A 101,078-nucleotide genomic window follows, 5' to 3' on the forward strand; every position below is an offset into this window, starting at 1 on the left:
GAGAATTAAAGATCCATTACATCAAATTTCTACACCGCGTAGACGCTTTGTACAAGGTTTAGCTGCTGGCGGTATATTAGCTGCTTTTCCAAGCATTCTTCATGCTGCTTCATCTTTAGTGGCTGGAACAATAACAGGTACTGTGCCCGAACTAAGTGGAGAAATAATAGATCTGGTGATAGATGAGTCACCCGTAAACTTCACAGGTGTTGTAAGAATGGCTACAACAATCAATGGCTCAATACCAGCTCCTACCTTGCGCCTCAGAGAAGGTGATGACGTTACTATCAGGGTAACTAATAAATTATCAGTGCCGAGTTCAATTCATTGGCATGGGATCATTCTTCCGTATCAAATGGATGGCGTACCGGGTATTAGCTTTAAAGGTATAATGCCGGGTGAAACCTTTGTTTATAAATTTAAGCTGCAACAAAGCGGCACATATTGGTATCACTCACACAGTGGCTTTCAAGAAATGACAGGTATGTACGGCGCATTAATTATTGAGCCAAGAGAAAAGGATATTATTAGTGCTGACAATGAGCATGTTATCCAATTGTCTGATTGGACTGATGATGACCCAATGGATTTGTTCCGCAAGTTAAAAGTACAGAGCGATGTATTTAACTTTAATCAACCTACTGTTCCAGAGTTTTTTGATGACATTTCAAATAGCAGCGTTTCAAATGCGCTACAACGCCGGGAAATGTGGAATAAAATGAGAATGAACCCTACAGATCTTGCAGACTTATCAGCATCTGCAATGACTTTTTTAATGAATGGTTGTGCGCCTTTGACAAACTGGCGTGGAATGTTTAAAGCTGGCGAAAAGGTTAGGCTTAGATTTATTAACGGTTCTAGCAATACGTTTTTTGATGTAAGAATACCTGAGCTGAAGTTAACAGTTGTACAAGCTGATGGACAAAATGTTGAACCTGTGACAGTAGATGAATTTAGATTTGGTCCCGGTGAAACTTATGATGTACTTGTCGAGCCAAAAAATGATGCATATACGATTTTTGCACAAAGCATGGATCGCTCAGGTTATGCTAAAGGTACTTTATCAATGGCACCTAATATTGATGCACCAGTACCTGCTCTAGATCCCGTTGAATGGTTAACGATGACAGATATGATGGGGAATATGGCCCAAGGTGGTGAGCATTCCGCGATGGCAGGTATGGCAGACATGTCGGGCATGAATTCTAATAAAATGGATCATAGTGCAATGGGTCATGGAGCGATGGCAATGGATCATAGTAAACATGGAATGACTAAAAACCCATTAGCTGTTGCTAGCACTAAAGTGCGTCATGCAAAAACAGAGTATGGAGCTTCTGTTGATATGCGTGTTGATATGCCTAGAACAAACCTTGATGATCCCGGTATAGGTTTACGTAAAAATGGACGCCGTGTTTTAACACTTGCAGATTTACATTCTCTTGAGGGAATTACAAACCAGCAAGAGCCAGAGGCTGAAATTGAATTACATTTAACTGGAAACATGGAGCGTTATAGCTGGTCATTTGATGGCTTGGAATTTGGAAAAAGCACGCCAGTTCACATGAAGCATAATCAACGTTTAAGAGTTATTTTACAAAACGATACAATGATGACACATCCCATGCACCTGCATGGTATGTGGAGCGATTTGGAGAATGAAAAAGGTGATGTACAGGTTCGTCGCCATACTATCCCTGTACAACCAGCGCAAAGAATTAGTTTTTTAACAACACCTCATGACGTAGGTCGCTGGGCATGGCATTGCCATTTATTATTCCACATGGATGCAGGTATGTTTAGAGAGGTAGTTGTATCATGAAAAAATTAATACTAACCAATACGTTAAGACTATTATTAATAGGTTTGCCCCTTATAAGTGTATCTGTATCTGCAAAAGATGAGATGACTGAGATGGGTGATTCTAAAATGCAAGCACAAGGTGGAGATGCACCTAAAGATGCTAGAGACCCCCATGCTTATGCAGCAGGTACAACTTTGACTGAAGGTCCTTATGCACTCAGTAGCGACAAACGACTGACTTTGGCAGATGAGCATTCATTTTACGCGCTACTAGGGGATCGTCTTGAATATAATGAGCAAACAAACGCAGGTGTTTTTGACTTTCAGGCATGGTATGGCACTACTTTTGATAGATTAGTCATCAAAACTGAAGGAGATTTTAGCGAAGGTAATTTAGAGGAGAACCAAACAGATTTTCTATGGGGCCACGCAATATCTGCTTATTGGGATACACAAGTCGGTATTCGACTTGATTACAATAACGAAGGTGAAAACCGCAAATGGCTAGCTTTTGGTTTACAAGGTCTAGCCCCCTACTGGTTTGAAATTGATATGACTGCGTATTTAGGAGAGCAAGGTAATAGTGCATTTTCGATCGAAGCTGAGTATGAGCTATTACTTACTCAAAAGTTAATTGTTCAACCACGAGCAGAGTTGACGCTTTACGGTAAGGATGACGTCCAAAATAACCTTGGTAGTGGCTTGTCTAGCAGTGCTATTGGTTTTCGGGTTCGTTATGAGTTTACCCGCCAGTTTGCTCCCTATGTTGGCGTTGAGTGGACAAATAAATTTGGTAATACAGCCGACTTTGCGAAGTTAAATGGGCAAAGTACTCGTGATACTGCTTTTGTTGCAGGTATCAAGTTCTGGCTCTGATATGAAGAAATACTATATTGACTTGATGAGAGCTACCGCAACTATATTGATGGTAGCTTTCGTTTTTTGGGATTTAAACCATTTTAGTTATGTTAGGAAAGGCCTAGCTAATAGTTTTTTTGGAAAGAACTAAGAGCAGTAATAGTAAGCTACTTCTTGTTTTCAATCGGTGCCAGTCTGGTGTATACCTATCAAGGTGGAATATCAGCTAAGAAGTAAAGTTGGCGAATGGTTAAGGTTAAAGAGTCAAGGCAAAAAACATCGCCATTGAAAGACGTACAATAGGCCATTTTATCACTTTTGATGAACGGGAATTGGATGTGCCCGGGATAGAACCGATTGTTGCAAAGTACTGCGCTTAAAGCTGAACAATTGGAAAAATGATCCATTACTCAATACCTAGTTATGAGCGTAGGGTTTTTATTTCTTTTAATGGTGCTCATGCTTGGCTTCAATCTCATGAGTATAAATTAGACACCCCTTTTATACTTGTGAAGTTAAAGCTGTTTAAAAAAGTAAAAAGTAAAAAGTAAAAAGTAAAAAGTAAAAAGTAAAAAGTAAAAAGTAAAAAGTTTAGGTTTTAGTTCAAAGGTTGATCAAGATCATAAAATTATTTTTATAAAGTGGCTAATATTGTAGGTGATAAATAAGGAATTAAAATGTTTGGACTTTTCAAGTGGTTTAAAATAGTGGTAATTACTCTGTTGCTTACGCAGCATGGCTTTGCTATTGCTAAACCAATGAATTGTGAAGAACATCAAAATGGATCTTCCGACACGCATATTATACAACCAAGCAAAAATATGCATCATCAATCAATGAATGACAATAGTCACTATCACACTGAAAATTCGCAAGATTCTAAAAACCGTCATGGTGATGAAGTATGTGAAAAATGCAAAGCTAGTGATTGTGTTTGTTGTGAGGGGGGATTTTGTTCAAGCTTTCATTTAAATGCCTATCTTGTGCAAGCGCAAGAGGAAGGTATTTGCAATATTTACTCTGAGCTATTTCTACAGCGTACACCTCTACCAAAATCTGGTATCCATCTCTTACTTTATCGTCCACCAATTATTGGCTAATCACGGGATCAGTGCGCCTTTTTTTCGCCACTCCCATCAAAAATAGAACGATTTATTCATTGGTTTAAATAACCAACTGTTTTGAACGATTAGTACGATATTTTGAAGGCACTATGAAAATTCTCAAACTATTGCCATTTACAGTACTTAATGCTGTCGATTTTGGCCGAGATTTCTCTTTTACCAAAAAATTAGTTTTTAGCTTATTCACTAGAATTAGTACTTGACCTGTGTCTTAGACACAGGTCTAAGCTGAAGATGAGAGTACAAACTTATCTAAAAACTGAGGAGTGAATATGAAAGTTGCGGAGCTGGCAAAAAGCCTTGGAACGACTGCTGATACGGTGCGCTATTACACCAGATTAGGATTGTTAAAACCTGCTAAGTCAGTGAACGGCTACAAGTCATACTCGAATAAAGAAGTATCGAGACTTAAATTCATTTTAAGTGCCAGAAACCTTGGTTTTTCCGTTGCTGATATCAAGCAAATTCTTAATGAATCTGAAGATGGTAAAAGTGCGTGCCCATTAGTCAGAAGCCTGATCAAAGAGAGGCTTGAAGAAACAGAAAAACAGTTTCAAGCAATGTTGGCACTTCGAGGAAAAATGTCTTCAGCTCTTTCTCAATGGGAAGAAATGGAAGACAAAGCGCCGACTGCAAACATGGTTTGTCATCTCATCGAAAACTTTGAGCAAATTAAAAAGGCATAGGAGGAAAAATGGTGACTACTAATACAAATATAGAAACCGAATCAGGCTGTTGCTGTCAGGCAAAAGCTCAATCCTCTTCGTGTAAAAGTAAGGAGAATACGTTGGAGAAAGTATCACATAACCAACAGCTCATCATTGAAGGAGCTGGGTGTGCTAGCTGTGTAGGCAAAATTGAAGGGGCGTTAAAGGCAACTCTTGGTGTAGTCAGTGCGGAAATGAATTTTGCTGATAGGACTGTAACAGTTTCTGGGACAGCTAAGACAGAAGAATTGATCAAAGCTGTTGAGTCTGTGGGGTATAACGCGAAGCCAATTGATGATAGCTCGGCAGCAGATGCGCTTGACGAGAAAGAAGCGGCTGATTGGGCATATTATAAAAAACTAATGCGCGATACGTTTATTGCCCTTTCACTCGGTGTTCCTTTGATGATCTACAGCATTGTGGTTGGAGAAATGACGGTTGAAACAAACCTTGAACGCATGTCTTGGCTGGTTGTAGGCATTTTAACTTTTGGTGTTATGTATTTTTCAGGTAAGCATTTTTATGTTGGCGCTTGGAAAAGCTTTAAAAACCACTCCGCTAATATGGACACTTTAATAGCTTTAGGAACAGGTACAGCTTGGGTGTATTCGATGGTTGTCGTGTTTGCACCTGACGCCGTTCCATTAATGGCACGGCATGTTTATTTTGAAGCTACCGCCATGATCATTGGCTTAATTGATTTAGGTCTGGCATTAGAAATAAAAGCCAGAGGTAAAACCTCTGAGGCCATTAAGCGTCTTATCGGCTTGCAGGCCAAAACGGCAACCGTAGTTCGTGATAGCAAAGAAGTTCAGATTGGTATTGAGCAGGTTTTACTTAACGATATTGTAAAGGTAAAACCGGGCGAAAAAATTCCCGTCGATGGTGTGGTATTGGAAGGGCACACCTCTATTGATGAGTCCATGCTGACAGGCGAGCCTATGCCTGTTGAAAAAGCCGAAGAAGATGAGGTTGTCGCTGGTACTTTGAACAAATCAGGCATGATTATGTTTAAAGCCACACGTGTTGGAAAAGACACGGCGCTTGCGCAAATCATCAATATGGTGAAACGAGCACAAAATTCTAAACCGCCGATTGGCCGCTTGGCTGATGTTATTTCAGCTTTTTTCGTTCCTGTTGTCATGATCATCTCTGTGTTAAGTGCGCTAGCATGGCTTAACTTTGGACCTGAGCCAGCAATTGCTTTTGCCATCGTATCAGCAACTACTGTACTCATTATTGCCTGCCCATGTGCTTTGGGCTTGGCAACGCCCATGTCTGTCATGGTCGGAGTAGGAAAGGCCGCAGAAGCAGGCGTGCTTATTCGAAACGGTGAAGCACTGCAAACCGCCTCTAAAATCACTGCCATGATTTTAGATAAAACGGGCACTATTACTGAAGGGGCACCTAAGGTAACCGATATTGTTTTAGCAAAAGCTACGGACGAAAAAGACGTACTACAGCTTGCTGCAAGTTTAGAGAGCGGCTCAGAGCACCCTTTAGCGCAAGCGATTGTTGAAAGTGCGTTAGATAAGGATATTGAGTTACTAAAAATTGAAGCGTTTAACGCCATTACGGGTTTTGGTGTAGAAGCAAACTGCAACAATAATGCCCTGCTTTTCGGAAACGATAAACTAATGAAGTTAAAAGGCATAGACCTCACAGGCTTTGTTGAACAAGCGCAGTCTTTAGCCAAAGAAGCCAAAACACCTATGTACTTTGCTGTAGATGGTGAACTTGCAGCAATCATTGCTGTTGCAGATCCTATTAAGTCAGACTCAATCTCTGCTATCAAACGACTTCAGGCTAATGGTATACGCGTCATCATGTTAACGGGTGATAACAAGGAAACCGCTGCTGCTGTTGCCAAAAAAGCGGGTATTAGTGAGTTTCTTGCTGAAGTGCTGCCAGAAGATAAAGCCAACAAGGTGAAAGAGCTACAAGAAGGCGGCGAAATTGTTGGTATGACAGGAGATGGCATCAACGATGCTCCTGCGCTAGCGTTAGCCGATGTTGGCTTCGCAATAGGCACAGGGACTGATGTAGCTATCGAAAGTGCTGACATTACCCTAATGCGTGGTTCACTTCATGGCCTAGCTGATGCCATAGCGGTAAGCAAAGCTACTTTACGAAATATAAAACAAAACTTGTTTGGCGCGTTTGTCTATAACGTAGCCGGGATTCCTTTTGCTGCGGGGATTCTATATCCCTTCTTTGGCATTCTGCTTAGCCCTGTAATTGCAGGTGCTGCAATGGCGTTTTCGTCATTGACTGTAGTGTCAAATGCAAATCGACTTCGCTTGTTTAAAGCAAAAGAGAATTAAGGAGAAACACGATGATGTTAATTAACTTATTAGGCTTAGTGTTAATCGCACTGATTGTTTGGTGGTTTTGGCTATTCAAACCCAATAAAACAATTGTTCAAGGTAATGAAGTACTCATTGAAGTGAGGGATGGCGTGTATTCACCATCCTCAATCCAAGTGTCTGCTAGTCAACCTGTCACTCTGAAGTTTATGCGCAAAGATCAATCACCCTGCGCTGAAACAATGCTTATTCCATCATTGGAGGTAAGCGAGCAGCTTAAATTAAATGAAATTACTCAAATTACTTTATTGAACTTATCACCGGGAGAGCATGAGTTTCATTGTCAGATGCAAATGTATCGCGGTGTCTTAAAGGTTGTTTAGGAGGGTTTATGAACATGAAAAAAGTGACCGCCATTTTCGATGAAATGGTGTTAACACGAGTAGAAGAGGCACTACTTTCACATGGCTATAAAGGCTTTACCATTCATAAAGCAACGGGCAGAGGTGCATATGCTGATACTTACAACAGAAATCACTTATCAGCACATATAGTTATGACAATTTATGTTGCTTTTGATGATGCAGAACATGTTGCTAAAGTTTTGCTTGATGCAGCGTATACCAACGTTGAAGGAGAAGGACTAGTTAGTATCTCCCCTGTGGATAATCTCTTCTGGATAAATTCTAAGTCTGAAGCTTCAGCGGAAGATTTAAGGTCAATAGGAGGCCAATATGAAAAATGAGCACCCTAAATTTTGGTCAACACCCACGGGTTGGGCTGCATTGGTGCTTATTGCGGCAGCCACCTATTTTTTAATCTTTGAACATGGACAGCATGTACTGCAATTTCTTCCTTATTTGATTTTATTGCTATGCCCGTTGATGCACGTATTTATGCATGGCAGTCATGGCAAACATGGCCACGATCATTCACATGCGCCTGATGAGAAAAAGGAAGAGAGCTTTCAAGAACTCACGGATAAAAATGCTGCCTATCGTGACGGCTACATACAAGGTTTAGAAGAAGGACGTAAGGAATCACATAAAAAGGAGAACAGTGATGAATGAGACATATGATTATGGCTTATGGTCAATGGTGATACTGAACTCAGCAATTTTTATCTTTTTTGCCTTTAGTTTTGTCAAACCAAAAACATCTACTGATTGGCGAAGCCTTGGAGCGTTCTCCGCCTTTATTGTTGCCCTATTTACTGAAATGTATGGCTTTCCTTTAACTATCTATTTTCTATCGGGATGGCTGACGGAGACCTATCCAGAAGTTAACTTCTTTGCGCATGAAAATGGGCACTTATTGCATACTTTCTTTGGTTTTGAAGGTGATGCCCATTGGGACCCATTTCATATAGCGAGTATGGTATTTATTGTTGCTGGCTTCTTTATGTTGTCTTCAGCATGGAATGTATTACATCACGCGCAAAAAAATCATCAATTAGCGACCACAGGATGGTATGCAAGGTGTCGTCATCCACAGTATGTAGCATTCATTCTAATCATGTTCGGCTTTTTATTGCAGTGGCCGACCATCCCAACACTTGCGATGTTTCCAATCTTAGTCGTTGTTTACGTCAAGCTAGCGAAACGCGAAGAAGCACAAGCGATTGCCGAGTTTGGTTCGGAGTACCACAGATATATGGAATCGACACCAAGTTGGATTCCAAATTTTAATAAAAACATAGAAGGTAAAAATCATGAAAACGTTAGGTAAATCAATTTTATTTGTCAGCTCACTATTGGCGGCCACAAGTTTATTTGCTCAAAACAATGAGCATAAACATGAAGGTGCGAATAATTCTGATATGCATCAAGGCATGGCAATGTCGCATGAAAATATGGAAAAAATGCATAAAAAGATGATGGAAATGAAAAAAGAAGTTTTAGCAATTAAATCTGAACAAGATCCTGAAAAGCAAAAAAGAATGATGCATAAACATAGACGTTCAATGATGAAAATTATGCAGATCATGCATCGAGATATGGAAGACAAACCTATACATAAACAAATTGCAATGGCTGAACATCATCTGGAAATGATGGAAAACATGATGCCGCAGATGAACCGGAAAATGGAAGAAATTAAAGATAGCAATCAACAGCATTCACACAAACATTAGGAGAAAAATTATGAGCGATTTAGATCATAGAGTTGGCGTTAGAGAGCAGAATTTAGTTGTTCGAAATCTAAAGCTTAGCAATGTCACAGAAGAAAGCTGTGACGAGTTAGTAAAAGAAATAGATCAGCTTTTTGGTATAGATGAAGTTAGTTACAACATCAAAGAAGGTGAAATACACCTTGCCTATGATGCCGCAAACGTAAGCCTTGATGGGATTGAGGAGGTAATCCGTAAGTATGGCGCAGATGTTCATGATGATTGGTGGACACATACTAAAGAAAGTTACTATAAATTTGTTGATCAGAACATCAAAGATAACTCTGTTCATAAGCCTTGGAGTTGTCATCAAGCACCTTCGGGGGCTGGCCGGAAAAACAAATGAATTCATAAAAAAGTGTATAGATAATTAGTTAGTCAAATGAGGTAACAGTGATGAAAACACCCTATATAAAAGCTCTTTTATTGCTTACATTCGGTTTATATTTAGTGGGTTGTTCTAATACCACTTTTTATCATAAATACATGATGAGAGGTCAGGTAGTAGAAAGTTCTGATAATCGAACTCTAATCTGTATTGGTGCTAAGCATGGCGCAGAGGTTGGGCAAAAATACAGTGTTATTAGATTCCATGAAAGAATAGTATTGAGTGAAGGTGACGATCCCTACACTATCGAAAAGGTAGGAACGGTACAAATTACTAAAATTGTGAATGATCATTTCGCAACTGTAAAGCTAGTGTCTGGTGACATTGCAGCGAAAGATATGGTGGAACTTGAAAACTAATAAAGTGGTGGCGAAAGCCACCACAAGAGCATAACAATAAAACTTAATGAAAAAGCTTTAGTGTTATTTTGTACAACCTTTGAGATTGTTTGCTCAGTTCTGGTTATCTTGATGCCAGTACGACAGAAAAAATGTTACATATGGATTAGAAAGGTGTGGGCTGGCATCCTAGGTCTAATCTTAACAGTTAAGGAGCCGCCGAATAGAGCTATACCTTTACATCAGCAGCATAATCAATGCTCCCGCGATCATAAATAAGTTTTCAGATAGCGATACAAATCCAAGTGGCACACTACTATCGCCGCCTACACAGGCACACTTTAACTGGCGTTTGTCAATGTAAACGGCTTTGAAAACTGAAATTGCTCCAACTGTGCCGATAAACAATGAAAATGGTGCCACTGCGAGAGGCTGTAGTTGGGCAACCATACCAATACCTGCATATGCTTCAATGAAGGGATAAATATAACCATATCTTATCCATCTCATCGCTAGTAAATCATAAGTAATAAACGAATTTGTGAAACTGTATAGGTCTTTCAGTTTTTGCACCGCTAAGAGCGTCATTGAAAAAGCTATAAATAGCATCAGTGTTCTGATGGAGATAAATGAGCCGGAAGCAAAATGTTGAGATGCGACAGCAAGAAGTGCAGCTATCGAGAAAATGGCTACAACTGGCGTGTAGGTTGTGCCAGTTTGACCTGCTTCATCTTTACCAAAATACTCTCTTAAGTCATCGTATCCTCCGACACGCTTTCCTTCAATAAAGGTTTGTGGCGTAGTTTTGACATCATGCTTATCTTTGAAGTCATCAGCTTGTTGTCTTGACGTGAGCTTATGATCTTCTACATCATACCCTTGCCTCTCCAGCAAATCTTTCGACCTTAAACCATAGGGGCAGATATGTTCGTCAGTGACCATTCTGTACAGGGTAGCTGTCTTAGTCATCTTAGTCTCCTTTGTTCAGTGTGCCTTCAAACTTTGGGAGCGGTCGTTGCTCAGCCTGAGCTTGTGAGCTGACCTTTCCATTTTCAGAAATATCCTTAATCAGCCATTCCATTTCTTTTATTTCTTTTCGTTGGGCTTTAATAATACCATTTGCCAATTCACGCACGCGTACATCCTCCAAAGTTGAATGCTCACTAGTAAGAATAGCAATGGAGTGATGAGGAATCATCGCTTTCATGTAGGCAGTGTCAGAAATTGTGCTTTGAGAGCGAACAAGATAAAGACATATGGCGAACAGTATTGTCGCCAATAGAAAAATAGCCATGTTGAGCTTCTTGTTACTGTACATGCCAAGCATAAAGGCCAGCATGATCATTGCCATACCTGCTCCCATATACAACGCCATATAGATACGCGTTTCACTAAACCATATATGTGATACTGCGTAAGTGTTGAGATACATCATGACAAACATAGCAATGGTTGAGGTGATGATCATTGCAGCAAATCTTGAGTATTTCATAAGTAATCCTTACATTGATAGTGTAAATATTTCCCACTGTTAGCCTATTATTCTCTACATGTGGTCATGTTCTCGAAAAATTGCAAGTAATGAGCCAGTATCAATAAGAGTATTTGTAATACGATTGACTCAATTTCAGCGCAATTATTGTGAATCAGTACTAATCTACACATTTCGGTGTAAGAGTTTATGGGCAAAAAATCTTCTTTGAAGGAGATCAAATCAGCTTATATTTAGAGTTTGAGTTTTGAACTTGTGATAGACACAGGCGGAATTGGCTTTAGTTAACAATCTAATGTGGGAACTCAAAGTACTACAAGCTGAGCTTCAACAAATGTAAGCTCGTGTACAAGTGAAGACACAGTTAAAGCATGTGGAAGAATTAATCTTGATAGTTAGAGTTGTCATTTATTTCACTTTTTAAATGAACGAATATTGATCTTTTATCTCGTTCATGTCCGAAAGCTAAAAGTTTCCTACACATGAAAGTGGTTTTGCAAGAGTATCTACTAGAGAACAAGATTTGAATGCTCAACTGTTCAGTTGGGCTATTATGGTTGTAAAAAAATATTATAAGGCAATGTGTCTGGTACTTCGGTTAGAAATGAAAAAAGTTAAAGAAGCTAATCGATTTCATCAGGTAGGGTGATGAGGTAATAGTTACTCGCCTTGATCGGCTAGGCCGATCATTAAAGTCTATTCTTGAGGACATTGAAAGTACTCACAAACGGGGCGATTGTTCAAAGATTATTAATGGTTCTGTCAGTACAAAAAATGATAATCCGTTTACCAGTTTCATTCATAATCTGCGCAATTAGCAATAATGACGTGCGTTCATAACGGTCATAAAGAGCAATCCCCCTGCGCTGAAATAATGCTTATTCCTTCATTGGATATAAGCGAACAGCTTAAGTTAAATGAAATTACTCAAATTACCTTATTAAACTTGTCACAGGGAGAGCATGAGTTTCATTGTCAGATACAAATGTATCGCGGCGTCTTAAAAGTAATTTAGTTTTAAATAGGTCTTTTTACACACCTGAACGAGCAAAAGTAACTTAACAAAAGGCTTCTCGAAAACATTACGAGAAGCCTCTAAATTAAAGTTAAGATTTGTATTTACTGTAAACAATTCTATATAGAACAGGCAAAACAACTAAAGTAAGTAAAGTAGAGGAAATAATCCCTCCAATTACCACCGTTGCTAATGGCCTCTGAACTTCAGCCCCAGTTCCGACGTTTAATGCCATAGGAATGAAACCTAAGCTAGCAACCAAAGCGGTCATTAATACAGGGCGAAGCCTGATAGTTGCACCTTCGATAATTGAGTTTATTAGCTCTCCTGTTTCAAGTAATCGCTGTTTAATGAATGACAGCATCACCAGTCCATTTAATACAGCTATCCCTGAAAGAGCGATAAATCCAACAGCAGCAGAAATTGAAAGAGGCATGTCTCTTAACCACAAAGCCAATACGCCGCCTGTAAGTGCTAAAGGCACACCACTAAATATGATCAGGGCATCTTTTATTGAACTAAATGCTATGACAAGCAGTGTCAAAATTACAAACAATGTGGCAGGTACTACGATGGATAATCTTTGCGTTGCACTCTCAAGTTGCTCAAATGTTCCGCCGTACTCAAGCCAATAACCAGCAGGCAATTCAACATTTTGTTGAATTTTTTGCTGTGCCTCTTGTACGAATGAGCCTAGATCTCGGTTTCTAACATTTGCTGTAATTACAATTCGTCGCTTACCATTTTCTCGGCTTATTTGACTTGGAACTGTCGTATAATTTAACTCTGCAACTTCGCTTACAGGTACAAACTCACCACTTTCTGTCGCGATTGGCAAATTACCTAGCTGATCAAGGTTGGCTCTCAACAGCTCAGGATATCTAACTACAATTTCAAATCGACGATCACCTTCGAATATTAACCCTGCGCCTTCACCTGACACGACTGTTTTTAACCAAGACTGTAAGTCGCTTGCATCCAACCCGTATAGCGCTAATGCTTCAGGCTTGGGGTTAACGGTAAAGATAGGCACGTCATCAACTTGTTCGAGCCGCGCATCAGCAACACCTGAAATTGTATTGAGTGTAGCCAAAACTTCTTGTGCAGAAATGACAAGTTGGGATAGATCATCACCGTAGAGCTTAATCCCTAAATCAGCTCTTACTCCGCTAATTAATTCGTTAAATCGCATCTGAATTGGTTGAGTAAACTCATAATTATTGCCGGGAATAGAGCTGAGATCTTTTTCCAGCCTTTCAACAAAATCCTCTTTCGTTAAATTAGGGTCGGGCCATTGCTCTCTCGGCTTTAATATCAGAAAAGTATCAGTCACATTTGGCGGCATCGCGTCTGTCGCAACTTCTGCTGTGCCCGTTTTTGAAAACACCGTAACAACTTCATCATATTTCATAATTTGTTGTTCAAGTACCTTCTGCATTTCTACAGCTTGGTCAATACCCGTGCCCGGAATACGCATCGCGTGCAGTGCAATGTCACCTTCATTAAGTTGAGGAACAAATTCAGATCCTAATTTACTACCAAGTAATATGCTAAATGTCACAAGTAAAGCAGCGCCGCAAACAACTAGCCAACGTAGTTTTAAAGCCCACTTCAAAACAGGACTATAAACTGACTTAGCGCCGACAATTACTGGACTTTCTTTTTCGCTGATTTTGCCTTTCAAGAATAAAGCAACCGCAGCGGGGACTAGCGTGAAGGTAAATACCATTGCAGACAATAGAGCGATTATCACCGTTGCGGCCATCGGATGAAACATTTTGCCCTCGACACCCGATAAGGTAAACAAAGGTAAATAGACAATCGTTATGATCAATACGCCAAAAACACTAGGTCGTATAACCTCATTGGTAGCAGAATAAACAATGTCTAGGCGTTCTTTCAGGGAAATGACAGAACTATTTCGTTTTTGGCTTTCTGCTAACCGCCTAATGCAGTTCTCAACGATTATTACCGCGCCATCGACAATCAATCCAAAATCTAAGGCTCCCAGACTCATTAAATTCGCAGAGACTTTGCTTTGAACCATGCCCGTGATTGTTGCCAACATTGCCAAAGGAATTACTGCGGCGGTAATCAAAGCGGCGCGTATGTTACCCAGTAATAGGAACAATACGAAGATAACCAGTAATGCACCTTCAATAAGATTTTTCTGTACGGTGCTAATTGCTTTATCAACCAGAGTTGTCCTGTCATATAAGGGAACTATGGACACGCCTTGAGGTAAACTGTTTTGGATTTCACTAAGCTTGTCACCAACAGCCAATGCCACCGAGCGTGAATTTTCTCCTACCAGCATCATTGCGGTGCCAATCACACTTTCCTTGCCTTCCAGTGATGCAGCTCCTGTCCTTAGCTCTTTTCCTATCGCAACTTCGGCGACATCTTTAACTTTTACAAGTGTGCCGTCGTCGCTTTTTATAATGACGTTTTGGATGTCTTGAATAGATTGCAACTGAGCTTGTGAACGAACAAGAATTTGCTGTCCGCTTCTTTCGATGAATCCAGCCCCTTGATTTGCATTATTTCGCATTATTGCATTTGATAGTGCTTCACTGGTAATACCGAAGTGCAACATCCTTAACGGATCGGGATTGATATGGTATTGCTTTTTATAGCCACCAATTGCATTGATTTCCGTAATCCCTTTAACCAATGCAAGTTGTGGTTTCACTACCCAGTCATGGATCTCCCTTAACGCCATCGCATCATAGGGTAAGCCATTATTCTGCTTTGCACTTTCGTCGGCAGTTATACTGTACATGTATATTTCACCGAGGCCCGTAGCAATTGGTCCCATTTCTGGTTCAATGCCAAACGGTAGTTGCTCCTTAATTGCGCTAAGTCGCTCATTGATTAGGTTTCTGGCAAAATACAAATCTGTGCCTTCTTCAAACACAACAGTCACTTGCGACAGGCCATATCGAGAAAGTGAACGGGTATAATCCAGCTTAGGTAAACCCGCCAAGCCCGTTTCGACGATAAACGTAATCCGTTGCTCTGTTTCCAAAGGTGAATAACCTTGAGCCTGCGTGTTTATTTGTACCTGTACATTGGTTATATCTGGCACAGCGTCAATAGGTAGCTTCTGATAGTTCCATATTCCTAAAGCGATGATAAACAAGGCCATAAGCAACATAGTACCACGTCTACGGATAGATAATTCTAGTATCCAAGCGATCATATTTTCACCTCGATAATACTGAAGCCAATATGTAGAGGACAAAAAGGTCGGAGATTAGTGTTCATGTCCAGCCTCCGATTTTTTTAGATCAGCAACTAGCAGATAACTGTTCTTTACAACCACACTTTCGCCGACGTTCAAACCGTCGATGATAGCAATATTGATAGCGTCTGAAGCGCCAGTTTTTACGGCGCTAGGGTGGTATTCATTGCCTTCTTTAATAAAAACAACATCTTTGCCTTCAAACTCTTGAATGGCTCCTTTTGGCACAACAACTGGAGCAGAGTGTTGACTGGTCGTAACCGCACCTTTAATTACAGTGCCAAGCGGCCACTTGTTGGTTTTGTTATCCAATTTTACAAATGCCAATGAGTATGGCTTGTCGTTTAGTGATGGTGTTAAATAGCTAATTTGCGCACTTTGATTAAATTCAGTGCTATGAATTAGCACCTGCTGGTTAGCGTTAACCTTACTTAGCTGAGTAGGAAACACTGATAGTTGTGCCCAAACCACGTCAAAATTGGCTATTGTCAGCAAGTTTTCACCATTTGTAAGCTCGCCAATATTGGCTTGCCTAGCGACTATACGCCCAGACATTGGTGCTTTTATCGAATATTGATTTAAGCTCTCATTGGATTCAATCACTACCAACGTTTCACCTTTTTTGACCTCTTCGCCGAGATTGACTTTTACTTCCTTAATAACACCATCGAATCTAGCGTTAACGTGCGCAAGTGAGGCAGGATCGGCAACGATTTTTCCATATACAACTTCTTCGTTATGAATAACACCGCTAGTTGCTGCTACTGTTTCAATGCTGTTTTGTTTAGCCATCTCAACAGACATAGAGACTATTTCATCTTTGTGTTCTTCACTGGCTGAGGTCGTGATGGAGGTGAAACCAATTACAGCAACAAGCATTAATTTGAAAAGGCTGATTGGTGAATTTAATATATTTTTCTTTTTCATGATTAATTCTCAATAAAGCTTGAAAGTTGGCTTTCTGTATTGCCGGAAGAAATTAATGGAATGCCTGATAAGGACTCAATGGAGGCGCTTTGTTTGTGAACCTCACTTGCGGCAAAAATAAGCGCATATTGCATCTCAATAAGCTCTTTTTGAACTGAAACTAGCTCTAAATAACTAAAGCGCCCGTCCGAATAGGCTTTTTGCACTAATGACAAAGCACTTTCTTGAGGCGGAATAATACTGGTTTGTAAGGTTTCAACCGTAAGGCGAGCCTCTTCCTGAGCCGCATAAAATGTCGCTAATTGGCTGTAAATTGCTCGCTCACTGGCTTTCCGTTGCTGCTCAACTTCATCGAGTTTTGCTTTTTGAGATTGATAGCTGCCTCTATTTCTATCACTCGTAAACAGAGGGACGCTAATTCCTGCAACCAACGCAGTCTCATTGCTACCTTCAAGTCTTTTCACACCTGCGCTCCACGTTATATTAGCGTGGCTTTGTGCGTTGATTGATTGTAATTGAGCTTGCTGAATTCTCGATTGCTCTGCATAAGCTAATATATGAGGACTTTGAGAAAGTTGAGCCATGATGTATTCGAGTGATATTGTTTTGGGAAGTGCAAATAAATCGCCTGATACACGAGAGAATTGCGGTGATTGTTCTCCCCACATAATAGCTAACTTACGAACACTGGCCTCTAACTGCTTGGAAATGGTTAGCGTCTTTAGTCGAGCTGTTGCTAAAGCTGCATCAGCTCGTTTTTGCTCTGATGACGGTGCCGAACCAACACGAACTTTTTTGGAGACAGTTTGATAGGTTTCTCGTGCTAGCTTTTCTGCATTTTCATTGACGAGCATGATTTGCTGTAACGTCAAAACATCGATATAGCGAGCTGCTACTTCACCCAAAATATCGAGTGTTTGTATTCTTTTTTCAACAGCTATTGCTTGCTGTTGGGCATTAACATAAAGCTTTCTGCTATTTACCTTATCTCCCAATTCCACCACGGAAGATATTGATAAGGTAAGTTCAGCGTCGCTGAATCCAGATACATCACCTGTACCTGCAAAGTTTTCCAATTCAGCGCTGACGTTATATTCAGGTTTTAACCCTGCGGTAGCTAACTCGCCGTCTAAACGCTTTTGTTTGTATTTAAAAGCTGTTAGCTGTGGGTTGTTTGCAAGTGTTCGTTGTATTGCCTCTGACAATGAAACTGAATCAACAGTTAAGTCATTTGCAAATACATTATTAGTTGTCACTAAAAACGACAACAGAAGCAACCGTTTTACTTTCTTCCAAGCAAGTACGGGGGCCTTAAAATAAGACATATTCATATTTTGTCCTGTTTATTTTATGAAACGAGCGTTGGCTTCACCGCCTAACGCGCCAATTAAATAAAAGGACTAACTTTTGGGAGGTCGAAGTAATCTGGAAGGGGGAGCTTCAATGACTACTTTTAAATAATCAAATACCTGACTTGATTTGAAATCAATGTCTCTACTGATGTAAACATGCGTAGCAAACTGTACATGCGAGCCATTGCAGTGTCCGCAATGATGACAATCAGCGGGGTTGTGTTGGTCATTATCTGCTGATGATTGTATTAATTTTTCAGAAGAAATGTGGTCATCTAAAGCATGAACATGCTCGGTTTTTATATGCTCGGAATCAACAATATGAACATCAGCAACTTTTGCCACAGCAGAAAATGACTGAAGTAATATCAGCACTATCATGATGTATGCAGGGAATTGTTTAATATTCATTTCGTTTCAACTATCTCTTAGTTATGCCAATGTTAACACTATCGTTTAGCTTGCGTCACGACATTGCTCGTCTATGAACTCTATTTCAATTGTTGTATGAGCAAAATCAAACTCTTTAAGCTCCTGTCGCAACTCTAGCTTGTACGATTTCAGCTCTTCGTTAGATATTTCAGTGTTTAAAACAATATGGGCGGTTAAAACGTTGTGTTCACCATCAAGTGACCAGATGTGTAAGTGATGTACTTCACCCACAATGGCTTTAGAAACTATTTTCGATTTAATATTTTCAATAAGATCAATATCTGGTGTCGCTTGCAAGAAGAGCATAAGTGTCGTTTTCAGTGTTCTTACAACATTAAATAAAATAAAAAGGGTAAACCCAATTGATAAAATAGGATCGAGTATGGGCCATTCAACAAACATCAATACGATTGATACAATAAATATAGCTATCCAACCTAAAACGTCTTCAAGCAAGTGCCAGTTTAAAACTCGTTCATTTAAGGTCTTTCCATGACTTAGCTTATAGGCAGCGTAACCGTTTACCACCATGCCAAAAATAGCTAATAAAAGCATTCCTTCGACTTGAGGCATTTCGGGGTTAGCTAATCTTGGTATGGCCTCAATTAGTATAAAAACAGAACCAACAGTTAATACCAAACCGTTAATCAATGCGCCAAGCAATGAAAAGCGCTTGTAACCATATGAAAACTGGCTAGAGGCAGGCTTGTTACTGAGCTTATTTAATCCCCATGCGGTGCCTATGGAGATGCTATCTCCTAAATCATGGATAGCATCTGCCATGATTGCCGTACTATTGGTTAACCAACCTCCGATAAATTCGATGATGGTAAACGTGAGGTTTAGAAAAAAAGCCCAGCCAATGCGTCTCGAAGCGTCCTCATCATTGTGAGGGTGATCATGACCGTGAGAGTGGTTATGCATGTTGAGCCTCGGCGGTTACATTTTTTCTTCTAAGCCTTTGTACATTCCAATTAATGATATGACGGATAAAGTTTTGGTACGCCCAACGTTTAATACCCGTTAGATTGGTTCCCTGCTCAGCATAGAATTCATCGGGTGAGTCATAAAAGCCAAAGTCGTCGTGTATGCCTTCTTTTTGAATATAAGTATCTTTACCAACCCAGTTCGTCTCTGGGTTACTTATGCAGGTAGTAGCTATTCCATAACCACAAAAATTATCTTTAGCTTGACTGAATTTGGATTGAATTGAACTTAGGTAAGCTTCGTCGAGAATGAAGCCTTCTAAATTGATCCACTTACCTTCATAGAGCACTTCTACCCAGCTATGGATAATGGATTTTGGGGCAAGCCAAAATACATAAGAAGGAATAGCGCCTTTCTGAAGCTGTTGGTCAATCGTGAAACCATGAAATCGGCACTGAATACCAAGCGCTCGGAATAGAGCCATTAACAAGTTTCCCTTGGTATTGCACTGTCCATAGCCATCCGCTAAAACTTCACTCGCAGATATATCATCGCTGCGGTTGTAACCAAACTGAATCTCATCTTTAACAAAGGTGTAAGCAGCTCCTATTGTGTTGTATTCATCCATTGTATTCCAATTCCGATCTGCTATTAGAGATTGGATGCTGTGATCATCTAAGTCTAATATTTGTGTTTTCTCTAAATAATTAGCACTCATTATCCATCTCCTTTAAGAACATGATTTTGATTTACTTCCACTACAGCTATTGTTTTCGCTTGTTAACTCTGCGTTGCTCAGCTCTTTCTTCGCATCAGTAATAATCAGGTAAGCCCCTCTTAAAATTAGGGTTGCAATCACACTACCAATCACAATGTCAGGCCAGCGAGAATCAAGTAGCATCACTAAAACACCAGCAGCAATGACCCCCAAGTTTGCGATCACATCGTTGGCTGAAAATATCCAGCTTGCACGCATATGGACTTCACCATTGCTTTGCATTCTGATTAAAACTAAACAAATGACGTTTGCTATTAATGCTACAAAACCAAAGCCGATCATGAACCAAGAGTGAGGCTCACCTTCTCCGAGTCTTCTTACTATGTCAAAGATTACCAGTATTCCGAGTGTCAGCTGAAAGTAACCGCTGATAAGGGCTGCATTGGCTTTATGCTTTAAAGATCGGCTCACGGCATATAGAGCAATACCATAGACAATTGCGTCAGCCAGCATATCCATTGAATCTGCTATCAAAGCCGTTGAGTTTGCATATAGGCCCACAGTAATCTCAACGCAGAACATAACCGCATTAATACCTAGCAACCAATACAGCACATGTTTTTGTTTCGCATCTTTTAGTTCGACTTCGCAACCACAACCACTCATTGCACGGCCTTAGTTATTTGCTTGATAACTTAACTATAAAGTCTATAGTGACTATAGAGTCAAGATTTAGGACTAAAGTTTTATGAAGATAGGTGAACTTTCAAAAACGACAGGGTGTTCGATACAAACAATTCGGTATTACGAGAAAGAAGGGTTGCTTTCAACTCCTGAACGTACTGAAGGGAATTACAGGTTATACGGTGAACGGGCTTTAAAAGAATTAGAGTTTATAAAGCATTGCCGAAGTTTGGATATCCCTCTAACAGATGTTAAACGCCTTATGGAACTGAAAAATAAGCCAGAAGAAAGCTGTGCAAGTGTTAATAAGCTCATTGCTCAACAATTGGCCTTAGTTAACAATCGAATGAGAGAACTCAAAGCACTAAAAGCTGAGCTTCAACAAATGGCAAGTTTGTGTACAACTGAAAACACCATTGAAGCGTGTGGAATAATTAAGTCACTTGATAGTTAGAATTGTCATTCATTTTCTATCCGTGTTGTGTACGAATAACTATATTTTATTACGTTCATGTACGAAATTTATTTAATGTACTTTCGTTCACTTGATTGTTAAGATGTACGAAAGTTACAGGTTTCGTATATATGAAAGTTGGTTTTGCAAGAGTTTCAACTAAAGAACAAGATTTAAATGTTCAACTGTCCAAGTTGGACGCTCAGGGCTGTGAAAAAATATTCCAAGGCAAACAGTCTGGTGCTTCGATTCGAAATGAAGAAAAGCTTTAGGAACTCATCGACTTTATCAGGGAAGGTGATGAAGTTATTGTTACTCGCCTCGACCGTTTGGGACGGTCGTTAAAATCTATTCTTGAGGCAATTGAAAGCATCCATAAGAAAGGTGCTTGTTTGAATATTATCGACGGCTCTCTCAATACCAAAAATGATAATCCGTTTGCCACTGCCATGATCAACCTATGTGGAGTATTTGTGACTGTGCATAATGATTGAGATTGATCTCATTTTAGACTGAAAGGTTTTAAAGGGATGCCGCCAATCTCTCTTTTTATGAAAGTATGATTTTTTAATCATAATATCTGAGACTCAATCAGTTATATTACGATAATTTGATGCTATTTGCTAACGGCAGCTCCTCCGACATTGCGGACATTAGCATCAATGAATACCTTATGACTTCACTTAGCCAAAAGCGGAAGTTAGCTTTTGAGTTATTAACGAAAATTCAGAGTGTAAAGCAGACGTTGAAGAGTCAATAATAAACTTCAATTTAAACACTCTAGTGCATTAACGAGGGCGTTCAAAATTCTGTGTCAGATAATAACGCCTAAATATCCAAGTACCCATCTAAGCGACCATCAAAATGGATCGCGAGTTGCGACAGTGTCATGTTCCAATTTTGGATTGGCATTGTCCATTTCTTAGAAGCATTCAATATCCCAGCATAAAGCAGCTTCAGCAAGCTATTTTCGTTAGGGAAGCCGCCTTTGGTTTTCGTTAATTTGCGGAACTGGCGGTGCACCGCCTCAATCGCATTGGTGGTATAAATCGCCTTGCGAACGTACTCAGGGTATTTAAAGTAAACAGACAAGTTCTCCCACTTAGCTCGCCACGAGCGCAGCACGATTGGGTATTGCTCTCCCCATTTATCTTCTAAACGGTCTAATTCCAGCTCAGCCGCTTCTTTGCTGACCGCACGATACACAGACTTTAAGTCAGCCATAAACTCTTTCTGGTGTTTTGAGGCCACGTACTTGATTGAGTTACGGATTTGATGAATAACACACTCCTGTACTTCTGTATTCGGGTAGATGCTAGCAATCGCCTCTGGAAAGCCTTTGAGGCCATCAACACAGGCAATAAGAATGTCTCTAACACCGCGGTTATGCAGGTCAGTCAGTATGGAAAGCCAATAATTAGCGCCTTCTGACTCGGATAAATGCAGCCCCAGTAGCTCTTTCTTGCCTTCAACATTCAAGCCTAAGATGGTGTACACCGCTTTGCTGACGTAGCGACCATCTTCTTTCACTTTAAAGTGGATCGCATCGAGCCAAACAAATGGGTATAGCGCTTCTAACGGCCGCTGTTGCCATTCTTTTAGCTCGGGTATTAAACGGTCTGTAACACCCGTTATTGTGGCTTCAGAAACATCAATACCGTACATGTCTTCAACATGGCCACGAATATCACGATAACTCATGCCGAGCGAGAACATGGACAAGATTTTGCGGTCAATCTCGTCCGTTAGCTTGGTTTGATTTTTCTTTACCAACTTAGGTTCATAAGAGCCTGCGCGGTCTCGTGGCGTATCAAGCTCAAAAGCACCGACAGAAGACTTTACGGTCTTTTTAGTAGAGCCATTTTTGCGGTTAGGCTGCTCATCACTCTCCATATGTTGTTCAAGCTCAGCTTTCAACGCCGCTTCGGTTATTTGTTTGATAAGGGGGGTTAAAAAGCCATCTTTACCGGTTAGGTCTTGGCCTGCTCGCAGCGCTTCAACTGCTTTGTCTAAATCGAATTCTTTGCTCATGTATCATTCCTCTTTTGTATATTCTAATGAAATGACACAGATTTCTAAACACTACCGCATTAACGGCTGCAACTAATTTTGTCGTTCTAGAATTGGCGGAATTTTGCTGTTCCATATGAGAAGTAAACACACCAGTCACCATTCAATAGTTTGGCAAAACCTTGTGTGACTCATACTTGTGATACCGCTGACATGAATTTGTCAGCATTTCTTCCGTTTTTATCTGTCCACATTTAGGACATGCAATAGTCGATTAATGTTCTATATTCTGCCCGTATGCCTCTAACAGAGTTAACTATCTAGTGACTTAATGATCCCGCATGCTTCAATAGTATTGTTCGAACCACAAGCACTAGCCATCTGTTGTAATTCAGCTTTAAGCGCCCTTAATTCTTTCATGCGTTTATTCACTAGTGCAAGTTGCTGATCAATTAATGCATTAACGCTAGAGCAGCTTTCTTCTGGCTTATTTTTTAATTCGATAAGACGTTTAATATCATTGAGTGATATATCTAGGCTGCGACAATGTTTTACGAACTCCAATTGTTTAAGTGCTTTACTATCATACAGCCTGAAATTACCTTCTGAACGGTTTGGATTTAACAGTAATCCTTCTCTTTCATAATATCTAATTGTTTGTATAGAACAGCCCGATTTTTTAGACAATTCGCCTATTTTCATCAATTTCCCCCAGACATTTGATTCTATAGTTACTATAGAGTCTGTAGTATAAGTATGCAACGAAAAGGATATATAAAAAATGACCGAGAAATATTTAAACAATACGAATATCGTTAATTTTGAACACAAAGATATCCAATCCCTGATCGATCAGCGAGGATGGCAAAGCTTAGACGATTTCAACAAAATTGGAGCAGCATACCAATTTGTGAAAGATGAAATAATGTTTGGCTATAACAAGAGTGATGATATAGCAGCAAGCGATGTACTAGCAGATGGTTATGGGCAATGTAATACTAAGGGTAATCTGTTAATGGCGCTATTGCGTGGACTAGGTATCCAGTGTCGTTTCCATGGTTTTACCATTGATCAGCAATTACAAAAAGGGGCTATACCTAGCTATGTATTTTGGTTAGCACCTAAATACATCATTCATAGTTGGGTAGAAGTTTATTTCGATGGACGCTGGATAAACTTAGAGGGCTTTATATTGGATGAGCAATACTTAAGCTCACTACAGCAGAAATTTAGCCAAGCAAAAGATGACTTTTGTGTCTATGGTGTTGCAACAAAGTGTTTCTCTTCACCAAACACAAATTGGTGCGGCCAAGATACCTATATTCAAAAAGAAGGTATTCATGACGACTTTGGGCTTTATGATTCCCCTGATGAGTTTTATCTTGAAAAGGGTACTAATTTGTCGGGAGTAAAACGTTGGATGTATCAAGGTGTGATTCGCCATTTGATTAATATGAATGTATCAAAAATTAGAAATACAAAAGCACTGGAGGTACAAAATGCACAACCATAGTCACAGTCATCAGCATTCTAAAGATGATCGTATTGGTTGGGCATTTTTTCTGAATGTGACATTTACTATTATCGAATTTATAGGTGGTTGGCTCACTAACAGTACTGCGATAATGGCAGATGCAGTTCACGATCTTGGTGATAGTCTTTCAATAGGTTTTGCGTGGATTTTAAGTCGTTTTTCAGATAAAGAAGCATCAGATAAGTTTAGTTATGGTTATCGTAGACTTACTCTCTTTGGCGCATTGATAAACAGTATTGTTTTAATCATTGGCTCAATTTGGATTTTATTTGAAGCAATTCCAAGGCTGTCCAATCCTGAAATGCCTGTAGTCGAGGGGATGTTAGGGCTAGCGATACTCGGCGTTGCCGTTAACGGATATGCGGTATTAAAATTAAAAGCGGGTGAAACATTAAATGAGAAAGTGCTGACATGGCACCTTCTTGAAGATGTACTTGGATGGGTTGCCGTTCTTATAGTCTCTATCGTACTGTTGTTCGCTGAACTGCCGATATTAGATCCCCTTTTATCAATAGGGTTCACGCTGTTCATCTTGTTTAATGTTTTCAAAAACCTGAAATCAACACTCGTTTTATTTCTTCAAGCTGCACCCGATAAAGAGACTCAAAAGCGTATTAAACTATCACTAATGGAATTTCCTGAAGTTAATGGTATCCACCACATGCACTTTTGGTCACTAGATGGTGAAAGTCACGTTTTAACAGCGCACCTTGAGCTGAGTGACAACTTTGACGTTAAAGAATTAATTAGGCTTAAACAAGAAGTTGCAGCTAAATTATCTTCCTATCATTTATCGCATACAACGATAGAGTTTGAGTTTTTAAATGAAAATTGTCGGGATGAAGCGCAGTAAGCTTTATCAATAAAATGTTGGGCATACAATATAAAAAGCAGCTTAATTAGGCATAACCTATTAATTAAGCTGCTTTTTGGGCTTTAAATTTCGTCAGATTACTGTTTGTTACTCTCAGAGCCATGCGCCCATTGATATAAAACAGGTAATACAAACAAAGTTAAAATGGTAGAAGATACAATACCGCCGATAACGACTGTTGCTAGTGGTCGTTGTACTTCTGCACCAATTCCAGTGTTTAGCGCCATTGGAATAAAACCTAAACTAGCAACCAGTGCCGTCATTAAAATAGGTCTTAAACGAATGATGGCACCTTCAATGATCGCTACGTAAAGGTCGCCTTTTTCATGCCAAAGATCTCGAATAAAAGCCAACATAACCAAGCCATTTAATACGGCGACACCTGACAATGCTATGAAGCCGACACCTGCCGAAATTGATAAGGGCATGTCTCTTAAATAAAGTGAAAATACGCCCCCAGTTAATGCTAAAGGCACGCCACTGAAAATGATTAATGCATCTTTTAATGAACCAAATGCGATAACCAAAATACCTAAGATTACAACTAATGTGATCGGTACAACTAAGCTTAATCTTTTACTCGCTGACTCTAGTTGTTCAAACGTTCCACCATAATCAAGCCAGTATCCTGCTGGGATTTCTCCTTCCTGATTAATTTTAGCTTTCACTTCTTTTACAAAGCCGCCTAAATCTCTGCCACGAACATTGACGGTAACCACAACTCTTCTTTTTCCGTTCTCACGGCTAATTTGAGCAGGTAAAGACTCTGATTTAAGCTCTGCAACTTCTTCAAGTGGCACATAGTTACCACCCTCAAGTGGAAGCGGCAGGTGCTTCAAGCCATTGATATCTGTTCTTGTTTGCTCTGGTAGGCGAACAACTAACTCAAATCGTCTGTCACCTTCATAAATGATCCCCGCAGATTCTCCACCAATTGCAGTAGCAACCCAGTCTTGCAGTTCTGAAACGCTCAAACCGTATCGACCAAGCGCTTCTCGTTTAGGAATTACTGATAAAGATGGAACACCTGTGACCTGTTCCATTCGGGCATCAGCAGCACCGTCCACGGTTTTCACAATATTTAGAATATCTTTTGCGGTAAGTAATAATCGATCTAAGTCATCGCCAAATACTTTGATGCCCACATCAGCTCTAACGCCAGAAATCAATTCATTGAAACGCATTTGAATAGGCTGAGTGAATTCATAGTTGTTGCCCGGAATGTTTTTCAGTACTTCTTCCATTTCTTCAACTAATTCACTCTTTGGCTTTGAAGGTTCGGCCCATTCTTTACGTGGTTTTAAAATAACAAAGATATCAGCAATACTCGGTGGCATTGGATCAGTTGCTACTTCTGGTGTGCCGATGCGCGAGAATACTTTATCAACTTCAGGAAACGCTTTAATACGTTGCTCAAGTACTTCTTGCATTTCTACTGATTGCTCTAGGCCGGTAGAAGGTATTCTTAGCGCTTGGACTGTTATATCCCCTTCATTTAGCTGTGGAACAAATTCACTACCCAGCGTTGTTGCTAACCAAAGGCTATACCCCATTAAGAGCGTCGAAAATGAAACGATAACCCAACGAAATTTCAACGCCATTTTTAGCAATGGTTCATAAATAGACTTGGTTGAACGAATAACAACACTTTCTTTTTCGCTGATTTTACCTTTCATAAAAACAGCTACAGCAGCAGGAACCAGTGTAACTGAAAGGATCATTGCGGAAATTAACGCCATAACGACAGTTGCCGCCATAGGGTGGAACATTTTCCCTTCAACGCCAGTTAGCGTGAAAATGGGGATGTAAACAACAGTGATAATTGCCACACCAAACAAGCTTGGACGTATCACTTCTGAAGTGGCTTCAAAAACGGTATTTAGGCGTTCTCTTAAGTCTTGCCTATGACCGTTGTGTTGGGCCTGTGCTAACCTACGGACAGAGTTTTCAACGATGATGACAGCCCCGTCCACTATCAAGCCAAAGTCCAATGCGCCGAGACTCATTAAATTGGCAGATACTCCTGCTTGCACCATACCTGTGATTGTCATTAACATGGAAATAGGGATAACAGCAGCGGTAATGAGAGCTGCACGTAAATTTCCAAGTAGAATAAATAACACAACAATAACTAAAAGCGCACCTTCAACGAGGTTTTTGGTAACGGTTGCAATCGCTTTATCTACTAACGTTGTTCTGTCGTAAACAGGCTCTGCGGTAATGCCCTTTGGCAGAGATTTTTGTATTTCGCTGAGCTTATGTTCCACTTCTAAAGCAACGGTGCGAGAATTCTCACCAATCAGCATCATGGTTGTACCAAGCACTGTCTCAATGCCATTACGAGTAGCAGCCCCTGTTCTAAGTTCTTTGCCTATAGCAACATTGGCAACATCACTTATTTTTACAGGAATACCATCGTTCTTTTTGATGATGACATTGAGGATCTCATCTATTGTCGCTAGTTGCCCAATGGAGCGTACTAAAACTTGCTGTCCGTTTTGCTCGATATAACCCGCGCCACGGTTATCATTATTTTTACGTAATGCATCAGATATTTCTTCAAAGCTCACACGATAAAAAAGTAATTTTTCAGGTTTCGGTGTTATGTGATATTGCTTGTTGTAGCCGCCGATACTGTTGACCTCAATGACGCCTTTAACTTGAGCCAATTGCGGTTTAATGATCCAGTCTTGTATTTCTCTTAAGGCAATAGCGGTATAAGGCTCTCCATTAGGCATTTTAGCATCAGGAGAAGCTTGTACGGTATACATAAATATTTCGCCAAGCCCTGTCGAAATAGGACCCATTTCTGGCTCTAAGCCAGAGGGAATAACGCCTTTTATCGCAGCTAATCTTGCATTGATTAAGTTGCGAGCAAAATAAATATCGGTTCCCTCTTCAAAGATAACGGTTACTTGAGATAATCCATATCTTGACAGGGAGCGGGTGTGAGACAGCTTTGGCAATCCGGCTAAGGCTGTTTCTACAGGAAAGGTCACCCTTTGTTCCGCTTCCAAAGGTGAATAACCGGGGGCAGAAGTGTTTATTTGTACCTGCACGTTTGTTATATCTGGAACAGCATCAATGGGAAGTTTTTGATAACTCCACATACCAACGCCGATGATTACCATCAGCAAGCTTAATACTAAGTAGCGCCTATTTATTGCAAGACGCAAAATTGATTCAATCATATTGCGTCTCCTAATCGTCGTCTTCTACTTCAGATTTCAATATATCTGCTTTTATCAGATAACTGTTTTTGTTTACATATTCAGTGTCTTTACTGAGGCCACCAATAACCTCGATATAGTTCTTATCTGAACGTCCTAATACAAGCGGTGCAAATTCGTACTCTTCATCTTCTTTAACAAATACACCTAATTGTCCCCCCAGTTCTTGGATAGCAACTTTCTCAACGGCTAAATCCACCTTGAATTGATTTATTTTGACGTTGCCTTTTAATAATTGACCTGACGTTAGCTTTAACTCAGTGTTGTTTAAACGTACACGTGCTAAAACATAAGACTGATCTTTAGCTGGAATTATATTGGTGATGGTTGAGTTGAATGCCTGTTCACCATGCTCAATATCAACAGGTTGACCGACTTTAATTTGATTATATTGGCTGGTAAACACCTTAAATTCAGCCCACAAGGTGTCAAAATTGACGATTTCAAACAAGCTAGTGTTTTGCGTGATACCGCCAATATTTCCATTTCGCTGTAAAACAGTCCCAGAAACAGGCGATGTTATTTTATAAGTATTTAAGCTCTCATTAGATTCAATAACGGCTAATAGATCGCCTTTTTTTACCGTATCACCAACAGTGGAGTTTATTGTCTTTATAACGCCGTTATATCTAGCGCCAACTTGAAATAATTGTTCAGCGCCTATCGTCGTAGAGCCGTATACAGGGATAGTTTGGTTCAACGTTTTTGAAGCTAAATAGGCTGTTTCAACACCAACCTTTTTTGCCATGTTATTGTCGATTTTGCTTATGCCTTCTTCGCCTTCATGTTCATCTTCACTAGCGAAAACACTTTGAATGGGTGACAAATACCCAATAAAAATCAATAGTGCGAGTAAATAGTTTTTCATTTTTAATTCCTAAACGATTCAGTTAATAACTGAATCAATAAATTGTTATTAAGCTTAAAGTGATGCTTTTTTTAGAGTGACAGCGCTTCGTTTGTTAGTTTTTCTATCTCTGCGCCATAAATTAGGGCAGCAGATGCCGCATCAATGAGGGTTCGCCGAGCATTTAACAGCTCTTGTCTAGCCGATACATAATCAAGATATCCATATCGACCTTTTTGATAGGCGTCTTGAGTATCTTCCAGTGCATCTTCAAGCATTGGGATAACCGACTGCTTTAATGAATTAGCTGTTAATATGGCTTGTTTTCTATTGGAGTATGCTCGTAGTAAGTGATTTCTAAACCTCAACTTAGTCGCCTCTTTCTCTATGGCAACTTGGTCACGCTCTGCTAGCGCACTAGCGATTGCACCAGAATTTCGCTTTTCAGCAAACAAAGGTAAGCTAAAGCCAGCGACCAGTGCCGTATCATTGGCTTCTTGAGAGCGCCTAACACCAACAGACCATTTGATATTGGCCGTTGACTCTGTTTTAGCTAACTGTATTTCAGCCTCTTTTAGTCGCTGTTCACTTGCATAGATTTGAATAGCAGGGTTCTTCTCTAACTTCGCAAAAAGGCTGTTAAAGTCACTATCATTGCCAAACTGAAAAAGATCCCCTTGTACTTCAGAGAAGGTTACAGAGTTTTCCCCCCAGTAGGCTGCTAATGAGAGCTTCAAATATTCCAAGCGCTTTTGTTCAGATTGAAGGGTGAGGTTAGCCTGAGCAATAACTGCTTTTGAGCGTTTCACTTCAGCCTCAGGAGTAGCACCTGCGCGGTTACGCTGAGATACAATCTCTAACGTTTCTTGTGCTAAGCTCAAAGCATTTTCTGCCAATATAACTCTTTGTTGGGCTGCAAGTACTTCCACGTACTTCTCAGTGACTTGAGCCATTAAATTAAGCGCAGAGACTTCTTTCTCAGCATTGAGTAGTGCTCTTGATTTTGAAACAAGTCCAATCCGCGCTGAGCGTTTATCTCCCATTTCGATAACCGAAGATAGAGCGACTGTTAATTCAGCACTGTCGAATGCATTAAATTCACCTGAGCCTGCAAAGTTCTCAGCTTCAACTTCTAGTTCATAAGCAGGATTTAAACTTGCTGTTTGTTCTTGTCCTGTTAATGCGGTTTGTTTGAAATCAAATATTTTGAGTTCAGGATTTTGTTTAAGCGTCCACTGAATTGCCTCTTGAAGATTTAACTGCTTTTCAAAGGCATAAACATTAAATGTAAAAAGTGACAACGCGAGAAACGCGATATATTTAAGCCGAGGTGTTACACACCTCAAAATTGCTATCTTGCGATGCACACAGGTATTAAGTGCCATGTATACTTTCCTATAAATTTATATGTTTTTTTCGGTCATTAACATTTGACCTTTCATAATTTTCTATAAAATTTAGGCGTATTTAGGTGGGCGGAATGGCACCGAGATATAGCCTTTTAGCTCAGGAGAAACTAAGGCGTAGGTAAGGAAATATTCTATTGCTTGGAAAATGTTACAGGAAGAATCAGCATTTAAAAATAAGTGACAACAGCAACAAAAATTACAATTATCAATTGAAGAGTTGCTATTATTCACCTCAAGCATATTGGAGTCTTCTGGAGCTTTTAGCGGGGTAATAGACTTAGTTAGTGATGAACTAAAAGAACTTTCACTTAAGTTTATTTCAAGCTCTTCTAGCGAAAAAAACACAGACTGCACCGCGATTAAAATCATTATCACGTATGATATATTTGATTTGATATACGATGAGTGCATTATTTTCATTTCTCTGCTTAATACTTTAGCTGTAAGATGCGGCGAGCACCGTTTAAAACGACAAGAGCAATTATCAAACCAATCACTAAATCTGGATAACGACTGCTTGTTGCTGTAACTAATAAGCCAGCTAAAATTACACCAACGTTTGCGATAACGTCATTTGCGGAAAAAATCCAACTCGCTTTCATATGAGCGCCGTCTTCTTTGTTGCCAAATATCAAAAACAGACAAGCAACGTTAGCGATTAGTGCTATTCCACCAAATATCATCATTAAAGAAGAGATCGGTTCACTACCGTAAACAAAGCGTCTTACGACTTCGCTCAAAGCACCTAGCGCTAGAATAACTTGAAGCACACCAGATATATGTGCTGCTCTAAGTTTCATGCTAATACTTTTACCTACGGCATAAATAGCTAAACCATACACAGCAGCATCAGCAAACATATCTAATGAGTCTGCAATTAGGCCAGCAGACTGTGCAATAATCCCAGCAATTACTTCTATAAAAAACATGACTCCATTAATGGCTAACAACCATTTTAGGGTTGATGCTTCTTTCATCTCATTTTTTTGGGCTAAGTCTTTTGCTTTTGCAGCTTCTGTACTGCAACTTTGTTTAGTTGACTCTAACTCTGCACCGAGTTTAAGTTGTTGTAACTTTTTTGTTATCTCATCTAAATTTTCATCATGAAAAACTTTGACTAAGCGATTAGGAATATCAAACTGCAATCCAACTGAAGGCTGAATTGAGTCAAGTGCTAATCTGATCAATCTCTCTTCTGAAGGACAGTCCATTTGAGGCACTTTATATGTACTGACAAACGCGCCACTATAGTTATCTAATTGTGTATCAATTTTTACGTCTTCGTTGGTAGGAGATGATTGACACTGACCACTACATTTTTCTGACATATTTAACATTCCGAAACAATATTAAAATAAGTATAAAATCTATAGTGGCTATAGAGTCAAATAAAAAGTTATTTAATTTGAAAAGATTGGGAAGTAACTCAAATAGCTATTCCAAGAAAATAATTGTTGGGGGGTAGTGACAGCAAACACTGCTAACATTATTTGGACTGCCCGTTTTATACCGATGTTTATCAAAGATAAAAAATAGAAGAGCTATCTAGATAGAATAAATTAACCGATGATCCTAATTCCACATTAAAGTCGCGTTGGTGTGTTACTAATTGTACAGAGGATCTAAAACAAGATTTAAATTTAAAAGTAAGAGCAACGACTATATTGTTGGAACACTTGTCATGAGATACGCTAAGCCTAATGTCCGGTTTCGTATCAAAGTGAATTTTAGCTGAAGTAATTTTGTACCATCGTTTACGACTGCTTCAGGCTCAAATCTGACGAAGATTTCCTAGTACTCACCCAATCTGGCTTGATGAGAAATAATCTCAAACATTATGCGTAGCCACATATTCGCTCAACTTGAGCGGGATCTTATAAAAGCCAGAACCACAGAAGGTCGTGAAGAGGCTAAAGCTAAAGGCAAACACATGGGCAGATTGCCTGCTTTATCAGACAAACAAGCGAAAGAATTATATAAAGATAAATTAAATGGTGAATCGATCTCTGCATTAGCGAAGAAATATTCTGTTAGCCGCCCCACGGTTCACCGAACTATTGAAAGAATGGAACAAAAGAAATAATAAATAAAAGGAGACGTTATGTGGTCTGATAAAGAATCAAAAATTGATTTCTTAAATTTTAATGAAACGGCTGAGTCAATAAAAGATCTTATAACAGAAAAGGAGTTAATGCCTATTAGTATAGGCGTTTTTGGTGATTGGGGCGCTGGAAAATCGACGATTCTTGAACTTACTAAGGCTTCTCTGGAAAGTGATGAACAAGAATATATCCAAGTACATTTCGATGCATGGACTTTCCAAGGGTATGATGACGCTAAAGCGGCGTTACTAGAAACAATTGCATCTACTTTAGTTAAAAAAGCAGCAGACGATAAAAATCTCAGTGCAAAAGCAAAAGAGTTTGCTGGACGAATAGATAAGATCAGACTGATGGGATTGCTAATGGATGGTGGTGCAGCATTAGCTGGTATACCAACTATGGGTGGTATACAGAAGATCATGGGACTATTCAGTGGTGGTGACGATGGTGAACTGGATGTTGATGATGTAAAAGGTGCTGTCGATGGCGCTAAGGATGTCGCGAAGAAAAACAAAGGTTTGATCAAAGATAATAAATCATTTTCACCTCCTAAAGAAATTAAAGAATTCCGAAAAGCATATTCTGATCTGTTAAAGGAGTTTGATAAGCCACTTATTGTCTATGTCGATAATTTAGATCGCTGCTCTCCATTTAATGCTATTTCGACCCTTGAGGCGATCAGGTTATTTCTATTTTTACCCAATACTGCATTTGTTATTGCCGCCGATGAGGACATGATCCGCTTGGCAGTGCCTGAGTATCACAAAGGTGCATCTCAACGACATCAAACTGATTATTTAGACAAGCTTATTCAAATTCCTGTGCATGTACCAAGACCCGGCGTTCTGGAGATAAGGGCATATTTAATGATGCTTACTGCTCAAGATCACGGCGTTACCGATGCGCAATTAGAAACGATAAGATGTGCCCTTGAAGAGTCATTAAGGCTGTCGTGGAAACAACCACAAATTACCGTTGACGAGCTACTTCAAGATCACGAGATTGAAAAGCATTCCGAACTCAGAAGTAAATTTGTGGTTGCTGAACAGTTAGCTCCACTATTAGCTGAATCCACAAACATTAACGGCAACCCTCGCATAGTTAAGCGATTACTCAATCAGGTTAAGATGAGAAAGAAAACCGCTCATCGCAGAGGAATGCAGCTTGATGAAAAAACTATCACTAAGCTGGTAATTTTTGAGAGGTGCTTAGGCACTCAGGCTACCAACAAGCTTTATGAATTAATTGATAAGGAAAACGGATATCCAAAAGTATTAGCGGATCTTGAAAATTCAGAAGTCGAATTTGACGAAATTAATTTACCTGAAGAGTGGAAACTCGACCTAGCTTTTATTGATAAATGGTCGAAATTACCTCCCATGTTCACTGAAATGGATTTGACACCAGCGGCATATCTGAGCAGAGAAAGCATTCCAATGGGGGCTGTTAATTCGGTAATGTCTGGAGCCGCTCAAAAACTCGTAGAAGAATTAATGAAGCAAAAGGTAAGGGTCAGTGGCGTTAACTCTACTGCGATTACCACAACTCCGAAGGAAGAATACATGTCAGTCATGGATGGTTTGATTGAAAACTTTAAGTTGATTGGTGATTGGACCGAAAGACCAACAGGCATTTATGGGGCTGTGTTACTTGCCAAGCAGGATGATAAATGTAGCTTAAGTCTTCTTACATTTTTAAAAAGCTTGCCCCGCCAAAGATGGCTTAATCCAATTTTAAAAGAACTAGAGGGAACTAAGTAATATGGGTACGTCCGCATCGTCAACAGGACCAAATAATAAGAGTCCACTTATTCCATCTTGGACAGAGCAAGGAGATCCTGTCACAATAGAACCTGCATCAGGTACTGATGGGGATGAGCAAGCTGGCTCTGATAATAATCAAGCTGATGATCAGAATGACAATAGCAATGATATTGACAATGACAAGGTTCAACAAGAAATCGGTGGTTCACCTACAGCAACACCGCCTCCAAATAGGTTTGCCAGTGCCAGAAGAGCATTTGTGTGACTACTCATAATGTTTGGGACTGAACTCATATTGAAGTAGCTTATTTTAATGGACTAAAACAAATAAGAGTTTATTGATTTCTTTGTTTTTCAATCATAATACTTGATATTCAGTCAGTAATCTTATTGATCACTTGTAGCCAAAAGCGGTCATTAGCTTTTGGGTTAATAACGGCTGCTCAGAGCCTAAAGCTACCAATTTATGTAATTATGTTTGTAAGTCATTCTAATGCGCTCAAGATAAACGAGCTAAGCGGTAAAAGTTCTTGGTCAGATTAGGGCATGCAAAGTGTTAATCGTTACCTATTTATTTTCAGTTTACTTTCCCAATGATCAATACTTTTGATAAATCCGGGACAATGATGTTCCAATGATTTATGGCCGGATAAGATCCCCCATAAATGAGGAATAGAGCGCATTTCACAACCCGGAGTTTTGATTATTGCTGATAAAACAAATGACAAGCCAAGATGTCCATATACATACGTCATCCAAAGCATAAGCCATGCGGTAATATACTCCCAATTTTGAGAATCTTTATCTTGCCAAACTAAACCAAGAGTTAGCAATGTTATTGTAAAAATCGAAAGTTGCACTAGCCAAGCCCATTTGACAGAAAAACCTAAGTTTACGACTGGTTTAATCAGATAGAAACCAAGAGCAATGGTGCAAATACTAACAAAATTCACGGGCCACCCACGGTCAATCATTCCCGGTATGTCGTCAACAATTTGCCATACTAAATCAAGACAGATTATACCTAAAAGTAGGCGAACAATTCGTCCAATAATTCGCGGTGGTTCAATACTTCCCGATTCTAGATATGTATTCATGCAATTACTCTTTGACTATCTGTTGATCTATTAATGCCTTATATGAACTATTCAATATATTCTAATTTAGTATAGATGCCATTCGTTGGTTTATGCATGTAAAGCACAGGTGTTAAAGCTCATATTCATTGCTGGTCACTCTAATTAGATATAAAGTAAGTAAACAAAAAATCGGTAAGGTAATTGATAACGTGTCTAAACGAACCATAAGTATGTTGGCTAAAGAAGTGAGCGTAAATGTCGAGACAATTCGTTTTTATGAACGCAAAGGCTTAATTAATCAGCCACCCAAACCTATGCAGGGCTATAGACATTACCCGAATGAAACGGTAAACAGAATACACTTTATTAAGCGTTCTCAAGAATTAGGTTTTACACTGAAAGAGATTGAAGGGTTACTTGCGTTAAACGATAGTCCATGTAGTAAAGTACAAGAATTAGCTAATAAAAAACTGATCGCAGTACAAAAAAAGATGGCTGACTTGTTGTTGTTAGAACACGCTTTGGAAGAACATTTAGGACAATGCCAAAATAATGATGACGATAGCCACTGCCCAATAATTGATTCGTTGCAACCGAAGTAAATGATTCACTTAACTACCATTTCCCACTAAAACAGCATATCCAATTTTACTTCTGCGCCTTAATTCAAGTTAGCTTATTCCCCTTATCTGTCGTAGCAGATTATCCAAGATAAATTTTTTTATAAATCACCCTTGACTCCGTACTTAGGTACATACAATACACTTGCATTATCACTTAATGAGGTATCCATATGAATCAAAAAGAATCAAACCTTCCAATGATAGGTGGCATCATCGCAGCAATAGGCGCAGGCGTGTGTTGTGTAGGTCCTTTGCTCCTGTTACTACTTGGGGTAAGTGGCTCATGGATTGGTAATTTAACTGCATTTGAACCCTATAGGCCATTATTTATCGCATTTGTAGTGTTGTTGTTTGGTTACTCAGGTTGGAAAATTTATCGTCCAGTAGAAGAGTGTGAGCCGGGAACGGCCTGTGCAATTCCTAAGAAACAGCAACAACGAAAAGCCATTTTCTGGCTGAGCGCTATAGTTGCGACAATTTTAGTGACCAGTAATTATTGGATACTTTTGTTTGCTTAATATACAGATCAAGAAATTTATAACATTTTAAAATTTGGAGCTAATTATGAAAAAATTATTATTAACCGCACTGCTTTCACTTTCTAGTTTTGGTGCTTTTGCCGAAGTAAAAACAGTTACGCTGGAAGTGCCAACGATGAACTGTGCGACATGCCCAATCACAGTTAAAAAATCATTAGAAAATGTTGATGGCGTTGAAAAAGCGAAAGTTACCTACAAGCCTAAGCTAGCTGTTGTTTCTTTTGATGACACTAAAACCAACATCAATGCATTAATTGCAGCGACTACCAACGCTGGCTACCCATCAAATTTAAAAGGTGAAAATAAGTAATGTTTAGCCCCTTAAAACTTGTTACGCGTATCGGAGATAAAGCAGGCTCTATAGGTGCACTTGTTTCGGCAATGGGGTGCGCTATGTGTTTTCCTGCGATAGCTAGTCTAGGTGCGGCAATTGGGATGGGATTTCTTAGTCAGTGGGAAGGGTTATTTATCAATACGTTGTTACCACTGTTTGCAGCATTAGCGCTGGCAATGAATATTTTAGGCTGGTTTAGCCATCGTCAATGGCACCGTAGTTTAATCGGTTCAATTGGCCCAATTTTGGTTTTACTCTCTTTATACCCTTGGTTCCAGTACGGCTGGAGTTCATACGTTACTTATACGGGGCTAGGACTAATGGTTGTTGTATCAATTTGGGACATGGTTTCTCCAGCGAATAAACGCTGTGATGATGAAACTTGTACCGCTTAACTTTTTAAGAGGAATAAAATATGTCAACGAATAGTTGTTGCTCGTCAAATGACACTCAGCCAGAACAATTACATGTAGCCATTATTGGTAGTGGCTCAGGGGCCTTTGCCAGTGCGATTAAAGCAGCAGAAGGCGGAGCAAGAGTTACTATCATTGAGGGGGCTGATGTTATCGGTGGTTGCTGTGTAAATGTCGGCTGTGTTCCCTCAAAAATATTAATCCGTGCTGCGCAATTAGCGCACCAGCAACGTACTAACCCATTTGATGGTTTAGAGAATATTCAGCCACAACTTAGCCGTTCCTTATTAGCACATCAGCAAAATGCTCGCGTTGAAGAATTACGCGATGCTAAATATCAACGTATTTTAGAGAGCAATCCAGCGCTATCTTTACTTAAAGGTTATGCACGTTTTAAAAATGAAAATACCTTGCTAGTTCAAAAGTCTGATGGTAGCGAAGAAGAGCTGGTTGCAGATCGCATTTTAATTGCAACAGGCTCTACACCAAGTATTCCACCAATTGAAGGGTTAGTTGACACGCCTTACTGGACATCAACAGAAGCCTTGTTTACCGAAGAATTACCAAGTAGCTTGATTGTTATCGGCTCCTCCGTTGTTGCTCTGGAAATTGCACAAGCTTATGCCCGTTTAGGAAGCAGTGTAACAGTATTAGCACGACATACGCTTTTGTATGCAGAAGATCCGTTATTAGGTGAAAAGCTGACTGAATGTTTTGAAAAAGAAGGCATTCGTGTACTTAATAATACGCAAGCAAGTCATGTTTCTTATGGTAGTAATGGGTTTACATTGAAAACTAACGAAGGAACATTAATCGCTGAAAAATTGCTTATCTCTACGGGTCGCCATGCAAATACTGGCAAGCTTGGTTTAGAAAATGTTGGTGTTGAAACAGATAAAAGTGGTGCCATTGTTGTTAATAGTATGATGGAAACATCAACAGCTAACATTTATGCCGCTGGAGATTGTTCCAATATGCCACAATTTGTTTATGTTGCTGCTGCTGCCGGAAGTAGGGCTGGAATTAATATGACAGGTGGAAATGCGCAACTCGATTTATCTACCATGCCTGCTGTTATATTCACCGACCCACAAGTTGCTACGGTAGGTCTAACCGAAGTACAAGCTTCAGCGGTAGGAATAAATACGATAAGTCGTGTACTTGATATGGAAAACGTACCAAGAGCTTTAGCAAATTTTGAAACGGATGGTTTTATCAAGTTGGTAGCTGAAGAATCCACGGGGAAACTGATAGGCGCACAAATTTTAGCCCATGAAGGCGGAGAACTGATTCAAAGTGCGGCTCTTGCTATTCATAATAAAATGACAGTCGAAGAATTGGCAGGTCAACTATTTCCGTATTTGACGATGGTTGAAGGATTGAAGTTATGCGCTCAAACCTTTAGCAAAGACGTTAAAGAGCTATCTTGCTGCGCAGGGTAATCATTTAACGGTAATGTACTTACAGAAATGTTAATGGAGTGCCAATTGATTGAATGTAATCAAGATATCTTAAGGCATTCCATTAACAACACAAATTGGAAGCATGCTAAATCATGATTAAATCTAAGGTTGAAAACATTCCTGTTGGTGAAGTCAGTTTTTTGACAGAGATACCTGACATCAATAAGTTCATTAGTAGTGATGATGATGCGTTGGATTTTCCTTTGAGTATTTCTCAACTGGCACTAGCTGCACAAACATCTGTCCATACGGTAAGAAATTATGTTCTTGAGAACTTAGTACACTGCGAAGAAAAAACTAAGTCAGGCCATTCACTTTATGGCTTATGTGCATTAAAGAGATTAAAGTTCATTCGGGCAGCAAGGGCGGCAGGTCTTCTTGTAGTTGATATCAAGCCATTACTAATGGCAATAGATGCAGGAGAAAGAAAAGTTCCTGAAGACATCCAAAAGCTGCTACTTACTAAAATCGAGCATAGAAAAGTATTTTTAAATCTAGTAACAAACCAAATTGAAGAGTTTTGCAATTAGAACAATTATAGAACAGTTCATAGCTCGACTAAAAACTTGTTAGCTTATCTGTTTTCTATCAATGTTAGCTTGTATATATCAAGCATATAGAATAGCAACGACCCTAATTATGGTGTTATTCAGACTAAAAGGACTATAATCGTATCAAAGTGAGCCTTAGATGGACTGGTTCTCATTCAGTGATTAGCAATTTCAAGCATTATGCGCAGTCACAAAAGCCAAGGCAAAATCACTAATTGGACTCAACTCAGTTTGCCTTTTTTCTGGTGGTCTTGATAGCGCAGTTGGTGCAATTGATATTTTAAACGGAGAGTCAAATTTAAAACCGCTTTTGGTTAGCCACGCTTATCGTGGTGATGGTGCGAAACAGAAAGATATTAAGCACTTATTATCCCCGCCATTCGGCGAATTGTCCTATTCAATGTCTCCTCATATTATCAAGCATTTAGAAGGTAAAACTGAGATTAGCATGAGGGGAAGAAGTTTCAACTTCCTAGCTATGGCGGTACTTGGTATATCAGCCTTAAGAAATGCTAATTGCGATAGCAGAATTGAAACTATTGTCGTCCCTGAGAATGGCTATATTTCTATAAATCCACCGCTTACCAGAAGACGGATTGGTAGCCATAGCACTAGAACTACTCATCCTAATTTTCTAAGCAGGCTTGAATCTTTGCTTAGAGACACTGGGTTTCATGTCAAATTTGTAAACCCGTATCAATTCAAAACTAAAGGTGAAATGTTAGCGGAATGTGTTGATCAAGACGCAATTAGAAAAGTAGTTCCCCTGAGTGTCTCATGCAGCCATTGGCACAGAGAGCATAAACAGTGCGGGCATTGTGTGCCTTGCCTTATTCGAAGAGCGTCAGTTTTTCATGCTGGTATCACACAAGATGCGCCATACAAGACGAAGCGGTTGAAAGGGCTTATCAAAGAAAAAGATACGCGTGATGATCTGCAAGCGGTTCAAGCTGCCATTATTCGGTTGAAGCAGACAGATAATTATCGTTCTTGGTTACGAATGTCGGGGCCGATACCGCAAGATAAAAATATAAGAGAAAAATTAGAATCAACTATTAAGCGAGGATTGGCAGAGGTTGAGTTATTTCTCCAAGCGGATATATCGTCATGATGGATCTTCATTGCCACGTTGACTTATACCCTGATCACCAAGAAGTATTGAACGATATAAAAAGCAGTAATTATTACGTGCTATCAGTAACTACGGTGCCTTCAGCTTTTGAAGGTACTGTCCAATTAACAAGTGGCATAAAGCACTGCAAAACGGCTTTGGGGCTTCACCCTCAACTTGCTCATCTAAGAAAAAATGAATTAGCACTATTCGATAAGCTAGTTGATAGAACTAGATATATTGGAGAAATTGGACTGGATGGCTCAAAAGGTTATGCTGATTACTTTGATGATCAATTAGAGGTTTTCACGCATATTCTAAAAAAATGTGAAGGCTTTGATGACAAAATACTAACTATCCATAGTCTCAACGCGACTGGTGAGGTACTTCTGAAACTTAGGCAGCACCCTGAGGCTGGCATTCCCATTCTTCATTGGTTTTTGGGTACTAAGAAACAAGTTCTAGAAGCCGTCGAGCTAGGTTGTTTCTTTTCTATTGGCCCAGCCATGCTTACTTCAGCCAGAGCTAAAAAAGTAATATCGTGGATACCTCAAGATAGGATTTTACTCGAAACTGATGGCCCTTTCGCCAAAGTGGCGGGGAATATTCTGTTTCCTTCAAGTGTTGGCACTGTTACTGAATATCTGGCTGAAATTTGGTGTAAAAATAAGGCTTCGATAATTGAGCAACTGTCAGCAAACCTTAGGTGTTTAACATCAGTCAAGTAACTAATTATACGTCACGTAATCTTATAACAATTTTATTCAGGTTTAATCGATTTGTTTGAAGTATTTGTATTAGCTATAGCACTCAGTATGGACGCGTTTGCAGTATCCATAGGCTTAGGTTCTAAAAAAGTAGCAAATGCTGAAAAACTCTTTATTAAAGCCGTTGCTTATTTTGGATTTTTCCAAGGCTTTATACCTCTTTTAGGCTATTACAGCGGTAAAGGATGATCATCTTGGATTTAAGATTATGCACCTTGGATAGCTTTTATTTTGCTATTATTTATCGGTGGCAAAAATGATTTATGAGTCCCAATCTGAAGGAATTGAAGAAGATATTGCTAATGTTACTCATCGTGTGCTATTTGTTCTTGCTATTGCCGCCAGTATTGATGCAATGGCGGCAGGTTATGCAATCACATTGCTTGAGGTAGACATAGCCGTAGCTTGCTTGATAATAGGCGTCACGACGTTTGCCTTTAGCTAGATTGGTGTGAATATCGGCGAAAGAAGTGGCGTATGGCTGGAGTCTAAAGCTGAACTATTTGGTGGTTTAGTGTTAATCGCAATCGCATTTAAGATATTACTTGGTTGGCACAGAACCACCGAATACTAGGCTACTTACCTGAGCAACATGCATTGCCTTCTTGAATAGGAGGACACTTAACTGTTCCATAAGAGCAGTAAACGCAACAATCACCTTTGAACGGTTTAAGTAGTGCTTTACAGCTTTCGCATTCGTAATACCATTGGCAAGCGTTTGTAGGCATGGTTTCAACTTTGCTAAATCCACATTCAGGGCAAGTTATCTTAGATTTTAATTCTATACCTTGCATACTGGTTCCTTAATGGGCTTAACAATATCTAAAATAGACATTACGACCATCCAAATGATCCCAAAGTAAAATAAGTAAGTGCTCCAGTCGTATTGCCATAAAGGATAAAGGGTCAGCAATACTGCAATTGGGCCAATGACACTTAAAATGCCTCTTAATGACTCTCGATGTTGATACCAATTATAGAAATTAACTAACAACGCTAGTGAAGCAAATAATGGCAATAAGGTGTTCACCGCTATCCCTTCAAAATGTGAAAGAAAACCTAACCCAAGAGCAGATGCCAATGAGCCGAGCGCAGGAAAACATGCTGTGCAACTAAGGGCGGCTAGCCAAACGCCACCAGAACCTACTTTATCTAGAATTTTATTGATCATAACTATCTACCTCAATTTTTAAGGTAGTATAAACTCCGTACATAAGTACGGGGTCAATAGCTATTTAAGTGAATTTATTACCGGGCAGGATTGAGGGTCTTGATTGGCCTTGCAAGAATCTGTCATATCTTGAATTACTTTCTCTAACCGCTGTAAATCAGCAATTTTATTACGGATGAGATTAAGTTTTTGCAATCCCATCGATTCTATATCAGCGCAACTGCTACTTAGTGACATCAGTGATTCAATTTCTTTCAGCGTAAACCCTAATGCTTTAGCTTTCAGAATAAATTTGAGTTGATTAGCGTGTGTCTCGTCATACTTTCGATAACCTGATTCGGGTTTTGGAGGCTGCTCTATTAAACCTTGGCGCTCATAAAAGCGGATCGTTTCAACATTGATATCTAAATCTTTTGCCAGTTTTCCAATGGTTCTCATAAACATACTCTTTAGAAGCAGAGACATCATTATACAATTAATGCGGATTGCCTAAACTCAATTTTATTGCATGAACGGGGTCGCTAAGCGTCCGCTTTGTAGAATTAAGTTCACATATCCAGATCACTCTGACCGTCTCTTGTTCGCTCTTGCTGCCTGTCAGGTGAAGTCTAAACCTAATCAACAAAACTGTAAGATGAGATATGAGCTACTACATCTAATCTATTGTTTCGTTGAAACTAATTCAATAATTTCACCAGTAGACGTATCCACTCTTATTTCTGTATGTTGCCCTGAGTGCTGAAGTTGATTTTTTAAATCAGCATTAATCAGTTTGAGCTTATCTATTTCAGCGTACATTTCTTGTAATCGCACCAGTAGCTTTTCAAAATCCTTATCGATTTCCTTAGGGTCAATCTCGTTTTTTTGCTTTTCTTTAGCAAGCTTGCTTTTTAGTTCGGCTACCTTTGTTCTGAGTTGTTTTATTAAATTATCTTTATTTTTTTCTTCCCAAGTTAATTGAGCTTTTTCAATATTTTCTCGTAACTTTACCCATTTTTCTTCTTCTTTAGATAGATTTGCAATATTTCTTTTAGCTCTCGTTGCTACTGCATTTTTGGTTATCTTGCTGCCATCAGATTTCATCTCTTCAAAAGCACGTTTTATATCATCGTATGCGCTACTCATGCTTGTTCTCCTTGGTTTGTATGCGCTTTGCCTTCATCTAATACATAGTCAGCTGCTGCTATATTATTTTTCCAGTGAATAGCAAATAGCTCGTAATCTTCTTGCTCTTCTTTGGTTAATGCCGCATATGCCTCTAGTTTCTGCGTTGCTTCTTTTTTTATTATTTGCCAATTGACCTTGTGGCGTTTGGTAATGATTTTACTACCACAATACACACAGCCACTAGGGATTCCTGCTCCTTTTATCTTGCAAGCTTCTCCCGCAGTGCAGTACCCCGTAGGTAAGCCACGTATGTTTTTAATATTTTTGACGAGAAATTTTTTCAGTTCTTCAATTGAACTGAAATGGATCTGCTTAATCACAGTCGAATCTTTACTTTGACTATCAGTAATACCTATTATCAGATCTTTAGATGTTTTATTAATTTGCTCACCAGCACCACCTTTAAGTGATTGTGACTCGGCTTCATCTATTAACTCTTCTGCAACACGGTCAATTAAAATCTCATTAAACTCTTCAGTAGTTTTAATTAAAGTTGTTGAGGCCAAAAATGCTCTTCGAGTATAAACAAACGTCATTAGGCTAGTTAAATGTTTAAATTGATATCTAATATCATCAAGCTCACCTAATTTATTGGCAATGACAAAGTAGGCCAACGTATGTCGAAACATGTGAGCGGTTAATCTAAACGTATCGCCTTCTTCGTATGGGACACCTCTATTCTCTCCTCTAACTTCTTTGTAGTTAGATTCAAGGCGTTCAAGCTCTGCTATATCATCATCGTCTAGAGTTAAGTCAAAAAGCTCAATGTTTTCACTGTTTTTAACCTCAAATTTTGTGAATCGCCCAGCATCGCTAAAACTAACACTACAGCTACTATGTGAAACCCCGAAAAGACGGTTTCTTTCTAACCCTTCTTTCAAATTGTGTGCTTGACTACTTGTTATATTGGCTCTGCATGAAGAAAGTACAGCTTTTGCCCTTTCTTGCATACCGATCACATATTTTTCGTAAATACCAACACACTCATGTACTTCAGCGTTTGAAAACCATTCCATCTCAACCTTACTGTTGTCGGTTTTGGTCATAATTGCCGTAATGTAATAAATATCATCTTTGTAATTGGCACAGCCAACCTTGCATGTAAGTACTTCGTTATATCTCATACCTGTATAGGCCAAGATATTAATGTATGTGGCTAATTTTAAATCTTCTAATTCTTCGGATAATTGAATGAATTCCTCTTCATTGGGTAAGTTTCTTACATGTTTTGCTATTAGCTCACCTGTATTCATTTTGGGCGGTGGTTCAATGGAGCCTTCATGTAAACTATCTATTAAGCGTGCATTTAATTCTAGCCATCGTTCTATCTTATCCTTAGAGTTTTCAACTATTTTTTCTGCAAACTTCAGAATTTTTTTCATTACTTTAGTAGGAATGACAGGGTGCGAATAAGTGACTGGTCTCGGATGGTGTAACTCGTTTAGTTGGTTAAGCACATCAATAAAAACACTACACACCTTAGGGCCAAAAAGACGAAAGCTTCGTTGCACGTCAAATAGTTTAGTAAATGAGTGTGATTGTCTGTAAATAGCTATTTTCCCGACTTCATATAAATAGTCTTTTATGAGATTCCTAATAACTAAGTCAGATTTGAACTCCAACTCATGAAATGAGTGATAACCTCTTTGTCTTAAGAAGGCTGCAATTAAATTTAGATACGTTACATCATTTTGAAGTGTAGAGATTTTTAGAGGTTTACCGCCTACAACATCACCATGTGTGAGTTTAATTAGTGAATAAATTCGAATTTGATATGCTAATTCATCAACACCTTTAAAATTCACATTTCTTTGCGTTTCTTCATAGCTTATCCAAGTGTCATCGCCAAAGTGAATAGTGCCATGTTTAGCAATATTCAATGCTCTGTTTTCCCACAAAGCAATCGAATTAAAAGCGCTAGTATCATCAACTTTAAAATCTTCTAACACCTGAACCAAAGGTTTTATAGTGATTTGACCTGTATGTGTTTTTACAACAGCGATATCAAGTAGTTTTGTTTTAGTTATCTCTTTGGTCATAGCAAACCTGTGTTTTTCCAATGAGGATGAATACCCTCTGTTCTCAATAATTCTTTTCCATCAATCACAGCTTGAGCATTAAGCTTGGCAATATCAGTTAATATTTCGTTAACTCTATTTTTCAACTGCTCTATGTTTTCCAGTTGCTCTGTTACAGAGTCAAATGTTGCGGCTGAGTTTTCCATATCAGCAACAACAAAATCCCGGTATGACAAAAGTTTCCAAACATGCAATGCGTCAGCAACACAGCGATAGAACGGACACCACAAGCATGCGTTAAAGTCGGCACATGCATGCTCGTTTGTATCTCGCTGGTCTAATAATTTCCTGTTTTGAGATTCGAATGCCACTACTGCGGATTTATCTTTTGAGTTAATGCATGTGCCATTCGGGACTTTTTTACCGTCTTCTGGTGGAGTCTGCAAAATGATTACTTTGTCGGTAACATCGCGAACAAAATAGTCTGCCATTGTTTTTGTCGCTCTGTTGATTGTCATTGCAACATCTTTGTTATCTTGCATTAAATAATGACGCAAGAACGTTTCATAAGAGTGCTTGCCAGCTTTTTGATACCACTTAAATTCTTTGGCAACTTTTCGGTAAATGTAGTTAAGCCCTGATTTTCTGATCTTTTGCGAATTAAATACGATATCACACCCAAGCTCAGTCAATATCCTATCTATAGAGGTCTTGAAACGTGATGCTGTTAATAATTGAATCTTTACTTCTCCAATACTATTTACTTTGGGAAAAACAAAAATTCTTTTTGATAGGTTCTCAATAGAAGGGCGGTAAATAGACGTAAGTCTAGTCGCAGCCTTAATATCAAATATTACTGGTTCGACAACGTCGCCGTATAAGACGCCTTCTTTTTCTAGATCTTCGGCTTTAATTTCAAATTTATGCCATTGAGTTTGATAATTAGCTCGGCGTTTAAATAAACGAAGAGCAGGAGTTTTACTTGAATGTAATGGCGTGTTAAAGAAAAATAAGTCGTCAGTATCAAGCTCTAGCGTAGGAGTTGAATTCCAACCAGTTTTCAATATGACTTTTGCTGCATAAAGTGTAACTTTGTCTTTAATTGTGAGTAAGGTCTCAGAAAGCCCTTTTTCTATGTAATATGCTAATTCTACTACTTCTCTATATGAGTAGAGTTTATCTTGATTCTGAGATAGTTGCTCTTGATGTTGTGCAGTTAATTCGGTGTTGACCGGAAAGCTTTTAATAGTATCTAGACCATAAAACGATAGTAATTTGTCGATAGCGCTCTGATATTGATTACCAACAAAAACCGACAAATCGCCTTGTTTTGATTTTAGTTGAATTGCCTCTCTTATAGCCTTTAGTATCTCACAGTTATTTTCAACAAAAGCATGAACCCCATGACTGGCAATAAGCTTCATTTGTTCATCTGTTAATGATGATGCATTTTCTTTCAATGCTCTAGCCATACTACCTATGTAACCTTTGAGAGTGACGATACCTATGCTCTCGCCATCAATTCGCTTTGTAAAAACTTTATGGTATTCGACTAGGTTTTGATAAAATTTATAGGCATTGTCATATACCCACTCATGCTTCTGCCATTCGGTAGTGTCACTTTCTTTAAGGTAATAGCCTAATGAGTAGGGTAATAAACTTTCCTTTGCGATTTTTTCACCCGTAACAAAGTGGTAAAGGTCCAATGCAGCGTTTAGTAGCAGTAAAAACTGCTGGTTATTTTGAGTTTCTTCTTGGTAATGCTTATAAAGGTATTTAAATCCCTGAAGGCCATTTTCTGCAAACCCTTGAATTCCACGCTCACTAAGCAGCTTAATTATTGGTGATGCTACGCTACCAGCACTATTCAACCACCTTGGAAATGATAAAGTTGAGGATCTAACTCTTGTTGTATTAGCTTCCGAAGCGCTTGCTATCTGATTTTTCAAAAAAGCATCAACTTCATTGCCAAATTTGGATGATATGCTTTGTGCATACCCTATTACTTCGGCTTCAGTTTTAAATTGATTGACTCTAGCTTTACCCCACACATCGGGTAGTATAAATTTTAAAAAAGTACGGAAGTTGTGATTGCATATAAATGATGAAACGAATTCCCTATCCTGTAATGTTGCCAATAATGGCAGTTTGACGCGTTCAGTATTCTTAAAAGTATCATGTAGACAAAGATTTATAATAGCTGTCGCAGTTTTGAGGATATTGTCCCTAATAGAAGAATCTTTGAGGCTTAATTCTGGAAGGACGAGATAGTCCAGATATTTATTTAGTAATTTACGAATCTCTTTTACTTGATGGAATTCAAGTTCGAATAATTTAGTTATGTCGATTGAAGTAGCCCCATTTACTAGCCTAAAAGGAGCGTTGATAGCGTTATCATAAAAATGAAACTTAGCTAAGTTTTCTAAGGCTTCTTCTATACGAGTAGCATAACTAGGTAGCTTGACATCATTTATTTCATTAATGCAAAAGTATTCCAGTTCTTGCCAAATTTCAAAGTCTGATAGAGCATTTAATCCCGAAGTTTGAATTGATGTCGCAGTATCTGTACTAACCTTATTAAGGGCTAGAGGAAGAGTATGTTGTAAACTGACACAAGCATTCCGCAAGCGACTCATTGAAATAGCAGTGTCGTCATCTGCGCTAATATTGTTTTCTTTGTCATATGCCCTGTTAAATAAAACGTCTAACTGTTTGGCTAGAACAATTGAATGAGGTTTAAATCTAGCAGGAATACGATTGGACTTCCGCGTTTTAACTTGCTGCTGCATCTTCAGCCTCACGCATCAGTAATTCGTCAACATCACCGTAGATATCTTTCACCCACTCTGACATTGCTCCGTATGCATCCACTGCTACACTTTTGGCAAAGTCGATGTAACGTTTGGTTGTTTTAAAACTTTCGTGACTCATCAAGGTCATTAGTGTCTGTCTGATGGAACTCTCCGATTCACCTTTGTCAATTAGGTATTTAGCGACATAAGTAGCAAAGGTAGCGCGTAAGTCATGGAATGTGCGTAATAGTATTTCTAATCCCTGCTTCCTTTGTTCTTTTCTAACTATGGAAATAGTATTCCCCGGTGTATCTTCGCTTATCCGCGATCCTGAACTATTCATAAACAAAGGAAGCGGATGTTCACTATTGTCCATACCATGATTAGTCTCATGTTTGGTACGTCGCTTCATATTTTGAATTGTCAAAGTGTGATTGTACAAAAGCTTCATTAGAACTCGCGCTATTGTTAATCTCACTGGCTTATGTCCTTTTCGTACAATGTTCAATTTTGGAATACGTTTCTCGTTTTCTTTTTCATCAGGATCAAAAAGGTCTTTCTGGTCGATGGCTGAAATCTCAAAAGAACGAAGTCCACCTAGCAAAGCACATTGCAAATAAAGCTTATAAGTCTCTTTTTGAGCCGTATCCGTCTCCAGCAACTGTTTAAGTTCTTTTGGAGAATATGGTTGTAGATCTTTTTCGGGTGAGTCTTCCTTTTGTTTCAATGTATTTGGAATGCTCAAATTACTAACCCACTTCCATAAGCCTCCAGAACGTGTGTTGCTAGTAGGTAATTGAAACAATGAACTTACACTTGATTTAGCTTTCGATTTAATACGTACCTGTTTGTATTCAAGTGAGAAGGGGAGGCTATCTATAGCCCCGCGCTTATGGCTCCATATATAGAATGCTTTAACAGCTCTAATTCGTTCTTGAGCGCTGTTAAAGCTTATGCGTTTAGACTTATCTTTGGTTTCGACTCTTTCACATAAATGTTTGTGATATCTCCACACAGGTAACCTAGAAATATCATCATCTACAGATTGTTTTGAAAGTGGTGCAGCTATTACTTCAAAATAGGATGCATCATCTTTATCCAACCAATCTAAGAAAGCTTTTAAGTGCTTAGCTATACTGCAAACAGACTTAACATCTAATGGCTTTCCCGGTTGGCTGGCATGATAAGCGTCACTAAAAGCCTCATTGTCTATTTGATTCTTTTTGAGACTGAAATGACCTTCAAAGCGGTGCATTAAAAATAAGTTCATTTCTTGGCATTCGGTGAAGCGAGTCGGGTGATATAGCACTGGAAAATTAGGTTCTATTTTATCGTGCCTATATGAGTGAGTTCTGATGCCTTTTTCAGTCTTAATAGGTTGCCCTGATTTATCGAGGTGAAAAGACATTCCTTTTCCAAAGTTGACTGATGTTTTAATTATTTTAGTTTTTGTTGTATTTCGAAGTATCATTTTCGTTCACCTTTGATTCTTAGCTAGAGTATGTGTGTAAAAGCTTTTTTGTTCAAGTTTATTAAGGGTATGATAGTATTATATCAATTCGGGGGTGATTTTGGATGAAAGTCAAAACTTAACCGCTTCACAGCTGAAAACCATTATTACTCGCTGCGGTGAAGGCACTAAACTCATTTGCTCAGGTAATCTAGCGCAAATTGATAGTAACTACCTCACGCCAGTTACCTCAGGCTTAACCTATATTGTTGAACGTTTTAAAGATTTTCAGGGCAGTGCTACCGTTAATTTAAACGGTGTGGTACGTAGCCGCTTAGCCAGCTTTGCTGAAGAAAATTTATAACTTGCCAGTATTCCTATGCCTCGTTAACCTAGCTGTTATCGAGGTAAGGTACTTATAAGCCAGTGAATTTTTTACCGTTAAAGCATTACTATCGCTCTTTAGCAGTGGCACTTATTGTGCCGCTGCTAGTGGCGTTTTTTTTGTGTTTACATCTATATAATTTAAAACTTGAACGGGCGATAGAAAGCAGGCAAAACGGTTTTAATAATATTTCAGCTCAGCTTAGCCATGCTATGCGTGCCGCAGATGGCCTTATAGACAACATGTTCAAGCTATATGAGCAGCCACTGTCATATGATTTTGATCCTAGTTGGGCACGCAATGTGAATCAATACGATCACTATTACTATCAAAGTGTTGGCGATGGAGTTGGGGAGATAGTCGGGCAAGGAAAGTTTGCCTCAACCGCTTATGCAATTAATCAATGGCGACGAGTTATTGCCCTCGGGCCCTCTTTTAATACCACGCTGTCGCTAATTCAATCTTTAGAGGCGGTTGCTTATGTTAACGAGCAAGGCTTTGTTTATATTAAGCGCCGTAGCACAGCAAAAAGTGAATTTCTGACCAGTGTGTTAGATAACAAATTTCGACCTTTATCAATAAATAGCAACAAGCTTGCTTCGAGTTCTGTATTGACGATTAATGGTCATGCTTACTTTGCTATTGGCAAGCAACGTGCTGCCAATAGTCGTGATTACATCGTGTTGATTTATGACCTTAAAGCAATTTCTAACTGGTTAAAAAAAATAGCGCCTAACTATGGTGAGTATATTTTTATCAACCAAGATAACCAAGTGATTGCCAGCTCAAAAACAGCACTTAATACTGCCATAAGCGCCAGCGAACATTGGCCGAATGTCGCGATAGATATGACCAAGAATAACCACAGTCATTTAGTGCAAGAAGCAACCAACTTACCTATTTACACTCGTTTCTATGAATCAAAGCAAGCCCTGAGTGAACCGGTAGGCTACGACATTTTTTTAGAATTCGCATTTTTGAGTGTGTTTTTAGTGATGATGTTCAGCGCTGTTTTTTGGTTAAGTCAGCGTATTTTTGTAAAACCAATGACACACTTGATGAATTATCTTGAGCAGCATGATGAAGGCAAACAAGCATTAGTTCATTATCGTATTCCAGTTGATTGGCAGCCTTGGTTCAGCCGTGTGAAAAAGGTGTTTAGCCGTAATGAAGAGCTCGTTCAGTCGTTACAAGAGGCAAATAAAGCGCTTGATTCGCAAGTACAGGTAAAATCAAAACAATTACGCCGTAGTATTGATGCGAAAGAGCGTCACTTAGCGCTATTAAATACCATGCTCAATAACGTACCTGATCTCATTTATTTTAAGAATATTGATGGTTCATTTTTAGGCTGTAATAAGGCGTATGAGCGCTATATCGGCTTGCCACAAGAGAAGTTAGTTGGGCAGCAATTATGTGATATTAGCGATGATAATGGCGAGTTAAACGAGCTTGAAAAGCAAGTACTCAAAGACCGCCAAGCTTATCAAAAAAGATTGACCACAGAAGATAACAGTTATCTATTTAGCATCGTGCCATTTTATAACGAGCATCAGCAATTTCTCGGCACCATGGCGATTGGTCGTGATATTACCGAGCAGCATAATGCGCTCAATGCATTACAAAGCTCCGAAGCAAAATTACGCAGTGCCATGGAATATGCTGCAAATGGGGTGCTGTTGGTATCTCTTGACGATCAGGTGCTGCAAGCAAATAAAGCAGCACGCAAAATCTTTGCAATTGAAAATGCCAATGATCTTAAATTAATAGACTTATTTGCCGAGACGTCTTATCAGACGTTAAAAAATACCCTGACAGAGCTGTTGCATGAGAAGAAAAAAGTTTATCACTTTAGTCTTGAGCAACAAGAGCAGCAGCGCTGGCTACAAATTAGTGTGTCATTAGTTTGGAATGCTGAGCAAACACCTGATTACTATGTTGTTCATGTACAGGATGTGACGGATTTAGTAAAAGCAAAAGATGACGCAGAGCGGGCTACATTAGCTAAGAGCCGCTTTATTGCAAACCTTAGTCATGAAATACGCACACCACTCAATGCTGTACTAGGCTTAATTGACGTGATTGCATTGCAAGGTTTAACACAGCCGCAGCGTAATCATGCCGAACAAGCAAAATCAGCAGCCAATAGCTTGCTTACTTTATTGAATCGTATGCTTGACTTTGCCCGCGCTGAAAGCTCGCAAGTACAACTTAATAAAGCCCCTTTTAGTGTGCCTGATTTAATCGACTACTGTCAGGGAATAACAGCCCCTTTATGCGCAAATAAAGATATCGAATTTAAAGTCGAATGCGATAAAAGCATTAGCGATAACTTAGTGGGTGATCAAATTTGCTTGCAGCAAGTACTGGCTAATTTACTGACAAACGCTGCCAAATTCACCGAGCAAGGCACAGTGACATTAAACTTAATGCTGGTGGAAGAGTCAGCTGAGCAGCAACTCATTTGCTTTACTGTTAAAGACACCGGTATTGGTATTAGCAAGGCAGATCAAAGCCGCTTATTTGATGCATTTACTCAAGGTGATGAATCATTAACGCGCTCTCATCAGGGGGTTGGCTTAGGCTTAGCGATTGTTAAGTACGAAGTTGCGCTAATGGGAGGCGAAATTAAGCTGGAAAGCGAAAAAGGTAAAGGCAGTGAATTTTGCTTTTGCTTACAGCTAGATAAAGCCGCGGAGCCTGTGAAAAAAGAGCTGGTTTCATTGCCTTCTAGTACTGATTTATCTGGCATGTTAGTGCTGGCTGTGGATGATAACCCGCTTAATTTAAGCATTATTAAGAGCATTTTAGAGCAAATTGATGTCACCGTTGTGTGTGCACATAGTGGTGAAAAAGGCATTGAACTGGCAAATAGCTTAAGGCCCGATCTCATTTTTATGGATATTCAGATGCCAGAAATGGATGGTTGTCAGGCCACGCGTATTATTCGTCAGTCATTCACCAAAGAACAAATGCCGATTTACGCACTCACTGCACACAGTGAAAGCGAAGATATTGAGCATTCAATCGCGGCGGGTATGAATAAGCATTTAACTAAACCGATTGTTGCTAGTAAGTTGTTTTTAGCAATGAGTGAACTTGATAACACAAAAGAAGTCTTTTTTGATCAAGCTTTTATACTGTCTCAGTTTGCAAACAATACTAAGTTAGTATTAACTATGTTGTCGAAGTTTGCGACTATGGCAGCAGAGCAGTTATTACAAATCTCTACATTAAAAACTACCGATGAGTTGGTCCGTGTGGTTCATAATGTAAAAGGGTCAGCCGGAAATCTCGGTTTTAAGCGATTGTCAGCGTGCGCTCAGCAATGTGAAGCTAGGCTTAAAGCAGATGGCGAACTGCCCGTACAATTAAATGATGAGTTGCAGTGGCAAATGAAACAGGTCATCGCATTTATCATCGAACAAGGATCTACTGATGTTGAAAAGAGCCAAGGTACTGATTGTTGATGACGATCCGTTAAACCGCTTGGTATTAGAGAAAACATTGCAGCAAGACTATGATGTTTTTTGTGTTGAGAGTGGCGAAAAAGCACTAACGTTTTTAAAAACGCAAACTGTTGATTTGTTGATCTTGGATATTGTGATGCCAGGCATTGACGGCTATGAAGTGCTTACTAAGTTAAAAGAAAGCGCAACTACCAGTATGCTGCCTGTAATATTTATTTCTGCCAATACCAGTCACGATGATGAAGCGAAGGGCCTTGAATTAGGCGCGATGGACTACATCACTAAACCATTTAGTGCTGCTATCGTGCGTGCTCGAGTGCGTAATCAGCTGCTGATCAAACAAAAAAATGACTTACTCGAGATGCTCGCCTCAATTGATGGCCTAACCGAGATCCCAAACCGACGTTATTTAGATGAAAATTTAGCGCGAGAATGGCGTCGTTGCCGTCGAGATCAAACCCCGTTATCTGTGTTATTGATGGATGTTGATCACTTCAAGCGTTACAACGATTGCTATGGTCACCGAGCAGGTGATGATTGCTTAAAACAAATTGCTCATGCCTTAGTTGGATCTTGTGAACGAGGCAGTGATTTTGTTGCTCGTTATGGTGGTGAAGAGTTTGCTGCGGTGTTACCCAATACTTCAGCTAAAGAGGCTATATCGTTTGCAAATAAACTGCGCAATGCTGTGAATGATTTAAACATCCCACACAAAGCGTCGCTAAATGCCGACCATGTCACAATTAGTATTGGTATTGCGACCACAGAAAATGGTCAGGTTTATGCAGAACAAACTTTGCTTGAAGAAGCTGATTTAGGTCTTTATCAGGCTAAAGATGCCGGACGAGATCAGATAGTATCGAGAATGATCGCAGTAAATGAACATGAGTAGGCAAAGCCTACTCACCCGTTTCAAACTATTTATTAACCATTGCTAAGTGATTTATAAATCGTATCACCCACGCCAATTAACTTATCATTTTTAAATACGAGTGGCGTACACTCATCTTTAGTCATCTTGCCATCAGAGTGAATGCTATGCGTTGCATAGAATAATACTTGATAAACATCATCGCCTTGCTTTAATAGCTCGGTAAAGTTAGGTGTATTTAGTTTATTTAATACAGTTTGGTAGCTCGTATCTAATGCAAGATTAGAAATCACTTCACGGTTATTTTTATGCTGTTTTTGCCAGCTAGAAGAGTTACCAGCCCAATGTGTGTCGGCTTCACCGTCAGAAACAGCAATGACACAACCAGTTAAAAATGGAGCAGTTAGCGCGGCAATAAGAAGTGCTTTTTTCATGTTATTTTATCCCGAAGAAATTGTTTTATAGTTATCCACTTGATAGCAAACTGCTTGCCAAACTTACAAATCACAAATGAATCAATTGGTTAGGTTATTTTTAGTCAATGGGCTAAGTAATAAATTACTAACTACTTAGCTCTATTGACTAATAAATTGCGATTTAGACCAACCTGTTACGTGTTTCGCCTTGATTAAATGCTTGGATATTTAACGCAATTTCGTTAACTAAGCGCACAATAGATTCTTGGCTCGCCCATGCAATGTGTGGGGTAAGTAATAAGTTTGCACCTTTGTATAGTGCCAGCGGGTTTTCTTGCTCTGCGGGTTCTTTACTGAGTACATCAACACCAGCTCCGGCTATGACATTATTAGCTAATGCGTCAGCTAAATCGGCTTCATTGATGATCCCACCACGAGCAGTATTAATGATGATAGCTGACGGTTTCATCATGCTTAATTCTGCCGCAGCGATTTGGTTGCGTGTTTCATCAGTTAGCGGGCAGTGAACACTAATAATATCGGCCGTGGTTAGGGCATAATTGAAACTAACACGACCTTCACGAGGCGTTTGGCCTTTTCGTTCACTAATGATGACATCGGCACCAAAGGCGCGTGCTACATCGGCAACGGCTTTACCCAGTGAGCCATAGCCAACAATAGCCAGTGTTTTGCCGGCAATTTCATTAAAGCTGTAATCTAAACGGCAAAAGATCGGGCTTTGCTGCCATAAGCCTTGCTGGCAATCATTAATGTATCTGTGAGTATTGCCAAGTAAATTAGTGATGAGAGTAAAGGTATGCTGCACCACACTCGGTGTTGAATAGCCCGCGACATTGGTCACTGCGATGTTATGCTCTTTGGCTGCACCTAAATCAATGTTGTTAGTCCCTGTCGCTGCAACACATATTAATTTTAAATTAGTTAATTTGCTCATGGCGTTCTGATCAATCACCACTTTATTACTGATAACGATATCGGCATCTTGGCAGCGCTCAACAACCTGTTCTTGAGCGGTTAAATCGTAACAGGTTAACTTACCTAATTGCGCTAAGGCATCTAACGAAGTGTTGGCTAATGTCGCTGCATCAAGGACAGTAATATTCATGTGCTTTCCTTTTTTAATTTATTGCTTGACCTTGGGGTGTACTCCAAGGTTTATAGTGAGCATAATAAATAAACGCTTCACAATGGAGACGGTGATGAAAATAGGTGAGTTTGCCCGTCAGTTGGGTGTCTCAACAGATACGCTACGGTACTACGAAAAGCATGGTTTGTTAACGCCTAGTTCGCGTTCAGACGTGGGATATCGTTTTTATTCTGAGAATGACTATAAACAAATGGCGTTTATTCTCAGAGCAAAGAATGTTGGCTTTAGTCTGGCTGAGATCAAAGAACTACTGCAAATTAAGTTTCATAAAGATCAGCATTCTTGCCATGAAGTTAAAGAGATGACGATACAAAAACGTGATCTCGTTGCACAGCGAATTGCAGAGCTTACTCGCTTTTATGACTCACTTTCATTATTGGCAGATAAATGTTGTGGCGGAGAAGAGCCTGCTGAAAACTGCTCAATACTAACAACGCTGGAGGATATCGATGGACTTACTCAATAATTTTTGGCATCTGTTTTTACTTTCAGCACCTTGGTTAATGCTGGGCTTATTCATAGCAGGTCTTCTCAATGTGTATTTGCCTGCTAACTTTCTTAACCGGCATTTAGGCAAAGAAGGGTTATGGACCACAGTTAAAGCAGCCTTTATTGGTGCTCCAATGCCATTGTGTTCATGTGGTGTGATCCCTGCGGCCATTGGTTTAAGAAGGGCAGGGGCGTCAAAAAGTGCTACCACAGCATTTTTAGTTTCAACCCCTGAAACTGGGGTCGATTCGGTTTCGGTATCTTATGTGTTGCTTGGCCCATTTATGGCGGTGATACGTCCTATTGCCGCCGTGTGCAGTGCCATTATGGCCGGTGTCTTAGTGGGGAAAGACAGTGAACTTCATCAGCATCAAAATACAGCATCAGATGAAAAAGACTCAGAATCAACATCTTGTTGTAGCAGTAAACAGCCTGAGCCTGTGACTACAGCGAGTTGTTGTAGCAAAGAGGCATCTACTAAGCCCGCACAAAGTTGTTGTAGTAAGCAATCACCTCAAGAACTTGAGCCTGCTAAAACAACAAGTTGTTGTAGTAGCAAGGAATCGCAACCAACACAGGAGCCGCAACACAGTTGCGCAACTGAAAAAGCAGCACCTTCGCAGAAAAGCTGTTGTAGCACTGAGCAGTCAACTAAAGCCGTTGAAAGTCGTTTTAGCAAACTGAAACGTGCAGTGAGCTTTAGTTGTAACAAGCTGCTTGAAGACACCATGATTTGGCTAATGATCGGTTTATTTTTTGCTGCTTTAGTACAAACTTATGTACCAGAATCTTATTTAAGCCAATGGGGTAATGGCATTCTTGCGATGCTGGTGGTTATTTTAATCAGTATTCCAATGTATATCTGTGCCACAGCATCGACACCTATAGCGGCAGGCTTATTACTCAGTGGTGTCTCTCCGGGGGCGGTGCTAGTGTTTATGTTGGCAGGGCCGGCAACTAATATTGCAACGCTTGGTGTGGTTGGAAAAGAGCTTGGCAAGCGTGCGGTATTTGCCTACTTAATAGGAGTGATTGGCACGGCGCTGGCATTTGGCTTTTTAACCGATTATTTAGTGGCGCAATATGGTTTTGTGGTGGCGCCGATGATGGGCGAAGAGCACGAAGTTTTACCTCATTGGTTAAGCCTTGGGGCAGGTATTGTGTTGGCAATTTTAATGCTTAGATTACTGCTAAAAATGGTATTAAAAAAGACGTCGCAAACTGGTAAGAGCATTGCTTAATTATTTGTTATAGATATATATTTTCTACATTAATTGGCATTTAATTTGGTTAACTATCGCGTCTCGGTTCGCATTTAAAATTGCCTGAGTTATAATCCGCCAATTATTTTTAACGGCACGCTCTGCGTGCCGTTTTTTAACTTAAGTAGTTTTTAATGAGTGAGAGTGTGGATAAATACGCCGACATAAGACCTTACAATGATGATGAAGTAGCTGATTCAGTAGCGCGTTTGATTGCTGATAATGCCTTTGTAGATGTAATCGCTAAGTATAACCTACCGCGCTTTTTATCGAACTTCCCATTTATTACTCGCCCATTAGTGCGCAGTCAGCTGCGTAAAAAGTGGGGCAACACCGCATCGGTTGAGCAAGTTCAGCATGAAGTGGCTGATTATTTAAATAAACTAATCACCCGTACGACTTCAGAAGTAACGTTTTCGGGCATCGATAAACTAGACCCAAAACAAGCTTACTTATTTATCTCTAATCACCGTGATATCGTGCTTGATCCTGCGTTGGTGAATTGGGGCTTGTTCAAGCACAACATGCCGACAGTTCGCATCGCAATTGGTGATAACTTACTGCAAATTCCTTATATCACTGAGTTAATGCGTTTAAACAAAAGCTTTATTGTAAAGCGCTCAGCGAAAGCTCCGAAAGAGATGTTAAAAGCGCTGTCGCAGCTGTCTGCTTATATCTATGATTCACTCGCTGAAGGCCACTCAATTTGGATAGCGCAAAAAGAAGGCCGGGCAAAAGACGGATTTGATCAAACAGATCCAGCCTTACTTAAAATGTTGCAGTTACAAGGTCGTAAGCAGAAAAAAGAGTTTGCTGAATACGTACGCGAATTAAAAATTGTGCCAGTGTCTATCTCTTATCAATACGAGCCATGCGCGATTGCTAAAGCGAAAGAGCTTTATCACAAACAGCAACATGGTCAGTATGTGAAACAGCAAGGTGAAGATATTGCTAGTATTGTTGAAGGTTTTAGTACAGCTAAAGGGCATGTACATTTAGCGTTCGGCGAGCCAATTGAATCAGGCTGCGAATCGCCTGAAGAGCTGGCAAAAACTATTGATCAGCAAATTGTTGATTCGTTTTTCTTACACCCTGGTAACTACATAGCGGGTGGTTGTACGCAAGCTGTGATTGACGAAAAAGATGCTGCTGCATTTAACGAGCGACTAGCAAAAGTGCCAGAGGAGCTAAAACCTTTGGTATTAGCTATGTATGCTAAGCCTTTTCACCGTAAAGCAGAACTTGCCACAAGCGAAGTTGAGTAAGCGAAACAGATAGTTTAAGAAGCCACTTTTTAAAGTGGCTTTTTTTATGGTTAATTTTCAGGCTATACTTTTAATATTCTTTATTAACCGGCATTTGTGATGCAACAAATTGAAATATTTGAAATTCCAAGCCCTTGCAAAGGAATATGCCAAGTTAATAACCGAGGCTATTGTAAAGGTTGCTACCGTAGTCGCGATGAGCGCTTTTATTGGAATAAGTTTACCAATGCAGAAAAACGTAAAGTCATTAGCTTATGCCAACAGCGCTATAAACGTTTCCTTCAGAAAAAACAGCAGGCAGAGCAGCAACAAACAAATCCTGAGCAAGGCGGTTTTGATTTTTAAAATTTACTGAGGTTGTATTTCGATTTTAAAAATTGCACCGTGCCGTTTTCATCAAGCTTTTTAAGTACTTTAGTCAGTTGCGGTATTATTGCCGCATGACGCTTATGAACAAAATGAAAGCTCTGCATCGGCATTAAAACCTGTTTATGAAAGGCTGTTTGATCAAACCCAGGGTGCTTAGTCGACAGTAAAAACTCTAGTAATATTGTTCCTTCAACACGTTTTTGCGTGAGTAAGTTAAGCTGCGCAGTGACATTTCTGACCTTGATCACATCACCATCAAAAGGATTACTTTCGATATAACTCTGGGCTGCCGGGTAGCTTGACTGAATTGCTAACGATTTAAGATCTTCATATTGGCATTGTCGGCAGTTTTTCAGTAGCACTAGATTAAAATCAAAAAGCGGATAGTCTACTTTCAATAAATTAGGGTAATCATCTTTAACATTGGCAATGCGGCCTAGTTGCCCATCGAGTACTCCTTGATTCGCGGCAACCAAGGCATTTTGATGATTAAAGTCGATAATATGGATCTCATAGCCAATTTCTTTGTATGCCATTTTCATTAAATCAATAACATAGCGAGCTTGTGGTGTATCGGCGGGGCGATTAAAGATCAGTAAATTGGTGCTGGCACTACTTGAGAAGCAAAAAAACAGCAAAAATAAGGCAAATCTGTGACTCAGATACTTCGACAACGTGCGTTCCTTGCGTACATAAATTGCTCGTTAATTTACTGATATGTGTTTCCAAAATCAAGCTTATCCGTAGGCTTTTTAAGCTAATAAAAGGGATTAAAGCCTGTTAATTTTGTTATACTTGTGAAATCAAAAATTTATTGCTGAGAAAGTATGAGTTTCAATCTATGTAAATTGCCACGAGAGCAAAAATATCAAATTCAATTGGATTACGAAGCGTCTTTTTGGGCTTATCAAATAAAGCGTGGTAAGAACACCCGCGAAGGTGTTTACAATGCAATAAATAATCGGCCTATGTCTGAGCAAGCTTTTCTTAAGCAGCAATTTGAGCATTACCTTTCGCTAATGAGCTAACCATGGCTGCGTTTAGATTTTGTTTACTTGAGCCAATTAAAACGCCGTTAGTAAACAAATTTTATGATAAACACAAGGCTCGCGGCCGAGCGAGCAAAGCAGACCAAGTATGGGTTGCTTACAAAGAAACAGAAATAATTGCCGCTTGCCGAGTTCAAAACCAAGCTGGGCTGTTATTTTTGTCTACCCTTTATGTTGATGAAGTATGGCGGGGTCAAAAAATAGCCTCACAATTACTTACGGCTGTCACCGCTGCACAAAAAGGGACTGTTTTTACCTTCGTGTACCAAAATCTGATTGATTTTTATCTACAAAATGGGTTTAACTATGCATTAACATTACCCAATTCTTTGCAATCGTTGTTTGAGGTATATGCGCATCGAAACGTAGTTGCGATGCACTTTACGCGTGACACAGTGCCAAGTTAGCAATTTGGAACGTCAATGACTAAGTTCTTCTCCAGTATAGCGTTATTTTTTATTTTGACCTGTGGCTTGTTTAGCCATCCCGCTATCTCGCAGGTAAAACGTTTATCAACCAGTGAAGGCTTATCGCAAAGTTATGTAAACACCATGCTTATCGATAACAGTGGCTACTTGTGGTTATCGACTGAAGGTGGCCTCAATCGCTACGATGGTTATCAGGTGGTTCACATCAAAGGCCCTAATGGTGAGCTTGAAGATGCCATCATTGACCGTATTTACCAAGACCCTCAAGGCTATATCTGGATAGCTTCACTACAAGCGGGTTTATTCCGCTATGATCCCACTTCCGATACTTATCAGCAGTTTATTGCGAAACCAACAACTGAAGAGCAAATTTTTATTGAATCGGTGTTTAGCATGGTGGCTGTTGATGACAAAACACTTTGGCTAGGGCGAGGTTGGGATTTTGCCAAACTAGACTTAGAAACGAAAAAAATCACCTCTATCTTTGAAATACCTGAACGCGTAAAAAGCAGCGTTATTCGAGAGCTTTTCGCGTACCAAGGTTATATTTTTATGGGCACTAGTAATGGTGCTTATGTGTATGAGCTGGCATCAGGAAAAGTCCGTAAACTTGAGCATTTGCAAAATGAGCCAAGTCATATTTATCAAAATTATGTGAAATCGTTCGCTATTATCAATGAACAAACATTGCTAGTGGGGGCTGTTAGAGGCCTTTATCAGGTTGATATTAGCAATTTAAAAGCCATGTTCGAGACCCCAGACATCGCCTTTAAAAATAAAACGCTCATTAGTGAATTAAATATTTGGAAGATTATACCTGAGGCTAACTCTATTACGCTTGGCACTGATAAAGGGTTATTTGAATATAACCTTGAAACGGGTGAGTTAGCTAAGAATATGCGCCTAAAGGAAAGTGGTTACACACTAGCTGACACCAGCATTATTGATATTGTGAAAGACCGCTCTGGTGGAATGTGGCTGGCAACCAAAAATGATGGTGCATTCTATCAGTCATACGACAATTACAATTTTATCAATGTAACAGCCAACTCATTAACAGGCGAAGGGCTATCTCATCACTCAATTTGGAGTATTACTGAGTTTCAAAATCGTCTCTGGCTTGCCACCCATAATGGTTTAACAGCGGTTGATTTAGAAACCTACGAAAGTGAAGTGTTTTTAAAAGATTATCAGGTTGACCTTATAACCACTGAATTCAGTATTTACCAAATCATGCCCTACAAAGATAAGTTATGGCTGCATACTAATCGCGGTATTTTAAGCTTTGATCCGAAAACCGGGCAGGCCACCCCAGTCAAAGCCGCAAACCCCGAGAACCAAGTTTTAATTAATGATTGGGTGCATGGCATATTGTTGATGCCATCGGGGGATCTTTACTATGTTCACCCTGATTACGGCATGTTTGTTTATAATATCGATAGCCAAAAAGTGACCCGCCTAGGCGGCAAGTTTGATGAGTTTGAGCCGTTTTTAGCCTACGGATTTTTACCTGCGTTGTCGTCAAACCCAAAAGCGCCGTTATTTTATAATGCAGGTATTCTGTATCAAGTTGACCCTGATACATACGAGCTCTCGACGATATATAAAGTACCAGAACAGCATGAAAATGTTGCTGTGAATGTGATGTCTTACATCATAGATAACAACAATGTGTTGTGGTTATCGCTTTCAAACTTTGGCTTAATCGGCTTAGACGCCAGCACCTACGAACATATTTATACCATCGACCTTGAAAAGAATAAGTTAGGTACTTTGTTATACGACATGGTGCTTGATGAAGCCGGCATGATCTGGATGAGTAGCCACAAAGGACTTTGGCGACTGAACCCAGATAATTTACATTTTCAGCAATTTACTGGCTCAGAAGGGTTATTCTCAACCGAGTTTAATAGTGGTGCATTTACTAAGCTTGAGTCAGGGCAAATTGTCTATGGTACGCTAAAAGGCTTTACCTATTTTTACCCTATGGATAACCACTATCAGCAAGCTTTAATTGATCACGTAAATATTACCAACCTTGATTTGATGTCTCGTGATTTACCCGCTGAGCTAAAACAGCCAATCGACAGTGTTATCCTTGAGCATGATGATATAGGCCTCGAAGTTGCCTTTTCGGCGATGGCATTTAACTATCAAGAACGTATCATCTATGAATATCAGTTGGGTGATGGTCAAAAAACTTATACCCGTAATAACAACCGAGTGCTCTTCCCAAAACTCAGTGCAGGAAAATACCACCTTAAGGTATGGGCAAAAGATCCATTAACCGGAGAGTTAACGCCACCGGCAATTTTAAATATCGAAGTGAAATACCCCCCTTGGCGTGCGCCACACTTTATTGTTTTATATGTGATTTTGGTTGCACTGTTTGTTGCTGCTTGGGTATTTAGACGTAACCGTATGCAACAAATATTGTTAGCCGCCCATAAAGAAAGTAAAGAGAGTGAAGCACGATTGAAGCTTGCTCTTGAAGGCAGCCATTCTGGAGTGTGGGATTGGTCATCGCAAAGCCCGATTATTTATCAGCCGCGTCTTAAAAATGAGTTAGGTTATGAAACTGACAGCGTTAATTTAGATGATTATTTAGCAAAGATTCACCCTCATGATAAACAAACTTTCCGGTTAGAGTGGTTAGAGTTTTTATCTACACAAAAAGGCTATTTCAATTGCACCTACAGGCTGCGCCATGCTGATGGTAATTGGCGCTGGTATAAAGACTTTGGCAAAGTGGTTGAGTGGCAAGACAGCGCTCCTGAAAAAGTAGCGGGCACCTACACAAATATGACCCGTGAACTGGTATTTGAAGAAAATGCCCGCTTGTTTGGTGCAGCATTTGAACAAACTCGCGACTGGGTGTTTATCTTAGATAAAAATCTGCGTATTCGCGCTACCAATAAGTCATTCCAAGATGCCTTTGGTTTTCCAGCAGAGCCTCGCTCTAGTCGCTCGCTCACACTTGGTATGCCTATCTCTACCCGTATTCATTACTTACGCATTATGCAAAAGCTTGAGTCGGGTGAGCATTTCTCTGCAGAAGATGTGGTTGAAGTTGCTGGCGGTGAAAAGCGCCAAGTATTAATAAAAATAAGTGCGGTTGCAGGCAATAATCGCCAACTTGATAGCTATGTGATTATAGTTACTGATATTAGCGCGCAAAAGTTGGCTGAAAACGAGCTGCATCTACTGGCCAACTACGATGCTTTGACGGGACTGCCAAATAAAACCTTGTTCAACGACCGAGTCGTTCACGCTATTGAACAAGCTGATTACCATCAAACAAAAGTGGCGTTATTAAACGTTAATATTAAGCGCTTTAAGCACTTTAATGATTCGCTAGGTCGTGAAGAGTCAGATGAGTTAATTAAGCGAGTTGCTAAGCGTTTAAAGCAGGTGTTGCGCCCACAAGATAGCGTGGCACGTTTCGATGGTGACGAGTTTGTTATCCTTGCCGAAGATTTTAAACAGCTTGATGAGTTACTGCTGTTATGTGCAAAAGTGATGGATTGTGTCGATACTCATATTGAACTGAGCCAGCAAGCTGTAAAGGTGAACCTGAGTGTTGGTGTTGCTGTTTACCCTGATGATGCAAAGGACACCAAAGCTTTATTGAAAGCCTCCAATGTGGCACTGTACCACGCGAAAAGTCATGTTGAAGGCTGTTATCAGTTCTATAAGCAAGAAATGAATTTACAAGTGCAGCGTACTTTGCACCTTGAATCACAGTTAAGTAAAGCTTACCAAGAACATGAGTTTTGTAATTTTTATCAGCCAATTGTGAGCGCTGAGACTCGCCAAGTGGCGGGGCTTGAAGTGTTGTTACGTTGGCCGAGTAATGATGAATATAAACCAGAAGACTTTGCAAATGCTGCAGAAAGCTCCGGGCTAATTACCAAAATTATGCTACAGACTCTATCAAGAGCATTGATTGAGCTGCGCCAATGGCGTACCACGCATTCTGATTTATATATTTCGATTAATCTCTCAGCTCTTGATTTTGAAAGCGAAAATCTGGTTGAGAAAATACATCAATCAATAAGCGCAATTAAGGTTCCTGCGAGCGCATTAGTCTTTGAGATCACCGAATCAGTGATGATGCATGATTCAGATAAAGCGCAGCAAAGTATGGAAAAACTCAAAGCGCTAGGCTGTCGTATTTATATGGATGACTTTGGAACGGGTTATGCCTCACTGACCTACTTGAAACGTTTTCCGGTTGATGTGCTGAAAATAGACAAAAGCTTTGTTAATGACATTGGGGTCGATAAAGGTGATGAAGCGATTATCAACTCAACGCTTACCTTAGCAAAAAGTTTGGGTAAAGAGTGTGTAGCAGAAGGAGTTGAAAACCGCACTCAATTGCAGTTCTTACGCTCTTTAGGTTGTGAGTATTTCCAAGGTTACCTGTTTAGCAAACCTGTAGCGGGTGATGAAGTGAAAGCGCTTTTAGATACCCAATGGGATGATGAGTTTTCAGGGTAAAGCTAAAGCTTTACCCTTTTCGTTAATCTTGGCGTTTACCACAGTGGCGGCAATACAGATTGCGATTGCGGTTTTTAAGCTCGTTATGAATCGCTTTATTCGCCTCTTGCTGACTTAAACCCAGTTTATACCGTAAGTTTTCTAAGTGTTCCTCTTCAACAGGTGATAAGTGCCCATCTTCAACGGCTTCGTGGACTGCATCGGTAAACACTTGTCTGCGTTTACGTAACTGCTCAGAAAAGCTTGAGGCCAACAAACCGGTTGGAATAGCCACCATACCCATACTAACTAGTGTAATAGCACCACCAAATAAGCGACCAAGGGGAGTCACAGGCACGACATCGCCATAACCAACAGTTGTTAATGTCACCATTGCCCACCACATTGCAGCAGGGATAGAGCCAAATTTATCTGGCTGTACATCGTGTTCAATTAAGTAAATACCGCATGAAGCAATGATCAGCACTACGGCCATAATAAAAAATGCCGCAAGTAGTGAACTGCTTTCTTCTTTGAACGAGTTTAATAATAGCTGCATCGCCCTTGAATAGCGTGTCAGCTTAAAGATACGCATTAACCTAAGCACTCGTAAGAAGCGTAAATCAACACTCACAAAGACCATCAGAATGGTAGGTAAAATCGCGATCAGATCAATCAGCGCCATGGGCGAAAAGAAATACTTAATGCGAATTTTTGAATTTGTTAACGGGCTTTCTTTATGCACGCTTTTATCAACACAGCACCAAAGCCTGAGCACATATTCTAAGGTAAAGATACCGACAGAAATCAGCTCAATCATTAAAAATTCGTGATGATATTGCTTTGCTAAAGGGCCAACCGACTCCAACACAATCGCCACCACATTAATCATGATCAACGACATTAAAAATACGTCGAGAGCGCGTCCTATACGTCGATATTTACCGTTACCTTCAAAAACTCGTGCAGTGTAATTTCTTAAACGATGCAAAATAATGATCCAGTTTTAGTTAAGTTTTAGCACCATATTAATGCTGCCTTCTTCAAAGTCGCGGGTGATCTTAAACCCGAGTTTTCGTGCCAGTTCAATCATGCCGGTGTTTTCTGGCAAGGTAATACCAGCAATTTGTTTTACGCCTTGGTTCTTACAATGCTCTATCGCCGCATTCATTAATATTGTGCCAAGTCCTAAACCTTGGCAATCAGAGCGCACCACAATTGCAAACTCAGCATCGAGCTTGTCTGGATCCATCAATACACGAGACACCCCTAATGTACAGGCTGAGCCATTTTGCTCTTGGCTAACAATAAACGCCATTTCTCGGTCATAATCAATTTGCGTCATTTTCGCAAGCTGATCATGGTTAAATTGCGGTAATTCACCGAAAAAACGCTTATATCTGTCTTCTTTACTCAATGATTGATCAAACTCTAAGTGAGCTTGCTCATCTTCCGGTTTAATTGGTCTTAGCTGTGCTTGGGTATTGTTTTTAAGTGTTACTTCTTTAACCAATTCAATCGGGTAGGGGCGAATACACAAGCGTTTACGGTTCGCTTTTGCTTTATAACGGCTAAGGCCGATAGTCGCATCAAGGACCAAAAACTGCCCATTGCTGGCTAAAATAGGGTTTAACTCAACACTGGTAATGTCAGGTTGGTCGATAACAAGCTGCGAGATGCGGGTGAGTAGGGCGCATAAACGGTATTTATCGACCTTTTCTGGTAGTACGCGGTCTTTAAGTACGCCTTTATCGTGCGCCGCAGCAATCAGGTATTTTGCCAAGTTCATATTCAGTGGCGGTAATGCCACTGCAGCTTGAGCGAATTCAAGTCCGGTGCCTGCTTCACCAAGCAAGATCACTGGGCCAAAGTTCGGCTCTGTTTTAATAGCGATTCGTAGCTCATTAGCACCTGCTCGCGGCGCCATCTTTTGCAATGAAAAGCCTTCAATATGGGCGTCAGGGTAGGTGTTTTTGATTCGTAGCAACATGGCAAAAGCTGTTTGCTCAACTTCTTGCGCATCATTTAAATTAAGGACCACACCACCGACTTCTGATTTAGAAGGAATACTTGGGCTAATTAGTTTTAACGCTACCGGAAAACCCAGCTCAATGGCTTGTTCTTTGGCTTCTGTTGGTGTGTAAGCAACCTCAGTTTGAATACAATCAATACCATAATGAGTGAGTATTTGGCTTGCTTCATGGGTTGATAAATAGCTTTGCTCTTCGGCTAAAAACTCATTTACGACATTGCGTGCTGCGTCTTTATTTATTTTTGCATCATCGGTGTTTGATTCTGGCGTTTGCGTTAAATGCTTTTGGTTACGGCGATAACTTACCAAGTGCATAAACGCACCAACCGCACCTTCAGGTGTACGGTAGGTCGGAATGGCATTATTAGCGCAGACCTTTCGCGCAGCATACGCGGCATCTTCACCCATAAAGTTTGTCATAACATAAGGGCGAGCCATCTTCGGGATTTTTTCTAAGGTTTCAACAATGATCTCAGCATAGTCTTCACTCGGTGCAAGCGCAGAAGGGGTATGAATGATCAGCAGGTTTTTGACTTCTTTGGCTTGCAGCAAAATTTCTAACGCTTGTTGGTAGCGTCTTGGCGCTGAGTCACCAAAAATATCCACCGGATTCGAGGTCATTTCTGATTGTGGGATCACTTTATTCAGCGCTGCTCTGGTCTCGTCGCTAAGCTCTGCCAGTTTCCCTGAGCTTTGCAAAAGCGTATCAACCGCCATTACACCTGGGCCGCCGCCATTGGTTAAAATAGTCAGCTGTTCGACTTTAAGTAGTTTGGGGTGCATTGCCAGTGTTTGTGTCGCAGCAAAAAGCTCCCGTAAGTCATTTACCCTTAGCATACCCGCTCGCTGGAATAGCGCATCATAGACCGCATCTGAGCTTTGTTTGCCACCAGTGTGTATTTCTGCAGCAAGGGCTCCGGCACTGGTTTTACCGGTTTTAATGGCAATGACGGGTTTACTAAACGCAGCGGCTCGCGCTGCAGAAATAAAGCTACGAATATCTTCTATATTATCGATATACAACAAAATAGCCTTGGTTTTTGCATCGCGGCCTAAAAAGTCGAGTAACTCATCAAAGTCGATATCAAGGCAATCACCCACAGACACAAAATATGAAAAACCAATCTCTTTATTTTTCGCCCAATCAAGAATGGTTGAGCAAACCGCCGCTGATTGCGATACAAAGGCGAGCTTTCCGGGGCTTGCAACTGTGTGCGAAAAACTAGCATTTAAGCCAATGTGAGGAATAAGCAAGCCCAAACAATTAGGCCCAAGTAAAGAGACATTTGCCTCAGCAGCAGCTTTTTTTAATGCGTGCTTTTGGTCGGCGTTTAAGCCCGCCGCAATCACCACTGCATGTTTACAGCCAAGCTCCCCAAGCTCGTTAATGATGTTGATTAAGGTGTTTTTATTAGTACAAATAACCGCAAGGTCAGGTACTTTTGGAAGTGCAGCAATGCTCGGATAGGCTAGTACGCCGTGTACAGCGCTGTGATTTAAACTAACAGGCATGATTGGGCCTTTAAAGCCCCCTTGTAAAAGGTTGCGCATAACCACAAACCCCGCTCGATTAGGAGAATTTGAGGCGCCAATGACCGCGACTGATTTAGGGTTAAAAAATTGGCTAATACGTTTAACGCTCATGCTGTTTCCTTCGCTTGCGCTGTTTGTTAAAACTTCAGGGTCTGTTAAGTTTAATACACCCAAACTAGAACCGACACGCTTCTAAAGTATTAAAAGTTATACTCATAAGATAACCTGTTTATAATTACTTTTCGAGTCAAAAACAGTGACCTACATCAAGGAGAAAAGCATGAATAAAGCGCAACCATTTAATATCGTTATTGCAGCGTGTGCATTGGCGGTTGGTTTGCTTGGATTAGGTTTTATTTTGAAAAGTGCAGCCCTTGATGTGAAAGGCATGGAGCGCACTGTTCACGTTAAAGGGTTAGCTGAAATGGAAGTGCCAGCAGACACTGTTATATGGCCGTTACAGTTTTCTGATGCCGATAACAACCTTGAAAAACTAGTTGGCCGGGTTGAAGAGAAAAGTGATGCAGTCGTCGCCTTTTTAAAGCTACATGGCTTTAGTGATGAAGAAATTAGTCTTGGTAGTCAGTCAATTATTGATAAACAAGCCCGCGAATATGGCGGCGAGAATCAGCAGTTTCGTTATATTGCCCGTAATAATGTCATTGTTTATTCAAATGACATCGAAAAAGTGCAACATGCGTTAGGCGCTGTAAGCCAGTTAGCCAAGCAAGGCATTGCGATAGTACAAGACAATTACGAAACGCGTATTCAATATTTATTTAATGGCTTAAATGAAATTAAGCCAAATATGATTCAAGAAGCAACCGAAAAAGCCCGTGAAGTGGCAATGAAATTTGCCAAAGATTCACAATCTAAATTAGGTAAAATTAAAACAGCGCGTCAGGGGCAGTTTTCAATTTCTGATAGAGATTCAAACACACCTCAGCTGAAAAAAGTGCGTGTTGTTACCAGTGTTGAATATTATCTATCTGACTAAACCCAATACCACAGATAAAGGCAGCCGCATGCGTATGCATACAATCACCATGCGGCAAAGCGCACCGAGCATAAAGCCACCACTAAATGCCACAGCCACCCCCAATAAGCCAAACTGATCTTTTAACAGTACTGCCATTAAAACCGTGACACTGGTTGCGCCTAGTAATACGTACAAGTTAATAAGCGGGTTGCCTTTTAACTTGATCATGCTACTGGCTAAGATTCTTGCTGGTAATAACAGCTGCCCGAGTAACAGCAGCATTAAAATCCAAAACCCTTCCTGCAATTGGCTTTCGCCATAGAGAGTGAGTAGTGGCTTTGCGAGCAGGGCAAGTAGCAAAATAGCGGCAAAGTTAAAACGCCATACCACTTTCATTAATTCGCTAAGTTGCTGCTCGGTCGTTTCATCTGCCATTAAAATGGGTTTTAAATATTGGTTGGCGGCATTGCCTAAAATAGTCAGTAAGCCAGCGATCACTACCGCAGGAAAGAAGATACTCACGCCTTGTGCACCAAACCAGTGATGCACCAGTAATACATCGAGTTTTGCTACCAACACGGTGCCTGCGCCACTGGCGAGCATGATCAAGGAGTCTTTACACCATTGCTTGGTTTGGTAGCGGGCAGTGCTTGCGACGATCATTTTTTTGATTAACCAATATTGATAAATGACTACGCACAAGATGCTACAAAACAACAAGATACAAATCTCGACTAACGATAAGTCGCCACGTATCAAGTACACGAAAAAGCAAAACCCAGCTGTTAGCAATTCAAAAATACACTGCTGCGTTATTAGGCCAATTTTTGGTTTATTCAAAGCCACTAAAAAGGCCGATTGGCTTTGCATAATGGCGCCAATCGGCACCAGTAATAGTAAATAGACCACATGCTCTTGAGCGCTTTGGTGCGGTGAAATAGCTTGAAAGCTAATTACCACAGCAGCGACAAAAATCACCCCGAATAAACACGATGCCGCTAAATAAACATGTTTTAAGCCACGTAGTAAATCATGTTGCTGAGCTTTGTAGAGCGGGTAGCTAATACGCATTAAAGATGATGCAAAACCCATACTCGCGGGTAATAACAGAATTTCACACAGTGCGAGTAACGCCGCGAAAGTACCAAACTCATCAGTACTTAATAACCTTGCAAGGCACAAGGTAAGCACAATACGGCTACCATGGTTAAGGGCGGTAAAACTACTGAGCGATAAAAACGCTTTAACAACATCCTTATTCATGAAGTTATTGATTGAGCGCGTTTAATAACTGCGCCGTTGGCACTTGCAAATAGGCCGCGCAAAGCAGCACTTTACTGTCGCTACTCTTTGGTTGATTGGCACCATAAAATTGCTTAAGGGTATTTACCAAGGCGCTGACTGCGCTTGGGCTGTGGCTTTGGTCGACTTCCATCATGGCTAATAATGCAGAGAACTCATGTTTGGCTAGCATTTGAGTCGTGCTGTTTAGCGCTATAAAGCAACCAATAGGAGTGAGCTGCTGCTTATTTAATGTTTTTAATGCTATGCCTAAGCTTTCATTGCTTTCAAATAACATTAACGAACGCAAGTAATTAAAGGGTAGGTTATCAGCCTGACACTGCGTAAATAAATGATGTAGTAAGGTATTGCCCTGATTGTCTGTTACACAAAAAGCATTTTGAAATTTAAGACCAGGCGTGAAAAAGCTCAGTTTATCGATATCATCAATTAAGGCTACAGCTTCACTTGGCAGCGGGCTTGCTTCGAGTAAATGCGCTGCCACATTTTGTAAAAACAAGTATTTAACTTCACTACTGCAAGCTAATTGATAGATATGTTGTAATTGTGCCGCTTGCAAAACTCCCGATAAATTTTGGTAATCGGCAATGAGTTCTTTTAACTGATGATGTTGAAGCCGGCTGTTCAATTGCTCAATCGCGCTTTGCATGGAGATACTCGTTTTTTATTATTTATACATTTATAGCTCAACTAGTTGTTTAAATAAATAAAAAAGGCCGCTGAGCGGCCTTTTTCAAGTCTTTATTGCTTAAGCTGCTTGTTTTTTAGCAACCCATTGGTCAACAAACTTCTCTAGTACATTTAACGGTACTGCACCATTTTTAAGTACTACATCGTGGAATTCACGAATATCGAATTTATCGCCTAGTTTTTCTTTAGCCGCTTCACGAAGCTCTAAAATTTTCAGCATGCCTACTTTGTATGCCGTTGCTTGTGAAGGCATTACAATGTGACGCTCAACCATTTTAACGCCATCAGACGTCGCATTTGGTGTGTTATTTACGTAGTAGTCGATACCTTCTTGACGTGTCCACTTCATAGCGTGGATACCTGTATCTACTACTAGGCGACATGCACGCCATAATTCCATCGCAAGACGACCAAAATCTGAATATGGGTCTTCGTATAAGCCCATTTCTTTTGGTACTAGCTCAGAGTATAAACCCCAACCTTCAACATACGCTGTGTAGCCGCCAAATTTACGGAACTTAGGTACGCCTTCAAGCTCTTGCGCGATAGCAATTTGCATGTGGTGACCAGGAATACCTTCGTGGTATGCAAGTGCTTCCATTTGGTATGTTGGCATTGCTTCCATGTCGTAAAGGTTTGCGTAATAAATACCTGGGCGTGAACCATCTGGCGCAGGTTGTTGGTAGAACGCTTTACCTGCTGCTTTTTCACGGAATGCTTCAACAGCTTTAACTTTAAGGTCAGCTTTTGGCTTAACAATGAATAGCTCGTCTAGGCGAGATTTCATGTTATCGATAAGCGCTGTTGCTTCATCAAGATAACGTTGTTTACCTTCAGCGGTGTTAGGGTAGTAGAACTGCTTATCAGTTTTCATGAATTGCATGAATGCTTTAAGGTCACCTTTAAAGCCTACTTTGTCCTTAATTTCACGCATTTCGTCGTGAATACGCGCGACTTCAGCTAAACCGATTGTGTGGATTTCTTTTGCTGTTAAATCAGTCGTTGTGGTACGTGCTAAAGCATTATTGTAGAACGCTTCACCATCAGGGAATTTCCAAGCACCATCGCGGTCATCAGCGCGTTTTTCTAACTGAGCTAAGAAGTTAATTAGCTTAGTGTAAGAAGGCTTTACTGCTGCTTTTAGGGCTTTTTCAGCATCGCTGATAAGTGCTGATTTTTCGCTATCGGCAATCTCTAACGCATTAACTTTGCGTTTAAAGTCAGCTAGTAACGTTGAGTCTTCACCGTCATGGAATGGGGCGCCGCGTAAGATATTATTGCTTGAATCAATCACGTGTGGGAAAACAAACTTAGGCGCGATAATGCCTTTATCTGCACGTACTTCAAGGTCTTTGATTAGCTGATCAATAACCGTTGTAACACCATTTAAACGTGAGATATACGCTTTAGCATCAGATACATCGGCAATTTGATGTTGGTTGATTAAAAACGCAGGGATCATCGAGTGAACACCAAACATTTGGTTCACAGGGTAGTTGTAATGACGCCATTTGAAATCAGCAATTTCGTTTTCTAAATCTTGCTTTTTAAGGTCGTAGCTTACTTTTGTTGCGTCATCTAATAGGTCACGGTTAATTGCGTTAAGCGCAACTAGGTCAGCTTTAGTTTGTTCAAAGTCTTCTAAAACGCGCTCTTCGCTGCCATCATCCCATTTGTCGTAATCTTTTTTGATGCCCATGTATGTTTGATAGATCGGGCTTTTCATTACATCACGGTTAAAAGTATCTTCGAAGAAGGCATTAGCTTTATCGATTTCACTTTGTACAGGTTGGCTTTGTACACTTGGTGCAGGCTTCGGTTGCTCTTGCATTTGTTGGCAGCCGCCAAGTAATGCAACACTTACCGCCGCAGCGATGAAGGTCAGTTTACGCATTATCGTTCCTTTGTAGTTGTTAGAAATTTAATTATAATTCTTAAACGAATAATTCTAGCAGGTCATTTAAAAAGCGATGGCCTTTTTGGCTTACCTGCCAGTTATCTTTATCATCAATTAGTAAGCCTTTTGCAATTGCATCAGTCAAGGCTTGTTCCTGACTTTGCAGTGACAAACTTGTAAGCAAAGGTAAATCAGCTTTGGGGCAGGGTTCAACTAAACGAAAACGATTCATAAAGAATTCAAAAGCTAAGTCGTCTTCTGCTACTTGCCATTGTTCGTATAAATACGGTTTGGCAAGATCCATATAACCTCGTGGGTGTTTTACTTTCACCGTACGGGTGATGACTTTATTTTCATCAGTAATTTTACCATGGGCACCGCAGCCGATACCGAGATAATCGCCAAATCGCCAATAATTCAAGTTATGACGGCATTGGTAACCGGGCTTCGCGTAGCCTGAGATCTCGTATTGCTCATAACCTGCTGCTGCGAGTAACGCTTGACCTTGTTCTTGAATATCCCAAAGGGTGTCGTCATGAGGTAAGGTCGGTGGCTTAGAAGCAAACTGAGTATTTGGCTCAATTGTTAGCTGATACCACGAGATATGAGGTGGATTTAGGGCGATAATTTTTTCAAGGTCGCTTAAGGCGTCTGCAACAGATTGCCCTGGTAAGCCATGCATTAAATCAAGGTTAAAGCTGTTTAGCCCAGCTTGATGCGCCTGTTTAGCCGCATAACTTGCTTCATCAGCACCATGAATACGGCCAAGGGCTTTTAGCTTGTCGTTTTGCATGCTTTGCACGCCAATCGAAATACGATTGATGCCAGCGGCAACATATTCTTTAAAGCGACCTGTTTCGACAGTACCAGGGTTTGCCTCTAGGGTAATTTCACAGTCATCAGTTAGGCCAATTAATCTGTCGACTTCACCAAGTAGGCGAGTATAAGCGTCACCAGTTAATAAGCTTGGGGTGCCGCCGCCAATAAAGATGCTATGGATTTTACGCCCTTGCACTAAGTGCAAATCGGCCTTGAGATCATCAATAAGATGCTGAACGTATTCTTTTTCGGGGATCGTGCCTTTTTGGCCATGGCTATTAAAGTCACAGTATGGGCACTTTTGCACGCACCAAGGCACGTGCACATATAAACTTAAAGGCGGTAAACTCACAGGCCGCCTTTTTGCTGCAATTGCGCAAGTAGTTGTTTTAAAGCTTGGCCGCGATGGCTAAGGGCATTTTTTTGCTCCTTAGTTAACTGGGCGCTCGTGCATTGCTCAGACGGTACGTAAAAAACAGGATCATAACCAAAACCACCCTGACCATCTTGGCTATAGGTGATTTCACCTTCCCAACTGGCACTACAAATAAGTGGTGTAGGGTCGTCGGCGTGGCGCATTAATACTAACACACACCAAAAACGCGCACTGCGAACTGGGTTATCAGCAAGCTCTTTTAGTAGCTTGTCGATATTATCTTGATCGCTGGCACCCGCTCCGGCAAAACGTGCAGAGTACACACCAGGTGCTCCATTTAGGCCGTCTACTTCAAGGCCAGAGTCATCAGCAATCGCAGGCATGCCTGTGATCTTTGCTGCATGGCGCGCTTTAATAATGGCGTTTTCAACAAATGTGGTGCCTGTTTCTGGCACGTCTGGCACTTGAAAATCGCTTTGTGGAACCACGTTAATATTAAGTGGGCTGAGCATACTTGCCAGCTCTTTTACTTTGCCAGGGTTACCCGTGGCTAAAACCAAGGTGTTGTTCATAGGTTAATTAATCTACGTAAAATTTTTGCTGAAACTTCAACGTTTGTACTTTGCCATTTTGATTAATTTCGATATCAAAACGGTAAATTTCTTCGTTGCTGTAATCGATTTGCGCGAGGTAATAAATCGCATCGCCTTCCACAACTTCTTTAAATGTAAGCTGTTTTTTATTACCAAGTAGGTTACGTGCAGTGCCAGTTAAAGTTGCAGTCTGCGCTGTTTTATCGCTGTTTTTTAATACCGAAATATTAATAATCCCTTTGCTAGGGCTACGCTCTAAATCATAGTTTTTAGCAATGTTTGGCTGAATAAAAGTCGATGGAAATGCAATGTAATGAACTTCCCAAGGGCCAAGAATCTTGTACTGGGCGCCTGCTTGCTCATCAGCTTTGGCAAAGGTTGTAAATAAACTCAATACAATCAAAGAAAAATAAATAAATTGCTTCATGGTATATCTCACTTAACAAAAGAGGCCTTTCGGCCCCTTACTGCTTCACGTTTAACGCTTAGCCAATTAAATCCATTACTAAAAACTGTAAAAACTGTAGACCAATAATCAACACTAAGATTGATAGGTCTAGACCACCTAGTGGTGGGATAATCTTACGGATAGGGCGCAACATCGGCTCAGTTAGCTGGTGGAATACAGCCTCAATAGGGTTGTAGCCTTGGCTTACCCAGCTCAGTAAAGCACGAATAATTAATACCCAAAATAGTAAGTTTAGGCCTTCTTTAACTACCGTAATTAACGCTTGAATAAATACCGGACCTGGAGCCCAAGCATTATAAAACATCAGAAAAATAACACTGAGTTTTGCTACAGCAACTAAATAAGCAAGCACTAACGAGGCAATATCAAAGCCACCCACTCCTGGGATGATTTTACGAAGTGGGTTCACTGCGAACGAAGTGGCTTTTACCACAAACTGGCTCATAGGGTTGTAAAAGTCAGCTTTTGCCGCTTGTAACCAAAAGCGTAAAAGGACCACCATTAAAAAGAGATCAAAAATAATCCCAACTAAAAAGTGCATGGCTTGCATAGTTTTACCTTCAAAAAGTAAGCTTAAAGTTCTTTTTCCATCGCTTCAGCGCGAGCAATACAGGCATCCATTGCATCTGCAACAGTGCCGACTAAACCTTGTGATTTAAGGTGCTCAACAGCTTCGTGAGTCGTACCCCCTTTAGAGGTTACGTTTGCACGTAGCTGAGAAATGCTGATGTCTGGTTGCGACAGTGCCATTTCGGCGGCACCCAGTGCTGTTTGCTGTACTAAACGGCGCGCATCTTCATCACTAAAGCCAAGTGCTTTCGCTTTTTCTTCGATAGCTTCCATAAATAAGAAGAAGTAAGCAGGTGATGAGCCCGTAACAGCGATGATGTCGTTGATTTGTGATTCTTGCTCAACCCAAACAACAATGCCTGTACACTCAAAAACTTGTTGTACAAACTCGTGCTCTTCAGCGGTTTCGCCAGCGCCATAAAGACCTGAAACACCACGACCTAGTAATGATGGTGTATTTGGCATACAACGCACCATTTTCACATCTTGACCTAGCATTTCACGTAAACGGCTAACGGTAAGGCCTGCTGCCACTGAAATAAATAGCTTGTCGCTAAAATCAACGCCTGAATCTTGGAATGATTGGCAAAGATCGCCCATCATTTGCGGTTTAACAGATAAGACAATCACATCTGCATCGCGAAGTGCCGCGTTGTTATCCGCGGTAGTTTGCACCCCGAAATCAGCAGCAACCTTAGCTAATTTTTCTTGGTTGCGATTGGTTGCAATGATGTTTTTTGCTGCAAAACCGTTCTTTACCATGCCGCCAATGATGGCGTAGCTCATGTTACCCGTGCCTATAAATGCGATTTTTTTGTCTGACATATGTCTGTTATCACCTTTTAATTTCGTTGGCCAAATATATCCGTGCCAATGCGTACCATGGTTGAACCTGCTGCAATCGCCGCTTCAACATCGTTACTCATACCCATCGACAAGGTGTCTACTTGGGGATATTGGGCCTTTAGTTTATCAAAGCAAGCGCTTAATTGCTCAAAATATTGTAATTGTAGCTGGGCATCGTCGGTTTTGGCAGGAATCGCCATCACACCGCGCAGGCATAAATTAGGACATTGATTGACGAATTCGGCCAATGCCATTAGCTCGTCTGGGTGGCAGCCTGACTTAGCCTCTTCTAAACTAATATTAACTTGAATTAATACATTGAGCGGGGCTTTGTCGGCTGGTCGTTGCTCGTTAAGACGTTTTGCAATTTTAGTGCGGTCAACGCTTTGCACCCAATCAAAATGCGTGGCTACTTGGGCACTTTTATTTGATTGAATAGGGCCGATAAAGTGCCAAACAATGTCTTTATAATCAGCCAATGCTGTGACTTTTGTTACCGCTTCTTGAACGTATGATTCGCCAAACTGGCGTTGACCATGCTTATAGGCAGCAATAATATCGTCGGCAGGTTTTGTTTTTGAAACAGCCAATAGGTTGATTGATTGCTCATCGCGGTGATTATTTTTTGCAGCTTGAGCAATTCTTGCGTAGGCGGATGTAAGTCGTTCTGCTATTGTAACCATATAATTATCAGTTGGTTGTGGAGTCATAAATGGATATTACCGAATTATTGGCCTTTAGTGTGCAACACAAAGCCTCGGATTTACACTTGTCATCAGGCGTATCACCTATGATACGTGTTGATGGTGATGTGCGTCGTATTAATATTCCAGCATTAGAACAAAAAGATGTAAATAGTCTGGTATACGATATTATGAACGATAATCAGCGTAAGGACTACGAACAAAATCTCGAAGTGGATTTTTCTTTCGAAGTACCAAACCTTGCGCGTTTTCGTGTTAACGCATTTAATTCAAACCGTGGCCCTGCGGCGGTGTTTCGTACTATCCCAAGTGATGTTTTAACGCTGGATGATTTAGGTGCGCCTGATATTTTTAAAACTATTTCCGATAATCCACGTGGTTTGGTGCTAGTCACCGGGCCAACGGGTTCTGGTAAATCAACCACATTAGCGGCGATGGTTGATTATATTAACCAAAATAAGCATCACCATATTTTAACTATCGAAGATCCAATCGAATTCGTACACGAGAATAAACTGAGCCTTATTAACCAGCGTGAAGTACACCGCGATACGCATAGCTTCTCTAATGCGCTTAGAAGTGCACTACGTGAAGATCCGGATGTAATCTTAGTGGGTGAGCTGCGTGACCTTGAAACAATTCGCTTAGCGATGACTGCGGCAGAAACAGGTCACTTGGTGTTTGGTACCTTGCATACTACCTCTGCACCTAAAACTATCGACCGTATCATTGACGTATTCCCAGGTGAAGAAAAAGACATGGTACGTTCAATGTTGTCAGAATCATTACGTGCCGTAATCTCGCAAACTTTACTTAAAAAAGTGGGCGGTGGCCGAGTTGCAGCTCACGAGATCATGATAGGTATTCCTGCAATCCGAAATCTGATCCGTGAAGATAAAATTGCACAAATGTATTCATCAATTCAAACCGGTGCATCGCATGGTATGCAGACCATGGATCAATGTTTAGCAAACTTAGTTAACTACGGCATTATTACAACCAATGATGCGCGAGCTAAAGCGCAAGATAAAACCCAATTTGGTGGTTAACGGAGCTATTTAAAATGTCTTTACCTTTAAATCATTTTTTACAAGTTATGATCGACAAAAAAGGCTCAGACTTGTTTGTTTCGAGCCAGCTGCCTGTCAGTGCAAAAGTAAACGGTGAATTAATACCTTTAAGCGATGAAAAACTCTCTGATGAGGATTCACTCGCTTTGGTCGAGTCAGCAATGAACGACAAACAGCGCAAAGAATTTCATGACAGTAAAGAATGTAACTTTGCAATTGCAACTGATGAAGGCCGTTTCCGTGTTTCTGCCTTTTGGCAGCGTGATAGAGCGGGTATGGTTATTCGCCGTATCGTAACGCAAATCCCAGATGTCAACGAACTAGGTTTGCCATCAACATTAACAGACGTGATTATGGCAAAACGTGGTTTAGTGCTGTTTGTAGGTGGTACCGGCACAGGTAAGTCAACCTCGCTTGCTGCGCTGTTAGGTTATCGTAACCGCAATCAGCGTGGTCATATTCTTACCATTGAAGATCCTATCGAATTTGTTCACGAGCATCGTAAAAGCATCATTACCCAACGTGAAGTTGGTTTGGATACTGAAAGCTTTGAATCAGCTCTAAAAAGCTCGTTACGTCAAGCACCTGATGTGATCTTAATTGGTGAGATCCGTTCACAAGAAACCATGGAATACGCACTCAGCTTTGCCGAAACGGGTCACTTGTGTGTGGCGACACTGCATGCGAATAATGCCAACCAAGCCATTGACCGTATCATGCACTTAGTGCCAAAAGAAAAGCACGATAAGTTAAAGTACGACTTAGCACTTAACCTTCGCGCCATTGTTGCGCAGCAGTTGGTGCCAACTTCCGATGGGGAAGGGCGTGTTGCTGCTATCGAGATTTTGCTTAATTCACCTATGGTGGCAGAGCTCATCAAGCGTGGTGATATTGGCTCTATCAAAGAAACCATGGCTAAATCGAAAGAAATGGGCATGCAAACCTTTGATCAAGCCTTATTTGAGCTTTATAAACAGCGCCGTATTAACTACGCTGATGCGTTACACCATGCTGACTCGCCAAATGACTTACGCCTAATGATTAAGCTGCAAAACAATGAACAAAGTGGTGCGGGCTTCTTACAAGGCGTGACTATCGATGGTCTTGATGGAAAGAGTGACGAATAAATGTGTTTGCGAGTAAATTTAATCGGTTGGTTATTTTTATTGCTGAGTACCTTTCAGGTATATGGCAATGATAATAAAAGTGTGGTTATTTTTATTCGCGATGATGTTTATGACGATTACAGTCGCTTTTTGAATGGTCGCAAACCTCTTGAAGTTAAAGACTTTAGTGGTGCTTACATTCGCCGTGATGTGGTCGATATGATCATAGCTCAACAAGCACTGAGTTTAGGCGGTTTTACCAAGCCATTTCGTTATCACAAAGGTAATGTTAATTATCGCAATACCAAGCTGTTAGAAGATGGCCAGCTACTATTAAGCTTCGATAGTGTTTGGTCTGTTGATGCAAAGCAGCTAGTTGAGTCGGTATATATCTCTGACCCTGTGATTCGAAATGGTGAGTATTACGCGGGCATATTTACTTCACCGAACAATAAGAAAGTGCAGCAAGTAAAACAGCTTGCTGACTTTAAACAATTAACCGCAGTGTCAACGCCACGCTGGCAAACCGATTGGCAAACGTTATCTGCTCTGCCCTTAAAAGAGTTGCTCAGAGAAGATGAGTGGCTTGGGCAAGTCCGCACTGTATCGATGCAGTGGGTTGATTTTATGATGATGCCCTTAATGCCTAGCCTCAATAATCGCTACACATTAGAAAACATTGAACTGGTAGCTGTGCCAAACCTAGTGCTCCAGCTTAATGATAGCCGTCATTTTATTATTTCGAAGAGTCACCCCGATGGAAAAGCGGCCTTTGTTGCAATTCAAAAAGGGCTTGCGCAGCTTCGTAAAACAGGCGCAATTGAAAAAGCCTACCGAGAGGCAGGCTTCATTCCAGATTTAAACAACTATACGGTGATTAATAAAGCGCCTTAGTCGCCATAAAACTGCTCAAAAAAGCTTTCTAAGATGATCACCGCTGACATATTATCAACATTACCTTTACCAAGGTTTCGGTAGCCACCTTGTTCAAATAAACGGGCTTTGGCATCTGCTGTTGTTAGTCGTTCGTCCTGCGTTTCAACCGGTATAGCAAAGTGGTTATGTAAGCGGTTAGCGAACTTCTTGGCTTTAAAGGTAACTTCTTGATTGGTGCCGTCCATATTAAGCGGTAAACCAACCACCATTAAATCTGGTTGCCACTCATCCACCTGTTTTTTAATAAGTTGCCAATCAGGGATCCCATCTCTCGCTTTTACAGCTTGTAAGCTTGATGCTGTTCCAGTGAGTTCTTGACCAATGGCAATACCAATACTTTTGGTGCCAAAGTCAAAACCCATTACGGTGCGTTCACCGAGTGGCTTAAAAGTTCGTTTTGTCATAGTCTTAAAATTTATAAATGTTAAGCGTGGCCAGCTTCAGAGCTTAATTGCCCGATATCAAAACCCAGCATAGAAACGGCTTTTTCCCAGCGTTTTTCAACGGGTGTGTTAAAGATGATCTCAGGATCTGCTTTGATAATTAACCATGAATTCTCTAGCAGTTCTTGCTCTAGCTGTCCTTGATCCCAACCAGCATAACCCAGTGTGATAATAAATTGTTCAGGTGCTTCACTCGTGGTTAGGCTTGCTAACACATCTTTTGAAGTAGTGATCATAATATCACTACTAAGTTTTTGACTCGCTGCATAACCTGGTTTTGGTGAGTGCAAAACAAATCCACGATCGGTTTTTACAGGTCCGCCTGCGTACACAGCTAAACCTGCAGCTTGCTTGCTTTTGTCGTTATCAATTTCGATTTTATCGAGTAGCTCGCCCACGGTGATATTGATAGGCTGGTTAATTACCAAGCCCATCGCACCATCTTGATTATGCTCACAAATGTAAGTGACAGCACGCTTAAAAAAAGGGTCTTGCATGCTCGGCATTGCGATTAAGAAGTGATTCTCTAATGACTGCATAGGTCGCCCCTTTTGTTGTTTAATTTAAGTATGGCTCAGTTTTCTTTCAATGGCATCAAATAAGTGACCAGTGATTGAAATGTCATAAGCGGCTTCAATCTCTTTTACACACGTTGGCGCAGTGACATTGATTTCAGTTAAACGGTCGCCAATGATATCTAGACCAACAAAAATAAGGCCTTTTTCTTTCAGCGTAGGTGCTACAGCCTCTGCAATTTTACGGTCTGAATCGCTAATCGGGCGTGCTTCACCTCTACCACCTGCTGCCAAGTTACCGCGCGTTTCGCCATTTTGTGGGATACGAGCTAGGCAATACGGCATTACTTCACCATCAACCACAAGTACGCGTTTATCGCCTTGCTTGATTTCAGGAATATAGTTTTGTGCCATTGCAAAACGACTACCATGTTCGGTTAGCGTTTCGCAGATCACACCAATATTGGCATCATCTTCTTTAACTCTAAAGATAGATGCACCACCCATACCATCTAGCGGTTTTAAAATAATATCTTTATGCTCAGCTAAAAATGCACGAATGTCTGCTTGGCTACGTGTTACTAGGGTATCTGGCGTATGTTCGCTAAACCAAGCTGTGAATAGCTTTTCGTTAGCATCGCGTAAGCTTTGCGGCTTATTGATTATAAGCGTGCCAGCTTGCTCAGCACGCTCTAAAATATAGGTAGCGTAGATGTACTCAGTATCAAAAGGCGGATCTTTACGCATTAAAATAACGTCTAAATCTGCTAAAGCAATGGTGGCTTTTTCTTCTAATTCATACCAGTGATTTACATCATCAAACACACGGGCTTTGGCGGCTGTTGCAAAGCCTTGACCTTGACGTAGAGAAAGGTCATCCATTTCCATGTAGTAAATTTCGTAACCGCGCTGTTGCGCTTCCATCATCATTGCAAAGCCAGTGTCTTTTTTAATATTAAAGCCACTAATTGGATCAGAGATTATGCCTAGCTTAATTGCCATATTTTTGCCTTAGAATCGTATGCCATACTATGTTTTGTTACTTTGATATATGGGTATTTTTACGGTTTTCAATTCGCTAAATCGCCAAACTGTAATTGTAAAGCGCTCAATACCGTCAGAGCGGCTGTTTCTGTTCTTAGAACACGTGGGCCTAAGCGAATATCAACAAAGTTTTGCTGTTTAGCAATGTCAATTTCTGCATCGGTAAATCCACCTTCTGGGCCGACTAAAAAGCGCACTCCTTCGTTTGGTACTTGAATAGTTTTAATACTGTGCTCAGCACGCGGGTGCAAAGTAAGTTTAATCGCCTCACTTGCTTGTTCTAGCCACTCTTTTATATTGATAGGAGGGTGTACAACAGGCACAAAATTACGGCCTGATTGCTCTGCAGCGGCAATTGCAATTTTTTGCCATTGTTGATGTTTTTTAGCAAGGCGATCGCCACTTAGTTTTACGCCACAACGTTGGCTAAAAATTGGGGTGATTTCTGTGATACCCAGTTCAACAGATTTTTGAATAGTGAAATCCATTTTATCGCCACGAGAAATGCCTTGGCCCAAGTGAATTTTTAAAGGCGATTCAACATCATGATCAACAAATTCCTGAGGCTCAACGACGACATTTTTTTTGCTGACTTCAATAATTTCACTGAGGTATTCACCTCCTTCACCATTAAAAATCGAAACCTTATCACCGACTTGCATACGCAATACACGGCCAACATGACCTGCTGCATCATCATCAAGTGCTACTGGGGTGTTTAAAGAAATCGCTGAAGGTTGGTAAATATGTGGAACTCGCATGGCTGTCACTTATCAATAAATTTAGCAATATGGTAAGTATACAGCGGCTTAGGTGCAATTATTTATTTGTTATTTAAATTCGTCTTTGGCACTTAAAACATCTGCAGTGGTTTCGGCAATCTCAGATTGGCAAGAAAGGTGGTTAATGTGAGCAGCATCCGGGCAAGGTGTAAAACTAAAGCTATGTCCATCTTGTTGCACTAAGTAACGTATTTTGTGCAGTGAGTTATAAATAAACTTTTGAGCATCATTCGCCAGCTGATAGTCGGTGTGATTAATCAGTACACCTTGAATATCGTGGTGTTCATGTAAATAGCTGGCGAGTTCTGAGACACTAATTTCATTACTAAAATCGCAATAGCAATAATCTTTAACGAGTTGATCAAACATGAGTTTAACCATATGGCGGCTATTAGCGCCAGCCACAACTAGAGTCGAATTTTCGGCATTTGCAAAGTAGTGCTGAGCAAATGCGCGGCTAAACTCATCATCTATATCAACTAATAAATAATTATTAACTTTAAAGGGCATAATGCCTCACGATTCAAATACTTCCGTATCAAATTGAAAACATACTTATTAGTAAATAGCCTATTGCACCGAAAACGGCAAACTCTATACAGGCTATGCCAATGTTATCTTGGTGATCTACTTCTAACGATGTGTCGATATTAGGTAGAGAGATATATTTTATAATGTAGCTCAAAATATATAACAATACCCACATTGCACCGCAATGAGATACTAGAGTGAATAAATTTTCTACCATCTTACCACTAATAAATGATGCACTGGCAAGACCAGCATAGCCCGCAAGTGCTAGGCCGATAGACTTACCCGCGTAGCGAATGCCAATAGAGGTATTTTCAAGGTTAAAGTTACTTTGTAGTGATGCACCTTGGTTGGCTTTTGCAAAGCGATATTCACGAATTTTACTATCAAGGGCAAACATACCTTGCAGCACAAAAAAGCTCACAGTGGCGATCAATAAGCTGCTGTAACCTTGGGTATGGCACCAGTTATAAAGGCCAAGAGCGATAATGCAGTTAGCGATTAACATGCCTGAATCGACCAAGGCGGCGCAAACATTTTGTTTGAGTATGGCTGCTTCTTCATTAAAGCGATGCAAAATCCATTTACGATGAATTAAATGACCTATTTTTATAAAGGCAAATAACAGCACAATGAGTAAAAGTACTTTTAGCGGATTAGATTGGGCTGCACTTAAGCTAATTTCATCGAATATATAAGCGATGGTGGCTATAACGACCATAATTTCGCTGGCAAAGCTGATCCCCATGGCAAAGTTATCATGTTGCGCAAGCTCTTCTTTAAGCGCTTGTTTTGCTTTGATTTGCGTTAGAATACGTAGCAGTACTATAGTGACGCAAATTACAGCGAAACTAATAGCAATCGCGACTAAACTAGTGTTAGATAGTGATAAATATGACATGCAGGTCCCTGCTAAATAATTCTTTGATAATCATTCTAGTACGGTTATTGGCAAGTTAAAAGAGAGTATTTAATGAGTAATTTACACGCGCTTCCCGAGTCACTTCATCAGTTAGGCCAAACCCGCTTCGCGAGCTTGTATGAGGGGCAAACTGAGCAACAAAAAATTATTAACTTGCTGTCTTTAAGTGACTTTGCGTGGAACTGCTTACAATCTCAGCCTGATTTAAAAGACTGGTTACTTGATGATAAAGAGCTTGCTAATCGTGCAGTTGAAGCTCCGTTAAGTAATTCTGAAATCAATGAACTGGATGACAATGCTGCGCTGGCAAAGCTACGTTTGTATCGAGAAAAGTACTGGTTGAAGGTGGCTTTTCTTGATTTGTGCTGTGCAAACCCAATTGCCGATAGCATCGCTTATATCTCGGCCCTTGCAAACCAGCTTATCGATAGTGCTAATCAGTGGGCGTTTGCGCAGGTCGCAAAAGTCAGTGGTATGCCGCTTGATGATGACGGTAATGCAATGCCAATGTTAGTTTTAGGTATGGGCAAACTTGGTGGGGGAGAGCTTAACTACTCATCTGACATAGATTTAATTTTCTCTTATCCTCGCGATGTTGCAACGCAAGGGGGGCGCCGATCCATTGAAGCCCAGGTGTTTTATACCAAAGTGGCGCAAAAGCTAATTATGGCGCTTAACCAAACCACGGTAAATGGCCAAGTATTTCGAGTCGATATGCGCCTGCGCCCATTTGGTGAAAGTGGGCCTTTGGTAATGAGCTTTCATGCAATGGAAGATTATTATCAAGAACAAGGACGTGAGTGGGAACGCTACGCCATGCTAAAAGGGCGATTAATTGGTACTGAAAACCGTTATTGGGATGAGTTTTATGAATTGCTACGGCCATTTGTGTACCGCCGCTATATAGATTTTTCGGTGATTGAATCGCTGCGCAAGATGAAGCAAATGATTGCCCAAGAGGTGCGCCGAAAGCGCCTTACAAACAATATTAAATTAGGTGCTGGCGGTATTCGAGAAGTAGAGTTTGTAGTACAAGCGCTGCAAATGGTTCGAGGCGGCCGTGAAGCTAACCTACAAACTCAGTCATTACTGGTTGCTTTAAAAGAGCTGGTTAACAACCAAGTGATGTCGAATAAAGAAGCTGAGTTATTAACACAAAACTATTTAGACTTACGACAAATTGAACAATACCTGCAGATTTTCGATGATAAGCAAACGCAAACTTTGCCTGATGATGAGTTAAACCAGCAGCGTTTATGCTATTTGCTCAATAAAGATGATTTTGATCAGTGTTTAACTAGCATTGAGCAGACCATGTCTCAAGTCCATGGTGAGTTTGAACAAGTGATTGGCTTTGAAAGCGAAACGGCGGATCCGTGTGAAAGTGAGTACATTAGCGCTTGGGAAATGACAGATGTAAGCCTAATGTGTGAGCCGAATCTTGACTGGCAAGCGGCGCTTGAAGATTTTAAAGCGCGCTTAACTAAGGCGAAAATTGGCAGTCGAGGTCGTGATATCCTCGATAAATTAATGCCCCTTTTACTTAAACAGCTAACAGTTACAAAAGCCAGTAGCGATGCTTTTACCATGATCTGCCAAGTGCTGAACAAGATCATCTCACGAACTGCTTACCTAGAGCTGTTATACGAAAACCCAGGTGCCTTAAATCAACTGGTGGCACTTTGCTGCCATAGTAAATGGATTGGCGAGCATATCTCTCGTTACCCAATTTTACTTGATGAGCTGATCGATCCGCAGGTGCTCTATAAACCAACGCCTTTATCTGCTTACAAAGATGAAATTAGGCAGTATTTCTTACGTATTGAGCATGGCGACTTAGAGCTGCAAATGGAAGCACTTCGTCAGTTTAAACAAACGCATCAGTTACGCATTGCAGCAGCCGATGCAACCGGTGTACTGAGTGTGATGAAGGTAAGTGATCATCTTACTGCGCTTGCTGAGGCTATTGTAGAGCAAGCGGTCAATATTGCATGGCATGCATGTGTTGAGCGCTTTGGTCGGCCAGCGAATACCTCAGATCAAGAAAAGGGCTTTGCGGTTATTGCTTACGGTAAAACTGGCGGCTTTGAAGTTGGCTACGATTCAGACTTAGATCTGGTATTTGTGCATAACCACGATGGCAGCAGTTATACCGATGGTGATAAGTCGATTGACTCGCGTCAGTTTTACTTAAAGCTTGCGCAGCGTTTAATGCATCTATTCAACACGCGAACTGCGTCAGGCATATTGTATGAGCTTGATACTCGTTTACGTCCTGAAGGGGCATCGGGTTTACTAGCTATTAATTTAGAAAGTTACTACCACTATCAGCAAACTCAAGCATGGACCTGGGAACATCAAGCTTTGGTTCGTTCACGCATGATTTATGGGCAAGATTCGTTGCGAGAGCGTTTTGCACAAATCCGCAAAGACGTTTTGTGCCAAGCCCGCGATAATGAGAAGCTAAAGACTGATGTCGTTGAGATGCGCGAAAAAATGCGTGCTCACCTTGCTAAAGGCAATGATGATCTGTTTGATTTAAAGCAAGATAGGGGCGGTATCACAGATATTGAGTTTATCACTCAGTATCTGGTGCTAAATAATGCTATGCAGCACTCTGAGCTAACGACCTGGTCCGACAATGTTCGTATTTTAGCTGATGCTGCACGTTTAGGCTGTATTACTGAGCAAATGCAGCAAGAATTAGTGGCTGCGTATATTGCCTATCGTTCACGTTATCATGTAATGAGTTTGAATCAGCAGGGACGCTGTGCGCCTCGTGCTGAGTTAACTCAGCACATCGACTTAGTAAGTCAGGCGTGGCAGCAGGTGTTTTAGCTTTTTAAGCGACGGCAGTTTTCGCGCACATAAGCAGAGGGCAGCTCAGTGATAACTGCGGCTCTTTGCTTAAAGCAAAAATAGGTGTAAACCTCATTTTCGAAATCATCGTTGATGGCGCGGCCAACCTGATAAAGGGTTGAAACAAAGTTACTATCAACACGAAAATGATCTTTTACAACATAGTCTTTGCTTAAATACCAGTACAGTACGATATCTTCGTGACGGGCATAGTCAGAGAGTACATCTTTTAAGGTGTTACCGTTTTCAAATCGGCGCGGTTGAATATCACCAGTCCAGTTAGGTGATGAAGGCTCTACGACCTTTTCGCGTTCAAAAAGTGCGACATCTAAGCTGGTTTCTGGCGTAGGTAATTTAAGAACGTATTTATCGCGCTCATTATTCTTGTTATTTACTTGGTTACGTAGCGCCGCATAAAAGCGCGATAATCCTTGCGCTGCAGCATTTTTGGTATCTTTAATGTCCATTACTGGACCACTACCAAATAAAAAGTAAATAGCAGCAGCAATCAAAATAACAGCTAATGATAAATGCTTAACCCAAAACCACATTTCTAATACTCTTGTTGTTGATTAGCTTTATAAAACCATACAAACAGCAAAATGTCACTCTACTTGTAATAAGAAGGTGCATTCTTATCTGGGCGAGTTTTAAAGCGACGGTGAAGCCACATATACTGTTCAGGCGCTAAATCGATAGCTTGTTCCATACGCTGATTTACGTGGGTAACGTCTGCAAGGTCATCGCCACTTGGGAAGTTTTCAAGTGCAGGTAATACCTCTAGATGGTAGCGACCCTCTTCATCACGACGGCTCGTTAAGCTTACTGTTTCGCAGTTACGGCTACTTGAAAATAACAGCGTTCCTGTTGTTGTTGCTGCTTCTTTTACCGCATAAAAAGGCGCAAATTCGCAGCGGTTACGGCCGTAATCTTGATCTGGCAAATAGTAGCAAACCTTTTTATTTTTAAGCGCTTGCAGTAAGCCTTTAACATCTTTTTTGCCAATTAAGTATTCGTTAGAACGAAGACGACCGTTAGTCGTGAAATATTCCATTAAAGGGTTGTTATGCGGGCGATAAAAGCCAATACCTTGGTGTTTTACACCCATAATACGGCTCGCCATTTCTAGGTGTAAAAAATGTGGCACAAGTAACAGCACACCTTTACCTGATTGCTGAGCTTTTTCAAAGTGTTCTAGGCCTTTAACAGAACCAAACACTTTATTGATTCGCCATTGGGGCCACCACCAAGCCATGCCGGTTTCCATCATTGCAATACCGGTATTTTCCATATTTTTACGAACTAATTCGCGTTGTTCATGCTCTGGCATATCAGGAAAACATAAACGGATATTTACCTCCGCGATGTGGCGACGACGTTTCATAAAACGGTGTACTAGACGACCAAGCAGTTTTCCAAGTGCTAATTGTAATTTATGTGGTAACCAAGAGATAAGATATAAAAAGAACACGCCAATCCAAGTTAACCAGTAACGAGGGCCTAAAAAAGACGCTTTAAAAGGAGAAGAACTAACCACAAAAAAATCTCTAAAAATAAAAAAGCTAGTTTAACTGTATGTCTATAAAAATACAAAAAAGCCAGCACGAGGCTGGCTTTACGATAAGGACTTTATAGAAGAAATGCTTAGATTTCTTTTAAACCTTGGTTAATTGCAACAAGGTCTTCGCTAGTTAGTGTACCAGCAGCTTGTTTCAAGCGAAGTGTTGAAACAACATAGCGGTAACGAACGTTTGCTAAATTACTTTTTGCATTGTAAAGGTTTTGCGTGCTGATCAGTACGTCTACGATAGTACGTGTACCAACTTCAAAGCCTGCTTCAGTTGCTTTAAGCGCACTTTCAGCAGAAACAACAGCTTGTTGTAGCGCTTTATAAGTAGCAATGTCAGACACTACTTGGTTGTACGATGTGATAACCGAGCGAGTTACTGCACGTAAGCTTGCTTCTAAATCTTCACTTGCCGCAACATAGAAAGCGCGTGCTTGATCTGTCGCTGCTGTTGTTGCACCACCTGAGTAAATAGGTAGGCTGAAGTTAACACCAATACTTGCACTGTCTTCGCGTGGTTGGTGTGAGTTGCTGTTTAGATCAGTTAGGCTGTCTCCGTATGAAGCGCTTAATGTTAGCTTCGGATAGTGACCAGCTTTTGCTAAATCGATTTGATCTTTAGCAATATCAACCGTTACTTTTGAAACTTGCAGATTTAAGTTTTGGTCTTTTGCAATTTCAATGTAGTCAGTTGACTGCTTTTTAGGTGCAACAGTTGAAAACGTTTCAGTATTCAACATGTCTAATTTCGCGTGGTATTTACCAGTGATTTCGCGAAGTTGCTCACGCGCTGTTTCAACACTGTTCTTAGCAACGATTTCTTGTGCAACAGAGTTATCGTACTGAGCTTGCGCTTCGTGTACGTCAGTGATAGCTGTTAAACCTACGGCATAACGCTCTTTAGTTTGTTGTAATTGGCGCTCGATGGCACGTTTTTCTGCTTGAACAAACTCAAGGTTATCGATTGCACTTAAAACGTTGAAGTAACCCTCAGCTACACGCACGATTAAGTCTTGGCGAGCAAAATCATACTGAGCGTTTGCTTGTAATGCTTGTTTATCTGCAATACCCAGTGAATTCCATGCACCTAAATCAAACAGTGTTTGGCTTAAGCTAATACCACGGCTAAATTCATCAGGCTCGTAGTCATATCCTGTATAACCTGTTGCATCATTACCTTCATAAAGATCTGATTTGGTTGATTGGTAACCAAGACTTAGACCAATTTGTGGTAATAGTGCACTTAACGCGCGATCGCTCTCATAGGCTTGTGCATCTGCTTGGGCTTTTGCTTTAAGTACGGTAGGATCGTTTGCTGTCGCAATCTCGTAAACTTGTAGTAAGTCTTCAGCATAACTAGCTGTTGCAGTCAGTGCGCTTGAAAAACCGATCAGCGCAGCGAGTAGTGTTTTTTTCATTGTTCGTTCAGTCCTTAGACAATTTTGTACTGTGACCATGGTACTCTTTTTTAATGAATAACCAAAAAAAAATTACGTAAATCTGCATGTCCAAGTGTAACAGAATATAATTGGCCGTAACATTTACTTAAAACGCAAAGGAAATAGTGAATGAAAATATCAGCAATCTCACAATTTAATCATGATGACATAGAGTTAAAGCCGATTGAGCGTGTTTATGATGGTTTCTTTAAAATTAATACTTACCGCTTTCATCATGCATTGTTTGCTGGTGGTAAATCAGTAGAAGTTAAACGCGAAATTTTAGAGCGCGGCCATGCTGTTGCTGTACTTCCTTATGACCCTAAGACTGACCAAGTTTTATTAATCGAACAAATTAGAATCGGGGCACTCGCATCAAAGCAGTCACCTTGGTTACTTGAGTGTATTGCAGGCATGGCAGATGGCAGTACTGATTATGAAGATGTAGCGAAGCGCGAAGCATTCGAAGAAGCCGGTATTGAGCTTAACGAGCTGGAATTTATGATGTCGTATCTTTCAAGCCCAGGCGGCACCACTGAACGTTTGTATTTATATTTAGCGCGCACTGACCTGGCAGGGTATCAAGGTGGTATTTTTGGCCTTGATAATGAAGATGAAGATATCAAAACCCATGTAATGTCATACGATGAAGCTATGCTGCGTCTAGAACAAGGCGAAATAGATAATGCAGCGACAGTTATCTCATTACAGTGGTTAGCACTGAATAAGCAACGTATACTGTCTGATTGGAAAAACTCATAGGGGATTATTTTGTCGTACGTCAGTGCCCAGCAGCGTTATATTCAAAGCTTACCTAAGTACTTAACTTTGTGTGAGCATAATTACGTGCGTGCGCTCAAGTTATTACCCAATGAGCGCCGCATAGGTCAGGAGCGAAAGGTACAATTAGGGCACAGCACTTTTGCGGTTAAAGTTGACGATACAGCAAAATACACCACAGATATTTCTATCAAACAAGAAGCCGGTCATTTACCTTCGGTTAAGCCTTTGTATTTAACGGTACGTATGTATCATGATGCGAAAGTCGCTGAAATTGTGCATCATGATTTTCATCAGCGCATCAAGCCTTCCTATGCTTACCCGAATCCGAATATGCATCAAAAAGATGAAAAATATCAGCTTAACGCCTTCTTATATGACTGGCTGGTGGCTTGTGTTGAAAACGGCCGAGCAGTTTTAAATTGGGATGTAAATAATGGCTTGGTATAGTAACGCCTACCATTTTGATAAAACAGCACTGAAAGTTGCCCATATCACTGATTGCCACTTATCAAAAGACACAACGGGTGAATACTTTAGCGTGAATACGGCAGCGTATTTTGGGCGCTGTTTACAGGCTATTGCTGAGCTCGATGTGGATTGTGTGGTATTTGGTGGTGATTTAACACAAGATCACAGCACTGAGTCTTACCAGCTTTTTGCTAAATTAATAGCTGACTCAGCGCTGAGTTGTCCGGTGTTTTGGTTGCCAGGTAATCATGATGAACTTGGTGAATATGAAAAGCTTACAAGCCCGCAAATTTTAAACAATAAGCGCATTACCTTTTTAGGTGGGCAGTTGCTGTTGGCAAACTCAAAAGGCCCGACGCCAGCAGGTTGGGTAACACAAACGCATTTAGATGAATTAAGCCAAGCGGTAGGGCAGGTACCTAGCGTGGTGTTTTGTCATCATAACCCGCTGCCTATTCAAGCCTACCTAGATAAACATATGCTAGAAAATGGCCCGCAGTTTTTAAATACCTGTGTTAATACTGAGCAGTGTGTGGGGGTATTTCATGGTCATGTGCATCATGAGTACACGCAAACCTACCGTAACCTTAGTGTGTATGCGACACCTGCCAGTTCAATACAGTTTACCAAACACACTATGGCGTGGCAGCAAGAGGATTTAGGCCCCGCATTTCGAATCATCGACTTAATAATTGATGAGCAACAAAACTTACTGTTAAGCACGGATGTAGTATGGCTAAACGAGTAATTTATATTCATGGCTTTAATAGCTCTGAGCAATCTTACAAAGCAGTTCGTTTTGGTGAGCACATGGCGCAATTTGATGTCGATTATCAGGTGCCGCGATTAACTCATGAGCCATTACATGCAATTTTACAATTAGAACAACTGCTAAATGATGATACTGTATTACTAGGTAGTTCATTAGGCGGTTTTTATGCGACCTATTTGTCGCAACGTTATTCGATACCTGCGGTGGTCATTAACCCTGCGGTTCGCCCATTTGAGTTACTCGATAACTATTTAGGGGAAAACTATAACCCGTATCAAGATAGTCACTATGAACTTGGTACTCGTCACATGGATGCATTGCGCAGCTTATATTTGCCGCAATTAGACACCCCTTCATTGATTTATTTGCTACAGCAAACGGGCGATGAAGTACTGCCGTTTCAGCAGGCGGTTAAATATTATTCTCAGTGTAAGCAACACGTTGAATTTGGAGGCGATCATAGTTTTATCGGCTTCGAACAAACCTTTGCAAGTATTGTAGATTTTCTTAAAATCACGTAAAACATAGCTAAGCGCATAAAAGATATAAAAACTATGAGTCAGCAAAATTATAACGCCGAAGCAATTGAAGTCTTAAACGGATTAGAGCCCGTAAAACGCCGCCCAGGTATGTATACCGACACGGTTCGACCTAATCATTTAGGTCAAGAGGTTATCGATAACAGTGTCGATGAAGCAATGGCAGGTCATGCCACTAAAATAGATGTCATCCTTCATGAAGATAACTCCCTTGAGGTTATCGATGATGGCCGTGGTATGCCGATTGATATTCACCCTGAGGAAGGTATTCCAGGGGTGGAACTTATTTTTACCAAGCTGCACGCCGGCGGTAAGTTCTCTAATAAGAATTATCAGTTTTCTGGTGGTTTACACGGTGTAGGTATTTCGGTTGTAAATGCGCTATCGACTCGTGTTGAAGTCATTGTGCGCCGTGATGCGCAGCAATTTCGTATGGCCTTTGAAAACGGTGACAAGGTTGAAGACTTAAACGTCATTGGCACTGTAGGTAAGCGTAACACAGGTACAACCGTGCGTTTTTGGCCTGATGCTAGCTATTTTGACTCAGCTAATTTTTCTATCACTAAGCTTAATCACTTATTAAAAGCCAAAGCGGTATTATGCCCAGGCCTGCGCATTAAGTTTACCAACAAGCAAACCAAAGAAAGCCAAGAATGGTATTACGAAACAGGCTTAAAAGATTACCTAGTTGAAGCAGTTAAAGGTTTTGAAGTATTACCAAAAGAGCCGTTTATTGGTGACTTTTCAAGTTCAACAGAAGGTGCTGACTGGGCTGTTGTATGGCTACCTGAAGGCGGTGAATCAATCGCTGAAAGTTATGTAAACTTAATTCCTACTGCACAAGGCGGTACACATGTTAATGGTTTACGCCAAGGCTTGCTTGAAGCTATGCGTGAATTCTGCGAATTCAGAAACTTATTACCGCGTGGTGTAAAGTTAACGCCAGATGATATTTGGGAGCGCTGTAGCTACGTATTATCGGTTAAAATGCAAGACCCACAATTTGCAGGCCAAACAAAAGAGAAGCTTTCATCTCGCTCATGTGCTGCATTTGTATCTGGTGTAGTGAAAGACTCATTTAGTTTATGGTTAAACGAGCATACAGAAACGGCAGAATTATTAGCTGAGTTATGTATCTCAAATGCGCAGCGCCGTTTACGTGCCGCTAAAAAAGTTGTGCGAAAGCGTGTTACCTCAGGCCCTGCATTACCGGGTAAATTAACTGACTGTAGCGCCCAAGATAATGACCGTACTGAACTGTTTTTAGTAGAGGGTGACTCAGCGGGTGGCTCAGCAAAACAAGCGCGCGACCGTGAGTTCCAAGCAATTATGCCGCTGCGCGGTAAAATCTTAAATACCTGGGAAGTTGAATCTGGGCAGATTTTAGCATCGCAAGAGGTGCATGATATTTCTGTCGCTTTGGGTATTGACCCTGATTCAAGTGATTTATCTGGTCTGCGTTATAACAAAATATGTATTTTGGCCGATGCTGACTCGGATGGATTGCACATTGCTACCTTGCTTTGTGCGCTGTTTGTCCGCCACTTTCCATCGCTTATCAAACAAGGCCATGTGTATGTAGCTATGCCGCCGCTATTTCGTATCGACATTGGTAAAGAGGTTTACTACGCCCTTGATGAAGACGAAAAGAACGGTATTTTAGCGCGCATTGAAGCTGAGAAAAAACGCGGTAAGGTTAATGTTCAACGCTTCAAAGGGTTAGGTGAAATGAACCCGTTACAATTACGCGAAACCACCATGGATCCTAATACGCGTCGTTTAGTGCAATTAACCTTAGACGAAGAAGAGCAAACCATGGAAATGATGGATATGCTACTTGCGAAGAAACGTTCGTCAGACCGTCGCCAATGGTTAGAAGATCACGGTAACCGCGCAGAAGTTTAATAAAGGGTGTAGCAACCTAGTTGCTAGCAAAGAATTAAAGGGCAAGACAAAAATGAAAAAACTACTGACCTCATTATTATCGCTGAGCTTGTTATCAGCGCCTGTAATGGCAAAAGATATTCTTGATAAGTTAACAGTTGCTGATGGGTTTTCTATAAGCCTGTTTGCCGATGATGTTGAAAACGCGCGTCAAATTGCGGTATCAAAAAGAGGCATTGTTTACGCAGGTTCGCGTAAAGCAGGTAATGTTTATGCACTGATTGACCACAACAGTGATGGTGTTGCAGATAAAAAGATTGTCATTGCTACTGGCCTAGAAATGCCATCAGGTTTAGCGATTAAAGATGGTGATTTATATGTGGCTGAAGTGTCACGTATCATTCGTTTTAAAGACGTAGACAAAAACCTAAAAGATCCTAAGTTTGACGTGGTATACGACAAGTTTCCGACTGATCGTCACCATGGTTGGAAGTTTATTAGTTTTGCGCCAACCGGTGAGCTAATTGTGCCAGTGGGTGTGCCATGTAACATTTGTGCGGAAGACGACAAATACGGCCGCATCTTCTCGTTAGATGTGGATACAAAAGAAATTAAAACCATCGCCAAAGGTGTTCGTAACTCAGTTGGTTTTGATTATCACCCAACAACGAATGCATTTTGGTTTAGTGATAACGGCCGTGACATGATGGGCGATGACATGCCACCTTGTGAAATTAACCGTGTTGGTGAAGGTGAAGAGGGCGCGCATTATGGTTTCCCTTATGTTCACGCTGGGGCGATTTTAGACCCTGAGTTTGGCAAAGGTAAAAGTATTGCTGACTACAAATCGCCAGCCCTTGCACTTGGTGCTCATGTTGCTCCTCTAGGTATTCATTTTTATAACGGTAAGCAGTTCCCTGCTAAATACAAAGAGCAGCTTTTTGTTGCTGAGCATGGTTCGTGGAACCGTAGTAAAAAATCAGGCTATAAAGTGATGCTAGCAAATGTTGAACAAGGTCGTATTACTAATTACACCCCGTTCATCACAGGCTTTATGCAAAACGAAGAAACATTTGGTCGCCCGGTTGCATTTGCAGAACTTGCAGATGGCAGCTTATTGATCTCAGACGACTTTGCTAATGTGATCTATCGCGTTAGTGCTAAGAAAAAATAGGTAAGCGTTAATGAGTGATACAGATACCTTGCTGATGCAAGGCGTAGAACAACAAACAATGGGGCGCTTTACTGAAGACGCCTACTTAAACTACTCAATGTACGTCATCATGGACCGTGCTTTACCTCATGTAGGTGATGGTCTTAAGCCTGTACAGCGTCGTATCATCTATGCAATGAGCGAGCTGGGGCTATCGGCGCAAGCAAAATATAAAAAATCAGCCCGTACCGTGGGTGATGTACTGGGTAAATACCACCCCCATGGCGATAGTGCATGTTACGAAGCGATGGTGTTAATGGCGCAGCCGTTTTCTTACCGCTACCCGCTGGTGGACGGTCAAGGTAACTGGGGTGCAGCTGATGATCCTAAATCATTTGCTGCAATGCGTTACACCGAAGCGCGTTTATCTAAGTTCTCAGAAGTTCTACTAAAAGAACTGGGTCAAGGCACTGTCGATTGGACCGCAAACTTTGACGGTACACTTGATGAGCCAATGGTGTTACCTGCGCGTTTACCACACATCTTACTTAATGGTGTAACGGGGATTGCAGTAGGTATGGCAACCGATATTCCACCACACAATGTGCGTGAAGTTGCTAGTGCCTGTTGTTTATTACTTGATAAGCCAAAGACAGAAATCGAAGAGTTGCTTGAGTTAGTGCATGCGCCTGACTACCCAACAGAAGCTGAGATCATCACACCGAAAGACGATATTCGTAAGATTTATCAAACCGGACGTGGTTCTATCAAGATGCGTGCAATTTACACTGAAGAGCAAGGTGACATAGTGATCACTGCGTTGCCTCATCAGTGTTCAGGTGCAAAAGTACTTGAGCAAATTGCAGCGCAGATGAATGCTAAAAAGTTGCCAATGGTTGCTGATTTACGTGACGAATCTGATCACGAAAACCCAACTCGTATCGTGATTGTACCGCGTTCAAACCGCATTAAAGCTGAGCCATTAATGGCACACTTATTTGCAACTACAGATTTAGAAAAGAACTACCGCGTAAACTTAAACATGCTTGGCCTTGATGGTCGTCCGCAAGTTAAAGATTTACGTAGTATCTTAACTGAGTGGTTAACGTTCCGCCGTGAAACGGTTCGCCGTCGCTTACAGCACCGTTTAGATAAAGTATTAGCTCGCTTACATATTTTAGAAGGTTTATTAACGGCCTTTTTAAATATTGATGAAGTTATCGAAATTATCCGTACTGAAGATAAACCAAAGCCTGTATTAATGGAGCGTTTTGGTTTAACAGATATTCAAGCGGAAGCGATTTTAGAGTTAAAACTACGTCATTTAGCAAAACTTGAAGAGTTCAAGATTAAAGGTGAGCAGGATGAGCTTGCCCTTGAGCGTGACAAGTTAGAGCAAACGCTTGGTTCAGAGCGTCGTATGTCGACCTTGATGAAAAAAGAAATTCAAGAAGCGGCTGAAATGTATGGCGATGATCGTCGCTCACCAGTTGTTGAGCGTGTTGAAGCGAAAGCGTTAAGTGAAAAAGACCTTATCCCTTCAGAGTCAGTGACCGTTGTGTTATCTGAAAAAGGTTGGGCACGTGTTGGTAAAGGTCATGATTTAGATGTTGAAGGGCTAAGTTATAAGTCAGGCGACAGCTATAAAGCCTCAGCGCGAGGTAAAAGTAACCAACCAGCAGTGTTCTTAGATTCAAGTGGTCGTGCTTTTGCTACTGATGCACACAGTTTACCTTCAGCTCGAAGCCAAGGTGAGCCAATGACAGGGCGCTTTAACTTAAGCGCAGGAGCCAACTTTGAGCATGTGGTGATGGCAGAAGACAACCAAGTGTTGTTAATGGCCTCAGATGCAGGTTATGGCTTTATAAGCGACTTTAAAGATCTGGTGAGTAAAAACAAAAACGGTAAAGCGCTGGTCAGTGTTCCTAAAGGCGGTGAATTACTCGCGCCAATTAGAGTAACTGATGTAGCAACAGATTACTGTATGGCAATTTCTAACGAAGGCCGCATGTTGTTATTCCCACTGCGTGATTTACCTAAACTTAGTAAGGGTAAAGGAAATAAGATTATTTCTATCCCAAGTGCGAAAGTGCAAGCCCGTGAAGAGTTTGTAAAAGTACTGGCTGTGGTGCCTGCGGGCAGTAGCGTAACCCTGCATGCAGGTAAACGAAAACTGACACTGAAACCGGCTGATCTTGAGCATTATCATGGTGAACGCGGTAGACGTGGTAACAAATTACCCCGTGGTCTGCAGCGAGTTGATGAGGCTGTAGTCGAAGTGACTCAAACAGATGATAGTGATGAGTCGCCAAGCGAAGTAACAGAGTAAAAACCAGAGGCCTGCAATTGCAGGCCTTTTTATTGTTAAAACGTTATGAAATTTTAAGCGTACACATGTGCGCTTAAAGCTATGGAAATGGTATTTTTCACGTTATAATGCGCGCTGATTAGTACGAGGAGAATTCGTTTGTTAGCTATTTTTCGCATAATTTTCATGGCGTTATTCATTGTTTTGAGCTGTGTTTTTGGGCTGCTTTTATGCATTGTGAAGCCGTTTCATACTAATAACGTGCATATTATTGCAGGTTGGTTTTGCAAGGTAGCTAAAATTTTAGGTGTCAAACTAGAGCTTAAATATCACGAGACTCCAAAAAATATTGGTCCTGCTGTCTATGTAGCAAATCATCAAAATAACTATGACCTATTCACTTTACCAGCCATGGTGCCAGAGAATTGCGTAAGTCTAGGTAAAAAAAGCCTCAAATGGATCCCGTTTTTTGGTCAGCTATATTGGTTATCGGGAAATATCTTAATTGACCGTGCTAACCGCTCAAAAGCGGCAGGCACAATTTCTAAATCGGCTGAGAAAATAAAACAAAAAGGTTTATCGGTTTGGATGTTTCCTGAGGGAACAAGAAGCTATGGCCGTGGTTTATTACCCTTCAAAACTGGGGCATTTCATACAGCAATGAGTGCTGATGTGCCAGTAGTGCCGGTTTGTATGAGTACAACGCACAAAACTATTAAGCTAAATCGCTGGGATAATGGTACAATTTACCTCGAAATGTTAGCGCCGATTTATCTTGATAAAGACGTATCTGCTCGTGACCATGCTTCACATGTTCATCAGATTATGGCTGCTAAAATAACTGAATTAGATGCTCAAGTGAGAAACAAATAATGGAAAATTGGCGCGAAATTACTGAAGACATCGTTACTTCATTACTTGAAGATGGCTCAGATCCTGAAGTACTTTATGAAGTGGAACACCACTTTGTTAGCGAAAATTTTGAAAAGTTAGAGCAAGCCGCTTTAGCCGCTTTTAAACTAGGTTACGATGTTGAAGAACCTGCAGAACTTGAGCTAGAAGACGGCGAGAAAGTGTGGAGCTTTGACGTGGTTGTTGAGTGTGAACTTGACGTAGAAGCCATTATGGAAGACGTAGACAAGTTAGAAGCACTCGCTCAGCAAACCGACGTTGAATACGACGGCTGGGGCACTTACTTTCAGGAATAAATAGCTAGAGAGCTGTCAGCTATCAGCCGTCAGCTTTCAGGGATATGATCTGACCCCGATAAAGTAGACACGGGGTTTAATTAACTTGTTCGTACTGCATGG

At 40.5% G+C, this 101,078-nt stretch carries 96 protein-coding genes and 4 pseudogenes (1 of these 100 only partly in view); 54 read left to right on the forward strand and 46 right to left on the reverse strand.

Annotated elements, in window-relative coordinates:
* From VRK28_RS09185 to VRK28_RS09240, 12 genes are all read left to right on the forward strand, one after another.
* On the forward strand, positions 1–1,822 hold the 3' portion of the coding sequence (locus tag VRK28_RS09185; protein ID WP_013465888.1) for a copper resistance system multicopper oxidase. 2 nt of this gene lie to the left of the window's left edge; 1,822 of the gene's 1,824 nt are visible here — the last part of the coding sequence; the start codon is cut by the window's left edge — 1 of its three bases falls inside, at position 1; its stop codon occupies positions 1,820–1,822.
* Complete coding sequence (locus tag VRK28_RS09190) at positions 1,819–2,679, forward strand: copper resistance protein B (RefSeq protein WP_004589262.1); 861 nt, start codon at positions 1,819–1,821, stop codon at positions 2,677–2,679. The genes VRK28_RS09185 and VRK28_RS09190 overlap by 4 nt, the downstream gene beginning before the upstream one ends.
* A 659-nt stretch (positions 2,680–3,338) precedes the next feature.
* Entirely contained in the window at positions 3,339–3,761 is a 423-nt protein-coding gene (locus VRK28_RS09195; protein WP_332393809.1) for a hypothetical protein, read from the forward strand.
* Positions 3,762–4,057: 296 nt separating this feature from the next.
* Positions 4,058–4,471 (forward strand): MerR family transcriptional regulator, encoded by a 414-nt coding sequence (locus tag VRK28_RS09200; RefSeq protein WP_332393810.1) that lies wholly within the window; start codon positions 4,058–4,060, stop codon positions 4,469–4,471.
* A 101-nt stretch (positions 4,472–4,572) separates the two neighbouring features.
* Positions 4,573–6,816: a heavy metal translocating P-type ATPase gene (locus VRK28_RS09205; RefSeq protein WP_332393811.1), complete on the forward strand. Its 2,244-nt coding sequence runs from the start codon at positions 4,573–4,575 to the stop codon at positions 6,814–6,816.
* An 11-nt stretch (positions 6,817–6,827) separates the two neighbouring features.
* Entirely contained in the window at positions 6,828–7,181 is a 354-nt protein-coding gene (locus VRK28_RS09210; RefSeq protein ID WP_239977758.1) for a cupredoxin domain-containing protein, read from the forward strand.
* Positions 7,182–7,189: 8 nt separating this feature from the next.
* Positions 7,190–7,543: a P-II family nitrogen regulator gene (locus VRK28_RS09215; protein ID WP_332393812.1), complete on the forward strand. Its 354-nt coding sequence runs from the start codon at positions 7,190–7,192 to the stop codon at positions 7,541–7,543.
* Entirely contained in the window at positions 7,533–7,868 is a 336-nt protein-coding gene (locus tag VRK28_RS09220; protein WP_063529849.1) for a DUF2933 domain-containing protein, read from the forward strand. Before VRK28_RS09215 ends, VRK28_RS09220 begins: the two co-directional genes overlap by 11 nt.
* Positions 7,861–8,526 carry a methyltransferase family protein gene (locus VRK28_RS09225; protein ID WP_130244332.1) on the forward strand — a complete coding sequence of 222 codons (666 nt, stop codon included), beginning with the start codon at positions 7,861–7,863 and terminating at the stop codon, positions 8,524–8,526. The genes VRK28_RS09220 and VRK28_RS09225 overlap by 8 nt, the downstream gene beginning before the upstream one ends.
* Positions 8,510–8,932 (forward strand): hypothetical protein, encoded by a 423-nt coding sequence (locus tag VRK28_RS09230; RefSeq protein ID WP_130244331.1) that lies wholly within the window; start codon positions 8,510–8,512, stop codon positions 8,930–8,932. Before VRK28_RS09225 ends, VRK28_RS09230 begins: the two co-directional genes overlap by 17 nt.
* 10 nt (positions 8,933–8,942) lie before the next feature.
* Positions 8,943–9,314: a hypothetical protein gene (locus tag VRK28_RS09235; protein WP_019677951.1), complete on the forward strand. Its 372-nt coding sequence runs from the start codon at positions 8,943–8,945 to the stop codon at positions 9,312–9,314.
* Positions 9,315–9,364: 50 nt separating this feature from the next.
* Positions 9,365–9,715, forward strand: a complete 351-nt coding sequence (locus VRK28_RS09240) for a hypothetical protein (RefSeq protein WP_062566151.1) — start codon at positions 9,365–9,367, stop codon at positions 9,713–9,715.
* Between the two features lie 216 nt (positions 9,716–9,931).
* Here the strand turns inward: VRK28_RS09240 and VRK28_RS09245 are convergent, their stop codons facing one another.
* Positions 9,932–10,663: a MauE/DoxX family redox-associated membrane protein gene (locus VRK28_RS09245; RefSeq protein WP_016708238.1), complete on the reverse strand. Its 732-nt coding sequence runs from the start codon at positions 10,661–10,663 to the stop codon at positions 9,932–9,934.
* Position 10,664: 1 nt separating this feature from the next.
* Positions 10,665–11,186, reverse strand: a complete 522-nt coding sequence (locus VRK28_RS09250; protein WP_008109672.1) for a DUF305 domain-containing protein — start codon at positions 11,184–11,186, stop codon at positions 10,665–10,667.
* A gap of 698 nt (positions 11,187–11,884) precedes the next feature.
* Here VRK28_RS09250 and VRK28_RS15925 point away from each other — a divergent pair.
* Both VRK28_RS15925 and VRK28_RS09255 read left to right on the forward strand, forming a co-directional pair.
* A complete protein-coding gene (locus VRK28_RS15925; RefSeq protein ID WP_353683143.1) occupies positions 11,885–12,004 on the forward strand; it encodes a hypothetical protein in 120 nt (39 codons plus the stop codon).
* Positions 12,005–12,060: 56 nt separating this feature from the next.
* Positions 12,061–12,201 (forward strand): cupredoxin domain-containing protein, encoded by a 141-nt coding sequence (locus VRK28_RS09255; RefSeq protein WP_229677580.1) that lies wholly within the window; start codon positions 12,061–12,063, stop codon positions 12,199–12,201.
* Positions 12,202–12,292: 91 nt separating this feature from the next.
* On the opposite strand, the gene VRK28_RS09260 is transcribed toward VRK28_RS09255, so the two are convergent.
* The 7 genes from VRK28_RS09260 to VRK28_RS09290 form a co-directional block, all read right to left on the reverse strand.
* Positions 12,293–15,403 carry an efflux RND transporter permease subunit gene (locus VRK28_RS09260; RefSeq protein ID WP_016708236.1) on the reverse strand — a complete coding sequence of 1,037 codons (3,111 nt, stop codon included), beginning with the start codon at positions 15,401–15,403 and terminating at the stop codon, positions 12,293–12,295.
* A gap of 54 nt (positions 15,404–15,457) precedes the next feature.
* Positions 15,458–16,372: an efflux RND transporter periplasmic adaptor subunit gene (locus VRK28_RS09265; RefSeq protein WP_016708235.1), complete on the reverse strand. Its 915-nt coding sequence runs from the start codon at positions 16,370–16,372 to the stop codon at positions 15,458–15,460.
* Between the two features lie 2 nt (positions 16,373–16,374).
* Positions 16,375–17,703, reverse strand: a complete 1,329-nt coding sequence (locus VRK28_RS09270; RefSeq protein ID WP_029216105.1) for a TolC family protein — start codon at positions 17,701–17,703, stop codon at positions 16,375–16,377.
* 69 nt (positions 17,704–17,772) lie between these two features.
* Complete coding sequence (locus tag VRK28_RS09275; RefSeq protein WP_016708233.1) at positions 17,773–18,135, reverse strand: hypothetical protein; 363 nt, start codon at positions 18,133–18,135, stop codon at positions 17,773–17,775.
* Positions 18,136–18,180: 45 nt separating this feature from the next.
* A complete protein-coding gene (locus VRK28_RS09280; protein ID WP_016708232.1) occupies positions 18,181–19,080 on the reverse strand; it encodes a cation diffusion facilitator family transporter in 900 nt (299 codons plus the stop codon).
* A complete protein-coding gene (locus tag VRK28_RS09285; protein ID WP_016708231.1) occupies positions 19,073–19,801 on the reverse strand; it encodes a transglutaminase-like domain-containing protein in 729 nt (242 codons plus the stop codon). The genes VRK28_RS09280 and VRK28_RS09285 overlap by 8 nt, the downstream gene beginning before the upstream one ends.
* A gap of 12 nt (positions 19,802–19,813) precedes the next feature.
* Positions 19,814–20,467, reverse strand: a complete 654-nt coding sequence (locus tag VRK28_RS09290) for a cation transporter (RefSeq protein ID WP_016708230.1) — start codon at positions 20,465–20,467, stop codon at positions 19,814–19,816.
* Between the two features lie 82 nt (positions 20,468–20,549).
* Between VRK28_RS09290 and cadR (VRK28_RS09295) the strand changes: the two genes are divergently transcribed.
* Both cadR (VRK28_RS09295) and VRK28_RS09300 read left to right on the forward strand, forming a co-directional pair.
* Positions 20,550–20,939 carry a Cd(II)/Pb(II)-responsive transcriptional regulator gene (cadR, locus tag VRK28_RS09295; protein ID WP_016708229.1) on the forward strand — a complete coding sequence of 130 codons (390 nt, stop codon included), beginning with the start codon at positions 20,550–20,552 and terminating at the stop codon, positions 20,937–20,939.
* Positions 20,940–21,070: 131 nt separating this feature from the next.
* Positions 21,071–21,433 (forward strand): annotated as a pseudogene (locus VRK28_RS09300) (recombinase family protein).
* A 334-nt stretch (positions 21,434–21,767) separates the two neighbouring features.
* Here VRK28_RS09300 and VRK28_RS09305 read toward each other — a convergent pair.
* Both VRK28_RS09305 and cadR (VRK28_RS09310) read right to left on the reverse strand, forming a co-directional pair.
* On the reverse strand, positions 21,768–22,970 hold the full coding sequence (locus VRK28_RS09305) for an IS256 family transposase (protein WP_332393815.1): 1,203 nt from the start codon (positions 22,968–22,970) through the stop codon (positions 21,768–21,770).
* A gap of 291 nt (positions 22,971–23,261) precedes the next feature.
* Positions 23,262–23,651, reverse strand: a complete 390-nt coding sequence (gene cadR, locus VRK28_RS09310) for a Cd(II)/Pb(II)-responsive transcriptional regulator (RefSeq protein ID WP_008109677.1) — start codon at positions 23,649–23,651, stop codon at positions 23,262–23,264.
* Positions 23,652–23,730: 79 nt separating this feature from the next.
* Between cadR (VRK28_RS09310) and VRK28_RS09315 the strand changes: the two genes are divergently transcribed.
* Positions 23,731–24,462: a transglutaminase-like domain-containing protein gene (locus VRK28_RS09315; protein WP_008464145.1), complete on the forward strand. Its 732-nt coding sequence runs from the start codon at positions 23,731–23,733 to the stop codon at positions 24,460–24,462.
* A complete protein-coding gene (locus VRK28_RS09320; RefSeq protein WP_008464143.1) occupies positions 24,449–25,336 on the forward strand; it encodes a cation diffusion facilitator family transporter in 888 nt (295 codons plus the stop codon). Before VRK28_RS09315 ends, VRK28_RS09320 begins: the two co-directional genes overlap by 14 nt.
* Positions 25,337–25,434: 98 nt before the next feature.
* Here the strand turns inward: VRK28_RS09320 and VRK28_RS09325 are convergent, their stop codons facing one another.
* The 4 genes from VRK28_RS09325 to VRK28_RS09340 all read right to left on the reverse strand — a co-directional run bounded on the left by VRK28_RS09325 (position 25,435) and on the right by VRK28_RS09340 (position 32,171).
* Positions 25,435–28,548 (reverse strand): efflux RND transporter permease subunit, encoded by a 3,114-nt coding sequence (locus VRK28_RS09325; RefSeq protein WP_058155247.1) that lies wholly within the window; start codon positions 28,546–28,548, stop codon positions 25,435–25,437.
* A 10-nt stretch (positions 28,549–28,558) separates the two neighbouring features.
* Positions 28,559–29,455 (reverse strand): efflux RND transporter periplasmic adaptor subunit, encoded by an 897-nt coding sequence (locus VRK28_RS09330; RefSeq protein ID WP_058155246.1) that lies wholly within the window; start codon positions 29,453–29,455, stop codon positions 28,559–28,561.
* A 71-nt stretch (positions 29,456–29,526) separates the two neighbouring features.
* Positions 29,527–30,819, reverse strand: a complete 1,293-nt coding sequence (locus tag VRK28_RS09335) for a TolC family protein (protein WP_013465882.1) — start codon at positions 30,817–30,819, stop codon at positions 29,527–29,529.
* Between the two features lie 452 nt (positions 30,820–31,271).
* A complete protein-coding gene (locus VRK28_RS09340) occupies positions 31,272–32,171 on the reverse strand; it encodes a cation transporter (RefSeq protein ID WP_013465880.1) in 900 nt (299 codons plus the stop codon).
* Between the two features lie 509 nt (positions 32,172–32,680).
* Between VRK28_RS09340 and VRK28_RS09345 the strand changes: the two genes are divergently transcribed.
* From VRK28_RS09345 to VRK28_RS09355, 3 genes are read left to right on the forward strand one after another with little or no spacing between them, the layout of a single operon-like run.
* The gene (locus VRK28_RS09345; RefSeq protein ID WP_033103103.1) at positions 32,681–32,926 is read left to right on the forward strand and encodes a helix-turn-helix domain-containing protein; all 246 of its coding nucleotides are present in this window, start codon (positions 32,681–32,683) and stop codon (positions 32,924–32,926) included.
* Between the two features lie 18 nt (positions 32,927–32,944).
* Positions 32,945–34,705, forward strand: a complete 1,761-nt coding sequence (locus VRK28_RS09350) for a KAP family P-loop NTPase fold protein (RefSeq protein ID WP_024596196.1) — start codon at positions 32,945–32,947, stop codon at positions 34,703–34,705.
* A gap of 1 nt (position 34,706) precedes the next feature.
* Complete coding sequence (locus tag VRK28_RS09355) at positions 34,707–34,973, forward strand: hypothetical protein (protein WP_332393819.1); 267 nt, start codon at positions 34,707–34,709, stop codon at positions 34,971–34,973.
* A gap of 298 nt (positions 34,974–35,271) precedes the next feature.
* Here VRK28_RS09355 and VRK28_RS09360 read toward each other — a convergent pair whose 3' ends face one another.
* On the reverse strand, positions 35,272–35,805 hold the full coding sequence (locus VRK28_RS09360) for a hypothetical protein (RefSeq protein WP_064435669.1): 534 nt from the start codon (positions 35,803–35,805) through the stop codon (positions 35,272–35,274).
* 212 nt (positions 35,806–36,017) lie between these two features.
* Between VRK28_RS09360 and merR the strand changes: the two genes are divergently transcribed.
* From merR to VRK28_RS09405, 9 genes and pseudogenes are all read left to right on the forward strand, one after another.
* Positions 36,018–36,389 (forward strand): Hg(II)-responsive transcriptional regulator, encoded by a 372-nt coding sequence (merR, locus tag VRK28_RS09365; RefSeq protein WP_064435670.1) that lies wholly within the window; start codon positions 36,018–36,020, stop codon positions 36,387–36,389.
* A 191-nt stretch (positions 36,390–36,580) separates the two neighbouring features.
* Positions 36,581–36,928 carry a mercuric transporter MerT family protein gene (locus VRK28_RS09370; RefSeq protein WP_064435671.1) on the forward strand — a complete coding sequence of 116 codons (348 nt, stop codon included), beginning with the start codon at positions 36,581–36,583 and terminating at the stop codon, positions 36,926–36,928.
* Between the two features lie 46 nt (positions 36,929–36,974).
* Entirely contained in the window at positions 36,975–37,259 is a 285-nt protein-coding gene (gene merP, locus VRK28_RS09375; RefSeq protein ID WP_064435672.1) for a mercury resistance system periplasmic binding protein MerP, read from the forward strand.
* Positions 37,259–37,678, forward strand: coding sequence for an organomercurial transporter MerC (merC, locus tag VRK28_RS09380; protein WP_064435673.1), 420 nt, complete (start codon positions 37,259–37,261; stop codon positions 37,676–37,678). Before merP ends, merC (VRK28_RS09380) begins: the two co-directional genes overlap by 1 nt.
* Before the next feature lie 20 nt (positions 37,679–37,698).
* On the forward strand, positions 37,699–39,138 hold the full coding sequence (merA, locus tag VRK28_RS09385; RefSeq protein WP_064435674.1) for a mercury(II) reductase: 1,440 nt from the start codon (positions 37,699–37,701) through the stop codon (positions 39,136–39,138).
* Positions 39,139–39,251: 113 nt separating this feature from the next.
* Complete coding sequence (locus VRK28_RS09390; RefSeq protein ID WP_008110853.1) at positions 39,252–39,689, forward strand: MerR family transcriptional regulator; 438 nt, start codon at positions 39,252–39,254, stop codon at positions 39,687–39,689.
* 226 nt (positions 39,690–39,915) lie between these two features.
* Positions 39,916–40,821: pseudogene (qatC, locus tag VRK28_RS09395) on the forward strand (Qat anti-phage system QueC-like protein QatC); the annotation flags it as partial.
* Positions 40,818–41,549, forward strand: coding sequence for a Qat anti-phage system TatD family nuclease QatD (qatD, locus tag VRK28_RS09400; protein ID WP_332393821.1), 732 nt, complete (start codon positions 40,818–40,820; stop codon positions 41,547–41,549). The pseudogene qatC and the gene qatD, both read left to right, overlap by 4 nt.
* A gap of 51 nt (positions 41,550–41,600) precedes the next feature.
* Positions 41,601–42,162, forward strand: a pseudogene (locus tag VRK28_RS09405) (manganese efflux pump MntP).
* 1 nt (position 42,163) lies between these two features.
* On the opposite strand, the gene VRK28_RS09410 reads toward VRK28_RS09405, so the two are convergent.
* The 7 genes from VRK28_RS09410 to VRK28_RS09440 all read right to left on the reverse strand — a co-directional run bounded on the left by VRK28_RS09410 (position 42,164) and on the right by VRK28_RS09440 (position 50,207).
* Positions 42,164–42,382, reverse strand: a complete 219-nt coding sequence (locus tag VRK28_RS09410) for a GDCCVxC domain-containing (seleno)protein (RefSeq protein ID WP_062566147.1) — start codon at positions 42,380–42,382, stop codon at positions 42,164–42,166.
* A complete protein-coding gene (gene merC / locus VRK28_RS09415; RefSeq protein WP_016708222.1) occupies positions 42,370–42,759 on the reverse strand; it encodes an organomercurial transporter MerC in 390 nt (129 codons plus the stop codon). The genes VRK28_RS09410 and merC (VRK28_RS09415) overlap by 13 nt, the downstream gene beginning before the upstream one ends.
* Before the next feature lie 60 nt (positions 42,760–42,819).
* Positions 42,820–43,197, reverse strand: a complete 378-nt coding sequence (locus tag VRK28_RS09420) for a MerR family transcriptional regulator (RefSeq protein WP_016708221.1) — start codon at positions 43,195–43,197, stop codon at positions 42,820–42,822.
* Positions 43,198–43,419: 222 nt separating this feature from the next.
* Positions 43,420–43,884 (reverse strand): hypothetical protein, encoded by a 465-nt coding sequence (locus VRK28_RS09425; protein ID WP_016708220.1) that lies wholly within the window; start codon positions 43,882–43,884, stop codon positions 43,420–43,422.
* On the reverse strand, positions 43,881–45,965 hold the full coding sequence (locus tag VRK28_RS09430) for a hypothetical protein (protein WP_130049666.1): 2,085 nt from the start codon (positions 45,963–45,965) through the stop codon (positions 43,881–43,883). Before VRK28_RS09430 ends, VRK28_RS09425 begins: the two co-directional genes overlap by 4 nt.
* The gene (locus VRK28_RS09435; RefSeq protein WP_074988938.1) at positions 45,962–48,733 is read right to left on the reverse strand and encodes a hypothetical protein; all 2,772 of its coding nucleotides are present in this window, start codon (positions 48,731–48,733) and stop codon (positions 45,962–45,964) included. Before VRK28_RS09435 ends, VRK28_RS09430 begins: the two co-directional genes overlap by 4 nt.
* Complete coding sequence (locus VRK28_RS09440) at positions 48,717–50,207, reverse strand: site-specific integrase (protein WP_016708217.1); 1,491 nt, start codon at positions 50,205–50,207, stop codon at positions 48,717–48,719. The genes VRK28_RS09435 and VRK28_RS09440 overlap by 17 nt, the downstream gene beginning before the upstream one ends.
* 85 nt (positions 50,208–50,292) lie before the next feature.
* Between VRK28_RS09440 and VRK28_RS09445 the strand changes: the two are divergent.
* The 3 genes and pseudogenes from VRK28_RS09445 to VRK28_RS09455 all read left to right on the forward strand — a co-directional run.
* Positions 50,293–50,550: pseudogene (locus VRK28_RS09445) on the forward strand (PhoH family protein); the annotation flags it as partial.
* Between the two features lie 62 nt (positions 50,551–50,612).
* Positions 50,613–54,041, forward strand: a complete 3,429-nt coding sequence (locus VRK28_RS09450; protein WP_332393822.1) for a response regulator — start codon at positions 50,613–50,615, stop codon at positions 54,039–54,041.
* The gene (locus VRK28_RS09455) at positions 54,010–54,933 is read left to right on the forward strand and encodes a diguanylate cyclase (protein WP_332393823.1); all 924 of its coding nucleotides are present in this window, start codon (positions 54,010–54,012) and stop codon (positions 54,931–54,933) included. The genes VRK28_RS09450 and VRK28_RS09455 overlap by 32 nt, the downstream gene beginning before the upstream one ends.
* A gap of 32 nt (positions 54,934–54,965) precedes the next feature.
* On the opposite strand, the gene VRK28_RS09460 is transcribed toward VRK28_RS09455, so the two are convergent.
* Both VRK28_RS09460 and VRK28_RS09465 read right to left on the reverse strand, forming a co-directional pair.
* Positions 54,966–55,346: a DUF3192 domain-containing protein gene (locus VRK28_RS09460; RefSeq protein ID WP_054562759.1), complete on the reverse strand. Its 381-nt coding sequence runs from the start codon at positions 55,344–55,346 to the stop codon at positions 54,966–54,968.
* 163 nt (positions 55,347–55,509) lie between these two features.
* On the reverse strand, positions 55,510–56,454 hold the full coding sequence (locus VRK28_RS09465) for a D-2-hydroxyacid dehydrogenase (protein WP_332393824.1): 945 nt from the start codon (positions 56,452–56,454) through the stop codon (positions 55,510–55,512).
* Between the two features lie 94 nt (positions 56,455–56,548).
* On the opposite strand from VRK28_RS09465, the gene zntR reads away from it, so the two are divergent.
* The 4 genes from zntR to VRK28_RS09485 all read left to right on the forward strand — a co-directional run bounded on the left by zntR (position 56,549) and on the right by VRK28_RS09485 (position 59,857).
* On the forward strand, positions 56,549–56,962 hold the full coding sequence (gene zntR, locus VRK28_RS09470) for a Zn(2+)-responsive transcriptional regulator (protein WP_082401639.1): 414 nt from the start codon (positions 56,549–56,551) through the stop codon (positions 56,960–56,962).
* Positions 56,946–58,226 (forward strand): SO_0444 family Cu/Zn efflux transporter, encoded by a 1,281-nt coding sequence (locus VRK28_RS09475; RefSeq protein WP_332393826.1) that lies wholly within the window; start codon positions 56,946–56,948, stop codon positions 58,224–58,226. Before zntR ends, VRK28_RS09475 begins: the two co-directional genes overlap by 17 nt.
* A gap of 155 nt (positions 58,227–58,381) precedes the next feature.
* A complete protein-coding gene (locus VRK28_RS09480) occupies positions 58,382–59,512 on the forward strand; it encodes a 1-acyl-sn-glycerol-3-phosphate acyltransferase (RefSeq protein WP_332393827.1) in 1,131 nt (376 codons plus the stop codon).
* A gap of 99 nt (positions 59,513–59,611) precedes the next feature.
* A complete protein-coding gene (locus VRK28_RS09485; protein ID WP_055021180.1) occupies positions 59,612–59,857 on the forward strand; it encodes a DUF1289 domain-containing protein in 246 nt (81 codons plus the stop codon).
* On the opposite strand, the gene VRK28_RS09490 is transcribed toward VRK28_RS09485, so the two are convergent.
* The gene (locus VRK28_RS09490; protein WP_332393828.1) at positions 59,854–60,555 is read right to left on the reverse strand and encodes a hypothetical protein; all 702 of its coding nucleotides are present in this window, start codon (positions 60,553–60,555) and stop codon (positions 59,854–59,856) included. The two genes, VRK28_RS09485 and VRK28_RS09490, sit on opposite strands and share 4 nt — an antisense overlap.
* Before the next feature lie 153 nt (positions 60,556–60,708).
* Between VRK28_RS09490 and VRK28_RS09495 the strand changes: the two genes are divergently transcribed.
* Genes VRK28_RS09495 through VRK28_RS09505 form a run of 3 tightly spaced genes read left to right on the forward strand, consistent with a single transcriptional unit; the run spans position 60,709 to position 65,858 of the window.
* Entirely contained in the window at positions 60,709–60,909 is a 201-nt protein-coding gene (locus VRK28_RS09495) for a DUF3283 family protein (RefSeq protein ID WP_332393829.1), read from the forward strand.
* Positions 60,910–60,911: 2 nt separating this feature from the next.
* Positions 60,912–61,337, forward strand: coding sequence for a GNAT family N-acetyltransferase (locus VRK28_RS09500; RefSeq protein WP_332393830.1), 426 nt, complete (start codon positions 60,912–60,914; stop codon positions 61,335–61,337).
* Positions 61,338–61,352: 15 nt separating this feature from the next.
* Positions 61,353–65,858: an EAL domain-containing protein gene (locus VRK28_RS09505; RefSeq protein ID WP_332393831.1), complete on the forward strand. Its 4,506-nt coding sequence runs from the start codon at positions 61,353–61,355 to the stop codon at positions 65,856–65,858.
* A 22-nt stretch (positions 65,859–65,880) separates the two neighbouring features.
* Here the strand turns inward: VRK28_RS09505 and VRK28_RS09510 are convergent, their stop codons facing one another.
* Together VRK28_RS09510 and VRK28_RS09515 are read right to left on the reverse strand one after the other, a co-directional pair.
* On the reverse strand, positions 65,881–66,834 hold the full coding sequence (locus VRK28_RS09510) for an ion transporter (protein WP_062566139.1): 954 nt from the start codon (positions 66,832–66,834) through the stop codon (positions 65,881–65,883).
* A gap of 9 nt (positions 66,835–66,843) precedes the next feature.
* On the reverse strand, positions 66,844–69,513 hold the full coding sequence (locus VRK28_RS09515) for a bifunctional acetate--CoA ligase family protein/GNAT family N-acetyltransferase (protein WP_062566190.1): 2,670 nt from the start codon (positions 69,511–69,513) through the stop codon (positions 66,844–66,846).
* 169 nt (positions 69,514–69,682) lie between these two features.
* Between VRK28_RS09515 and VRK28_RS09520 the strand changes: the two genes are divergently transcribed.
* The gene (locus VRK28_RS09520; RefSeq protein ID WP_054562750.1) at positions 69,683–70,399 is read left to right on the forward strand and encodes an SIMPL domain-containing protein; all 717 of its coding nucleotides are present in this window, start codon (positions 69,683–69,685) and stop codon (positions 70,397–70,399) included.
* Here VRK28_RS09520 and VRK28_RS09525 read toward each other — a convergent pair.
* The 9 genes from VRK28_RS09525 to VRK28_RS09565 form a co-directional block, all read right to left on the reverse strand.
* On the reverse strand, positions 70,388–71,644 hold the full coding sequence (locus tag VRK28_RS09525; RefSeq protein WP_332393832.1) for a lipopolysaccharide biosynthesis protein: 1,257 nt from the start codon (positions 71,642–71,644) through the stop codon (positions 70,388–70,390). The genes VRK28_RS09520 and VRK28_RS09525 overlap by 12 nt on opposite strands.
* 4 nt (positions 71,645–71,648) lie before the next feature.
* Positions 71,649–72,332 carry a hypothetical protein gene (locus VRK28_RS09530; RefSeq protein ID WP_062566136.1) on the reverse strand — a complete coding sequence of 228 codons (684 nt, stop codon included), beginning with the start codon at positions 72,330–72,332 and terminating at the stop codon, positions 71,649–71,651.
* Positions 72,333–72,431: 99 nt separating this feature from the next.
* Positions 72,432–74,267, reverse strand: coding sequence for a DUF885 domain-containing protein (locus VRK28_RS09535; RefSeq protein ID WP_062566135.1), 1,836 nt, complete (start codon positions 74,265–74,267; stop codon positions 72,432–72,434).
* Positions 74,268–74,307: 40 nt separating this feature from the next.
* Positions 74,308–75,441, reverse strand: coding sequence for a radical SAM family heme chaperone HemW (hemW, locus tag VRK28_RS09540; protein ID WP_062566134.1), 1,134 nt, complete (start codon positions 75,439–75,441; stop codon positions 74,308–74,310).
* Entirely contained in the window at positions 75,438–76,037 is a 600-nt protein-coding gene (locus VRK28_RS09545) for an XTP/dITP diphosphatase (RefSeq protein WP_062566133.1), read from the reverse strand. Before VRK28_RS09545 ends, hemW begins: the two co-directional genes overlap by 4 nt.
* 7 nt (positions 76,038–76,044) lie before the next feature.
* Positions 76,045–76,485, reverse strand: a complete 441-nt coding sequence (locus VRK28_RS09550) for a DUF4426 domain-containing protein (RefSeq protein WP_062566132.1) — start codon at positions 76,483–76,485, stop codon at positions 76,045–76,047.
* A 58-nt stretch (positions 76,486–76,543) separates the two neighbouring features.
* A complete protein-coding gene (locus VRK28_RS09555) occupies positions 76,544–77,077 on the reverse strand; it encodes a YggT family protein (RefSeq protein WP_058586592.1) in 534 nt (177 codons plus the stop codon).
* 23 nt (positions 77,078–77,100) lie between these two features.
* Positions 77,101–77,922 carry a pyrroline-5-carboxylate reductase gene (proC, locus tag VRK28_RS09560; protein ID WP_062566131.1) on the reverse strand — a complete coding sequence of 274 codons (822 nt, stop codon included), beginning with the start codon at positions 77,920–77,922 and terminating at the stop codon, positions 77,101–77,103.
* Positions 77,923–77,939: 17 nt separating this feature from the next.
* Positions 77,940–78,653: a YggS family pyridoxal phosphate-dependent enzyme gene (locus VRK28_RS09565; protein WP_054562741.1), complete on the reverse strand. Its 714-nt coding sequence runs from the start codon at positions 78,651–78,653 to the stop codon at positions 77,940–77,942.
* A gap of 2 nt (positions 78,654–78,655) precedes the next feature.
* Here VRK28_RS09565 and VRK28_RS09570 point away from each other — a divergent pair, with 2 nt between their 5' ends.
* The 3 genes from VRK28_RS09570 to VRK28_RS09580 are packed head-to-tail and all read left to right on the forward strand — an operon-like array spanning position 78,656 to position 81,717.
* A complete protein-coding gene (locus VRK28_RS09570; protein ID WP_054562740.1) occupies positions 78,656–79,696 on the forward strand; it encodes a type IV pilus twitching motility protein PilT in 1,041 nt (346 codons plus the stop codon).
* Between the two features lie 14 nt (positions 79,697–79,710).
* Positions 79,711–80,844: a PilT/PilU family type 4a pilus ATPase gene (locus VRK28_RS09575; protein ID WP_054562739.1), complete on the forward strand. Its 1,134-nt coding sequence runs from the start codon at positions 79,711–79,713 to the stop codon at positions 80,842–80,844.
* The gene (locus VRK28_RS09580; RefSeq protein ID WP_244269404.1) at positions 80,845–81,717 is read left to right on the forward strand and encodes a hypothetical protein; all 873 of its coding nucleotides are present in this window, start codon (positions 80,845–80,847) and stop codon (positions 81,715–81,717) included.
* Here the strand turns inward: VRK28_RS09580 and ruvX are convergent.
* The 6 genes from ruvX to VRK28_RS09610 all read right to left on the reverse strand — a co-directional run bounded on the left by ruvX (position 81,714) and on the right by VRK28_RS09610 (position 85,975).
* Positions 81,714–82,163 (reverse strand): Holliday junction resolvase RuvX, encoded by a 450-nt coding sequence (gene ruvX, locus VRK28_RS09585; RefSeq protein ID WP_054562738.1) that lies wholly within the window; start codon positions 82,161–82,163, stop codon positions 81,714–81,716. The two genes, VRK28_RS09580 and ruvX, sit on opposite strands and share 4 nt — an antisense overlap.
* Before the next feature lie 20 nt (positions 82,164–82,183).
* On the reverse strand, positions 82,184–82,741 hold the full coding sequence (locus VRK28_RS09590) for a YqgE/AlgH family protein (RefSeq protein WP_054562737.1): 558 nt from the start codon (positions 82,739–82,741) through the stop codon (positions 82,184–82,186).
* Positions 82,742–82,765: 24 nt separating this feature from the next.
* The gene (gene gshB / locus VRK28_RS09595; protein WP_054562736.1) at positions 82,766–83,719 is read right to left on the reverse strand and encodes a glutathione synthase; all 954 of its coding nucleotides are present in this window, start codon (positions 83,717–83,719) and stop codon (positions 82,766–82,768) included.
* Positions 83,720–83,787: 68 nt separating this feature from the next.
* The gene (gene rsmE / locus VRK28_RS09600) at positions 83,788–84,522 is read right to left on the reverse strand and encodes a 16S rRNA (uracil(1498)-N(3))-methyltransferase (protein WP_332393837.1); all 735 of its coding nucleotides are present in this window, start codon (positions 84,520–84,522) and stop codon (positions 83,788–83,790) included.
* 69 nt (positions 84,523–84,591) lie between these two features.
* Positions 84,592–85,053 (reverse strand): hypothetical protein, encoded by a 462-nt coding sequence (locus VRK28_RS09605; protein WP_058586585.1) that lies wholly within the window; start codon positions 85,051–85,053, stop codon positions 84,592–84,594.
* A 28-nt stretch (positions 85,054–85,081) separates the two neighbouring features.
* Positions 85,082–85,975: a DUF350 domain-containing protein gene (locus VRK28_RS09610; protein ID WP_054562733.1), complete on the reverse strand. Its 894-nt coding sequence runs from the start codon at positions 85,973–85,975 to the stop codon at positions 85,082–85,084.
* Between the two features lie 72 nt (positions 85,976–86,047).
* Here VRK28_RS09610 and glnE point away from each other — a divergent pair, with 72 nt between their 5' ends.
* Positions 86,048–88,834 (forward strand): bifunctional [glutamate--ammonia ligase]-adenylyl-L-tyrosine phosphorylase/[glutamate--ammonia-ligase] adenylyltransferase, encoded by a 2,787-nt coding sequence (glnE, locus tag VRK28_RS09615; RefSeq protein WP_332393838.1) that lies wholly within the window; start codon positions 86,048–86,050, stop codon positions 88,832–88,834.
* Here the strand turns inward: glnE and VRK28_RS09620 are convergent.
* From VRK28_RS09620 to tolC, 3 genes are all read right to left on the reverse strand, one after another.
* Positions 88,831–89,406 carry a TcpQ domain-containing protein gene (locus tag VRK28_RS09620; RefSeq protein WP_054562731.1) on the reverse strand — a complete coding sequence of 192 codons (576 nt, stop codon included), beginning with the start codon at positions 89,404–89,406 and terminating at the stop codon, positions 88,831–88,833. The genes glnE and VRK28_RS09620 overlap by 4 nt on opposite strands.
* Positions 89,407–89,465: 59 nt before the next feature.
* Positions 89,466–90,392 (reverse strand): LpxL/LpxP family Kdo(2)-lipid IV(A) lauroyl/palmitoleoyl acyltransferase, encoded by a 927-nt coding sequence (gene lpxL, locus VRK28_RS09625; RefSeq protein WP_054562730.1) that lies wholly within the window; start codon positions 90,390–90,392, stop codon positions 89,466–89,468.
* Between the two features lie 107 nt (positions 90,393–90,499).
* Positions 90,500–91,840: an outer membrane channel protein TolC gene (tolC, locus tag VRK28_RS09630; protein ID WP_332393842.1), complete on the reverse strand. Its 1,341-nt coding sequence runs from the start codon at positions 91,838–91,840 to the stop codon at positions 90,500–90,502.
* A gap of 150 nt (positions 91,841–91,990) precedes the next feature.
* On the opposite strand from tolC, the gene VRK28_RS09635 reads away from it, so the two are divergent.
* From VRK28_RS09635 to rraB, 9 genes are all read left to right on the forward strand, one after another.
* Entirely contained in the window at positions 91,991–92,623 is a 633-nt protein-coding gene (locus VRK28_RS09635; RefSeq protein ID WP_054562728.1) for an NUDIX domain-containing protein, read from the forward strand.
* Positions 92,624–92,632: 9 nt separating this feature from the next.
* A complete protein-coding gene (locus VRK28_RS09640; protein ID WP_054562727.1) occupies positions 92,633–93,091 on the forward strand; it encodes a DUF1249 domain-containing protein in 459 nt (152 codons plus the stop codon).
* On the forward strand, positions 93,078–93,860 hold the full coding sequence (locus VRK28_RS09645) for a metallophosphoesterase (protein ID WP_332393844.1): 783 nt from the start codon (positions 93,078–93,080) through the stop codon (positions 93,858–93,860). Before VRK28_RS09640 ends, VRK28_RS09645 begins: the two co-directional genes overlap by 14 nt.
* A complete protein-coding gene (locus VRK28_RS09650) occupies positions 93,845–94,405 on the forward strand; it encodes a YqiA/YcfP family alpha/beta fold hydrolase (RefSeq protein WP_055021196.1) in 561 nt (186 codons plus the stop codon). Before VRK28_RS09645 ends, VRK28_RS09650 begins: the two co-directional genes overlap by 16 nt.
* A 33-nt stretch (positions 94,406–94,438) precedes the next feature.
* A complete protein-coding gene (gene parE / locus VRK28_RS09655) occupies positions 94,439–96,328 on the forward strand; it encodes a DNA topoisomerase IV subunit B (RefSeq protein WP_332393846.1) in 1,890 nt (629 codons plus the stop codon).
* Positions 96,329–96,380: 52 nt separating this feature from the next.
* Entirely contained in the window at positions 96,381–97,481 is a 1,101-nt protein-coding gene (locus VRK28_RS09660; protein WP_058586580.1) for a PQQ-dependent sugar dehydrogenase, read from the forward strand.
* 10 nt (positions 97,482–97,491) lie between these two features.
* Entirely contained in the window at positions 97,492–99,789 is a 2,298-nt protein-coding gene (gene parC / locus VRK28_RS09665; protein ID WP_058586579.1) for a DNA topoisomerase IV subunit A, read from the forward strand.
* A 165-nt stretch (positions 99,790–99,954) separates the two neighbouring features.
* The gene (locus tag VRK28_RS09670) at positions 99,955–100,641 is read left to right on the forward strand and encodes a 1-acylglycerol-3-phosphate O-acyltransferase (protein WP_082389235.1); all 687 of its coding nucleotides are present in this window, start codon (positions 99,955–99,957) and stop codon (positions 100,639–100,641) included.
* Complete coding sequence (gene rraB / locus VRK28_RS09675; protein WP_054552644.1) at positions 100,641–100,976, forward strand: ribonuclease E inhibitor RraB; 336 nt, start codon at positions 100,641–100,643, stop codon at positions 100,974–100,976. The genes VRK28_RS09670 and rraB overlap by 1 nt, the downstream gene beginning before the upstream one ends.
* The last annotated feature ends 102 nt before the right edge of the window (positions 100,977–101,078 follow it).

The organism is Pseudoalteromonas sp. P80D2 (assembly GCF_036680945.1).
GTDB classification, from domain to species: Bacteria; Pseudomonadota; Gammaproteobacteria; order Enterobacterales; family Alteromonadaceae; genus Pseudoalteromonas; species Pseudoalteromonas shioyasakiensis.

Bases quoted from the DNA above. Each gene is read 5' to 3' on its own strand.
- VRK28_RS09190 (WP_004589262.1), top strand. From the start codon at position 1,819: ATGAAAAAATTAATACTAACCAATACGTTAAGACTATTATTAATAGGT.
- VRK28_RS09195 (WP_332393809.1), top strand. From the start codon at position 3,339: ATGTTTGGACTTTTCAAGTGGTTTAAAATAGTGGTAATTACTCTGTTG.
- VRK28_RS09200 (WP_332393810.1), top strand. From the start codon at position 4,058: ATGAAAGTTGCGGAGCTGGCAAAAAGCCTTGGAACGACTGCTGATACG.
- VRK28_RS09210 (WP_239977758.1), top strand. From the start codon at position 6,828: ATGATGTTAATTAACTTATTAGGCTTAGTGTTAATCGCACTGATTGTT.
- VRK28_RS09215 (WP_332393812.1), top strand. From the start codon at position 7,190: ATGAACATGAAAAAAGTGACCGCCATTTTCGATGAAATGGTGTTAACA.
- VRK28_RS09220 (WP_063529849.1), top strand. From the start codon at position 7,533: ATGAAAAATGAGCACCCTAAATTTTGGTCAACACCCACGGGTTGGGCT.
- VRK28_RS09225 (WP_130244332.1), top strand. From the start codon at position 7,861: ATGAATGAGACATATGATTATGGCTTATGGTCAATGGTGATACTGAAC.
- VRK28_RS09230 (WP_130244331.1), top strand. From the start codon at position 8,510: ATGAAAACGTTAGGTAAATCAATTTTATTTGTCAGCTCACTATTGGCG.
- VRK28_RS09235 (WP_019677951.1), top strand. From the start codon at position 8,943: ATGAGCGATTTAGATCATAGAGTTGGCGTTAGAGAGCAGAATTTAGTT.
- VRK28_RS09240 (WP_062566151.1), top strand. From the start codon at position 9,365: ATGAAAACACCCTATATAAAAGCTCTTTTATTGCTTACATTCGGTTTA.
- VRK28_RS09245 (WP_016708238.1), bottom strand. From the start codon at position 10,663: ATGACTAAGACAGCTACCCTGTACAGAATGGTCACTGACGAACATATC.
- VRK28_RS09250 (WP_008109672.1), bottom strand. From the start codon at position 11,186: ATGAAATACTCAAGATTTGCTGCAATGATCATCACCTCAACCATTGCT.
- VRK28_RS09255 (WP_229677580.1), top strand. From the start codon at position 12,061: ATGCTTATTCCTTCATTGGATATAAGCGAACAGCTTAAGTTAAATGAA.
- VRK28_RS09260 (WP_016708236.1), bottom strand. From the start codon at position 15,403: ATGATCGCTTGGATACTAGAATTATCTATCCGTAGACGTGGTACTATG.
- VRK28_RS09265 (WP_016708235.1), bottom strand. From the start codon at position 16,372: ATGAAAAAGAAAAATATATTAAATTCACCAATCAGCCTTTTCAAATTA.
- VRK28_RS09270 (WP_029216105.1), bottom strand. From the start codon at position 17,703: ATGAATATGTCTTATTTTAAGGCCCCCGTACTTGCTTGGAAGAAAGTA.
- VRK28_RS09275 (WP_016708233.1), bottom strand. From the start codon at position 18,135: ATGAATATTAAACAATTCCCTGCATACATCATGATAGTGCTGATATTA.
- VRK28_RS09280 (WP_016708232.1), bottom strand. From the start codon at position 19,080: ATGCATAACCACTCTCACGGTCATGATCACCCTCACAATGATGAGGAC.
- VRK28_RS09285 (WP_016708231.1), bottom strand. From the start codon at position 19,801: ATGAGTGCTAATTATTTAGAGAAAACACAAATATTAGACTTAGATGAT.
- VRK28_RS09290 (WP_016708230.1), bottom strand. From the start codon at position 20,467: ATGAGTGGTTGTGGTTGCGAAGTCGAACTAAAAGATGCGAAACAAAAA.
- cadR (WP_016708229.1), top strand. From the start codon at position 20,550: ATGAAGATAGGTGAACTTTCAAAAACGACAGGGTGTTCGATACAAACA.
- VRK28_RS09305 (WP_332393815.1), bottom strand. From the start codon at position 22,970: ATGAGCAAAGAATTCGATTTAGACAAAGCAGTTGAAGCGCTGCGAGCA.
- cadR (WP_008109677.1), bottom strand. From the start codon at position 23,651: ATGAAAATAGGCGAATTGTCTAAAAAATCGGGCTGTTCTATACAAACA.
- VRK28_RS09315 (WP_008464145.1), top strand. From the start codon at position 23,731: ATGACCGAGAAATATTTAAACAATACGAATATCGTTAATTTTGAACAC.
- VRK28_RS09320 (WP_008464143.1), top strand. From the start codon at position 24,449: ATGCACAACCATAGTCACAGTCATCAGCATTCTAAAGATGATCGTATT.
- VRK28_RS09325 (WP_058155247.1), bottom strand. From the start codon at position 28,548: ATGATTGAATCAATTTTGCGTCTTGCAATAAATAGGCGCTACTTAGTA.
- VRK28_RS09330 (WP_058155246.1), bottom strand. From the start codon at position 29,455: ATGAAAAACTATTTACTCGCACTATTGATTTTTATTGGGTATTTGTCA.
- VRK28_RS09335 (WP_013465882.1), bottom strand. From the start codon at position 30,819: ATGGCACTTAATACCTGTGTGCATCGCAAGATAGCAATTTTGAGGTGT.
- VRK28_RS09340 (WP_013465880.1), bottom strand. From the start codon at position 32,171: ATGTCAGAAAAATGTAGTGGTCAGTGTCAATCATCTCCTACCAACGAA.
- VRK28_RS09345 (WP_033103103.1), top strand. From the start codon at position 32,681: ATGCGTAGCCACATATTCGCTCAACTTGAGCGGGATCTTATAAAAGCC.
- VRK28_RS09350 (WP_024596196.1), top strand. From the start codon at position 32,945: ATGTGGTCTGATAAAGAATCAAAAATTGATTTCTTAAATTTTAATGAA.
- VRK28_RS09355 (WP_332393819.1), top strand. From the start codon at position 34,707: ATGGGTACGTCCGCATCGTCAACAGGACCAAATAATAAGAGTCCACTT.
- VRK28_RS09360 (WP_064435669.1), bottom strand. From the start codon at position 35,805: ATGAATACATATCTAGAATCGGGAAGTATTGAACCACCGCGAATTATT.
- merR (WP_064435670.1), top strand. From the start codon at position 36,018: ATGTTGGCTAAAGAAGTGAGCGTAAATGTCGAGACAATTCGTTTTTAT.
- VRK28_RS09370 (WP_064435671.1), top strand. From the start codon at position 36,581: ATGAATCAAAAAGAATCAAACCTTCCAATGATAGGTGGCATCATCGCA.
- merP (WP_064435672.1), top strand. From the start codon at position 36,975: ATGAAAAAATTATTATTAACCGCACTGCTTTCACTTTCTAGTTTTGGT.
- merC (WP_064435673.1), top strand. From the start codon at position 37,259: ATGTTTAGCCCCTTAAAACTTGTTACGCGTATCGGAGATAAAGCAGGC.
- merA (WP_064435674.1), top strand. From the start codon at position 37,699: ATGTCAACGAATAGTTGTTGCTCGTCAAATGACACTCAGCCAGAACAA.
- VRK28_RS09390 (WP_008110853.1), top strand. From the start codon at position 39,252: ATGATTAAATCTAAGGTTGAAAACATTCCTGTTGGTGAAGTCAGTTTT.
- qatD (WP_332393821.1), top strand. From the start codon at position 40,818: ATGATGGATCTTCATTGCCACGTTGACTTATACCCTGATCACCAAGAA.
- VRK28_RS09410 (WP_062566147.1), bottom strand. From the start codon at position 42,382: ATGCAAGGTATAGAATTAAAATCTAAGATAACTTGCCCTGAATGTGGA.
- merC (WP_016708222.1), bottom strand. From the start codon at position 42,759: ATGATCAATAAAATTCTAGATAAAGTAGGTTCTGGTGGCGTTTGGCTA.
- VRK28_RS09420 (WP_016708221.1), bottom strand. From the start codon at position 43,197: ATGAGAACCATTGGAAAACTGGCAAAAGATTTAGATATCAATGTTGAA.
- VRK28_RS09425 (WP_016708220.1), bottom strand. From the start codon at position 43,884: ATGAGTAGCGCATACGATGATATAAAACGTGCTTTTGAAGAGATGAAA.
- VRK28_RS09430 (WP_130049666.1), bottom strand. From the start codon at position 45,965: ATGACCAAAGAGATAACTAAAACAAAACTACTTGATATCGCTGTTGTA.
- VRK28_RS09435 (WP_074988938.1), bottom strand. From the start codon at position 48,733: ATGCAGCAGCAAGTTAAAACGCGGAAGTCCAATCGTATTCCTGCTAGA.
- VRK28_RS09440 (WP_016708217.1), bottom strand. From the start codon at position 50,207: ATGATACTTCGAAATACAACAAAAACTAAAATAATTAAAACATCAGTC.
- VRK28_RS09455 (WP_332393823.1), top strand. From the start codon at position 54,010: ATGTTGAAAAGAGCCAAGGTACTGATTGTTGATGACGATCCGTTAAAC.
- VRK28_RS09460 (WP_054562759.1), bottom strand. From the start codon at position 55,346: ATGAAAAAAGCACTTCTTATTGCCGCGCTAACTGCTCCATTTTTAACT.
- VRK28_RS09465 (WP_332393824.1), bottom strand. From the start codon at position 56,454: ATGAATATTACTGTCCTTGATGCAGCGACATTAGCCAACACTTCGTTA.
- zntR (WP_082401639.1), top strand. From the start codon at position 56,549: ATGAAAATAGGTGAGTTTGCCCGTCAGTTGGGTGTCTCAACAGATACG.
- VRK28_RS09475 (WP_332393826.1), top strand. From the start codon at position 56,946: ATGGACTTACTCAATAATTTTTGGCATCTGTTTTTACTTTCAGCACCT.
- VRK28_RS09480 (WP_332393827.1), top strand. From the start codon at position 58,382: ATGAGTGAGAGTGTGGATAAATACGCCGACATAAGACCTTACAATGAT.
- VRK28_RS09485 (WP_055021180.1), top strand. From the start codon at position 59,612: ATGCAACAAATTGAAATATTTGAAATTCCAAGCCCTTGCAAAGGAATA.
- VRK28_RS09495 (WP_332393829.1), top strand. From the start codon at position 60,709: ATGAGTTTCAATCTATGTAAATTGCCACGAGAGCAAAAATATCAAATT.
- VRK28_RS09500 (WP_332393830.1), top strand. From the start codon at position 60,912: ATGGCTGCGTTTAGATTTTGTTTACTTGAGCCAATTAAAACGCCGTTA.
- VRK28_RS09505 (WP_332393831.1), top strand. From the start codon at position 61,353: ATGACTAAGTTCTTCTCCAGTATAGCGTTATTTTTTATTTTGACCTGT.
- VRK28_RS09515 (WP_062566190.1), bottom strand. From the start codon at position 69,513: ATGAGCGTTAAACGTATTAGCCAATTTTTTAACCCTAAATCAGTCGCG.
- VRK28_RS09520 (WP_054562750.1), top strand. From the start codon at position 69,683: ATGAATAAAGCGCAACCATTTAATATCGTTATTGCAGCGTGTGCATTG.
- VRK28_RS09525 (WP_332393832.1), bottom strand. From the start codon at position 71,644: ATGAATAAGGATGTTGTTAAAGCGTTTTTATCGCTCAGTAGTTTTACC.
- VRK28_RS09530 (WP_062566136.1), bottom strand. From the start codon at position 72,332: ATGCAAAGCGCGATTGAGCAATTGAACAGCCGGCTTCAACATCATCAG.
- VRK28_RS09535 (WP_062566135.1), bottom strand. From the start codon at position 74,267: ATGCGTAAACTGACCTTCATCGCTGCGGCGGTAAGTGTTGCATTACTT.
- VRK28_RS09545 (WP_062566133.1), bottom strand. From the start codon at position 76,037: ATGAACAACACCTTGGTTTTAGCCACGGGTAACCCTGGCAAAGTAAAA.
- VRK28_RS09550 (WP_062566132.1), bottom strand. From the start codon at position 76,485: ATGAAGCAATTTATTTATTTTTCTTTGATTGTATTGAGTTTATTTACA.
- VRK28_RS09555 (WP_058586592.1), bottom strand. From the start codon at position 77,077: ATGCAAGCCATGCACTTTTTAGTTGGGATTATTTTTGATCTCTTTTTA.
- proC (WP_062566131.1), bottom strand. From the start codon at position 77,922: ATGTCAGACAAAAAAATCGCATTTATAGGCACGGGTAACATGAGCTAC.
- VRK28_RS09565 (WP_054562741.1), bottom strand. From the start codon at position 78,653: ATGACTCCACAACCAACTGATAATTATATGGTTACAATAGCAGAACGA.
- VRK28_RS09570 (WP_054562740.1), top strand. From the start codon at position 78,656: ATGGATATTACCGAATTATTGGCCTTTAGTGTGCAACACAAAGCCTCG.
- VRK28_RS09575 (WP_054562739.1), top strand. From the start codon at position 79,711: ATGTCTTTACCTTTAAATCATTTTTTACAAGTTATGATCGACAAAAAA.
- VRK28_RS09580 (WP_244269404.1), top strand. From the start codon at position 80,845: ATGTGTTTGCGAGTAAATTTAATCGGTTGGTTATTTTTATTGCTGAGT.
- ruvX (WP_054562738.1), bottom strand. From the start codon at position 82,163: ATGACAAAACGAACTTTTAAGCCACTCGGTGAACGCACCGTAATGGGT.
- VRK28_RS09590 (WP_054562737.1), bottom strand. From the start codon at position 82,741: ATGCAGTCATTAGAGAATCACTTCTTAATCGCAATGCCGAGCATGCAA.
- gshB (WP_054562736.1), bottom strand. From the start codon at position 83,719: ATGGCAATTAAGCTAGGCATAATCTCTGATCCAATTAGTGGCTTTAAT.
- rsmE (WP_332393837.1), bottom strand. From the start codon at position 84,522: ATGCGAGTTCCACATATTTACCAACCTTCAGCGATTTCTTTAAACACC.
- VRK28_RS09605 (WP_058586585.1), bottom strand. From the start codon at position 85,053: ATGCCCTTTAAAGTTAATAATTATTTATTAGTTGATATAGATGATGAG.
- VRK28_RS09610 (WP_054562733.1), bottom strand. From the start codon at position 85,975: ATGTCATATTTATCACTATCTAACACTAGTTTAGTCGCGATTGCTATT.
- glnE (WP_332393838.1), top strand. From the start codon at position 86,048: ATGAGTAATTTACACGCGCTTCCCGAGTCACTTCATCAGTTAGGCCAA.
- VRK28_RS09620 (WP_054562731.1), bottom strand. From the start codon at position 89,406: ATGTGGTTTTGGGTTAAGCATTTATCATTAGCTGTTATTTTGATTGCT.
- tolC (WP_332393842.1), bottom strand. From the start codon at position 91,840: ATGAAAAAAACACTACTCGCTGCGCTGATCGGTTTTTCAAGCGCACTG.
- VRK28_RS09635 (WP_054562728.1), top strand. From the start codon at position 91,991: ATGAAAATATCAGCAATCTCACAATTTAATCATGATGACATAGAGTTA.
- VRK28_RS09645 (WP_332393844.1), top strand. From the start codon at position 93,078: ATGGCTTGGTATAGTAACGCCTACCATTTTGATAAAACAGCACTGAAA.
- VRK28_RS09650 (WP_055021196.1), top strand. From the start codon at position 93,845: ATGGCTAAACGAGTAATTTATATTCATGGCTTTAATAGCTCTGAGCAA.
- parE (WP_332393846.1), top strand. From the start codon at position 94,439: ATGAGTCAGCAAAATTATAACGCCGAAGCAATTGAAGTCTTAAACGGA.
- VRK28_RS09660 (WP_058586580.1), top strand. From the start codon at position 96,381: ATGAAAAAACTACTGACCTCATTATTATCGCTGAGCTTGTTATCAGCG.
- parC (WP_058586579.1), top strand. From the start codon at position 97,492: ATGAGTGATACAGATACCTTGCTGATGCAAGGCGTAGAACAACAAACA.
- VRK28_RS09670 (WP_082389235.1), top strand. From the start codon at position 99,955: ATGGCGTTATTCATTGTTTTGAGCTGTGTTTTTGGGCTGCTTTTATGC.
- rraB (WP_054552644.1), top strand. From the start codon at position 100,641: ATGGAAAATTGGCGCGAAATTACTGAAGACATCGTTACTTCATTACTT.